General features: G+C 61.2%; 105 protein-coding genes and 14 pseudogenes (1 of these 119 running past the window's edge). 75 read left to right on the top strand and 44 right to left on the bottom strand.

Annotation, left to right across the window (positions count from 1 at the left end; genetic code table 11):
- The first annotated feature begins 71 nt into the window (after nt 1-71).
- Entirely contained in the window at nt 72-938 is an 867-nt protein-coding gene (locus OKW45_RS03770) for an alpha/beta hydrolase (protein ID WP_429466051.1), read from the top strand.
- Nucleotides 939-957: 19 nt separating this feature from the next.
- Here OKW45_RS03770 and OKW45_RS03775 read toward each other — a convergent pair whose 3' ends face one another.
- Nucleotides 958-2,250 (bottom strand): aspartate carbamoyltransferase, encoded by a 1,293-nt coding sequence (locus OKW45_RS03775; protein ID WP_026226595.1) that lies wholly within the window; start codon nt 2,248-2,250, stop codon nt 958-960.
- 142 nt (nt 2,251-2,392) lie between these two features.
- On the opposite strand from OKW45_RS03775, the pseudogene OKW45_RS03780 reads away from it, so the two are divergent.
- Nucleotides 2,393-2,809 (top strand): annotated as a pseudogene (locus tag OKW45_RS03780) (dihydrodipicolinate synthase family protein); the annotation flags it as partial.
- On the opposite strand, the gene OKW45_RS03785 reads toward OKW45_RS03780, so the two are convergent.
- On the bottom strand, nt 2,802-4,886 hold the full coding sequence (locus tag OKW45_RS03785) for a putative bifunctional diguanylate cyclase/phosphodiesterase (protein ID WP_429466053.1): 2,085 nt from the start codon (nt 4,884-4,886) through the stop codon (nt 2,802-2,804). The pseudogene OKW45_RS03780 and the gene OKW45_RS03785 overlap by 8 nt on opposite strands.
- A 152-nt stretch (nt 4,887-5,038) precedes the next feature.
- Nucleotides 5,039-5,494, bottom strand: a complete 456-nt coding sequence (locus OKW45_RS03790; RefSeq protein ID WP_018424836.1) for a rhodanese-like domain-containing protein — start codon at nt 5,492-5,494, stop codon at nt 5,039-5,041.
- A gap of 119 nt (nt 5,495-5,613) precedes the next feature.
- Here OKW45_RS03790 and ftrA point away from each other — a divergent pair, with 119 nt between their 5' ends.
- Entirely contained in the window at nt 5,614-6,573 is a 960-nt protein-coding gene (gene ftrA, locus OKW45_RS03795) for a transcriptional regulator FtrA (RefSeq protein ID WP_429466055.1), read from the top strand.
- 175 nt (nt 6,574-6,748) lie between these two features.
- Nucleotides 6,749-7,966, top strand: coding sequence for a DUF2252 domain-containing protein (locus tag OKW45_RS03800; protein ID WP_429466057.1), 1,218 nt, complete (start codon nt 6,749-6,751; stop codon nt 7,964-7,966).
- A 184-nt stretch (nt 7,967-8,150) separates the two neighbouring features.
- Here the strand turns inward: OKW45_RS03800 and OKW45_RS03805 are convergent, their stop codons facing one another.
- From OKW45_RS03805 to OKW45_RS03820, 4 genes are all read right to left on the bottom strand, one after another.
- On the bottom strand, nt 8,151-9,629 hold the full coding sequence (locus tag OKW45_RS03805) for a DASS family sodium-coupled anion symporter (protein ID WP_429466059.1): 1,479 nt from the start codon (nt 9,627-9,629) through the stop codon (nt 8,151-8,153).
- A gap of 51 nt (nt 9,630-9,680) precedes the next feature.
- Nucleotides 9,681-10,628, bottom strand: coding sequence for a lactate/malate family dehydrogenase (locus OKW45_RS03810; RefSeq protein WP_429466061.1), 948 nt, complete (start codon nt 10,626-10,628; stop codon nt 9,681-9,683).
- A gap of 104 nt (nt 10,629-10,732) precedes the next feature.
- On the bottom strand, nt 10,733-11,116 hold the full coding sequence (locus tag OKW45_RS03815; protein WP_429466063.1) for a nuclear transport factor 2 family protein: 384 nt from the start codon (nt 11,114-11,116) through the stop codon (nt 10,733-10,735).
- A 180-nt stretch (nt 11,117-11,296) separates the two neighbouring features.
- Nucleotides 11,297-11,497, bottom strand: coding sequence for a hypothetical protein (locus OKW45_RS03820; protein ID WP_429466065.1), 201 nt, complete (start codon nt 11,495-11,497; stop codon nt 11,297-11,299).
- On the opposite strand from OKW45_RS03820, the pseudogene OKW45_RS03825 reads away from it, so the two are divergent.
- Both OKW45_RS03825 and OKW45_RS03830 read left to right on the top strand, forming a co-directional pair.
- Nucleotides 11,496-11,678: pseudogene (locus tag OKW45_RS03825) on the top strand (YbiU family protein); the annotation flags it as partial. The gene OKW45_RS03820 and the pseudogene OKW45_RS03825 overlap by 2 nt on opposite strands.
- A gap of 86 nt (nt 11,679-11,764) precedes the next feature.
- Nucleotides 11,765-11,920 carry a hypothetical protein gene (locus tag OKW45_RS03830; RefSeq protein ID WP_167368690.1) on the top strand — a complete coding sequence of 52 codons (156 nt, stop codon included), beginning with the start codon at nt 11,765-11,767 and terminating at the stop codon, nt 11,918-11,920.
- A 277-nt stretch (nt 11,921-12,197) separates the two neighbouring features.
- Here OKW45_RS03830 and OKW45_RS03835 read toward each other — a convergent pair whose 3' ends face one another.
- Nucleotides 12,198-12,584 (bottom strand): ester cyclase, encoded by a 387-nt coding sequence (locus tag OKW45_RS03835; RefSeq protein ID WP_429469235.1) that lies wholly within the window; start codon nt 12,582-12,584, stop codon nt 12,198-12,200.
- Nucleotides 12,585-12,904: 320 nt separating this feature from the next.
- On the opposite strand from OKW45_RS03835, the gene OKW45_RS03840 reads away from it, so the two are divergent.
- The 14 genes from OKW45_RS03840 to glnA all read left to right on the top strand — a co-directional run bounded on the left by OKW45_RS03840 (nt 12,905) and on the right by glnA (nt 30,122).
- Nucleotides 12,905-14,323 (top strand): GH1 family beta-glucosidase, encoded by a 1,419-nt coding sequence (locus tag OKW45_RS03840; protein WP_429466067.1) that lies wholly within the window; start codon nt 12,905-12,907, stop codon nt 14,321-14,323.
- A gap of 94 nt (nt 14,324-14,417) precedes the next feature.
- Nucleotides 14,418-15,656 carry an ABC transporter substrate-binding protein gene (locus OKW45_RS03845; protein WP_429466069.1) on the top strand — a complete coding sequence of 413 codons (1,239 nt, stop codon included), beginning with the start codon at nt 14,418-14,420 and terminating at the stop codon, nt 15,654-15,656.
- Nucleotides 15,657-15,664: 8 nt separating this feature from the next.
- Nucleotides 15,665-16,621 (top strand): carbohydrate ABC transporter permease, encoded by a 957-nt coding sequence (locus tag OKW45_RS03850; RefSeq protein ID WP_429466071.1) that lies wholly within the window; start codon nt 15,665-15,667, stop codon nt 16,619-16,621.
- Entirely contained in the window at nt 16,618-17,535 is a 918-nt protein-coding gene (locus tag OKW45_RS03855) for a carbohydrate ABC transporter permease (RefSeq protein ID WP_429466073.1), read from the top strand. The genes OKW45_RS03850 and OKW45_RS03855 overlap by 4 nt, the downstream gene beginning before the upstream one ends.
- 3 nt (nt 17,536-17,538) lie before the next feature.
- A complete protein-coding gene (locus tag OKW45_RS03860) occupies nt 17,539-18,699 on the top strand; it encodes an ABC transporter ATP-binding protein (RefSeq protein WP_018424851.1) in 1,161 nt (386 codons plus the stop codon).
- A gap of 45 nt (nt 18,700-18,744) precedes the next feature.
- Nucleotides 18,745-19,797: a LacI family DNA-binding transcriptional regulator gene (locus tag OKW45_RS03865; RefSeq protein WP_429466075.1), complete on the top strand. Its 1,053-nt coding sequence runs from the start codon at nt 18,745-18,747 to the stop codon at nt 19,795-19,797.
- A gap of 658 nt (nt 19,798-20,455) precedes the next feature.
- Entirely contained in the window at nt 20,456-22,168 is a 1,713-nt protein-coding gene (locus OKW45_RS03870) for a SulP family inorganic anion transporter (protein ID WP_018424854.1), read from the top strand.
- Between the two features lie 154 nt (nt 22,169-22,322).
- Nucleotides 22,323-23,015 (top strand): phosphatase PAP2 family protein, encoded by a 693-nt coding sequence (locus OKW45_RS03875; protein WP_429469237.1) that lies wholly within the window; start codon nt 22,323-22,325, stop codon nt 23,013-23,015.
- A 178-nt stretch (nt 23,016-23,193) separates the two neighbouring features.
- Nucleotides 23,194-24,810: a methyl-accepting chemotaxis protein gene (locus tag OKW45_RS03880; protein WP_429466077.1), complete on the top strand. Its 1,617-nt coding sequence runs from the start codon at nt 23,194-23,196 to the stop codon at nt 24,808-24,810.
- A 160-nt stretch (nt 24,811-24,970) separates the two neighbouring features.
- Complete coding sequence (locus OKW45_RS03885; RefSeq protein WP_409339020.1) at nt 24,971-25,096, top strand: zinc ribbon domain-containing protein; 126 nt, start codon at nt 24,971-24,973, stop codon at nt 25,094-25,096.
- Nucleotides 25,097-25,568: 472 nt separating this feature from the next.
- Nucleotides 25,569-26,660: a hypothetical protein gene (locus OKW45_RS03890; RefSeq protein WP_429466080.1), complete on the top strand. Its 1,092-nt coding sequence runs from the start codon at nt 25,569-25,571 to the stop codon at nt 26,658-26,660.
- Between the two features lie 180 nt (nt 26,661-26,840).
- Nucleotides 26,841-28,007, top strand: coding sequence for a radical SAM protein (locus OKW45_RS03895; protein ID WP_429466082.1), 1,167 nt, complete (start codon nt 26,841-26,843; stop codon nt 28,005-28,007).
- Nucleotides 28,008-28,319: 312 nt separating this feature from the next.
- Nucleotides 28,320-28,523 carry a hypothetical protein gene (locus OKW45_RS03900; protein ID WP_018424860.1) on the top strand — a complete coding sequence of 68 codons (204 nt, stop codon included), beginning with the start codon at nt 28,320-28,322 and terminating at the stop codon, nt 28,521-28,523.
- Nucleotides 28,524-28,616: 93 nt separating this feature from the next.
- Nucleotides 28,617-30,122: a type I glutamate--ammonia ligase gene (glnA, locus tag OKW45_RS03905; protein WP_018424861.1), complete on the top strand. Its 1,506-nt coding sequence runs from the start codon at nt 28,617-28,619 to the stop codon at nt 30,120-30,122.
- A gap of 62 nt (nt 30,123-30,184) precedes the next feature.
- Here the strand turns inward: glnA and OKW45_RS03910 are convergent, their stop codons facing one another.
- Nucleotides 30,185-31,627, bottom strand: coding sequence for an anion permease (locus tag OKW45_RS03910; RefSeq protein WP_429466084.1), 1,443 nt, complete (start codon nt 31,625-31,627; stop codon nt 30,185-30,187).
- A 103-nt stretch (nt 31,628-31,730) separates the two neighbouring features.
- On the opposite strand from OKW45_RS03910, the gene OKW45_RS03915 reads away from it, so the two are divergent.
- From OKW45_RS03915 to OKW45_RS03925, 3 genes are read left to right on the top strand one after another with little or no spacing between them, the layout of a single operon-like run.
- Nucleotides 31,731-32,369, top strand: a complete 639-nt coding sequence (locus OKW45_RS03915; RefSeq protein WP_429466086.1) for a 4Fe-4S dicluster domain-containing protein — start codon at nt 31,731-31,733, stop codon at nt 32,367-32,369.
- 15 nt (nt 32,370-32,384) lie between these two features.
- Nucleotides 32,385-34,034 carry an FAD-binding protein gene (locus OKW45_RS03920; RefSeq protein WP_429466088.1) on the top strand — a complete coding sequence of 550 codons (1,650 nt, stop codon included), beginning with the start codon at nt 32,385-32,387 and terminating at the stop codon, nt 34,032-34,034.
- Between the two features lie 20 nt (nt 34,035-34,054).
- The gene (locus OKW45_RS03925; RefSeq protein WP_429466090.1) at nt 34,055-35,299 is read left to right on the top strand and encodes a complex I 51 kDa subunit family protein; all 1,245 of its coding nucleotides are present in this window, start codon (nt 34,055-34,057) and stop codon (nt 35,297-35,299) included.
- 141 nt (nt 35,300-35,440) lie between these two features.
- Here OKW45_RS03925 and OKW45_RS03930 read toward each other — a convergent pair whose 3' ends face one another.
- The 3 genes from OKW45_RS03930 to OKW45_RS03940 form a co-directional block, all read right to left on the bottom strand.
- Nucleotides 35,441-35,791: a hypothetical protein gene (locus tag OKW45_RS03930; protein ID WP_429466092.1), complete on the bottom strand. Its 351-nt coding sequence runs from the start codon at nt 35,789-35,791 to the stop codon at nt 35,441-35,443.
- A 99-nt stretch (nt 35,792-35,890) separates the two neighbouring features.
- Complete coding sequence (locus tag OKW45_RS03935; protein ID WP_018424867.1) at nt 35,891-36,529, bottom strand: LysE family translocator; 639 nt, start codon at nt 36,527-36,529, stop codon at nt 35,891-35,893.
- A 187-nt stretch (nt 36,530-36,716) separates the two neighbouring features.
- Nucleotides 36,717-37,592, bottom strand: coding sequence for a LysR family transcriptional regulator (locus OKW45_RS03940; protein WP_429466094.1), 876 nt, complete (start codon nt 37,590-37,592; stop codon nt 36,717-36,719).
- A gap of 151 nt (nt 37,593-37,743) precedes the next feature.
- Here OKW45_RS03940 and OKW45_RS03945 point away from each other — a divergent pair, with 151 nt between their 5' ends.
- From OKW45_RS03945 to OKW45_RS03970, 6 genes are all read left to right on the top strand, one after another.
- Nucleotides 37,744-38,178: a VOC family protein gene (locus tag OKW45_RS03945; RefSeq protein ID WP_429466096.1), complete on the top strand. Its 435-nt coding sequence runs from the start codon at nt 37,744-37,746 to the stop codon at nt 38,176-38,178.
- A gap of 408 nt (nt 38,179-38,586) precedes the next feature.
- Nucleotides 38,587-41,841, top strand: a complete 3,255-nt coding sequence (locus OKW45_RS03950) for an efflux RND transporter permease subunit (RefSeq protein ID WP_429466098.1) — start codon at nt 38,587-38,589, stop codon at nt 41,839-41,841.
- Nucleotides 41,842-41,864: 23 nt separating this feature from the next.
- Nucleotides 41,865-43,091 carry an efflux RND transporter periplasmic adaptor subunit gene (locus OKW45_RS03955; protein ID WP_429466100.1) on the top strand — a complete coding sequence of 409 codons (1,227 nt, stop codon included), beginning with the start codon at nt 41,865-41,867 and terminating at the stop codon, nt 43,089-43,091.
- Nucleotides 43,091-44,677 carry an efflux transporter outer membrane subunit gene (locus OKW45_RS03960; RefSeq protein WP_429466102.1) on the top strand — a complete coding sequence of 529 codons (1,587 nt, stop codon included), beginning with the start codon at nt 43,091-43,093 and terminating at the stop codon, nt 44,675-44,677. The genes OKW45_RS03955 and OKW45_RS03960 overlap by 1 nt, the downstream gene beginning before the upstream one ends.
- A 106-nt stretch (nt 44,678-44,783) precedes the next feature.
- Nucleotides 44,784-45,470 (top strand): heavy metal response regulator transcription factor, encoded by a 687-nt coding sequence (locus OKW45_RS03965; protein ID WP_018424874.1) that lies wholly within the window; start codon nt 44,784-44,786, stop codon nt 45,468-45,470.
- Nucleotides 45,467-46,951 (top strand): heavy metal sensor histidine kinase, encoded by a 1,485-nt coding sequence (locus tag OKW45_RS03970; protein ID WP_429466104.1) that lies wholly within the window; start codon nt 45,467-45,469, stop codon nt 46,949-46,951. Before OKW45_RS03965 ends, OKW45_RS03970 begins: the two co-directional genes overlap by 4 nt.
- On the opposite strand, the pseudogene OKW45_RS03975 reads toward OKW45_RS03970, so the two are convergent.
- Both OKW45_RS03975 and dinB read right to left on the bottom strand, forming a co-directional pair.
- Nucleotides 46,918-47,307: pseudogene (locus OKW45_RS03975) on the bottom strand (DinB/UmuC family translesion DNA polymerase); the annotation flags it as partial. The gene OKW45_RS03970 and the pseudogene OKW45_RS03975 overlap by 34 nt on opposite strands.
- Nucleotides 47,308-48,453: a DNA polymerase IV gene (gene dinB / locus OKW45_RS03980; protein ID WP_429466106.1), complete on the bottom strand. Its 1,146-nt coding sequence runs from the start codon at nt 48,451-48,453 to the stop codon at nt 47,308-47,310.
- A 193-nt stretch (nt 48,454-48,646) separates the two neighbouring features.
- Between dinB and OKW45_RS03985 the strand changes: the two are divergent.
- The 5 genes and pseudogenes from OKW45_RS03985 to OKW45_RS04005 all read left to right on the top strand — a co-directional run bounded on the left by OKW45_RS03985 (nt 48,647) and on the right by OKW45_RS04005 (nt 52,339).
- A pseudogene (locus OKW45_RS03985) lies at nt 48,647-49,349 on the top strand (IS6 family transposase).
- Nucleotides 49,350-49,954: 605 nt separating this feature from the next.
- Nucleotides 49,955-50,629: a GntR family transcriptional regulator gene (locus OKW45_RS03990; protein WP_018424881.1), complete on the top strand. Its 675-nt coding sequence runs from the start codon at nt 49,955-49,957 to the stop codon at nt 50,627-50,629.
- 412 nt (nt 50,630-51,041) lie between these two features.
- Nucleotides 51,042-51,233 (top strand): annotated as a pseudogene (locus tag OKW45_RS03995) (Rieske 2Fe-2S domain-containing protein); the annotation flags it as partial.
- A gap of 135 nt (nt 51,234-51,368) precedes the next feature.
- A complete protein-coding gene (locus OKW45_RS04000; RefSeq protein WP_429469240.1) occupies nt 51,369-52,034 on the top strand; it encodes a GntR family transcriptional regulator in 666 nt (221 codons plus the stop codon).
- 35 nt (nt 52,035-52,069) lie between these two features.
- On the top strand, nt 52,070-52,339 hold the full coding sequence (locus OKW45_RS04005) for a hypothetical protein (protein WP_018424883.1): 270 nt from the start codon (nt 52,070-52,072) through the stop codon (nt 52,337-52,339).
- Nucleotides 52,340-52,415: 76 nt separating this feature from the next.
- Here the strand turns inward: OKW45_RS04005 and OKW45_RS04010 are convergent, their stop codons facing one another.
- Both OKW45_RS04010 and OKW45_RS04015 read right to left on the bottom strand, forming a co-directional pair.
- On the bottom strand, nt 52,416-52,820 hold the full coding sequence (locus OKW45_RS04010; protein WP_429466108.1) for a methyl-accepting chemotaxis protein: 405 nt from the start codon (nt 52,818-52,820) through the stop codon (nt 52,416-52,418).
- An 86-nt stretch (nt 52,821-52,906) separates the two neighbouring features.
- Nucleotides 52,907-53,227 carry a hypothetical protein gene (locus tag OKW45_RS04015; protein ID WP_429466110.1) on the bottom strand — a complete coding sequence of 107 codons (321 nt, stop codon included), beginning with the start codon at nt 53,225-53,227 and terminating at the stop codon, nt 52,907-52,909.
- A gap of 267 nt (nt 53,228-53,494) precedes the next feature.
- Between OKW45_RS04015 and OKW45_RS04020 the strand changes: the two genes are divergently transcribed.
- Entirely contained in the window at nt 53,495-54,046 is a 552-nt protein-coding gene (locus OKW45_RS04020) for a tripartite tricarboxylate transporter substrate-binding protein (RefSeq protein WP_429466112.1), read from the top strand.
- A 311-nt stretch (nt 54,047-54,357) separates the two neighbouring features.
- Entirely contained in the window at nt 54,358-55,056 is a 699-nt protein-coding gene (locus OKW45_RS04025) for a GntR family transcriptional regulator (RefSeq protein WP_018424887.1), read from the top strand.
- Between the two features lie 33 nt (nt 55,057-55,089).
- Here OKW45_RS04025 and OKW45_RS04030 read toward each other — a convergent pair.
- From OKW45_RS04030 to OKW45_RS04065, 8 genes and pseudogenes are all read right to left on the bottom strand, one after another.
- Nucleotides 55,090-55,434, bottom strand: a pseudogene (locus OKW45_RS04030) (IS4 family transposase); the annotation flags it as partial.
- Nucleotides 55,435-55,619: 185 nt separating this feature from the next.
- Nucleotides 55,620-56,165, bottom strand: a complete 546-nt coding sequence (locus tag OKW45_RS04035; RefSeq protein ID WP_026226603.1) for a flavin reductase family protein — start codon at nt 56,163-56,165, stop codon at nt 55,620-55,622.
- A 97-nt stretch (nt 56,166-56,262) separates the two neighbouring features.
- Nucleotides 56,263-56,934, bottom strand: a complete 672-nt coding sequence (locus OKW45_RS04040) for a 4-carboxy-4-hydroxy-2-oxoadipate aldolase/oxaloacetate decarboxylase (protein WP_018424891.1) — start codon at nt 56,932-56,934, stop codon at nt 56,263-56,265.
- Nucleotides 56,931-57,608: an RraA family protein gene (locus tag OKW45_RS04045; protein WP_429466114.1), complete on the bottom strand. Its 678-nt coding sequence runs from the start codon at nt 57,606-57,608 to the stop codon at nt 56,931-56,933. Before OKW45_RS04045 ends, OKW45_RS04040 begins: the two co-directional genes overlap by 4 nt.
- Before the next feature lie 2 nt (nt 57,609-57,610).
- Nucleotides 57,611-58,273 (bottom strand): RraA family protein, encoded by a 663-nt coding sequence (locus OKW45_RS04050; protein WP_429466116.1) that lies wholly within the window; start codon nt 58,271-58,273, stop codon nt 57,611-57,613.
- 14 nt (nt 58,274-58,287) lie between these two features.
- Nucleotides 58,288-59,289, bottom strand: a complete 1,002-nt coding sequence (locus tag OKW45_RS04055) for a DODA-type extradiol aromatic ring-opening family dioxygenase (protein ID WP_429466118.1) — start codon at nt 59,287-59,289, stop codon at nt 58,288-58,290.
- 26 nt (nt 59,290-59,315) lie between these two features.
- Nucleotides 59,316-60,329 carry an amidohydrolase family protein gene (locus OKW45_RS04060; RefSeq protein WP_026226604.1) on the bottom strand — a complete coding sequence of 338 codons (1,014 nt, stop codon included), beginning with the start codon at nt 60,327-60,329 and terminating at the stop codon, nt 59,316-59,318.
- A 59-nt stretch (nt 60,330-60,388) separates the two neighbouring features.
- Nucleotides 60,389-61,345 carry a PDR/VanB family oxidoreductase gene (locus tag OKW45_RS04065; protein ID WP_429466120.1) on the bottom strand — a complete coding sequence of 319 codons (957 nt, stop codon included), beginning with the start codon at nt 61,343-61,345 and terminating at the stop codon, nt 60,389-60,391.
- Between the two features lie 237 nt (nt 61,346-61,582).
- Here OKW45_RS04065 and OKW45_RS04070 point away from each other — a divergent pair, with 237 nt between their 5' ends.
- From OKW45_RS04070 to OKW45_RS04145, 16 genes and pseudogenes are all read left to right on the top strand, one after another.
- A complete protein-coding gene (locus OKW45_RS04070; RefSeq protein ID WP_429466122.1) occupies nt 61,583-62,725 on the top strand; it encodes a WD40/YVTN/BNR-like repeat-containing protein in 1,143 nt (380 codons plus the stop codon).
- Nucleotides 62,726-62,797: 72 nt separating this feature from the next.
- Nucleotides 62,798-63,982 (top strand): acyl-CoA dehydrogenase family protein, encoded by a 1,185-nt coding sequence (locus OKW45_RS04075; RefSeq protein ID WP_429466124.1) that lies wholly within the window; start codon nt 62,798-62,800, stop codon nt 63,980-63,982.
- Between the two features lie 8 nt (nt 63,983-63,990).
- Entirely contained in the window at nt 63,991-64,296 is a 306-nt protein-coding gene (locus tag OKW45_RS04080) for a hypothetical protein (protein WP_429466126.1), read from the top strand.
- 65 nt (nt 64,297-64,361) lie between these two features.
- The gene (locus OKW45_RS04085) at nt 64,362-65,615 is read left to right on the top strand and encodes a Rieske 2Fe-2S domain-containing protein (RefSeq protein WP_429466128.1); all 1,254 of its coding nucleotides are present in this window, start codon (nt 64,362-64,364) and stop codon (nt 65,613-65,615) included.
- Between the two features lie 7 nt (nt 65,616-65,622).
- Nucleotides 65,623-66,417 (top strand): amidohydrolase family protein, encoded by a 795-nt coding sequence (locus OKW45_RS04090; protein WP_429466130.1) that lies wholly within the window; start codon nt 65,623-65,625, stop codon nt 66,415-66,417.
- Nucleotides 66,418-66,444: 27 nt separating this feature from the next.
- Nucleotides 66,445-67,548: a zinc-dependent alcohol dehydrogenase gene (locus OKW45_RS04095; protein ID WP_429466132.1), complete on the top strand. Its 1,104-nt coding sequence runs from the start codon at nt 66,445-66,447 to the stop codon at nt 67,546-67,548.
- A gap of 44 nt (nt 67,549-67,592) precedes the next feature.
- Nucleotides 67,593-68,438, top strand: coding sequence for an amidohydrolase family protein (locus tag OKW45_RS04100; RefSeq protein ID WP_429466134.1), 846 nt, complete (start codon nt 67,593-67,595; stop codon nt 68,436-68,438).
- 240 nt (nt 68,439-68,678) lie between these two features.
- Nucleotides 68,679-69,740 (top strand): Rieske 2Fe-2S domain-containing protein, encoded by a 1,062-nt coding sequence (locus tag OKW45_RS04105; RefSeq protein ID WP_026226606.1) that lies wholly within the window; start codon nt 68,679-68,681, stop codon nt 69,738-69,740.
- Nucleotides 69,741-69,790: 50 nt separating this feature from the next.
- A complete protein-coding gene (locus tag OKW45_RS04110; protein ID WP_018424905.1) occupies nt 69,791-71,353 on the top strand; it encodes an FAD-dependent oxidoreductase in 1,563 nt (520 codons plus the stop codon).
- A 34-nt stretch (nt 71,354-71,387) separates the two neighbouring features.
- Nucleotides 71,388-72,725 carry an MFS transporter gene (locus tag OKW45_RS04115; RefSeq protein ID WP_429466136.1) on the top strand — a complete coding sequence of 446 codons (1,338 nt, stop codon included), beginning with the start codon at nt 71,388-71,390 and terminating at the stop codon, nt 72,723-72,725.
- Nucleotides 72,726-72,792: 67 nt separating this feature from the next.
- On the top strand, nt 72,793-73,965 hold the full coding sequence (locus tag OKW45_RS04120) for a mandelate racemase/muconate lactonizing enzyme family protein (RefSeq protein ID WP_429466138.1): 1,173 nt from the start codon (nt 72,793-72,795) through the stop codon (nt 73,963-73,965).
- A gap of 71 nt (nt 73,966-74,036) precedes the next feature.
- Nucleotides 74,037-74,549: a hypothetical protein gene (locus OKW45_RS04125; RefSeq protein ID WP_429466140.1), complete on the top strand. Its 513-nt coding sequence runs from the start codon at nt 74,037-74,039 to the stop codon at nt 74,547-74,549.
- A gap of 11 nt (nt 74,550-74,560) precedes the next feature.
- Complete coding sequence (locus OKW45_RS04130; RefSeq protein ID WP_018424909.1) at nt 74,561-74,755, top strand: hypothetical protein; 195 nt, start codon at nt 74,561-74,563, stop codon at nt 74,753-74,755.
- Nucleotides 74,756-74,853: 98 nt separating this feature from the next.
- Entirely contained in the window at nt 74,854-75,372 is a 519-nt protein-coding gene (locus OKW45_RS04135; protein ID WP_035471860.1) for a hypothetical protein, read from the top strand.
- An 11-nt stretch (nt 75,373-75,383) separates the two neighbouring features.
- Nucleotides 75,384-75,572 (top strand): hypothetical protein, encoded by a 189-nt coding sequence (locus OKW45_RS04140; protein ID WP_018424911.1) that lies wholly within the window; start codon nt 75,384-75,386, stop codon nt 75,570-75,572.
- A gap of 181 nt (nt 75,573-75,753) precedes the next feature.
- Nucleotides 75,754-76,164: pseudogene (locus OKW45_RS04145) on the top strand (transposase); the annotation flags it as partial.
- Nucleotides 76,165-76,211: 47 nt separating this feature from the next.
- Here OKW45_RS04145 and OKW45_RS04150 read toward each other — a convergent pair.
- Nucleotides 76,212-76,786: pseudogene (locus OKW45_RS04150) on the bottom strand (transposase); the annotation flags it as partial.
- Between OKW45_RS04150 and OKW45_RS04155 the strand changes: the two are divergent.
- Nucleotides 76,783-76,923 (top strand): annotated as a pseudogene (locus tag OKW45_RS04155) (IS5/IS1182 family transposase); the annotation flags it as partial. The pseudogenes OKW45_RS04150 and OKW45_RS04155 sit on opposite strands and share 4 nt — an antisense overlap.
- A 181-nt stretch (nt 76,924-77,104) precedes the next feature.
- On the opposite strand, the pseudogene OKW45_RS04160 reads toward OKW45_RS04155, so the two are convergent.
- Both OKW45_RS04160 and OKW45_RS04165 read right to left on the bottom strand, forming a co-directional pair.
- Nucleotides 77,105-77,303: pseudogene (locus tag OKW45_RS04160) on the bottom strand (glutathione S-transferase); the annotation flags it as partial.
- A gap of 76 nt (nt 77,304-77,379) precedes the next feature.
- Nucleotides 77,380-78,561, bottom strand: a complete 1,182-nt coding sequence (locus tag OKW45_RS04165) for a porin (RefSeq protein WP_429466142.1) — start codon at nt 78,559-78,561, stop codon at nt 77,380-77,382.
- Nucleotides 78,562-78,986: 425 nt separating this feature from the next.
- Here OKW45_RS04165 and OKW45_RS04170 point away from each other — a divergent pair, with 425 nt between their 5' ends.
- The 6 genes from OKW45_RS04170 to OKW45_RS04195 all read left to right on the top strand — a co-directional run bounded on the left by OKW45_RS04170 (nt 78,987) and on the right by OKW45_RS04195 (nt 83,362).
- Nucleotides 78,987-79,511, top strand: coding sequence for a hypothetical protein (locus OKW45_RS04170; protein WP_429466144.1), 525 nt, complete (start codon nt 78,987-78,989; stop codon nt 79,509-79,511).
- Nucleotides 79,512-79,553: 42 nt separating this feature from the next.
- On the top strand, nt 79,554-80,072 hold the full coding sequence (locus OKW45_RS04175; RefSeq protein WP_429466146.1) for a DoxX family membrane protein: 519 nt from the start codon (nt 79,554-79,556) through the stop codon (nt 80,070-80,072).
- Nucleotides 80,073-80,143: 71 nt separating this feature from the next.
- Nucleotides 80,144-80,614 (top strand): hypothetical protein, encoded by a 471-nt coding sequence (locus OKW45_RS04180; RefSeq protein ID WP_429466148.1) that lies wholly within the window; start codon nt 80,144-80,146, stop codon nt 80,612-80,614.
- The gene (locus OKW45_RS04185; protein ID WP_018424920.1) at nt 80,611-80,787 is read left to right on the top strand and encodes a hypothetical protein; all 177 of its coding nucleotides are present in this window, start codon (nt 80,611-80,613) and stop codon (nt 80,785-80,787) included. The genes OKW45_RS04180 and OKW45_RS04185 overlap by 4 nt, the downstream gene beginning before the upstream one ends.
- A 68-nt stretch (nt 80,788-80,855) precedes the next feature.
- Nucleotides 80,856-81,917, top strand: a complete 1,062-nt coding sequence (dctP, locus tag OKW45_RS04190) for a TRAP transporter substrate-binding protein DctP (RefSeq protein WP_429466150.1) — start codon at nt 80,856-80,858, stop codon at nt 81,915-81,917.
- A gap of 8 nt (nt 81,918-81,925) precedes the next feature.
- A complete protein-coding gene (locus tag OKW45_RS04195) occupies nt 81,926-83,362 on the top strand; it encodes an MFS transporter (RefSeq protein WP_429466152.1) in 1,437 nt (478 codons plus the stop codon).
- Between the two features lie 303 nt (nt 83,363-83,665).
- Here the strand turns inward: OKW45_RS04195 and OKW45_RS04200 are convergent.
- The 3 genes and pseudogenes from OKW45_RS04200 to OKW45_RS04210 all read right to left on the bottom strand — a co-directional run bounded on the left by OKW45_RS04200 (nt 83,666) and on the right by OKW45_RS04210 (nt 86,581).
- A pseudogene (locus OKW45_RS04200) lies at nt 83,666-84,477 on the bottom strand (IS5 family transposase).
- Between the two features lie 297 nt (nt 84,478-84,774).
- Nucleotides 84,775-85,905: an IS110 family RNA-guided transposase gene (locus tag OKW45_RS04205; protein ID WP_429466154.1), complete on the bottom strand. Its 1,131-nt coding sequence runs from the start codon at nt 85,903-85,905 to the stop codon at nt 84,775-84,777.
- Between the two features lie 65 nt (nt 85,906-85,970).
- Nucleotides 85,971-86,581: pseudogene (locus OKW45_RS04210) on the bottom strand (IS6 family transposase).
- A 953-nt stretch (nt 86,582-87,534) separates the two neighbouring features.
- On the opposite strand from OKW45_RS04210, the gene OKW45_RS04215 reads away from it, so the two are divergent.
- The 9 genes from OKW45_RS04215 (at nt 87,535) to OKW45_RS04255 (ending at nt 94,423) form a co-directional block, all read left to right on the top strand.
- Nucleotides 87,535-88,038, top strand: a complete 504-nt coding sequence (locus tag OKW45_RS04215; RefSeq protein WP_429466156.1) for an SUF system Fe-S cluster assembly regulator — start codon at nt 87,535-87,537, stop codon at nt 88,036-88,038.
- A complete protein-coding gene (sufB, locus tag OKW45_RS04220; RefSeq protein ID WP_429466158.1) occupies nt 88,035-89,480 on the top strand; it encodes a Fe-S cluster assembly protein SufB in 1,446 nt (481 codons plus the stop codon). The genes OKW45_RS04215 and sufB overlap by 4 nt, the downstream gene beginning before the upstream one ends.
- A gap of 27 nt (nt 89,481-89,507) precedes the next feature.
- The gene (sufC, locus tag OKW45_RS04225) at nt 89,508-90,299 is read left to right on the top strand and encodes a Fe-S cluster assembly ATPase SufC (RefSeq protein ID WP_429466160.1); all 792 of its coding nucleotides are present in this window, start codon (nt 89,508-89,510) and stop codon (nt 90,297-90,299) included.
- Nucleotides 90,296-91,639, top strand: coding sequence for a Fe-S cluster assembly protein SufD (gene sufD / locus OKW45_RS04230; RefSeq protein ID WP_429466162.1), 1,344 nt, complete (start codon nt 90,296-90,298; stop codon nt 91,637-91,639). The genes sufC and sufD overlap by 4 nt, the downstream gene beginning before the upstream one ends.
- Nucleotides 91,636-92,889 carry a SufS family cysteine desulfurase gene (locus OKW45_RS04235; RefSeq protein WP_429466164.1) on the top strand — a complete coding sequence of 418 codons (1,254 nt, stop codon included), beginning with the start codon at nt 91,636-91,638 and terminating at the stop codon, nt 92,887-92,889. The genes sufD and OKW45_RS04235 overlap by 4 nt, the downstream gene beginning before the upstream one ends.
- Nucleotides 92,886-93,341, top strand: a complete 456-nt coding sequence (gene sufU / locus OKW45_RS04240; protein ID WP_018424930.1) for a Fe-S cluster assembly sulfur transfer protein SufU — start codon at nt 92,886-92,888, stop codon at nt 93,339-93,341. The genes OKW45_RS04235 and sufU overlap by 4 nt, the downstream gene beginning before the upstream one ends.
- Nucleotides 93,342-93,349: 8 nt before the next feature.
- A complete protein-coding gene (locus OKW45_RS04245) occupies nt 93,350-93,718 on the top strand; it encodes an SUF system Fe-S cluster assembly protein (RefSeq protein ID WP_429466166.1) in 369 nt (122 codons plus the stop codon).
- Between the two features lies 1 nt (nt 93,719).
- Nucleotides 93,720-94,040 carry a Rieske (2Fe-2S) protein gene (locus OKW45_RS04250; protein ID WP_018424932.1) on the top strand — a complete coding sequence of 107 codons (321 nt, stop codon included), beginning with the start codon at nt 93,720-93,722 and terminating at the stop codon, nt 94,038-94,040.
- A 176-nt stretch (nt 94,041-94,216) separates the two neighbouring features.
- On the top strand, nt 94,217-94,423 hold the full coding sequence (locus tag OKW45_RS04255) for a hypothetical protein (RefSeq protein WP_429466168.1): 207 nt from the start codon (nt 94,217-94,219) through the stop codon (nt 94,421-94,423).
- Nucleotides 94,424-94,686: 263 nt separating this feature from the next.
- Here OKW45_RS04255 and OKW45_RS04260 read toward each other — a convergent pair whose 3' ends face one another.
- The 4 genes from OKW45_RS04260 to OKW45_RS04275 form a co-directional block, all read right to left on the bottom strand.
- Nucleotides 94,687-94,926 carry a hypothetical protein gene (locus OKW45_RS04260; protein WP_026226611.1) on the bottom strand — a complete coding sequence of 80 codons (240 nt, stop codon included), beginning with the start codon at nt 94,924-94,926 and terminating at the stop codon, nt 94,687-94,689.
- A gap of 249 nt (nt 94,927-95,175) precedes the next feature.
- The gene (locus OKW45_RS04265) at nt 95,176-95,739 is read right to left on the bottom strand and encodes an Hsp20/alpha crystallin family protein (RefSeq protein ID WP_429469243.1); all 564 of its coding nucleotides are present in this window, start codon (nt 95,737-95,739) and stop codon (nt 95,176-95,178) included.
- Nucleotides 95,740-95,909: 170 nt separating this feature from the next.
- Nucleotides 95,910-96,317 carry an Hsp20/alpha crystallin family protein gene (locus tag OKW45_RS04270; protein WP_018424935.1) on the bottom strand — a complete coding sequence of 136 codons (408 nt, stop codon included), beginning with the start codon at nt 96,315-96,317 and terminating at the stop codon, nt 95,910-95,912.
- Between the two features lie 28 nt (nt 96,318-96,345).
- Nucleotides 96,346-96,789 (bottom strand): Hsp20/alpha crystallin family protein, encoded by a 444-nt coding sequence (locus OKW45_RS04275; RefSeq protein ID WP_018424936.1) that lies wholly within the window; start codon nt 96,787-96,789, stop codon nt 96,346-96,348.
- 246 nt (nt 96,790-97,035) lie between these two features.
- Between OKW45_RS04275 and OKW45_RS04280 the strand changes: the two genes are divergently transcribed.
- On the top strand, nt 97,036-97,419 hold the full coding sequence (locus OKW45_RS04280) for a hypothetical protein (protein WP_184008185.1): 384 nt from the start codon (nt 97,036-97,038) through the stop codon (nt 97,417-97,419).
- Nucleotides 97,420-97,499: 80 nt separating this feature from the next.
- Here OKW45_RS04280 and OKW45_RS04285 read toward each other — a convergent pair.
- Nucleotides 97,500-97,875, bottom strand: a pseudogene (locus OKW45_RS04285) (Y-family DNA polymerase); the annotation flags it as partial.
- A 124-nt stretch (nt 97,876-97,999) separates the two neighbouring features.
- Between OKW45_RS04285 and OKW45_RS04290 the strand changes: the two are divergent.
- Complete coding sequence (locus OKW45_RS04290) at nt 98,000-98,431, top strand: hypothetical protein (protein ID WP_429466170.1); 432 nt, start codon at nt 98,000-98,002, stop codon at nt 98,429-98,431.
- Nucleotides 98,432-98,463: 32 nt separating this feature from the next.
- Here the strand turns inward: OKW45_RS04290 and OKW45_RS04295 are convergent, their stop codons facing one another.
- The 3 genes from OKW45_RS04295 to OKW45_RS04305 all read right to left on the bottom strand — a co-directional run bounded on the left by OKW45_RS04295 (nt 98,464) and on the right by OKW45_RS04305 (nt 100,349).
- Nucleotides 98,464-99,045, bottom strand: coding sequence for a YceI family protein (locus OKW45_RS04295; protein WP_429466172.1), 582 nt, complete (start codon nt 99,043-99,045; stop codon nt 98,464-98,466).
- A 48-nt stretch (nt 99,046-99,093) separates the two neighbouring features.
- Entirely contained in the window at nt 99,094-99,669 is a 576-nt protein-coding gene (locus OKW45_RS04300) for a YceI family protein (protein ID WP_429466174.1), read from the bottom strand.
- 116 nt (nt 99,670-99,785) lie between these two features.
- Nucleotides 99,786-100,349 carry a cytochrome b gene (locus OKW45_RS04305; RefSeq protein WP_429466176.1) on the bottom strand — a complete coding sequence of 188 codons (564 nt, stop codon included), beginning with the start codon at nt 100,347-100,349 and terminating at the stop codon, nt 99,786-99,788.
- Between the two features lie 273 nt (nt 100,350-100,622).
- Between OKW45_RS04305 and OKW45_RS04310 the strand changes: the two genes are divergently transcribed.
- Complete coding sequence (locus OKW45_RS04310; protein WP_429466178.1) at nt 100,623-101,873, top strand: arsenic transporter; 1,251 nt, start codon at nt 100,623-100,625, stop codon at nt 101,871-101,873.
- Here OKW45_RS04310 and OKW45_RS04315 read toward each other — a convergent pair.
- Both OKW45_RS04315 and OKW45_RS04320 read right to left on the bottom strand, forming a co-directional pair.
- Complete coding sequence (locus OKW45_RS04315) at nt 101,862-102,140, bottom strand: hypothetical protein (protein WP_429466179.1); 279 nt, start codon at nt 102,138-102,140, stop codon at nt 101,862-101,864. The two genes, OKW45_RS04310 and OKW45_RS04315, sit on opposite strands and share 12 nt — an antisense overlap.
- Before the next feature lie 314 nt (nt 102,141-102,454).
- The gene (locus tag OKW45_RS04320; RefSeq protein WP_018424944.1) at nt 102,455-102,745 is read right to left on the bottom strand and encodes a hypothetical protein; all 291 of its coding nucleotides are present in this window, start codon (nt 102,743-102,745) and stop codon (nt 102,455-102,457) included.
- Nucleotides 102,746-102,992: 247 nt separating this feature from the next.
- On the opposite strand from OKW45_RS04320, the gene OKW45_RS04325 reads away from it, so the two are divergent.
- From OKW45_RS04325 to OKW45_RS04335, 3 genes are read left to right on the top strand one after another with little or no spacing between them, the layout of a single operon-like run.
- Nucleotides 102,993-103,286 (top strand): EF-hand domain-containing protein, encoded by a 294-nt coding sequence (locus tag OKW45_RS04325; protein WP_187617804.1) that lies wholly within the window; start codon nt 102,993-102,995, stop codon nt 103,284-103,286.
- 27 nt (nt 103,287-103,313) lie between these two features.
- Nucleotides 103,314-104,027 (top strand): response regulator, encoded by a 714-nt coding sequence (locus OKW45_RS04330; protein WP_018424946.1) that lies wholly within the window; start codon nt 103,314-103,316, stop codon nt 104,025-104,027.
- Nucleotides 104,024-105,397 (top strand): ATP-binding protein, encoded by a 1,374-nt coding sequence (locus tag OKW45_RS04335; protein ID WP_429466181.1) that lies wholly within the window; start codon nt 104,024-104,026, stop codon nt 105,395-105,397. The genes OKW45_RS04330 and OKW45_RS04335 overlap by 4 nt, the downstream gene beginning before the upstream one ends.
- Before the next feature lie 28 nt (nt 105,398-105,425).
- On the opposite strand, the gene OKW45_RS04340 is transcribed toward OKW45_RS04335, so the two are convergent.
- The 4 genes and pseudogenes from OKW45_RS04340 to OKW45_RS04355 all read right to left on the bottom strand — a co-directional run bounded on the left by OKW45_RS04340 (nt 105,426) and on the right by OKW45_RS04355 (nt 110,909).
- Complete coding sequence (locus OKW45_RS04340; protein WP_018424948.1) at nt 105,426-105,692, bottom strand: hypothetical protein; 267 nt, start codon at nt 105,690-105,692, stop codon at nt 105,426-105,428.
- A gap of 156 nt (nt 105,693-105,848) precedes the next feature.
- Nucleotides 105,849-106,175: a transposase gene (locus OKW45_RS04345; RefSeq protein WP_090806367.1), complete on the bottom strand. Its 327-nt coding sequence runs from the start codon at nt 106,173-106,175 to the stop codon at nt 105,849-105,851.
- Nucleotides 106,176-106,384: 209 nt separating this feature from the next.
- A complete protein-coding gene (locus OKW45_RS04350; RefSeq protein WP_429466183.1) occupies nt 106,385-109,045 on the bottom strand; it encodes a response regulator in 2,661 nt (886 codons plus the stop codon).
- 568 nt (nt 109,046-109,613) lie between these two features.
- A pseudogene (locus tag OKW45_RS04355) lies at nt 109,614-110,909 on the bottom strand (cellulose synthase subunit BcsC-related outer membrane protein).
- Between the two features lie 357 nt (nt 110,910-111,266).
- Between OKW45_RS04355 and OKW45_RS04360 the strand changes: the two are divergent.
- Nucleotides 111,267-113,400, top strand: partial view of an EAL domain-containing protein gene (locus tag OKW45_RS04360; protein WP_429466185.1) — the 5' portion only. The gene runs 188 nt beyond the window's last position; the window shows 2,134 of its 2,322 coding nt (coding positions 1-2,134); it begins with the start codon at nt 111,267-111,269; the stop codon falls past the right edge of the window.

Raw genomic sequence — 113,400 nt, forward strand, 5'->3', positions numbered from 1 at the left:
ATGCCGGGGCGCTCTTCTTCGGATGCCTGACGAACGTAACAGCCGGAAGCAAGCGCGAGGGGCGACCCACCATGAATCCAGTCCATACGTTCTGGCTCACTCTGATGCTGATCGCATCGCCGGCGTGGGCGTTCCAGTCGCGCGTCGTCACGATTCCGAGCGCGGCGATGCATCGTACGTTCGACGCCACCATCGTGCTGCCCGATCGATACGCGCGTGGCAACCAGGCCGCGCGCTTTCCGGTCGTCTACGTGCTGCATGGCTCGGGCGGCGATTACACGGACTGGACCGCGAATTCGCATATCGGCAAGCTCGCCGACCGCTATCACGTGATCCTCGTGATGCCCGACGGCGGCCGCGACAGCTGGTACATCGATAGCCCGGTCGATCCGCGCAGCCGCTATGAAACCTACGTGGGTACGGAAGTGGTGGCCTATATCGACAGCCATTTCCGCACGATCGCGACGAAGCAGGCGCGCGCTATCACGGGTTCGAGCATGGGCGGCTTCGGTGCGCTACGCATCGCGCTCGACCGGCCCGACGCGTTCGGCGCGGCGGGCAGCATCAGCGGTGCGGTGGACCCGCGCGGGAGCGAGGACGAGCCCGGCATCGAGCGGGTGTTCGGCGACCCGATGCAATATGCGGACTTCTGGAACAGCAAAGCGATCGTCGTGAGTGCGGAGGATTTCGGCCGCGACCATATCGCGCTGACGATCGATTGCGGGGTGAACGACTCGCTCGTGCAGTCGAACCGGCTGCTGCACGAGCGGCTCGTCGAACTCGGCGTGCCGCACGATTACGCCGAGCGGCCGGGCGGCCATACGTGGATGTACTGGTCGAACGCGGTCAAATATCAGGTGCTGTTCTTTGCCGGCACGTTCAGGCAGGCGGCGCGCGAAATGCGTGACGCGCGCGCCGCGGCCGCGGCCGCGGCCTGACGGCGGACGGCTATCCGCGTCAATCGATTCCGTGAAACACCGCGTCGTCCGGGCCCAGGTAGACCGGCGGGCGCCACGCGGCATCGCGCATCGAATGCTGGACCTGTTTGTCGACGCCGAGCAGCACCGCGAAAATCGCCATCCGCACCGGAATGCCGTTGTCGGTCTGCCGGAAAATCGCGAGCCGCGAATCGTGGTTGAGGTCGGTGCTCAAATCGTTCGCGCCGGGCCGGCTGTCGCGCGGCAGCGGGTGCATGATCAGCGTGTCGGCGCCGCACACGCTATCGACGAGCGCCTGGTTGATCTGGAAGTCGGGCGTGTAGCCTTCGAACGATTCGTCGGTGAAGCGCTCCTTCTGGATGCGCGTCGCGTATACGACGTCGGCGCCGCGCAAGCCAGTGCGCAGGTCGTGCGTCTGTTCGATCACGTGAGCGTTGCGCGAAATCTGCTCGATGATATAGCCCGGCAATTCGAGCATGGGCGGCGAAATCAGCGTGAACTTGATGCCGCGATAGAGCGCCAGCAGCTTCACGAGCGAATGCACGGTACGTCCGTACTTGAGGTCGCCGACCAGCGCGATGTGCGCGCCGTCGACGATCTTGCCGAGCCGCGAGAACTCGCGCTGGATCGTGTAGAGATCGAGCAGCGCCTGGCTCGGATGCTCGCCGGGACCGTCGCCGCCGTTGATCACCGGCACGTTGGTCGCGCGCGCGAATTCGGCCACCGAGCCTTGCTCCGGGTGGCGGATCACCAGCGCGTCGACATAGCCGCTCATCACCCGGCTCGTGTCGTAGATCGATTCTCCCTTTGCCATCGACGAAAACGTGAAGCCGGTCGTGTCGCACACCGAGCCGCCGAGCCGGCAGAACGCCGCGCCGAAGCTCACGCGGGTACGCGTGCTCGCCTCGAAGAACAGATTGCCGAGCACCGCGCCTTCGAGCACGCGCGAGATTTTTCGGCGCCGGGCGATCGGCTGCATGATGTCGGCGACGCGAAAGAGCGCCTCGACCGAGTCGCGCGAAAACTGATCGACCGACAGCAACTGCGGCTTGCCCTCGAACAGAATCTGGTTTGCGAGCGATTGCGAGTCTACGCTTTGCGTATATCCTTCGCCCGGCTCCGTGTTCGCGACGATCTCCGACACGAAACGCTCGACGATTTCCGGCATCGCCCGCGATTCCTGCGAGTCGTCCGGCAGCAGCCACGTGTCCAGCGCCCTGCGCGACACGCCGATGCGGTTCGCGAACGTATCGCGCGTCATGTTCAGGCGACGCATCGCATCGCGTAGGAAGGCTTGTTGCGGAACGCTCATGAGGGCACCTGTCGCAAAAGTGGGGTCGGCGAGAGTTAGGTAGCAAAACGCGTTGATGTACGCGGTGCGTATATTAGTTTCCGGCGCGTAGAAGTCAAGCGTTTTCCTCCGCGAGCTGGTTCGACGGCCCTCGCAGGACGGCATCGCCCTGCATCCGCGAATTCAGGCGATCAAGGATTGCGCCGGTTCGCTCGACACGACGCTCGCGCTGATTCGCGACGGCCGTCTGCAAGTGCTCGCGGGCAACGACCTCGAGCTCTTCTCGACGGTGTGCGCGGGTGGAAGTGGGGCAATCGCGGCGTCGGCGCATTGGCGGCCCGAGCGTTTCGTCGCGCTTTATCGCGCGTTGACGGACGGGAAGCTCGACGAAGGACGACGCATTTTTCACGCGCTCGTGCCGCAGATCCAACTCGCATTCGCGGAACCGAATCCCGCGCCGGTGAAGGCGCTGCTCGCGGCGAGGGGATGGGTGCGCAACGAATTGCGTTTGCCGATGACGCGTGCGGGCGAGGCATTGACCGAACGGCTCGCGGCGTTGGGGGAGACGCTGCTCAGATAGAGACTCCGCTTGCGGCCATCATTCTGCCGCGGAGCATTGCGCCGAAGTCGTCGGCGTTGATCGGCTTGCCGAGCAGGTAGCCCTGCACTTCGTCGCACATCATCGAGCACAGCTTGTCGAGCTGCGATTGGGTTTCGACGCCCTCGGCGACCACGTCCATTTCGAGCGAGTGCGCGAGCGCGATGATCGCCGACACGATCGCGCTACCCGCGGCGCCGTTCGCGTCGAGACCGTTGATGAAGAAGCGGTCGATCTTCAGCTGCTTCACCTGGAAGCGCTGCAGATACGCGAGGCTCGAATAGCCGGTGCCGAAGTCGTCGATCGAGATGTCGAAGCCGCTCGCGTGAAACGCGCGGATTACTTCGACGGTGCGCGCGGCGTCCTGCATCGCTACGGTCTCGGTGATCTCGAACATGATCTGCTCGCACGCGACGTCCTCGCTCCTGACGATGTCGAGGATCGTCTCGACGAGGTCCGGTTGCAACAGCTGACGCGGCGACAGGTTGATCGCCACCTTCATCGCCGGCAGGCCCTGTTCGATCCAGCCGCGAATGCGCCGGCAGGTTTCGCGCACGACCCAGTAGCCGATCTGCACGATCTGCCCGGAGCGCTCGGCGACCGGTATGAACTCGGCCGGCATCAGCGCGCCCATCTCCGGATCGTGCAGGCGGATCAGCGCCTCGGCGCCCGCGAGCGCGTCGCCGCCGCGCTCAAACTTCGGCTGGAACAGCAGCGAGAAACGATCATTCGCGAAGGCGTCGTGCAGCACTTGCTGGATCCGCAGCGTGCGCGTGGCGGCCTCGTTCATGCTGCGCTCGAAGAAGCGGTAGGTGCCGCGGCCGGCGCGCTTCGCTTCGTACATCGCGGCGTCCGCGTGCTGGAGCAGCGTCTCGACGCTGTCGCCATCGCGCGGATAGAGCGCAATGCCGATGCTCGGCATCACCTGCAGCGGTTGTGCGTCGCTCCACGTGCCCTGGCGCATCCGGTGAAGCACGCCGTCGGCGAGCGCGGCCGCGTCGTCGCCGCACGTAAGGTGTTCCGTGAGCACGACGAACTCGTCGCCGCCGAGCCGCGCGACGGTGTCGCTCGAACGCACACATTGCTGCAGGCGTTGCGCGAATGCGGACAGCACCGCGTCGCCGGCCGAGTGACCGAGCGAATCGTTGATCGTCTTGAAGCCGTCGAGATCCATGAACAGCACCGCGAACGACGTACGCTGACGGCGCGCGCCGCTGATTGCGCGTTCGATCCGCTCGGTCAGCGTCGCGCGGTTCGGCAGGCCCGTCAGCGCGTCGAGCGTCGCGAGCCGCACGATCTGGCCGTTCAGCCGCGTCACCGCGCCGAGCAGGAAGGTGGTGCGCACGTCGAAGCGCGACAGCATCAGCGTGACGATCAGCACCGCGAACGTGAGCAGGATCACCGAGGTGGCGAGCCATTGCGCGTTCATGTCGTTGGCCGCGCCGCAGATCGCGCCCGGCGCGAAGTCGGCGGCGGCCATGCCGGTGTAGTGCATGCCGCTGATCGCGACGCCCATCACCAGCGCCGCGGCGAGACGTTTGCGCGCGATATGGCGCTCGTCTTCGTTGCTGAGCGCGCGCGCCATCCACAGCGCGGCGCTCGACGCACCGATCGCGATCGCGATCGAGGCCGCGAACCATGCCGGCTGGTAGTGGATCGCGGGCGCCATGCGCAGCGCCGCCATCCCGGTGTAATGCATGCCGGCGATAGCGATCCCCATCGCCACGCCGCCCATCAGCAGCCGGACCGGCGTCAGGCGCTGCTGGGTCGTCAGCGAGAGCGCCAGATACGAAGCGCCGATCGCGAGGGCCAGCGAGCAGGCGGTCGTCGCCGGGTCGTAGCCGAGCGGGATAGGCAGCGAGAAGGCGAGCATCGCGACGAAGTGCATCGACCAGATGCCGACACCGAGCGCGAACGCGCCGCCGAGCCGCCATGCATGCCGCCGGCGCGTGGAGCCGAGCAGGAAGATGCGGCCCGTCAGATCGAGCGCGGTGTACGACGCGAGGGTCGCGACCGCGAACGAAATCGCGACGAGCCAGAAATTATATGAACTCTGCATATTATGTCCGCCGGGAAGAGTCCGGCTGGACATGTTATCGGCACTTTTCCGACTTTTGTTTAACTTATTTGCGATTTGCGAACAGGGGGCAAAGCCGACGCGCGGACGGCGGCGAATGCCGCGCTGGAACGCGTGTCGGATGGCGAGTCACGCTATGCATCGGAGCGTGGATCGGACGGCGGATCGGCGTCCGCGCGGCTCAGTTGGAAGCCTTCGTCCAGCCAGCCGGTGACGCCGCCCGCCATCAGCTTGACGGGCCGCCCCAACTGGGCGAGCCGTAGTGCGCCGCGCGCCGCGCCGTTGCAGTGCGGGCCCGCGCAGTAGGTAACGAACAGCGTGTCCGGCGCATAAACCGCGAGCTTCGACGCGACGATCTTGCCGTGCGGCAGATTCAGCGCGCCCGGCACGTGGCCCTGCGCGAACAGCGCGGGACTGCGCACGTCCAGCAGCACGAAGCCGGGCGCGCCGCTCGCGAGCGCGGCGTGGACGTCGGAGCAATCGGTTTCGAAGCGCAGCGACGTCTGGAAGTGCGCGAGCGCGGCGGCGCTGTCGGCAGCGGGGATTGCGGTGACGGCGTTCGGGACGGTGGTGAGGTTGTCGTGAGTCATGGCAAGCAGGGGTGAGTTGATCGGGTGGTGGGGCGGCGCGTTTCAGGAACGGTCGATTGTGACGAGCGGCGGGTCGCCCGGTAAGTGGCGTGATCGTCAATCTTCGGTAACATTGCGCCATGCACAATCATCTCGTCGTCGCGCTGGCCTACGACCGTCTCTGCACCTTCGAATTCGGCTGCGTGACCGAACTGTTCGCACTCGAACGTCCTGAACTCGGTGTACCGTGGTATCGCTTCGCGGTCTGTGCGAGCGAGCCCGGTCCGATCCGCGCGGCGGGCGGCATCACGCTGGCCGCGCCGTACACGCTGAAGCTGCTCGCGAGCGCCGACACGATCGTGATTCCGGGTTGGCGCGATGCCGACGAGGTGCCGCCGGCCGCGCTGCTGCGCAAGCTTCGCGCGGCTTATGAGCGCGGCGCGCGGCTCTGCTCGATCTGCTCGGGCGTCTTCGTGCTCGCGGCGGCCGGCGTGCTCGACGGCAAGACCGTGACGACCCACTGGCGCTACGCGGACAAGTTGCAGCAGCGCTATCCGCAACTGCGTGTGCAGCCCGACGCGCTCTATGTCGATGAAGGGCAGGTGATCACGTCGGCGGGATCGGCGGCCGGGCTCGACATGCTGCTGCATCTGGTGCGGCGCGATCATGGCGGCGCGGTTGCGAATCGCGTCGCGCAACGGCTCGTGGTGCCGCCGCATCGCGAGGGTGGCCAGGCGCAGTTCGTGCCGCGCCCGATGCCGCACGACGAAAGCGGACGTATCGCGAAGCTGATGGACTGGGTGCGCAGCCATGCGGCCGAGCCGCATACGCTGCGCTCGCTCGCCGGGCGCGCGGCGATGAGCCCGCGCACGCTGCAACGGCAGTTCCGCGACGCGACCGGCATGGCGCCTTATGAATGGCTCGTCAGGGAGCGCGTCGCGCTTGCGCGCGAGTTGCTCGAAGCCGCGACGCCGCTGCCGATGGCGCGCGTCGCCGAGCTGGCGGGGTTCGGGTCGGAGGAGTCGTTGCGGCGGCATTTTCGCCGGATCGCGTTGACGAGTCCGGGGGCGTATCGGCGCAGGTTCGGTGGGGAGGGGTGAGTCCAGCAGATCGTAAGCACAATGTATGCGACACATTGATGACATTGGACATCTATTCGAACCAACATTGCGCGTTCGTCAGCAACAGGAGCCGCATTGAATTCGCTGCACGCCCCGAGGTCACAGCAGCAGGCATGGAGCTCACGTCGAGCTTGCTCATTCAACGGAACCCGCTATGCCCGATATCGCAAAGATCATCGCCAACTTCAACGCCGGGAGGGACCCCGAACGACTCGCGATGAAATACAAAGCCATGCGCGGCTCGCCGTTCGTGTTTCTGCGCGGCACCTGCCATCTGTTCTATGCGCGTCTGCCGCGCGCGAACGTACTCGACGACGCGCCGCACGTGTGGATCTGCGGCGACATGCACCTCGAAAATTTCGGCAGCTACAAGGGCGACAATCGCCTCGTCTACTTCGACAACAACGACTTCGACGAAGCCTGTCTCGCGCCGGTTCCCTACGAGCTCGTGCGTCTGTTGACGAGCGTGCTGGTCGGCGCGGCCAACCTGAAGCTGAGCCGCGCTGAAGCGCTCGCGCTGTGCCACACCGCGCTCGATGCCTACGGCGCCGCGCTCGCCTACGGCAAGTCGCGCTGGATCGAAGCGGAGACCGCGACCGGCATGGTGCGCGATCTGTTCGTCGCGCTCGCAAGCCGCACGCGTGCCGTGCATCTGGACCGGCGCACGGTGCTCAAGGGCAAAACGCGCATGCTGAAGGTCGACGGCAAAAAAGCGCTGCCCGTCAGCGATGAACGGCGTGCCGCGGTCGCGCAGTTCATGCAGCAGTTCGCGGCGACGGAGCCGAATCCCGGGTTCTACCGCACGCTCGATGTCGCGCGCCGCATTGCGGGGACGGGCAGCCTCGGTGTCGATCGCTATGTGATTCTGGTCGAAGGCAAGGGCTCGCCCGATGGCAACTACCTGATCGATTTGAAAGAGGCGCTGCCGTCATCGGTGAGTGCGCACGTGACGGCGACGCAGCCGAAGTGGCAGACCGAGGCGCAGCGTGTCGTCGAAGTGCAGCGGCGCAATCAGGCGGTCTCGCAGGCCTTTTTGCACGCGGTGGAATTCAACCAGCGCTCCTATGTGCTGCGGAGTTTGCAGCCATCGGAAGATCGCGTCGCGCTTGCCGACTGGGACGGCAAGCTGCCGCGGCTCGAGGCAGTGATCAACAGCATGGCCGAGTTGAGCGCGTGGGCGCATCTGCGCAGCGGAGGGCGGCAGAAGTCGGCGATCGCGGACGATCTGATCGCGTTCGGCAGTCGGCGCGATTGGCAACTGCCGTTGATCGATCTTGCGACGCAGTGTGAGGCGCAGGTCGCGGCGGACTGGAAGGCCTATTGCGAAGCTTATGATCGGGGAACCTTCGAGACGAGCGGCACGGGCAACTGAAGCGTTGCATTGGAGGGCCGGCGCGGGCGTCAGGGCTGCGGACGGCGTCGCGTTGATCGGCGGCGATCGATGACGACCGGGGAAGTTGCGCGGGTCATGACCGCTCGCGATTGACGAAGCGGGAAGCGGAGCAGGATCACATGTGCGCGGGCCGTACGATCCGCGCGTCGAAAGTCGCGTTGTCTCATACGTGCCCCAGCACCTTCCACCAAAGCGGTCCAACGACCAGCCAGGCCACCATGTAAAACAGGCTCATCAAAAATCCCGCCTTCCACCATTCTCCCTGGGTCACGTAGCCCGCGCCGAACATGACGGGACCGGAGCCGATGCCATATTGCGTCAGGCAACCGTTCACATTGCTCAGAATGCCGAGCGAGACGGCGGCGACGAAGGGCGGGACGCCGGCGGCGACCATCAGTGCCATGGAGAGCGGAAACAGCGCGCTGATATGCGCGGTGGCGCTGGCGAAAAAGTAGTGAATGTAAACGTAGATCGCCGCCACCAGCATATAGACCGCCAGCATCGGAAAGCCCGCGAGATGCGCGCCGAATTCCTTGCCGAACCAGCTCACCATGCCATATTCGTTGAGCTTGGAGGCCAGCATGATGAGCAGGCCGATCCAGATCATCGTGTCCCAGGCGGACTTCTCGTTCAGCGCGTCCTGCCAGGTCAGCACGCCGCTGATGAACAGCAACGAAACGCCGATCGCCGCCGCGAGCGTCGCGCCGACGCCGAGATCGTCGCCGAACACCCACAGCACCAGCAAGCCGACGAAGATGCACGCCATGATGATTTCTTTGACCGAGATGGGCCCCATCGTCGTGAGCTCTCGTTGCGCGAGGTCGGTGGCATCGGGGGTGCGTCTGACCTGCGGCGGGGCGATCCACAGCATGGCGATCGGAATCACGGCGAGGCACAGCAGACCGGGGATCGACGCCGCCACCGCCCAGTCGAGCCAGCTGATCGACACGCCCTGGTCCGCGGCCAGCCTGACCGCCAGCGGATTGCCCGCCATTGCGGTGATGAACATGCCCGCCGTGATGATGTTCGCGTGGAAGGCGCAGAGAATCAGGTAGCGTCCCACCTTCACGCGTGATTCCGGATCGTCGGCGTGACTGCCCAGCACGTCGGAAATGGCTCGCGTGATCGGCAACATCACGCCGCCCGCGCGCGCGGTGATGCTCGGCATCGCGGGGGAGATCACGAGTTCGGTCAACACGAGCCCGTAGCCGAGCCCGGTCGTTCGCTTTCCCAGCAATCGCATGAACAGAAGCGCGATCCGGCGGCCAAGGCCGGTCTTGATCACGCCGCGTGAAATGAAAAACGCGAGCATGACGAGCCATACGAGGTCGGTGCCGGTGGATTTGGTGACGTCGGCGAACGACAGAACGCCGACGAGCACGCCAATGGTCGAGCCGATGATGGCAACCACCGACATCGGCAGCGGGGCGGTCATGATGCCGGCAATGGTCGCGACGAACACGGCGAACATATGCCACGCCTTCGGCTGGAGCCCGGCGGGCGCGGGCAGAAACCACAGCACGACGCCGACCGCGAGCGGTACCAGATATTTCCAGACGCCGGCCGGCAGTCCGACCGAGGGCTTCGGCGTGGCGGGAGGCGAGCTGGTGGGCCGTGAAACCTTGGCAGGTGTAGGAGCCATGATGGACCTCGTGCCGGCGTGGTTGGGTATTTTGGAGTGCGCGGGAAGGCGTCACCGCTCGAGGAGCACGCTTTCCGTCGCGTCCTTGACGATGCGCGCGCTACCTAGCAAGGTCTCGCGCTCGATAGGGTCGAGTTCCGGATAGGCGATCAACCGCGCGCCCGCGCCATTGACGACCATTGGCAGCGACACGCACACGTCCGGTACGCCTTCCACTTCGGGCTGAACGATGCCAACCGTGAGGATCAGATCGGTGTCGTGCACGATGGCCTCGCAGATCCTTCCTATCGCGCTGGCGATGCCGTAATGGGTGGCGCCTTTGCCTTCCTTGATGAGCTTCGCCGCCTCGTGGACGGAGCGCAGGATCAGATCCCTGCTGGCGGGGCCCAACTCCTTGCCGTTCCGCGTCAGGAAGGTTTCGAGCGGCATGCCGCAGACCGTCGCCGCGGACCACTGGATCACGGCCGATTCGCCGTGCTCGCCGAGCACATAGGCGTGAATCGCGGAGGCCACGACGCCGAGCCGCTCGGACAGCAGGGAGCGCAGCCGCCCGGTGTCGAGCGAGGTGCCCGTGCTGATGACGCGTTCGCGCTCGCAGCGCAGTTGGTCGTAAACGGCGCCGGTCAGCACGTCGCACGGGTTGGTCGCGATCAGATAGATGGCTTCGGGCGCGAGCGGCGCGATCCGCCCGACGATTTCGGTCGCGATGTCCGCATTGGTTCTGGCAAGGTGCAGGCGAGTCTCGCCGGGTTTGACGCCGGCGCCGGCCGTGATCACGACGATGTCGGCGTCACGCGCGTCTTCGTAGTCCCCTGCGCGAAAACGGCTGTGCCCCCAGAATGCCGCGGCGTGGGCGAGATCGAGAACCTGTCCCTCAGCGCGCACCCGCGCGACATCGATGATGACGACTTTCGCGCTCGGAATGGCCAACGCCACGAACAGCGCTGCCGATCCCCCGACCAGCCCCGCTCCGACGATAACGATCTTGGCCTGCCGCATAGCGAACCTCGTCAAGTTCGGGCTTCAGCCCCCTCGGGGCATAGTCGCACGGGCGCGTTTGTCATCAATCGGACCTTGGTCCTACACGGCCGCGGCACGTTTTTTCACGCGCTCCGCTCAACCCATTGACTCCGCCAATCCGGTGCCTCGAACGGATCCGCAAAATACTGCGTCTCGTGGACGACCTTGCCTTCGCGGAACTCCATCACGCTGACCGTGTAAGCGATGCGCCCCTGATAGTTGATCGTGTACTCGGTGATCCACAGATTGCCCTCGCCTTGAATGCGCCTGATTGCGAATCCCGATGGCTTGCCGGGATGATGGCCGCGCAGCGCCTGCAAATTGGTTCGTCCATGAATTCGCTCGCCCGATTGGGGATAGTCGCAGATCGCATCGTCGGCGTAGATAGCGTGTTCGGCGTCGAGATCGACGTCCGCCGACGCTCGCCAGTGTGCGTTCAAGGTTTCACGTATCGCGTCTTCGTTCATGGAGCGCCTCCAGAGCCGGGTGTTGCAGTCGACCAGCCGCGCGTGGCCGTCGCGTTGAAATTTCGCCGCCAGCGCATAGTCTGCGCCATAAAATCCCTGGCCCAACCGTTGCTGGAAGTACTCTCCCAGACGTGCAAAAAATGTCTGGCGCCTGCAGGGATTGCTCGCCGAGCAGTCCGGTCATTCGGACTGCCGGCCTGCGCGCGAGGGCCGGGACATCCGTTTGCCGTCTCCTTTGTTGCGGAGTCTCCGAAGAGAAGGCGAGCGCTCGGTGAGCATTGGCGACATCTGTTGCTCCGCCCGCCGCGCGTGCGCGAACTGCTGCCTGAATTCAACCGGCGTCATGTCCTTGGCGGCTTTGAATTGCCGGTTGAAATTCATGTATATCGCTTCGCTGCCGGGCTGCGCGAAGAACGATGCGTATCTGAAGCGGCAACTGCCGAGCTTTCTCGAAGGCAGGAGCCCGCCGGATTTTCCGGCCGATCATTTCGAAGTCGATTTCGTCGGCCGCGCGACGCCAGACGATCTCACCGAGCCTGGCCGTGCGCAAATGGGCTTCGACGTGACCGGAAATGGCATGGCCGCGTCTGGATCGGGAGCAGAACTTGCTGCCCCTTCAGCATGGCAACGACCTAAGGAGGACCGGCCATGGCAACCACACCGAACAAGGACGAAAACCCGATCCGCCCGGATCAGTCCGACGTCGTGCAGACGGATCTGCCCGACCTCGGCCCATCGCAGGACCCGGATGAGCCGCCGCTCGATCCCGACATCGACCCCGATCGCGAGGACGACAAGCCATAGACGAGCGCATTCGCCCGATAAAAAAGAATCGAAGTGAAATGCGGGCGTTTCTGATAACCGCGGCATTTCCCCACCTGGCGGAATTGCCGCGCGAGTCCGGTTTTGCCATGAGTGCCGCGCATAGCGAATTCAACGGAGACGGAAGTTTGCCGGAGCGATGCGCTCCGTGACAACCGTCGCTGACGGGGCGTCTCCGCGCGCACAAAAAGATGCACGTGAGCGACACGCGCCAGGGCTGCCAAACAGAAACGTTTGAGCGCGGCGTGTCCCTGAGCCGCTACAACTGACTCTCGATCGCGGCTTTATCGATGACCGACCAGACTTGCTGGATCTTGCCGTCACCAAACTCGTAGAAGACGTTCTCGGAAAACTCCACCCGTTTTCCTTGCACGGGAAGCCCAAGTAACATGCCGATGGGTGTGCAGTCAAAATGCAATCGGCTTGCGATATGTGGCGGCTCGCAAACCAGCATCTGAATCTCGAAGTGCAGGTCCGGAATTTCGCGGAAGTCTCTTTCCAGCATCTCGCGATAGCCCGACAAACCGATTCGTTGGCCGTTGTACCTCACGTCTTCGCCAACGAAGTCTCGCAGCTTTGACCAGTCCTGCGTGTTCAGGCAGGAGATATAGGCGCGGTAGAGTTCCGACAGATCGAGTTCGCTCATCGCAATCGTCTTCCATGCTTCAGTGGATAAGCCGATTGTCGGCGATCCGAGACTTTGCGTTGCACGGCTGCCAGGGATTTTCATCGGAAGCCTCAAATATCCGCTCCGGCCGAACAACCTCGATGCGCGCCGCATCATCCTCACACGCATGCCAGAAATCCCTCCAGACAAACCCGGATTGCTGCGCCGATTTCCCCGCTGCTATCGTTCGCTGGACAGTGTGGAAGCGCTTCCACTTAAGCGTTCACAGTAAGTCTGGACGCCAGCGCCTCGAGCTCCACCACACCCGGTTCAACGACCTCATTGGCAGGAGAGAATCCGTGGTAAACGACGCATCAGCAGTCACCGACGCCGCCCGTCCAACCGCTCACGGCGAACCGCATTCCGATCCATTCACACCGCCCGCCGATTCGTCGCTGTGGCGCCAGGATTTCCTGCTCGGCGCGGCCACCGCGTCGTATCAGATCGAAGGCGCGGTCAACGAAGACGGCCGCCTGCCGTCGATCTGGGACACGTTCTCGGCCACACCGGGCAAGGTGTTGGCCGGCGACACCGGCGCCGTCGCGTGCGATCACTACCATCGCTGGGAACAGGACGTCGACCTGCTCGCGGGCCTCGGCCTCGAAGCGTACCGGCTGTCGACCGCATGGCCGCGTGTGATGGACGAAAACGGCACGCCGAACCGCAAGGGGCTCGACTTCTACAAGCGCCTGCTCGGACGGCTCAAAGAGAAGAACATCACGACTTTCGTCACGCTTTATCACTGGGACCTGCCTCAGCATCTCGAGGATCGCGGCGGCTGGCTCAATCGCGAAACCGCGTACCGTTTCGTCGATTACGCGGATCTGATGAGCCGCGAGCTGCACGGCCTCGTCGATGCGTGGGCGACGCTCAACGAGCCGTGGTGTTCGGCGTACCTCGGCTACGGCAACGGCCATCACGCGCCGGGACTCTCGAACCTGCGTTTCGCCGCGCAGGCCATGCATCATCTGCTGCTCGCGCACGGTCTCGCGATTCCGGTGCTGCGCGCGAACGACCCGCGCTCGCACAAGGGCATCGTCGCGAATGTCGGGCGCGGCACGCCGAATAGCGACAGCGCCGGCGACCGTCGCGCGGCCGAGCTGTTCGAAGTTCAGCACAACGCGTGGATTCTCGATCCGCTGTTCAAGGGCGAGTATCCGCAAGACCTGTTCGAGTTGTGGCCAGGCAGCGAGCCGCTCGTGCTCGAAGGCGACATGCAGACGATCAATACGCCGCTCGATTTTCTCGGCATCAACTATTATTTCCGCACCAACGTGGCGAGCGATGGTGGGCACGGTTTCAAGGAGGTGCCGCTCGAAGGTGTCGAGCGCACGCAGATGGGCTGGGAGGTTTACCCTGACGGTCTTCGCGATCTGTTGACCGGTTTCAGGAATACCTATGCCAATCTGCCGCCGATCTACATCACCGAGAACGGCATGGCATCGGACGACAAGGTGATCGACGGCCGCGTCGAGGACATGCAGCGCATCTCGTTCCTGAAGCGCCATCTCGCCGCGGTCGATCAGGCGATCAAGGCGGGCGTCGACGTGCGCGGCTATTTCCTGTGGTCGCTGATGGACAACTTCGAGTGGGCTTTCGGCTATGAGCGGCGCTTCGGCATCGTGCACGTCGACTACCAAACGCAGAAGCGTACGGTCAAGCGCAGCGCGGAGCTGGTGTCGAAATTCCTCGAAGATCGCAACGCGCAAGCGCAATAAACACAATTAAAACGACGCAGCAACGATGTAAAGCTGGGTGGAGCTGGAAGGTATTTCGACTTGACACACGGGCACTGAGCCTGGAGGAGACGGAATGAACAGCAACAGAATGGTCTTGCGAGGCGTAGTTGCGGCACTGGCGCTGTATGGCGTCGTCGCGCATGCGGAACCGCTCAAGGCTAACGTGATTCACTGGTGGACCTCGGGCGGCGAGTCGGCCGCGATTCGGCAGTTTGCCGTCGCGTACGACAAGGCCGGCGGCCAATGGGTCGACAATGCAGTCGCCGGCGGAGATCAGGCGCGTGCCACCGCGATCAACCGGATCGTCGGCGGCGATCCACCCACCGCCGCCCAGTTCAATACGTCGAAGCAGTTTCACGATCTGATCGACCAGGGACTCCTGAATAACGTCGACGACGTCGCCGCGAAAGAAAACTGGAACGGCATTTTCCCGCAGTCGATTCTCGACAGTATCCGCGTGAAGGGCCATTTCTACGCGGCGCCGGTCGACATTCATATGCCGGCGTGGTTCTTCTACTCGAAGCCGGTGTTCCAGAAAGCGGGCATCGCGAGCGAGCCAAAAAGCTACGACGAATTCATCGCCGATCTCGGCAAGCTGAAGAGCGCGGGCGTGATTCCGCTCGCGTTCGGCGGCCAGCCGTGGCAGGAGAAGATCACGTTCGACGCGGTGCTCGCCGATGTGGGCGGCCCGGACCTGTATATGAAGGTCTATCGCGATCACGATCAGAACGCGGTCAACTCCGATGCGTTCAAGAAGGTGCTCGTGTCGTTCAAGCGGCTGCACGATTTCGTCGATCCGGGCTCGCCTGGCCGCAACTGGAACGACGCGACCGCGCTCGTGACTTCGGGCAAGGCCGGCGTTCAGATCATGGGCGACTGGGCGAAGGGCGAGTTCGTCGCGGCGAATCAAACGGCGGGCAAGGACTTCGGCTGCTTCCCGGGCTTCGGTCCGCGTTCGCCGTATCTGGTCGCGGGCGACGTCTTCGTGTTCCCGAAGACCGACAGCGCGGCGGCGATCAAGGCGCAGAATCTGCTCGCCACGGTGATGACCTCGCCGTCCGCGCAGGTCGCGTTCAGCGCGAAGAAGGGCTCGATTCCAATCCGGTCTGACGTCGACGAAAGCAGCCTCGACATCTGCGCCAAGGAGGGCATCGCGATCATGAAGGACAAGTCGCGCCAGTTGCCGAATCCGGAAATGCTGCTGTCGCCCGATACGCAGGGTGCGCTGACTGACGTCGTGACGAACTTCTGGAACAAGAACGAGTCCGTCGACGACGCGCAGAAAGCGTTCGCCAGCGCGTTGAAGGGCTAGGCCTCGCCATGCACGCGCTCAAGCTGCCAGCCGAGGGTTCGAAACCACAGGACAAGTCGCACCCCAAACCGCGAAACAAGCCGCTGAACCGGCGGTTTTCGATCGCGGTCTGGCTGGCCTTGCTGCCGATGCTCCTGACCGTCGTGTTCACGTACCTGGGCACGATGGTCTGGACCGCGCGCGTGTCGCTCAGCAATTCGCACACGTTTCCGTCGAACGACTTCGTGGGCTTCACGCAGTACGTGCGGCTCTTTCACAACGACCGCTGGTTGACGTCGCTGCAGAACATCGTGATCTACGGCGCGTGTTTCATCATCGCGTGCATGGTGATCGGCTTGCTGCTGGCGATCTTTATCGATCAGCGCGTGGTCGCGGAAGGCGCGTTGCGCACGGTGTTTCTGTATCCGTACGCGATGTCGTTCGTCGCTACCGGGCTCGTCTGGCAATGGATCCTGAATCCCGCGCTCGGCGCGCAGCAGGTGCTGCGCAATCTCGGCTTCGCGCATGCGCACTTCGACTGGATCGTCGATCAGGACTGGGTCATCTACACGATCGTGATCGCGACCGTGTGGCAAGCTTCGGGCCTCGTGATGGCGCTGCTGCTCGCGGGCCTGCGCGGCATCGACGAAGAGTTGTGGAAAGCCGCGCGCATCGACGGTATTCCACGCTGGCGCGTGTACGCGAGCATCGTGGTGCCGATGCTCGGACCGTCGATCTCTACCGCGTTCGTGCTGCTGTTCGTGATGGTCGTGAAGCTGTACGACGCGGTAGTCGCGATGACGCAGGGCGGCCCCGGCACCGCGAGCGAAGTGCCGGCCAAATTCATCATGGACTATCTGTTCGGGCGCGCGAACATCGGCCTTGCGTCGGCCGCATCGATCGTGCTGCTCGCGACGGTGCTGGCGGTTCTCGCGCCGTTCTTCTATGCACGCAGCCGTGCGGCGCTGCGCGGGGAGAGAGGATGAACACGCTCGATTCCACGCTCAAAGGCGGCATGCCGCATCGCGCGCGCACGCGGCCCCGCCGCTCGGCGTTTTCGCCGGCACGCCTGGGCATCTACGCGTTTCTGCTCACCGCGGCGGCGTTCTTCCTGCTGCCGCTCTACGTGATGCTGGTCACGTCGGTCAAACCGATGAGCGAGATCCGCCTCGGCAATCTGCTCGGCTTGCCGATGCATTTCACGCTCGACGCGTGGAGCGCCGCATGGCAGTCGGCCTGCACCGGGCTCGATTGCAACGGCATTCGCGTCGGCTTCTGGAACTCGGTGCGTATCGTCGTGCCAAGCACGGTGCTGTCGATCATGGTCGGCGCGGTGAACGGCTACGCGCTGTCGTTCTGGCGGCCGCGCGGCGCGGGTCTGCTGTTCGGCGTGCTGCTGATCGGCGCGTTCATTCCAGTGCAGGTAATGATCTATCCGCTCGTGCGCGTGCTCGCGAGCGTGCATCTGTTCAGCTCGCTGCCGGGCATCGTATTGATTCATACGATGTTCGGCATGCCGGTGATGACGCTGCTGTTCCGCAACTACTACGCGTCGATTCCGCAGGAGCTGTTCAAGGCCGCGCGCATCGACGGCGGCAGCTTCTGGCGCATCTTCTTTCAACTGATGCTGCCGATGTCGACGCCGATCATCGTCGTCGCGCTGATCATGCAGGTCACGAACATCTGGAACGACTTCATTCTGGGCCTCGTGTTCGCTGGCACGAAGAATCTGCCGATGACGGTGCAGTTGAACAACATCATCAACACGACGACCGGCGAGCGGCTCTACAACGTCAATATGGCGGCGACCATTCTGACGTCGATGGTGCCGCTCGCGGTTTATTTCATTTCGGGCCGCTGGTTCGTGCGCGGCATCGCGTCGGGCGCCGTCAAGGGGTAGGGCATGGCAAACATGGCTAATACGATCGATGCAGCCGGCGTGCCGGGTGCGAGCGCGGACGCTGACTCCGACGCCGCGGCGCTCACGCATCGCGCCAATGTGGCGGTCCGCAATCTGACGATTCGCCTCGGTTCGAACACGGTGATCGAGAACCTCGATCTCGACGTGCTCGCCGGCGAGTTCGTCGTGCTGCTGGGACCGTCGGGTTGCGGCAAGTCCACGCTGTTGCACAGCATCGCAGGATTGATCGATGTCAGCGACGGCAGCATCGAGATCGCCGGCGAGGACATGACGTGGGCCGACCCGAAGGATCGCCGCATCGCGCTGGTGTTCCAGTCGTACGCGCTGTATCCGACCATGAGCGTCGAGCGCAACCTGTCGTTCGCGCTGCGCATCAACGGCACGCCGAAGGCGGAAATCGCGCGGCGTGTCGCCCGCGCGTCGGAGATGCTGCAACTGGGGCCGCTGCTCAAGCGCAAGCCGTCGCAGTTGTCGGGCGGACAGCGGCAGCGCGTCGCGATCGGCCGCGCGATCGTGCGCGAGGCCGACGTGTTCCTGTTCGACGAGCCGCTGTCGAATCTCGACGCGAAGCTGCGCACCGAACTGCGCCGCGAACTGAAGCAGCTGCATCACAGTCTGGGCGCGACGATGATCTACGTGACGCACGACCAGGTCGAGGCGATGACGCTCGCGACGCGCATGGCCGTGATGCGCGGCGGCGTGATCCAGCAGTTCGGCACGCCGGCTGAGGTCTATGCGCGGCCGGACAATCTGTTCGTGGCGACCTTCCTCGGCTCGCCGGCGATGAATTTGCTGAAGGGCGCGCTCGAGACGCGCGACGGCGCGCTTCACTTTTGCACTGGGCAGGTGCGGATCGACGTGTCGGCGTACGCGTTCAAGGGGGCGCCCGCGCAGGGCGTGCGCTGCGTACTCGGCGTGCGCGCCGAAGACGTGCATATCACGGAAGGCCCCAGCCAGCGCGCGAAAGTTTCGCTAATGGAGCCGATGGGCAACCACCGCGTGATCTGGCTCGACTATCATGGCGAACAGATCGCGTCGATCGATCAGACAAAAGCGCCGATTGCGGAGGATGACACCGTGGCGTTCTCGTTCGACGCCGCGCATGTCTCGCTATTCGACGAAGCGAGCGGCGCGCGCTTATAACGCCGCGGCGCGTCACGCGCAAAGCGGCTCGTCGAGACAGGCTTGATGGAGAACCGCGTGGCAACACTCAAGGACGTCGCGGAACTGGCCGGCGTGGGCATGTCGACCGCCTCACGAGCCATTTCCGGCAAGGGACCGATTTCCGCCGATGCCGCGGCGCGCGTGAAGGCGGCGATCGAGGCGCTGAATTTCCGCCCGTCGTCGATCGGCCGGGCGATGGCGACGCGGCAGCTCGGCATCATCGGCATCTTCGTGCCGACTTTCTTTGGTTCCTACTACGGCACGATCCTGAAACAGACCGACACGGAGCTGCGCGCGGTGGGGCGACATGTCGTGGTCGCGACCGGTTGCGGCGAGGTGTCGCCGCGCGAGCAGGCGATCGAGGCAGTGCGCTTTTTGATCGGCCGCGATTGCGATGGCGTGGTCGTGATCAGCCACGATCTGCACGACGAAGACCTGATCATGCTGCATGGCATGCATCCGAAGATGGTGTTCCTGAATCGCGCGTTCGAGCAGTTGCCCGAGGCGTCGTTCAGCGCGGATCATCGGCGCGGCGGCGAACTCGCGGCGCGCACGCTGCTCGATCACGGGCATCGCGACATCGCGGTGATTTCCGGGCCCGCTACCGCGTCGGACAACGTGATGCGGATCGACGGCTTTTTCGCCGAGCTCGCGCGAGCCGGCATTGCGCGCGACGACGTCACGCTGATCGAATCCGACTTTTCGCCCGAAGGCGGCTACGCCGCCGCGCAGAAGCTGCTCGAGACGCAGCGGCGCGTGACCGGCCTGTTCTGCGCGAACGACACTATGGCGGTCAGCGTGCTCGCGCGCTTTCACCAGGCGGGCATTTCGGTGCCGCACGACATCTCCGTGATCAGCTACGACGACGACTACTCGGCCGCCTACGCGGCGCCCGGGCTCACGTCGGTGCATATTCCAACCGCGGAACTTACGCAAAATGCGGTGCGCTGGCTCATCAACCAGTGTTACGGCACCACCTGGGAGATCTTGCGCGAGTTTCCGCTCAGCGTGACGATGCGCGAATCGGTCGGACCAGCGCCGATGCCGAAGAAAAATACGCGCGGCGCAAAGCGATAGAAGGGTTTGCCTAATCGTGGCGGTGCGATGCCTGGCGCGCGGACGCGCGCCGTGGCGGCTGTCGTATGCGGGCGGTGTGCAGATCTGCGAACGAACCAGGGGCGCGGCTGCCAACTATGCGCGGCGGAGGTTTTCCTTGAAGTCCAACGGATATTTCCGCGCGGTTTTTCACGCGCGGCAGGTGCGCTCATTCGCGTTTTCACTTGCGTATCGACGATCTTTTTCAGGCTCTCGTAATCCTCCGCAATAGTGCTTTGCGGTTTTCCCTGATTAAACTTGCTTCAAATTTCTTTACACTTGCTGGTAACAAATTGTTACGGGGCGAGTGTGATGTTGGTCATCTTTCTGATCGCCTGTCCGATCTGCATTGCTGCGCTGTTCGGTTTCGCGCGCCATGTGGACCCGCAGACAGGGCAATTCAAACGGTAGATCTTCTTCGCGCGTTTTTTTCCGCGGCTGCGCCGTGGAGATTTTCGCTTTGCGATTAACGTCCGTTAGTTTGTTGTGCGCTTGAAAGGAGCAATCGTTTGCGTTCTTTCGGTTTGCTTTCTCGTTTTCGTTTTCGTCAATAGCCCGTTCTCCCTTCCATAAGTCTTGCCTTGGCGCGCCGGTTCGCGGCACGATGCGCGATTACCTTCGTTTCAGGTCGGCATCGCGTATGCAAGATTCTCTGCAAAAAATGGCGGCACGTGCCAGCGTGCTGAAGGGCGTTCTTCCTTTGAGCCGGATTGCGGCGGCGCGCGAGGCGCTGGCCGGTGTGCAGCTTGCGTCGATGGATATTCCGCAGGTCCTCGGCTATGCGCGCATTGCCGGCATGCCGGCCGTCACCGGGCTCTACACGGTGTTCCTGCCGCTCGTCGCATTCGCGTTCTTCGGTGCTTCGCGGCATCTGGTCGTCGCCGCCGATTCGGCCACCGCGACGATCTTCGCGAGTCGTCTTTCGACAATGGCGCCCGCGTCGAGCGCCGAGTATGCGGCGCTCGCGGCGATGGTCGCGTTGCTGACGGCCGGGTTGCTGCTCGTCGCGCGCATCTTCAAACTTGGCTTTCTCGCCGATTTCCTGTCGCGTACGGTGCTGGTCGGCTTTCTTGCGGGCGTCGGCGTGCAGGTCGGCATCGCGATGCTCGGCGACATGCTCGGCGTGCCCGGACATGCGGCGAGCAGCGTGAAACAACTGCTGCTCGTCGTGAGCGACGCCGCGCAGATCAATCGGCCGACACTGGCGATCTCGCTGCTCGTGGTGACCGCGATTCTCGTCTGCAAGCGTTTCTGGCCGCGCCTGCCGGTGCCGTTGGCCGCGGTCGTCGCGGGCATTGCCGCGAGCGATGTGTTCGGATTCGCCGCGCACGGCATCTCCATCCTCGGACCGGTGGAGGGCGGATTGCCGCCGCTGCGGATTCCGTCGGTGACGTGGCAGCAGATGCTCGATCTCGTGCCGGTCGCGGCGTCGTGCTTCGTGATGATCGTCGCGCAAAGCGCCGCGGCGAGCCGGGTGTTCGCCGACCGCTATCACGAGCCGGTCGATATCAACGCAGACCTGCTCGGCATCGCGGCTGCCAATGCGGCGGCGGCGTTTTCCGGCGCGTTCGTCGTCAACGGCAGCCTGACGCAGACCGCGATGGCCGATCGCGCCGGCACGCGCAGCCAGTTCGCGCAGCTCGTGTTCGCGGCGGTCGTGGTGGTCGTGCTGCTGTTTTTCAGCCGCTATCTGCAGTATCTGCCGCACTGCATTCTCGCGAGCATCGTGTTTACGATCGCGGTCGGCCTGATCAATCTGCAGTCGCTCTTTTCGATTCGCCGCGAAAGTCCCGGCGAATTCGCGCTGGCTTTGTTCACGGCGGCGGCGGTCGTGCTGATCGGCGTCGAGCACGGCATTCTGGTCGCCGTCGCGTTGTCGTTGCTGCGTCACGTGCGACACAGCTACCGCCCCCACACGATGATGCTCGCGCCCAACGGCGACGGCATGTGGGTGCCGGTGCCGGCGGTGCCCGGCGTGGAGACCGCGCCGGGGTTGATCGTCTATCGTTTCGGCGCCGATCTGTTCTACGCGAACGATCATTTTTTCGTCGACGATACGCGCCGCCTGATCGATCACGCACCGAACGCCGTGCGCTGGTTCGTCGTCGATGCGAGCGCGATTACGGATGTCGATTATTCGGCAGCGCGCTCGGTGGGCGAGTTGTGCTCGGCGCTCAAGCGCAATGGGATCGAGGTGGTCTTTGCGCGGGTGAATCGCTATTTGCGCTCGGATATGGATCGGCATGGAATCACGCCGATCGTCGAGGAGCGCTGTATTTTCGGCACGCTGCATGAGGCGCTGAGCATGGCGGGAGTGGAGAATCCGCATGAGCAGGTTAAGGGAGCGCCATAACGGAGAGCGCTGGCTTCGCACCGAGGCGGCGCATGCCGTGAACACCGCCTCGGCGGGCAAATTGCTAGCAAACGTTGTCTGCGCCTCATTTGTTGTCGCTTGCCTCGATTATGCTGACCTTCCGCTTCGACTATCAGATATCGATTACAAGAAGATGAATAGATTCGATTCGTCCATCGAAACATATCTGTCCAGCATACACTTCGGTCATTTCGCGACCCAATCGATACAAGCCATCGCCGACCTATACACCTTTAAAGGCCTGGTACTGATTGCCGTGCTTTGGTGGATCTGGTTTCAGCAAGACGGGCGCCCCGAATGGCGGCGCGAAATAGTTCTCGCGACGCTTCTCAGCGGTGTCGTGGCGCTCTTCGTCGGAAGGCTGCTGGCTCACTGGTTGCCGTTTAGAGTGCGTCCCATCTATAGCGCCGAACTTCATCTGCAGTTCGCGAGCGGCGCGACCCAGGCTGCGCAGTTGTCAGACTGGAGTTCGTTCCCAAGCGATCACGCCATGCTATGGATGGCTATCGCCACCGGTATCTTCCTCGTGTGGCGGAGCATCGGCGTGCTGGCGCTTCTCTATACCGCGCTCTTCATTTGCCTTCCGCGGGCCTATCTCGGCTTTCACTATCCGACCGATTTGTTGGTAGGGGGCGCCGTGGGCATCGTGATTACCTTGGTCCTGACTCGAGATGCGATCCGCGCGCGCTACGCGACCCCGGCGCTGCGATGGATCGAACGCTATCCGGGACCTTCTGCAATGCTGGCCTTCATTTTGTGCGTCGAACTCGTCACGCAGTTCGAAGAACTGCGTGCTCTGGCGTGCGGAGTGTTCAAACATCTATGACCCGCGCGGAGCGCCACGGCGCATGCCGATATTCTTGAGGTTCGCTGGCGCCGCCTTTCAGTGAGCTGCGATTAGCGAGCACACTCTATTGCCATCTCATGCAATATTCTGTCTAATGAATTCAGAATAAAACGTCCGATTTATTCGGCTCGCTGACTTAGTCGACGGGGTTCACTTCATGTACTCTCTGCTGCCGCTCAAGGCCCAGGTGCGCCGTCACGCGCGAACGCTCGCCGGGTATTTTCCAGCTCCATTTTCACGCGACGAATCAAGCAGTGTCGACATCCTCGGTGTCACGACTCCGAGGCTGCTAAACGGGAACACCCTGCTGAACCTCAACTACGGCGAAGTGGACCACTTCACCGCCAAAACCCGCGCGACGGGCACGTTATTCGTCGCAATTGGCGATGACTTCGTGCGCGTCGCCACTTCGGTCAAAAGGCAAACCGGCGAGCGGGCCGTGGGCACGGTACTCGACCGCTCGCATCCCGGCTATCGGATGCTGCGCGGGGGGCAACCCTACACCGGTTACGCGACGCTATTCGGCAAGCAATACATGACACGGTACGAGCCGATCCGGGACAGTTCTGGCGAGGTAATCGGCGCGCTGTATGTCGGCCTCGACGTCAGTGAGGTGTGGAACCTGTCGATCGGAGCCAGAATCGCGCTGCTTACGCTGGCCGCCAATACCGTACTTCTGCTGGGCTATGGTCGGCTGCTGGAGGCAGTGATCCCCCCCGACCGATCGAGCCCGGGAGCGGAGTTGCCCGCTTTCCTGCAAACCAGGGTGATCGGCTTCGGGCTACTCGGCGCGCTGCTGGTCAGCGCGCTGGTCTTCGTGACGACCCGGCGCGGTCTTGGCATGCAACTGCTCGAAGCGAAGGCCGCCGCCGAAAAACTCGCGGCCGGCGATTTGACCGCGCAAGTTCATGTCAGCCGGCGCGACGAACTGGGCCAGTTGATGCAGGCAATGAACGGCATCAGTGTCGGTTTGGCCTCGGTAGTCGGCAACGTCCGACGTGCCTCCGATATGATCGCGCTGGGCGCGCGCGAAATTGCGGCCGGCAACGCGGAGCTTTCGTCCCGCACCGAGGCGCAGGCTGGCTCGCTCGAGGAAACCGCGTCGACGATGGAACAATTGACGGCGATGGTCCGCGCCAATGCCGAACGCGCTTCGCACGCCAACCAACACATCGCCTCGGCCTCCGATCTCGCGGTCAAAGGCGGCACCGTGGTGGGCCATGTGGTGACCACCATGTCGTTGATCCGCGGCAGTTCACACAAGATCGTCGACATCATTAGCATGATCGACTCAATTGCCTTTCAGACCAATATCCTGGCTTTGAACGCGGCCGTCGAGGCAGCACGCGCCGGCGACCAGGGACGCGGCTTTGCGGTCGTCGCCGCCGAGGTGCGCAGCCTGGCCCAACGTAGCGCCATGGCCGCCAAGGAAATCAAGGCGCTGATCACCGACTCGGTCGGCAACGTTAATGCAGGCGGCGAACTGGTCGACCAGGCTGGCCGGGACATGACCGAAATCGTCACGGCTGTCGATAGTGTGGTCACCCTGATGGGTGAGATTACCCACGCGAGCAACGAGCAAAGTACCGGCATCGGCGAAGTCAACCGCGCGATCGGGCAGATGGACGAGATGACCCAGCAGAACGTTGCCCTGGTGGAGCAGGTGGCAGCCGCGGCAGCCAGCATGCAAGAACAGGCGTCCACATTGGAAGATGCCGTGCAGGTATTTCGGCTGGTAGGCGGCGGGCAAACGGACATTCGCCCCATACGATGAGCGCTGCGCCCGAGTTGCACGCAGGCGTTTCTCGCACTTTCCTGCACTAGAATGGGTTATTGCCGACGTCGTAGACGTATCTGGTCGGCCCGATGTGCGGGATTCTCGTTGGAGGAATGCCATGCCGACTTACCGGTACAGGTGTGAGAAGTGCGGTGAGATGTTCGAACATGCCGAGCATCTTGCTGAACATGAAAACGCTCATCCGGCCTGCCCAAAGTGCGGAAGCGAGAAGGTTCTGCACATACCCACGCCATTTGTGGCGAAAACCTCCAGAAAGAGCTGAAACCTGTCTGACCGGGCGACGGAAAAATCCGGCCATTTGCGGCGGTTGCTCCATGCTTTCGCGCGGACATTCGTGCGCCGGTTCAGCCCTGCCGGCGGACCTTCGCTCGTCGATCCTCCCGTCGCCTGGTGGGATGCCGTATGCCGGTTGCCGACTGTGCGGCGCAGTCGAGTTCCGTAACCACATTTCTGTAGGCAATCCATCCGGACAGATGGCATAAGCCATAGGCGCTAATCGCGGCAAGTGGTCTCCACCTGGATCAAATGCACCGAAGCGACATGGACGAAATCCGCCGCGAATTTGAATAAGATATATAACGCGACAGTCACGTTCAATTGCGGCTTAACGAGCGGAATTGAAAAGGCATAGCTCGAGGAATTCGAATTGAAGAAGGCGCTAATTCCGCCAACTTGCGCGAGAGCTTCATTGCGACATACCAATTTTCGATTCAAACCCATTTTGTGAGGTCGAGATGAAGATCGGATTCGGTAGAGCATTCAAATCGCTAGACGTTGATCACCTGCTGTATGCGGACATCTGGAACCTGTTAGCAAGCACCAGACCAACCGCAAGCAAACCACACGGCGAGGGCACGTTCGCCGTTCCCTACCAACCCCTTGGAATTGGAGACTGGTATTGGTTAAGCCAACAGCCGGTGGGTGAAGAAGCCGTTTTTATCAAGGTGGCAGACCGGCTAATTGCGAAGTGGGGCGGGGCGGCAAAAGGTTTAAAGAGCTACACGTCGGACGTGACTGAAGTTCCGCCCGAACTCTTCGAAGGCGAAGTCGCCATGGCGACTTCGCACGTGGTAGCCGCAGGCGAGTCGGCTGATAAGGCGCGCGGATTCGACCCGAAGGCGCAGACGGTTTACACCCGCAAGGCACGGCGGGTCGCGAAGGTTTATTCGACAGCGGCCACCAAAGCGCGGCAACTCCTGTGGGGGCAAACGAGCGGCGACGACGACGCGGTCGAATTGGCCAACACGATCGCGGGACTGCTGATCAGCGAGGGAGGCGCCGACCGGGATAAGTCGGGAGGAGGCGTTTTCATGGCGACCTTCATGCTGCTCGACTTGATTGAGAAGCAAATATGCTATGGGCTAAGCGGCCAGTACTATACGTGGGCGTCGATGTTGATGCATGCCGGCGCGTCAGACGCGCAACCCGCTCCGGACGACATTCCAGGACGGAGCGCGAAACCAGGCCTCAAGCGTAAGATGGCAAAGCATCCGATGGCCGGTTTCGGAACGGTCAATATGGGGAAGTCGATAGCCCAGAATAACGCCAATGAGGCGCGGAATCGCGTCATTTCAATTGCGACTGCGTGGTTGGCTAATTACCTGGCCGAACACGACACAGAAAGCGACTATAAGTACGTGTTTATCAGGAGCCTGAACCGGGATGTCACGCCAAAAACGCCGACTCGTTTGAAATCCTATGCACATCTGCGAGACGTGAGCCGACTTGCGCTCCAGACTCGGGCCGTTTCAACCTCGTGCCTGCTCACGGGCAGCAAGACGAAGGAGATTGGGTATCTCGATGGGAGCGTGCAAATCTGGAAATAGACAGTGCGTGCTGCCAGATTGACGGCGCTCTTCGCTGGTATTGCGGTTGTCGGACTCGCATTGACGGCACGCACCGGTAGATTCAAGGCGTAGGCTGGCGTAAGAATGGATCATGCGCCGCGCGTTGAGCGTATTCTATGAAGCTTCGTGCCGAATTCGTCGGCAGGCGGTGAGGGTCCCATGGATACGACAGAGCGGATCATCAAGTGGCGCGATCAGCGGCATGTAGACGGTGTCGGCAGCGAACCGCGCAATCCGCTGCCCGCGGTGTGCGACGTATCGGTGACCAACGTTTGCAACGCGGCATGCGACTTCTGCGGGTTCTCTCGCGAGAAAAATCTGGCGGGGCCACGTCGCTATCTCGACCCTGATGAGTTCGCGCGCGCACTGCCGATCCTGCGCAGACGCCGGATTCGTTACATGACGCTGCAGGGAGGTGAGCCGCTGGTTCATCCCGAGATCGTATCGCTCGTGGCTTCGGCCACCAAGGCCGGCATGCAGTGCGGCGTGATCACGAACGGCTGGTTTCTTCCCCGCTACATCAAGCCATTGGTGGCGGCCGGCCTCAGGCGTCTGCTGATTTCCATCGATAGCGCGGACATGCGCGAGCATGAGCGCAATCGCGGTCTGCGCGGTCTCGAGGCCCGCATCCGCGACGGCATCATTCAGGCCCATAGCTTCGGCATCGAGGTCTGCGCATCGATTACGGTGAGCCGACTGGTCCGTTACGAGTTGCTTCCCGAGACGCTCAACCGCCTTGGCTTCGATGCCGTCGTTTTTTCCTATCCACGGCGCGATGCGTTTGGATCTACATCGCTTGTTTACGACGAAGAATCGAAACTCGTCGACCTGAACGCGGAAGAACTACTCGAAGCGTTGAGCGCAATCGCGCGCCTCAAGAAGCATTTCCGTGTCATGGACCCGAGCGCTGCGCTGGCCGAGGTCGCGCGTTTCGTGCGCGGCGAACAGCAACTGGTTCCATGCATCGGTGGCAGCAAGTACTTTTATATCGACTGGAACCTCGATGTTTGGCGTTGCGAGGCGTGGCCGGAGCCGATGGGCTCCGTCTTCGACCTCGACCGCCTGCCCGATCAACGGCAACCCTGCAATGACTGCATGATGGGGTGCTACCGGCATGCCAGCATTCTGATGCACGGTGCCGTCGCCGTGACCGACTCGGTGTACGCGCTGGGCAAGGGGCAGCTTCGGGCTGCTGTCGGCTTGTTGTTCCAGCGCAGCGTTGCGTATTCGCTGTGGGCGCTTTCAGTCGAAGAATTACCTCGGGCGGCGCTCAGTTCGTTCGCAAGACGGACTGGCGGACGCCGTTCCACGCCGCAAACTGAATGAGCTCGATTTCCGCGACTGAGGTCCCTGGGGGAGGCGGCTCGCCCATTCGACCGCCCGTCCGCGTTACTCGACCGGTGGAACCGCGCCGCCCGACAAGGTCTTGATGGGGGCTTTAGATGATTGCGGGCAAGCCGCTTTCACCGCCGAGCCCATCGGCCGTGCTCGGTATCGGAAGCGAGAAAACCGTCACTGGAGCGATTCCATTGCCTAAGATCAAGCTACGCGCTCCGTGAGGAAAGCACCGCGGCTCGCGAACGGCTTTATGGTCGCGCTCCCCTTTTTTCCGCGCGACTTTTCCACAAGGAGGTCACGATGAAATCAGAGGACAAGGGCGACGTGCGCGCTTTCGTGCAAACGGCCGAGCAGGGTGGCGAGCATGTCTGGGTGATCACGCTGGTCGACTTCGCGGCCCGTGAGGTCAAACGCTCGCTCGTTTCGGACGAGACGTATGCGACCTCCGCCGCTGCCAGAGATGCCGGCGAGGCTCACTTGAAGGCACTGGAGCAAGACCGCTAGGTCCGCGCACTGCCGCCTTGTTTTCGCGCGTGGACGTACTAACGTTGGACTATAAGTACACGGGCGGTAAAGGGGCGGAAGAGGGCAAAGTTCATGGCCAGTACGCAAGGAACCACCGGATCGCCGTTTGCGGTGTCCGTCGAAGCGGGCAGCTATCGCGTCACGCGACCACAAAGCGCAAGCGATGTGATCGGCCTGCTGCAAGAGCGCGATATTCAGATCGTCGATCTGAAATTCACCGACTTGCCCGGACTCTGGCAGCATTTTTCGATCACGCTTCCCGAAGTTCACGACGACCTGTTCAGCGCCGGCATCGGTTTCGATGGCTCATCGATCCGCGGCTTTCAGGAGATCCACGAGTCCGACATGCTGCTGCGGCCTGACCCGGCAACGGCCTTCGTCGACCCGGCTTGCGGCACACCGACGCTGTCGATCATTTGCGACGTCGTCGATCCCGTGCTGCGGCAGCCGTATTCGCGCGATCCGCGCTACGTGGCGAAAAAGGCGGAGAACTATCTGCGCCAGACGGGCATCGCGACGACGTGTTATTTCGGGCCAGAGCTCGAATTCTTCATCTTCGACTCCATCCGCTTCGGCCAGGATCAGCACTGCGGCTACTACTACGTCGAGTCAGGCGAGGGCGACTGGACCACCGGTCGCGACGAAGGCGCATACGGCGGTGGCAACCTCGGCTACAAGCAGCGCTACAAGGAGGGCTATTTTCCGGTGCCGCCTCATGACACGCTGCAGGAGATCCGCTCGGAAATCGCGCTTACGCTCCAGCAGGCGGGCGTACAGATCGAAGTGCATCACCACGAAGTTGCGACCGCGGGACAGAACGAGATCGACATGCGCTTTGCGACGCTGACCCGCATGGCCGACAACGTGATGATCTACAAGTACGTCTGCAAGAACGTCGCGCGTCGGCACGGCAAGGTCGCAACCTTCATGCCGAAGCCGCTGTTCGCCGACAATGCGAGCGGCATGCATTGTCATCAGAGCCTGTGGAAAGACGAACAGAACCTCTTTTACGACGCGGGCGGCTGGGCGCTGACTTCGGACATGTGCCGCTGGTACATCGGCGGACTGCTCCAGCACGCACCCGCGCTGATGGCCTTCTGCGCGCCGACGACGAATTCATACAAACGCTTGGTACCCGGATATGAGGCGCCCGTCAATCTGGCGATGTCGCAGCGCAACCGTTCGGCCGCGGCGCGCATTCCGATGTATTCGGATTCGCCCAACGCGCGGCGCGTCGAATTTCGCTGTCCGGACCCGTCGGCCAATGCATATCTTGCTTTCGCCGCGATGCTGATGGCCGGCCTCGACGGCATTGAAAACAAGACCGATCCCGGCGAGCCGCTCGACCGCAACATCTACGATCTGCCGCCCGAAGAAGCGCGCAATATACGGCAGGTGCCGGGCTCCCTCGACGCGGCGCTGGCGGCGCTCGAAACCGATAACACGTTCCTGCGCAAAGGCGATGTGTTTACCGACGATGTGATCCAGACCTGGATCGACTACAAGCGCAGCCGCGAGATCGACACCATCAAATTGCGTCCGCATCCATGGGAGTTTTATCTGTACTTCGATATCTAGAACAACGAGGGAAATCGTCGCGATCTTTCGAAGCAGGGGCCGCGCAAGCGCGGCCTCAAAGCTCAAAGCAGGATCGGCGCGCAAATCAGAAGAAACACAGCGATATAAATGACGCCAAAAATCAGCCCGAGTCTCCAGAAATCCCCCGCGGGCAGATACCCGCTGCCGAAGTACACAGGGCTCGGCCCCGTTCCATACGGTGTCAGGATCCCCATGATCCCCAACGTCAGCGAGAGCATCAGCGCGAACGCCTCCATCGGCATGCCGGGAATCGTCGAACCCACCGCCAGCATGACCGGCAGCATCGCCGTCGCATGAGCGGTGATGCTCGCGAACATGTAATGCGTGAAGAAAAAGATCAGCACGAGGACGATCGCGGCCGTCGTCGGCGGAAAGCCGGTCATGTGGGTCGATATCGTCGCGGCGAACCATTTGACGAAGCCGGTCCTGCTGAGCCCATCGGCGAGCGCGACGAGCGTCGCGAACCACACGAGGGTATTCCAGGCCTGCTTGTTGGCGAGCATGTCGTCCCAGCTCACCACCCGGGTGATCAGCATCAGTGCGATCACCATCAGCGCCGCAGTCGTGGGATTGACGTAGTCGTCCGCAAAGACCCACAGCGCGAGAGCGATCAGCACCAGCACGGCGAGCATGATTTCCCGCCTCGTGAGCGGCCCCATCTCCTTGAGCTGCTGGGCAGCCCAGGCTGGCACCTCGGCGCTATGCTTCACTTGCGGCGGATAAAGCACGTAAGTCAGCAGCGGTATGGCCAGCAGCAGCAAGATGCCCGCGGGCGCGAAGGCCAGAAACCACTGCGTCCATTCGAGGTCGACGTCGACCGTTTTCTTGACGAGTTCCGCGGCGAGCAGATTGGGTGCTAGCGCGGTGAGGAACATCGAGCTCGTCACGCAGGTCGTGGCGATAGCGATCCACATGATGTACGACCCGATGCGCCGTGCCGACGGATCGTTCGGCTTCGAGTCGTAAAGCGGCGGCAAACTGCGAATCACCGGAAAGATCGTCCCGCCGCTGCGGGCCGTATTGGAAGGGGTAAATGGCGCGATCACGGCGTCCGCCACCATCACCGCATAACCGAGCGTGAGGGTCCGGCGACCCAGCGCCCGCACGAGCATCAATGCAATGCGCCGGCCGAGCCCGGTTTTCTCGTATCCGAGGGCGAACATGAAGGCACCGAAGATCAGCCACACCGTGCCATTCGAGAAACCTGAAAGCGCCCAGCTGAGCCCCGCGTTCGCGACGTTGAAACCGGGCTTGGCGAGTTGTGCGGGACTGAAGAACACCCACTCGCTGAACACAGCGACGAGCGTCACCGCGATGAGACCGATCGCCGCGCCCGGAATAGGCTCCAGCATCAGCCCGACGATCACGCCCGCGAAAATAGCAAAGTAATACCAGGCGTGCTGCGCGAGACCGGGGGGCGCGGGAATCAGTGCGATCATGATCACCACGATCAGAGGAGCGACGGCCTTCCAGAAAGTTTTCATGCCATGCCCCTTTCTCATAACCGTCCTTGTGCTAAGGTTTATATGACCTTTTCGGCGCGTTCGCCAGTGAAGTGTTCACGGCGTGCAAGGAGAGTGCGAGGCCATGGTTCGCGTGAGTATCGAAGGGCGCGAGATTCAGGCGCCGGGCAATTGCTCGATTCTGCAGGCCATGGGGCACGCGGGGCAGACCCTCGTCGAGGGTGTCGGCTGCATGTCCCAGGGCGTGTGCGGGTCGTGCCGTGTGATGGTGCGACGCAACGGCGAGCAGGAAGTCCACACCGCGCTCGCCTGCGAGACCCTCGTCGAAGAGGGTATGCAGGTCGCATTCCTCGATTACTTCACCGAATCGGAACGTCACCTGTATCGAATGGAAGATATCGGTGACAGCTGGCAGGCGCTCAGCATGATCGCCGAGATCTTCCCCGAAGCATCGCATTGCCGTCATTGCAACGGTTGCGATCGAGCCTGTCCGAAGGGGCTGGACGTGCAGCGCGGCGTGAACCTGGCGGTGGAAGGCAATCTGGCCGCATCGAGCCAGGTATTCGACGAATGCGTGATGTGCAACCTGTGCACACTCGCATGCCCCGAGCATATCCGGCCCAACCATCTGGGTGTGTTCGTGCGCCGGATGATCGCGTCGCTTTCGCTGCGTCCGGCCAATCTGATGCGACGGCTGCAGCAGATCGAGAGCGGCGAGCTGAAGATCGACTTCGCTGCGCCGGGCGCGCAGCCGCCGCGCTGACCGGGGCGAATCATCATGTCCGCCGGCATACCCTACGAAAACGCGCGCCAGCGCTACCGCCCCGGGATGGCGGCCACGGTCCGCGGCGATGACGTTCCGGTCGATGAATTGCTGAAGGCTTATCACCCCGATCATGGGCCGCATGCGCGCGTCACGCTGAGCGTCGGGGTCAATCGCGGCGAGCCGTGTCAGCCCGATCTCGCGCGGCACCTGCAGGCCAACGCGCTGCTCGATGATGTCGACATCGCCGGCGCGCAGCTGATGACGACCGAGGTGCTGGTGATCGGCGGCGGCGGTGGCGGCTGTGCCGCGGCGCTCACGGCGGCGAAGCAGGGCGCGCGCGTGATCCTTGCCACCAAGCTGCGCCTCGGCGACAGCAATACCGTGATGGCCGAAGGCGGAATCCAGGCGGCCATCGGCGAGGATGACAGCCCGCAACTGCACTTCGAGGACACGCTTCGCGCCGGACACTTCTGCGGCGAACCCGAACTCGTGGCCCAGATGGTGATGGACGGCCCCGACGTGATTCGCTGGCTGATCCAGCTCGGCATGATGTTCGATCTGGAAGAGGACCAGCCGATTGGCGGCAATCTGATGCGCAAGAAGCCCGGAGGCGCATCGGCGGCGCGCATTCTGTCGTATCGGGACTATACCGGCCTCGAAATGATGCGCGTGCTGCGCGAGGCGGTGGACCTCGACCCGGGCATCGAATTGTGGAATCGCTGCCCTGTGGTCGAACTGCTGTCGGACGAGCGCGGCGGCTGCGCCGGAGCGGTGATCTACAACCTCGAATGGCGTACCTTCGTGCTGGTGCGCGCGCGCGCCGTGATCCTCGCCACCGGCGGCGCGGGGCGACTGCACCTGAATTCGTTTCAGACCTCCAACCACTACGGCGCCACCGCCGACGGTCTGGTGCTCGCCTATCGGATCGGCGCGCGCCTGCGTGAACTCGACTCGTTCCAGTACCATCCCACCGGCATCGCCTACCCGCATCATCTGGCGGGCGGTCTGATTTCCGAGGCGGCGCGATCCGCGGGGGCGAGACTCCTGAACGGCGAAGGGGAACGCTTCGTGGACGAACTCGAGCCGCGCGACGTCGTCGCATCGGCGATCCTGCGCGAGTGCGCTCAGGGCCGCGGGATCGAGCGCGACGGCCAGGTCGGCGTATTCCTCGATACGCCGACACTCGAAATCGAGCATCCGGGCATTCTGGCCAAACGCCTCGTCACGCTTCGCCATCTCGCGCACAAATGCGGTATCGACGCGGCGCAGGAGCCGTTCCTCGTTTATCCCACGCTCCACTACCAGAACGGCGGCGTCGCCATCGACAAAGACGGCGCCACCAACGTCCCCGGCCTTTTCTGTGTCGGCGAGGTGACGGGCGGCATCCACGGCCGCAACCGCTTGATGGGTAACGCGCTGCTCGACATTCTGAGCATGGGGCGCCGTGCCGGCGCGAAGGCCGCGCAATCCAGCGAGTGGGTGATGGCGAACCGCGCCGGAATCGGTCACGTGCACGCGTGGCAGAGAGAGCTGACGCTGGCGGGACTGCCGCTTCACGTGAAGGCGCCGCAGCTCTTTCCCGCCTATGCCCATTTCGATCTGCGAGTCGATGCGGGATTGCGCGAGAGCGCACGCGGTCGCGTGATCGGCGGCATCCGGTGAGGCGAACCACGGAGCACGCGATGCAAATGCTGAATCAGTGCTTGATGAGGGACGATTTCCGCGTCGGAGCCGACCTCGATGCGTGGTGCGCGCGCGGCGGCGGCGAGGGACTCGCCAAAGCGCTCGAAGACCCGGGGGCGATCCTCGCCGAGATCGCCCAGGCCGACCTGCGTGGAATGGGAGGCGCTGGCTTCCCCGCACATCGAAAGTGGGCGCCGGTCGCGGCTGCCCCTGACGGCGACAAGTACGTCGTTTGCAATGGCAACGAAGACGAGCCGGGCACCTTCAAGGATCGCTTTCTGCTCGAACACACACCGCATCAGGTGATCGAGGGCGCGCTGATTGCCGCGGTGGCGACGCGGGCCAACCATGTCGTCTTGTACGTGAATCCGCATCAGACGGGGTCTCTCGCCGCGACTCGCGAGGCGGTCAAACAGTGGTCGGGGCACGCGCAATTCGCCGCTATCGAGCGTTGGATTGGTGCGCCGGTGTCGCTTGGCGTCGTGCCTGGCTCGGGGCTGTACATCGGCGGAGAGGAGACGGCGGTGATCGCCAGCGTCGAAGGTGGCTTTCCGTTTCCGCGGCGCAAACCGCCTTTCCCGGCCGAGCAGGGCGTGCACGGCGCACCGACCATCGTCAACAACGTCGAGACGCTGGCCCACGTACCCGGGATTCTGCGCCACGGCGGGCAGTGGTACCGCGACCTCGGGGTGGGGAACGCCGCCGGAACCAAGCTCTATTCGCTTTCCGGCGACGTGTTGCGTCCGGGCCTGTACGAACTGCCGATGGGCACGAGCCTGGAGACGCTGGTGTTCCAGCACGGCGGCGGCATGCTGCAGGGCAAGGAGTTCAAGGCGGTCTTCACGGGCGGCCCATCCAACACGCTGCTGACGAAGCGCGATCTCGACGTTGCACTGGACTTCGACTCGGTGCGTCAACGCCGTTCGCGTCTGGGGACGGGCGCGATGATCGTGGTGTCGGAAGGCACGAGCATCGTGCGCAAAGTCGCGGACTACGTGAACTTCTTCGCTCAGGGTTCGTGCGGCCAGTGCCCGCCATGCAAGGGCGGAACGTTTCAGATGATGCGGCTTCTCAACCGGCTCGACACGGGCCGCGGTGTGCGTGCCGATCTGGATGCACTGGAGAACTTGTGCCGCCTTCTTCCCGGCAGCGGGCGTTGCGGTTTGATCGACGGCGCGGTCACGGTGGTGGAGAGTTCCATCGACCAGTTCCGCGCGGAATATGAAGCGCTATTGATGGCGTAGGCGGGATGAGGATTGCCGCTCGTGGCGACATTGATGACATTTCGCCCGACATCGGAATTCTGAGTGACAGCGAAGTGCCGACGTTGCTACGTCGCAAGCTCGGTCATGGCGTGAGAGCGATTAACGGCGAGTGCCTCGCGACTAATCGTCCGCGAAAAAATGGCCGATGAAGAAACACCCGGCCGCAAGCGCGGCACCCAGCACCGCGACCGTATAAGCCAGACTGGAGCCGTGCCACAAGCTATCGAACCATTGATGCAACTGCGCCATCAGCACCGCCGCGTTGCCGCCGATTTGCTGTAGCTCGATCTGATAGCGCGGATCGACCATGTTGTACATCGCGACCGCGCTATCCGGCGGCGGCACGCTCACGTAGATGAACACCGCGGCGATCAGGCTAACGACCAGGATCGCCGCGCCGGTGAAATAGAGCCGCTTTTGTAGCGGCGAGCGTTGGGTGGAGGAAGGTGCTTCGTTATCGTGGCCGTTCATCGTTTCGTGGATGGCTGCGCTAGCAGCCGTCGTTCATGGAGCCGAACCGCCAGTATCGCAGAGCGCGGACCAGAGGCAGCCGGGCGCGCCCAATCCACCCTAACTCTTCGACGTCAACAATTTGACCCCCGCAATTCCGAACGTCACCGCGAGCGAGCCATCGAGCCAGCGCCGGATCGCCGTATAGACGCGGCGTGCGGACGCCGTCGAAAACAGCACCGCGTAGCTGCTGAATACCGTCGCGCCGATCACCATGCAGCCCAGCACGACCGGCGTCACGTGCGCGGCGCCGTGTGCCGGCGACATCGCGAGCGACACGATCGACAGCCACACCAGCACCGCTTTCGGATTCGTGAGATGCAGCAAAAGGCCACGCAGATAGAGTCGCCCGAGCGGTTCGTCGACGCGCGCCGCGCTCGCGGCCGGCTTGGCGGCGCTCCACGCCGAGCGTGCGGACTTGAAGCCGAGCCACAGCAGATACAACCCGCCCGCGATCCGGATCGCGACGAGGCATTGCGAGTAGGTGGCGAGCACCGCCGACAACCCGAGCGACGCGAGCAGCGCCCATGAGAACGAGCCCGACACCACGCCGAGCGCGAACACCAGTGCCGCGCGTCGGCCCGCGCTCATCGCGAGCGACATGATCGCGAGATTGCTCGGCCCAGGGCTCGCGGTGCCGACGAAATAGGCGCTGTAGGCGATCAGGACATCGGCGGTGAGCAGAGGGCTGGCGATCATTGGGAGGAGATGTAAGGGCGGAGCGCGTGTTCGACAATGCAATGCAACGCGCCACACAGCCGGTTGAACGAAGCAACGATTCTGCGCGCCGTCGCGCGCGACTCACAGATACAGTTGCGCGTACGTATGGCAGCACATTCGATTCGAACCCGAAGCGAACTGGCATTGAATGCGGCGTGCAAAGCGCTCAACCGTGCGCCGCGCTCGCAATACACTCCGCCAACGCATCGGCGACTACCGGCCGGCTATGCCGCGGCCGCAGCACGAGCCCGATCTCGCGCTCGAAGCTCGCATCGCCGAGTTCGAGTGCGACGACGCTCGCTGGCCATTTGCCCAGCCCGGCCGTATTCGGAATCAGCGCGACACCCATGCCGCGCGCGACCAGTTGCACGATCGCCTGCAATTCGTCGAGCTCGATCGCATCGCGCACGCCAAGGCGCGCGCGCCGCAGAAAACGGTCGACGAGCCGTCCGCCGAACGACGCGCGGTCGTAGCGGATGAACGGCTCGCTGCGCAGCAGTTCGCGCCACGAGCGGCCGCCGCGCGCAAGCTGTTTCGGCGCGAGCAGCACGAACGGTTCGGCGACGAGCGTGCGCCATTCGAGTTCCGACGGCAGCGCGAACGGCGGTTTGATGATGACGGCCAGATCGAGCTCGCCCGAGTCAACCTGGCCGAGCAGCCCCAGCGACACGCCCGGCACCACGCGAATTCGCCAGCCGGGACGGTCGTCGCGAAAGCGCGCGAGCGCGTCGGCGAGCAGCGACACCTGCGCGGACGCGATCGCGCCGACCCGCAGCATGCCGCTTTCGGCGGCACCGCCGCTGCGCTCGGAGAGCCGCGCATAGAGCGTCATCATTTCCTCGGCGAGCGCGAGCGTTTCGCGGCCCGCCTCGTTGAGCGTCGCAGAGCGGCCGGTGCGGTCGAACAGCTGAAAGCCGAGTTCCTGTTCGAGCCGCTGCATTTGCGCGCTGACGGCCGATTGCGTGAGCCCGATGCGCGCGCCCGCGCCGGAGAACGTGCCGTACTGGCTGACGGCAATCAAGGATTTCAACTCGCTGAGCATGATCGATCAATCGATTTTGGTGATGGTCAGCTCAAATATATATCGTTTCTCAACATTTTTATTCATGATTAAACTTTGCTTCAACTGAACCGGTTGCCAATCGTGCCAGTCGTAATTCATCTTCACACCCACCCCAGCGAGTCTTCCTATCATGAGCGTTGCCGAAACCGCTTTGCCGCCGTTCCACCTGGCGTTTCCTGTTCATAGCCTCGCCGCCGCGCGCGAGTTCTACGGCGAATTGCTCGGCTGCCCGGAAGGGCGCAGTTCGGACGCATGGGTCGATTTCAATTTCTACGGTCATCAGATCGTCGCGCATCTGGCGCCGGACGAAGTCGGTCACCGTCATACCAGCGCGGTGGATGGCGACGCGGTGCCGGTGCGCCACTTCGGCGCGGTGCTGTCGATGGAGCAATGGCAGGCCGCCGCGGACAAACTGCAGAAGGCCGACATCGAATTCATCATCGAGCCGCATGTGCGCTTCAAGGGCGAGGTCGGCGAGCAGGCGACAATGTTCTTCCTCGATCCGTCGGCTAATGCGCTCGAGTTCAAGGCGTTCGCCGATATGTCGTCGTTGTTCGCCAAATGAGCGTCGCGGGCGTTGACGCCTAGATACGGATAACTGCAAATGAAGGCCGCTCGACCATTCAGGTCGGCCGGCCATTTTTCGTTGAAGGGGACGGCCGCGCGGAGCAAAATCGCCCCGTCTTGCGAATCGCTCTGAAAGCATGTTTCATATTGTTTCGGCCAAAAACGTGCCGCGTATCAGCAAACGTTTCATTAACTGCGCGTAAATTTATTCAACAAACGTTTGCTTTGCGGCTAATTCGCAGCTAATTCGGCGAGAGCCCTTCGCCTTCAAAAATGGCGCATTTGCTTTCAACAAGCTTCCTGACGATTTCGCCATTTTCGTGCCATGCAGGCGTTGGTGCAATCGATCTAGCATAAGCCCAGATTCAATCCCTCCGTCCACCCGCATTTTCTCTGGCCCGTTTCAATGTGGATCGTCAACGTAGCGCTTAAGCGGCCATACACGTTCATCGTGATGGCAATTCTGATCGTTCTGGCGACGCCCTTCGTGCTGTTCACCACGCCCGTCGACGTGCTGCCGGATATCAACATTCCGGTCGTCAGCATCATCTGGACGTATACGGGGCTGTCGGCCGAAGACATGGCCACCCGTATCACGTCGGTCAACGAGCGCAGTCTGACCACGACGGTCAACGACATCGAACATATCGAATCGCAATCGCTCCCCGGCATCGCGATCCTGAAGGTGTTTCTGCAGCCGAATGCCAACATCCAGACGGCGATTGCGCAGACGGTCGCCATCGAGCAGGCGCAATTGAAGCAGATGCCGCCGGGCGCCACCGCGCCGCTGGTCATCAGCTACTCGGCTTCCAGTATTCCAGTCATCCAGCTCGGCCTGTCGAGTCCGAAACTCTCGGAGCAGGATCTCAACGACACCGCGCTGAATTTCCTGCGTCCGCAACTCGTGACGATTCCGGGCGCGGCCGTGCCGTATCCGTATGGCGGCAAATCGCGGCTGATCTCGGTCGACCTCGACACGCGCGCGCTGCTGGCCAAGGGCCTGACACCTGCCGACGTGGTCAACGCGTTCAACGCGCAAAACCTGATTCTGCCCACGGGCACGGCCAAGATCGGGCCGAAGGAATACACGATCGAAATGAACGGGTCGCCGCCGACGTTGGAAGGTCTCAACGACATTCCGGTGCGCACCGTCAACGGCGCGACGACCTACCTGCGTGAAGTCGCGCATGTGCGCGACGGCTTCTCGCCGCAGACCAACATCGTGCGGCAGAACGGTCATCGCGGCGTGCTGATATCGGTGCTGAAGAACGGCAACGCGTCGACGCTGTCGATCGTCGATACGTTGAAAGGCATTTTGCCGGCCGCGCGCGCCGCGCTGCCGCCGGATCTGCAGATCACCGCGCTGTTCGACCAGTCGGTGTTCGTGAAGGCGGCGGTGCAGGGTGTGGTGCGCGAAGCGCTGGTCGCCGCCGCGCTGACCGCCGCGATGATCCTGCTGTTCCTTGGCAACTGGCGCAGCACCTGCATCATCGCGATCTCGATTCCGCTGTCCATTCTGTCGTCGCTGATCGTGCTGCACGCGCTCGGGCAGACCATCAACATCATGACGTTGGGCGGCCTCGCGCTGGCGGTCGGGATTCTGGTGGACGACGCGACCGTGACGATCGAGAACATCGAGCGGCACCTGCACATGGGCACGAATCTGCACGATGCGATTCTCGACGGCGCCGGCGAAATCGCAGTGCCGGCGCTCGTCTCGACACTGTGTATCTGTATCGTGTTCGTGCCGATGTTCTTCCTGACCGGCGTCGCGCGCTATCTGTTCGTGCCGCTCGCGGAAGCGGTGGTGTTCGCGATGCTCGCTTCGTACATCCTGTCGCGTACGCTCGTGCCGACGCTCGCGATGCTGCTGATGGGCCACGCGCACAAGCCGAAGGCGGGCACGAAGCCGAATCTGTTCATGCGTCTGTATCACCGCTTCGACGCAGGCTTCGAGCGCATGCGCGCGACTTACATCATGATCCTGAGCAGCCTGCTCGTGCGTCGCAAGATGTTCGGCGCGCTGTTCCTCGGTTTCTGCGTGCTGTCGATGGGTCTGTTCTTTGCACTCGGCGAAGACTTCTTTCCGAGCGTCGACGCGGGCGACATCCGTCTGCACATGCGCGCGCCGACCGGCACGCGTATCGAAGAAACCGCGCGGCTGGCCGACGAGGTCGAGAAGGTGATCCGCGAAGTCGTGCCGCCCAGGGAGTTGGGCACGATTCTCGACAACCTCGGGCTGCCGTATAGCGGCATCAACCTGTCGTATAGCAATGCGGGCACGATGGGCACGCTCGACGGCGAGATCCAGATTGCGTTGAACGAAGGCCACAAACCGTCGCAGATCTACATGGACAAACTGCGCGCGATCCTGCCGCAGCGTTTCCCGGGCGTCGAGTTCTTCTTTCAGCCGGCCGATATCGTCACGCAGATCCTGAACTTCGGCCTGCCTGCCGCGGTGGACGTGCAGATTTCGGGCGCGAATCAGCAGGGCAACCTCGACGTCGCGCGCAAGCTGCTGAAGCAGGTGCGGCTGATTCCCGGCACCGTCGACACGCATATCCAGCAGAAGCTCGACGAACCGGTGATCGATCTGCACATGGACCGCACCCGCCTGCAACAACTGAACCTGACCGCGAACGACGTCGCGCAGAACGTGCTCGTTTCGCTATCGGGCAGCTCGCAGACGTCGCCGGGCTTCTGGGTCAACAACAGGAACGGCGTGGAATACAAGGTGGCGGTGCAGACGCCGCAGTACCAGGTGTCTTCGATCGACGAACTGTTGCGCACCCCGGTCTCGGCCACGATGAACGGGCCGACGCAACTGCTCGGCAACCTCGTGCAGATCTCGCCGAAGAGCCAGTTCGCGGAAGTCACGCATTACAACATCCGTCCGGTGATCGATCTGTATGTGAGCGTTGAAAAGCGCGATCTCGGCAGCGTGGCGAATCAGGTCGACAAGATCGTCAACGAGGTGCGCGGCTCGCTGCCACGCGGCAGCACGATCACCGTGCGCGGCCAGGTACAGACGATGCGCAGTTCGTTCCTGGGGCTCGGTATTGGTGTCGCGATGGCGATCGTGCTCGTGTATCTGCTGATCGTCGTGAACTTCCAGTCGTGGGTCGATCCGCTGATCATCGTCAGCGCGTTGCCGGCGGCGCTCGCGGGCATCATGTGGATGCTGTTCCTGACCGGCACCCATCTGAGCGTGCCGGCGCTGACCGGCGCGATCATGACGATGGGCGTCGCGACCGCGAACAGTATTCTGATGGTCGCGTTCGCGCGCCAGCGGCTGTCGGCCGGCGCGCCGCCGCTCACGGCCGCGCTCGAAGCCGGCGCCAGCCGGATTCGTCCGGTGCTGATGACCGCGTTCGCGATGATCATCGGCATGATTCCGATGGCGCTCGGCCTCGGCGAGGGCGCCGAGCAGAATGCGCCGCTTGGCCGCGCGGTGATTGGCGGGTTGCTGTTCGCGACCGTATCGACGCTGTTTTTCGTGCCGCTCGTGTTTGCGGGAATTCATTCGTGGCTCGCGGGCCGTCATAAGAACGGCGGCGACGACGACAACGGCGGTGGCGACGATGGCGGCAACAGCGGTGGCAATGGCGGCCATCGTGGCACCCCCGCACCGGAACCCAGCAGTGCGGCGACGCCCGCGTAAAAGTTAAACGATGGTTGACTGAGATGACCGAGAAAACTCATGCATCGCTAGCGATTCCCGCGCGGGAAACCGAAGAAGGAGAGCACCTGCTGCCGCCGCGCCATCGCGAATGGAAGCGCGCGAAGATCGCCGTCGTGGTCGTGCTCGTGCTGCTCGTGGTAGGCACACTTCGCACCGTGATCGCGAACGTGCTGCAAAACCGCGAAGTCGCGGCGATCGCGCAGCAGAATGACACGCAGTACGTGAACGTCGTCACGCCGACCCAGACCGAGGGCGGCGGCGACACGCTGCTGCCTGGCACGCTGCGCGGCTATGTCGAGTCGCCGATCTATGCACGCGCGACCGGCTATCTGCTGCACTGGTACGCCGACATCGGCACCCATGTGAAGCAGGGGCAACTGCTCGCCGAGCTCGATACGCCGGAAATCGACCAGGAACTCGCGCAGGCTCTGGCACAGCGTCAGCAGATCAATTCGAGCCTCGCGCTCGCGAAGAGCTCGCTGGACCGTTGGCAGCAGTTGCGCCAGCGCGATGCGGTGTCGCAGCAGGAACTCGATGAACGGCAAAGCACCTACACGCAGGATCTCGCGAATCTCGCGGCCGCCGATGCGAACGTCAAGCGTCTGCAGCAACTCGAATCGTTCAAGCGGATCGTCGCGCCGTTTACCGGCGTGGTCACGCAGCGCAACGTCGACGTCGGCGATCTGATCGACGCGGGCAGCGGCACGAGCCGTGCGTTGTTCGCGCTTGCTCAATCGGACCCGTTGCGCGTCTATGTGCAGTTGCCGCAGGCCTACGCGCAGAACGTCGCGGTCGGGCAGAAGGTCGTAGTCACGCAGGCCGAGCTGCCGGGCCAGCAGTTCAACGGCAAGATCACGCATATATCTGGCGCGATCGACGTACCCACGCGCTCCTTGCAGATCGAAGTGACGCTGCCGAATCCCGACGACAAGCTGCGCCCTGGCGCGTACGTGCAGGTCGCGGTGCCGGCCGTCGCGCATGCGCGTCTCACGGTGCCCGGCAACGCGCTGCTGTTTCGCGCGGAGGGTCCGCGCCTCGCGGTCGTCGATGCAAAGGGCAACGTGAGCCTGCGCAAGGTCGTGATCGCGGTGGACCTCGGACAGCAGCTCGAAATCGAAAGCGGTATCTCGCCGGGCGATCGCATCATCGTCAACCCGAGCGATTCGATTGCCGATGGCGATCACGTGCAGGTGCAGCCGCTGCAGAAGAACGGCAAGGGGGCGTCGTGATGTTCGCGGCTTCACGCCAGGCGCGTACGCGTGGCACTGTCTTCACCGCGCTGAGCGCTTGCGCCGGCGCGGCGCTGCTCGCCGCGTGCACGGTCGGTCCGGACTATCAGCGGCCGCAGGCCGAGGTGCCGCCCGAATGGCACACCGATTCGTTCTGGCGCGTCGCCGCGCCGTCGCATGCGCCGATCGCGCCGGACTGGTGGACGGGCTTCGCCGACCCGACGCTCGCGACGCTCGAAACCCAGGCACTCGCGCAGAACCAGACGCTCGCCGCGGCGAGCGCGCACTACGAGCAGGCGAAGGCGACGCTCGCGAACATCAGCGCGCAGCGCGTGCCGGAAGTCGATTTCAATGCACAGGCCTCGCGCTTCCGTATTTCGCACGACCGGCCGCTGACCAACTACGCGACGCCGACCGAATCGACGGTGCAGAACACCATCCAGCTCGGGCCGACGATCAGCTATGACACCGATCTGTTCGGCCGCATCCGTCGTCAGGTCGAGGGCGCGCAGGCGTCGGCCGAACAGTCGGCGGACGATCTGGCGAACGCGCGCCTCGTGCTGACGACCGACCTCGCCACCGACTACTTCTCGCTGCGTGAGCTCGACAACGAGATCGACGTGCTGAACCAGTCGGTGAAGCTGCAGCAGAAGGCGCTCGACTACGTGAACACCGAGCACGATCTCGGCTCGGTATCGGGCCTCGACGTGCTGCAGCAGAAATCGCAGCTCGATTCGACGCGCGTGCAGGCGCAGCTGCTGCTCAATCAGCGCGCGCAGTTCGAGCATGCGATCGCCGCGCTGGTCGGCGTGCCCGCACCGCAGTTCGCGATCGAGCCGAAGGTGCTCGACATCAAGCCGCCGACCGTACCACTCGGCGTGCCGAGCGACGTGCTGCAAAGGCGTCCCGACGTCGCCTCGGCGGAACGTGCGATGGCGGCGGCCAACGCGCAGATCGGCGTGGCCAAGGCGGCGTTCTTCCCGAGCCTCACGCTGACGCCGGGCATCGGCTGGGAGAGCACCGAGTTCGCTAATCTGCTGAGCGCGCCGACGCTGATGTGGACGCTCGGCGCAACGGTCGGTCAAGTGATCTTCGACGGCGGCCGGCGCGCGGCCAACGTCCAGTACGCGAGCGCGGGCTACAAGGCGACCGAGGCGAATTATCGGCAGACCGTGCTGAGCGCGTTCCAGCAGGTACAGGACGGCATCACAGGACTGTCGGTGCTCGACGGCGCGGCGAAGCAGTCTCGCGAGGCGGTCGAGGACGCGCAGCGGCTGCTGTCGCTCGCGAACGATCGCTATTCGGGCGGCCTCGTCGCCTATCTGAACGTGATCGACGCGCAGGAGTCGCTGCTGACGAGCGAGCGCACGGACGTGCAGATTCACGGCCAGCAGTTGACGCTGTCGGTGGCGCTCGTGAAGGCGCTCGGCGGCGGCTGGGATGGCGGCGCGCAAGGTGGCGCAATGGCCCGCAGCGAGGCTAACCGTACGAACGCGACAGCGAACCTCGCCAGTGCTACGGCATCGCCGCAGCAAGCGCCAGCCGGCGGCGCGCAGCAGAAGGAGATGCCGGCTCCTGCACACTGAATGGCCCCGGCCGAGCTTCCATGCCGAGGGAGTGGGATCGGCGCGAGGCATCAGGGGCGTTTCCTATAATGCAAAGTTGACCGCCACAAGTGGCATGGGGACGCGGATGAAATTGCTGATCGTTGAAGACGAGCACAAGGTGGTGGACTACCTGCGCTCCGGTTTGACAGAGCAGGGCTGGGTCGTCGACGTCGCGCTCGACGGCGAGGAAGGCATGCATCTGGCCACCGAATTCGATTACGACGTGATCGTCCTCGACGTGATGCTGCCTAAGCGCGACGGCTTCAGCGTGCTGAAGGCGCTGCGCATGCGCAAGTCGACGCCGGTCATCATGCTGACCGCGCGCGATCACGTGAACGACCGCGTGCGCGGCCTGCGCGAAGGCGCGGACGACTACCTGACCAAACCGTTCTCGTTCCTCGAACTGGTCGAGCGTCTGCATGCGCTCGCGCGCCGCACGCGTTCGCAGGAGTCCACGTTGATTTCCGTCGGCGATCTGTTCGTCGATCTGATCGGCCGCCGCGCGACGCGCGACGGCGTACGCCTCGACCTGACCGCCAAAGAGTTTCAACTGCTCAGCGTGCTCGCGCGCCGTCAGGGCGACATTCTGTCGAAGACCGCGATCACCGAACTCGTGTGGGACGTCAACTTCGACAGCCATACGAACGTCGTCGAAACCGCGATCAAGCGGCTGCGCGCGAAGCTCGACGGCCCGTTCCCGTCGAAGCTGCTGCACACGGTGCGCGGCATGGGCTACGTGCTCGAAGTGCGCGAAGAGGCCGAGACATCATGAACCGTTCGATTGCCCGCCGTCTCGCGTCGATGTTCGCGCTGGTCGCGCTGTTCGTGTTTACGCTCGTCGGCACGGGGCTCTTTCTGGTGCTGCGCACGCAGCTCGAACATCATCTGCGCGAGTCGCTCGACGATCGCACGCAGATCGCGCGCATCATGGTCAATCACGCGGTGACGCCCGAAAAATGGCGGATGTGCCGCGAAAAACTCACCGACATGACGCCGCACGACGGCAGCACCGTGTACTCGGTGACGAGCGCGGACCCGAGCTATCACTTCGGCACGCCGGTGCAGGGCGCCGTCACGAAGAGCTGGCCGGGCGGCTATGCGCGCATCGCGCCGGCGGGCGGCGGCCCCGACATGCTGACCTCGACGGTGACCTTGCCCGCCAACGCCGGGCGGCCGCCGGTGCAGTTGCAGGTCGCGTCGAGCTATTCACCGAACCTGCGCACGATGCGCGTGTTCGGCTCGGCGCTCGCGGCGCTGTCCGCGCTCGGCAGTCTCGCGGTGCTGCTGCTCAGCTACTCGGTCACGCGCATCGGTCTCGCACCGCTCACGCGTCTGACGCGCGACGCATCGGCGGTCAGCCCGAACAACCGCTCGCAGCGGCTCAATACGGCGTCGCTGCCGCTCGAACTGAACGACCTCGCGAACTCGTTCAACGGCGCGCTCGAACGGCTCGACGGCGCCTACGGCCGGCTCGAATCGTTCAACGCGGACGTCGCGCATGAACTGCGCACGCCGGTCACGATACTGATCGGACAGACCGAGGTCGCGCTGACCCGCAACCGCTCGGTCGACGATCTGCGCCACACGCTGCAATCGAATCTCGAAGAATTCGAGCGGATGCGCACGATCATCAACGACATGCTGTTCCTCGCGCGCGCCGATCAGGGCGAACGCGCGACGGGGCTCGTCGAGGTGTCGCTCGCGGCGGAACTCGCGCATACGCTCGAGTTTCTGGAGATTCCGCTCGAAGAGGCGCGCGTGCATGCGCAGTTGCACGGCGATGCGTTCGCGCGCGTGAACCGGTCGCTATTCGGCCGCGCGTGCACGAACCTGCTGATGAACGCGATCCAGCATTGCGAGCCGGGCGCGTCGATCAGCGTGACAATCGCGCGCGGGAAAGGACCGATGCGCGACCAGGTGCGCGTCGCCGTGGCAAATCCTGGCGAGCCGATCGCGCCGGACGTCCTCGAACATCTGTTCCACCGTTTCTATCGCGCGGAAGTCTCGCGCACCAATAGCCGCGAAAACCACGGGCTCGGGCTCGCGATCGTGAAGGCGATCGCGGAGATGCATCGCGGCACCGTGTCGGCGCACAGCGCGAACGGCGTCAACACGTTCTCGTTTTCGGTGGCGGCGTCGGCGCTGTCCACGTCGGGCGACGTGCCGGCCATGCGTGCGAACGCGAATGCGAATGCGACCGACGTCGCCGCCGATAGCGCCTATTCGTCGCTCGCGAAAGGCAAGTCGGCCTGAACCGGCAGGCGCGGCTTCAGCGCCTGTTCGCTGGCCGACGTCAGCGTGCTGATGCGCACGCCAATAGCCGCAGCTTGCGGTTCCGACTCCACGCGTCACAAACATTCGGTCGCCGCGCGGCGGATTTCGGTCGCGTCGGCGGTCGGCTCGTGGAGCGTCAGGTCGCGCGTGACGGTGCGGAAATCGTCGTAGCGCAGCTTGATGCGGATCGTGCGGCCCACGTGGCCCTTGCGCACGAGATCGTCGGCGACACGCACGCACAGCCCCGTAAACGCGCTCGATAACGCCGGCCGGTCGTGGCGCGGGTGCAGATCGCGCTCGAACGTGGTTTCGCGGCTGATCGACTTCGGCTCCGACTAAAAATCCAGCGTGAACTGAGACGACTCATTGCCGGTTGATTCCCCAGCGGGTTGGAGATTGCCAGCCTTGACTCCCAACAGTCTGATAGGTTTAACAAGATCAATTCTTTTCAAACACTCCGTCGCCGCGCGGCGCAACGCTTTCGCATCAGCAATTGGTTCTGGAAGCGTTACATCGCGCGTTACTGTCTTGAAGTCATTGAAGCGCAGTTTGATCCCGATTTTCCGAGCCAGATAGCCCTTTCTCTGTAGATCGAGCGCCACCTGTTCGCAAAGACGGGTAAAGGCGGCGCCGAGTTCCTGTCGGTGCCGTACGACGTGCAGATCGCGCTCAAACGTCGTCTCGCGACTCATCGAAATTGGCTCGCTGTACGTCACGACAGGCCTATCATCAAGCCCGTGAGAAACTTTGCGAAGCCACGCCCCATAGCTTCGTCCAAAGTGCTCCACGAGCCAGGTTTCGTCGCATGCGGCGATCTCGCCAATGGTTGCTATTCCCAACGACGCAAGCTTGGCGCTGGCCTTAGGTCCAATGCCGTTGATCTTGTTCGCGGCCATCGGCCAAATTTTGGATTCGATGTCCTCAAACCTGAGGATCATAATCCCATCTGGCTTTTGTATATCGGAGCACAGCTTTGCAAGCAGCTTGTTTGGCGCGATTCCGACTGAGCATGTCAGACTAGTTGCTTCGAACACCGCCGACTTCAACTTGCGCGCGATTTCTTCTGAATTGCCATTCGTGAGCGAAACATCGGCGTAGACCTCGTCGATTCCAACGTCTTCTATGCACGGGCTAATTGATCGCACTGCGTCCTTGAACAGTCGCGAGTAAGTTCTGTAGAGGTCAAAGTTCACGGGAAGGAGAATGGCGTCCGGCGCTAACCGGGCGGCCTTCATCGCGGGCATTCCGGAATGAACTCCGAGTGCGCGAGCTTCGTATGTCGCGGTCGTAAGGACGCCTCTGCCCACGTAGTCGCGCAACCGGGAGAATTCGCGTGTGCCATCCGAATTTGTTCGCGGCGCATCCGAGCGACGACCAGCAACCACCATGGCTTCGCCTCGTAGCTCGGGGTACTGCGACAGTTCACAAGACGCGAAGAATGCGTCCATGTCGATATGGGCTATGCGCCGATCATCTGGCATGCCTAAGACTCAAAAATAGCGATTAATGCTTCGCCCAACCGAAACGACTGTCCTCAACGGCCTTTTGGAGCACGCAACGAGACCGCGAGATGTCGCGTTTGGGGGGCATTTTCTGAAACTGTACATTTATGGTTCTGTTGCAGTAAGAGGGTCCGCTATTATGGGCGGAAAGACCCGAACGACTGAAAGCGCGATGAAAACGATGAATCCGGCGGTGGCCCGAGTGCTCAAACGCCTGCGCTACCCGCTCGACGTGAACCTGACTTGCGTGCGCTGATACGTGACCTACCCACTGAGCCTGCGGCACCTTGAGGCAATGATGGCTGAGCGCGCCGTTTCAGTCGATCATTCGACTGTGCACCGCCGGGCCATTAAGCTGTTGCTGCCGGTGCTGGAGAAAGCGTTTCGCCGCCGTGAGCGGCCGGTGGGGAAGAGCTGGCAGATGGACGAGACGTACATCCGTGTCAAGGGGGAATCGCGGTATCTTTACCGGGCCGTCGACAAGGAAGGCAACCATTGACTTTCTGCTACGCGCCCATCGGGACAAGACTGCGGCCCGGCGTTACCTTGAGAAATCGATCGCCCAGAACGGTGTACCCGAGACGGTAACCATCGACAAAAGCGGCGCCAGTCTCGCCGCGCTCGAAGCGATCAATGCCGGTCGTGAAGCGCCCAACAAGATCCGCCAGTCCAAATATCTCAATACCCGGGTAGAGCTGGATCATCGGGCGATCAAACGACGAACGCGGCCCATGCCAGGGTTCAAAACCTTTCGCTGTGCCCGGATCCTTCTGGCCGGCATTGAGATCATGCACATGATCGCCAAAGGACAGATGCAATGTGTGCGCGGAACCCATCCGTCCGCCGCTGACCAATTCTACGAGCTCGCAACATAAACAGTACTTCTCCTTTCGATATCGCTCGCTCTTTGAATCTTACCGCGACAAAGCCGCGGGACCTCATGCGGCTGCCGGCGCGTTTGTCGGTTGCGTTGTCGGTCGCTGGCCGGCGGTCTTCGACGACGCAGGCGCGACTGAAGATGTCCACCGTGGGCCGGCGCAACGTCTAGCAATACTGCAACGGCAATCGCGCGCACTGTGTCGACAAACAGGCGGCTCGAGTCCCACTGGATCGACAACATTCGCCCGCCGGCCCGCTCGGTGGCGTCTGTGCAGCGCCGTGCTAAATGGATGTTTCGCCCCAGATCACGTGAACTGCCAGGCGCAGCGCGATTGCTTGCGCGAAGCCGAAACCGGTCCGAACGCTTAGGTCAACGCAACTAACAGTCAAGGTCATCCAGGACCACGAGCGCCTTTACGACGGCGAAAACCGCCGCATCCAATCATTGCCTCGTGAAGGGGTGTGGGCGATATCCAGCGCGAGCGCGCCGTGTTCACAAGGCACGTATGGGGAAGGATGCCGGCATAAGCTGAGAGGCCGCTGGATCTTCGACGCAGCCCGATATAATGCCAAACCATATAAAATCGCGTACGGAGGACTAATGACAACTGTGGCACTTCCCGAACTGGACGCCATCGATTTTCCTGCTCAAATAGCGGCGGAAACGCGCGAGCTGATTAATCGAGGAACGCTAGCGCCGGGCTTGCAGTTGCGGCAGTCCGACCTTGCCGAGCGTTTCGGCATCAGTCGTGTGCCCGTTCGAGAAGCGCTCAAACTGCTGGCGGCCGAGGGGATCATTGAGCATGATCCCAACCGCGGTTTCTTTGTGACCCCCCTGTCGAGTGAAGAGGCGCGGCAGCTTTACCGTATGAGAACGCTCCTTGAAACGGAACTGCTCTCGACTGTTGAGTGGCCCGCGCCCGCCCAACTCAAGTCGCTGAAGGCTCTGCTCGCGAAACTCGACGAACTGCTCCGCGCGGGCGATCGCGAAAGTTGGATCAGGTGCCATCGGGCGTTCCATGACGCGATCTTCGACCTTTCGCCCGACAAGGTGCTCAAGCGCGAGGCGCTGCGTCTGTTGCGCTTGACCGACCGCTATCGCGCGCTGGCTGCGGACGTCGCGGCGCAGCGAGACCATAGAAATGCAAAGATCGATTTACTGCTTGTGAAGGCGCTAGAAACTAAAAACCGGGACCTGCTGCTCGCTACGTATGATCAAGGGCGAACAATGGTGCTCGGGAGTCTGATGGCTGTTCTGGCGGCGCGCGGCGTCTGAGATCGATCCGATGCCGTGGCGGTGGCCCAGAAGTCCTGCGCACCAGCAAACGATCATCGCGTGTTGTCGGCCTTTTTATTCCGAGCGAATTGCGGTGTCACGGTCGGGATAGTCCCCGTGTGTCGCGCTCCCGGGCATACCCTTTCTTACGACCGCGTAAGAAGGACATCAGCATCTCGCGATGCGCCGAGGGTAGGGGGCTGCGCTCGGACATCGATTCCGTGAGAAGTGGCATACCGCGGCACGGGCAGTCGTTCAATCCGCATCGCCGGGGCTCGCATTCGCGTCGCTCGGGTTCGGTCAAGGACATCATGTCCGGTCAGAAGGGAGGTGCCGGCTCGTTGCGGGCGCGGCTCTATCGCATGCCCTACAGCGCATTGCGCCTTTTTCACTCGGTGGCGCGCCGCTCCGCATGGGACGCGCAGCGGTCCGCCTTTACGCAGGGAGGCCGACGCCGCGCCCGCAGTCGCTCGCAGAAGCGGTCTCGCAAATCGATGCGGTTAGCGTGAGGCTGCTCGGTGAAGACCTCGTAGCATTCCGCAATAGCGACAGTGCGATCGGCTCGCTCGAAGAGCAATGTCAGCACCGCCGTGCACCTCTCGCGCTCGGTGACGACACCGAGCTTGACACACGCACCGCTTTTAGGGATGGGTTCGCGAATCGCATACAATATGGTCGAAATTCGAACTTACGGAACCGACGAACTGCGTCGGATGCGGCGAACTATACGACTACACACGTGAGCAAAATCGAACTTAATGATATCGACATTCCGGCGCAGATTGCTGATGAGGTGCGCAAGCTGATCAACAGAGGCGTCCTGTCGCCAGGGCAGCAGATGCGCCAATCGGAACTGGCTGACCGCTTCAGTGTCAGTCGGGTGCCTGTGCGCGAGGCATTGAATCTGCTCGCAGCGTGGGGCGTGATCGTGCATGATCCAAACCGGGGGTTTTTTGTGGGGCCGCTATCGTCGGATGAGGCGGCGCAGCTCTACCGCTATCGCTATTTGGTAGAGCGCGATTTGTTTCAATCGATAGAGTGGCCCGATCGCACTCGAATCGCCGAGCTCAATGGGATGCTTGCCAAGCTCGACGAGTACTTGGCAAGCCATCAGCGAGCCGAATGGCTCGATGAATACTACGCATTCTACGGGCTGCTATTTGATCTTTCACCCGATAAGATTATCCGCCGCGAGGCCCTGCGCTTGATTCGACTGACCGACCGGTACCGCGCACTAGCGACCGAAGCGCATCGGCCGGACGAACGTCCGAAGGCGCACCTCGAACACCGGCTCATGACTGCAATTCGCACCCGCGAGCGTGAAAAAGTCATGCGAGTATACGAACTTGAGCGAGAAAAAATAAACCAGTCGATACTGGCCGTGCTTGCCGGGCGCGGGCTCTAAGCGTCACGTGGTTCGCCTGCGACCAGAGCTGTTTCATGAGCGGCATCGTCGGGCAGCGCAGGCAGGCGAATGCTGATGCGTGCGCTCAGGCTTACACCGCATTCGAGCAGAAAGCCGCGAAGCTGGTTGGTGGTAACCCTGCGTTCGGCTACCAGCGTATCGCGCCGGCTGTGAAGCGAGCAGTGTTCGCTGTTTGGGCGTTGACGGCCGCGAAGCGGACGGACTATCGCAATGCCGCCTCGCAGATAGCCCCCGAGGAAGCGGTCCGATCAGCGTACGGCGATCGGACCGTTTGGTCAGGCTGACTATCTCATTAACGCCCCGCGAGAGGTGGCGTTTTTTTGGGGGCCACGTTAAGAAGCCGTCCATGGATGTGCTAGTTCACATTGAGCGTGGGATCTTGAAGTTTTCGACCAACGTCTGCAGGCGTTCGGCTTCCGAGTGAACGCCACGCGCAGCGGCCGCCGCTTCCTCGACGAGGGCCGCGTTGTGTTGCGTCATCTGATCGATTTCGGCGATAGCCTTATTGATCTCGACGATGCCTTGGTGGCCGTCGTTGGAAGCGCTGGTGATCTCGTCCATCAGGGCGGAAACGTGGGCGAATTCGCGAACCACATCGTTGATTTTCGAGCCCGCATCGCTCACCAGATTGGACCCCTCATCAACGCGCTCTACCGAGTGACTAACCAACTCCTCGATCTCTTTGGCGGCTAAAGCAGAGCGCTGCGCCAACGTCTGAACGTACGTCGTGTGAGCGCTGAGAGCTTCCCCCGCAATTTTGAACACTGCGAAGCTCTTGTTGCTGGTGAGAATCCGCTAGGCATCAATATCCGAAGTATCCGACGTCGCAAGATTGTAGAGTTCGTCGTTCATCACAGAAACGCAGCAATCGTTTTCTTGTCGTTTTCAAGATACTGACGATCGTCACCGGGAAGCACGAGTCTCTCGTAGGTGTCGATGTCCCTTTTGAGTCGCTCTGCCGCCATTGGCCAAATCGCGATGTTGATATCTTTGGACTGCTTGTTGTCCGACAGCACGACCCCCAATGTTGAGCGCTGAGCAGCATCGAGATCTCGACGTAGATCGCTGATCGTTTCGACCGAAGTCATCCAAGTGTCTTTAATGTCCAGCAGATGCGACTGAATCTGGTGGGCCTGGTAGAGCGCGAAGCCAGCGGCAGCGCACAGCAGCACGATGTCGTAGGACTACAGATAAACACTCAACGACATCGAAGCCATGGTCATCGAACAACGGCCCGGAAGCGGGGCGTGTGTCCGTTCCACGATCCGGAGCTCAGTTCAATCGAGGAGTGTTCAGTCGCTTTCTTTGTTGCTAAACGAGACCGGTGCATGACATCACGCGTCGGCAACGAAGATTGACATATAATACAAAACAGTATTACATTGGCGGCAGGCGAACAGACCTGCCTGTCTGGCGTCCTTTCGAATACGTGGAGACAATTGATCTTGAAGCTCAACCGGAAACTCTTCCTCTCGGCAGTCCTCGCAGCAGACGCACTGATCTCTGGCGTCGCCTTCGCGGGTGCACCTGCTAAACCGACACCTGCACCTGTTCCTGCTTCAGCGGCTAAACCAGCAGCGGCTGCGCCCGTTGCTGCGCCCACGGGTGTTGTCTTGGTCGCTGAAATAGGCAAAGGCGTGTCCGGAACTGACATCAAGGACTACGCCGATCTGATTAGCCGCCTGAAAGACAATCCGGATTGCTACACCTTCGGTACGACAGCTGACAGCGCGCGCGATCTGACCGCGATGACCACATTGCAAAAGCGCAACGGCGTTCGTATGGTCAAGTTATCCTACAAAGACACAGCAGCGGAAATCGAAGGCTTGATGAAAGCGAAGGTGCAAGTGATCCCGGTCCCGTACGAGGTCGCAGCCCCGTACATCAAGAGCGGTCAGATGCGTCCCCTGGTGGTCTTCGGTTCGGCGCGTATACCCGAAATCAAGGACGTCCCTACGGCTAGCGAAGTGATGCCCGGTTTCGTGTACTGATCTCAATCCACGTAGCAACAAACAAAAGCCCGCATTGAGCGGGCTTTCCTTTTTTGGTTAGCCGGAACGAAAAACTCGTTCGAACCGCCCACGTAGCAACAACAAGTCGGCAGAGCATGCTCAGCCGCGTGACTAGGACGACAGAAAGACGCTAAAGCACTAGCGGTTACGGACGGACCGAACAACCTACGTAGCATCCACGGTAGGATTCGTCTGTTGGAAGACAACTGACTAAGGAGTCGATCACCGAATCGCCTTGACAACCTACTTGTGAATATTGTCAGGCGAGACTTCCACGATATAATACCAAAATGAATACGATCATGACACGAAGCCGTGCACCCGCGGCCACCCTCCCGGAACTGGATGGCATTGACTTTCCAGCTCAGGTGGCGTCTGAGACGCGAAAACTGATCAATAGGGGAACCCTCGCACCCGGCTTTCAACTGCGACAGTCGGACCTCGCTGAACGTTTCGGCATCAGTCGTGTGCCAGTGCGCGAGGCGTTAAAACTGCTGGCCGCAGAAGGCATCATCGAACATGATCCGAATCGTGGATTCTTCGTAGCTCAGTTGTCAAGCGATGAGGCCCGACAATTGTATCGGATGCGCCAACTTCTCGAAGCAGAGTTGCTAATGACGGTCGAATGGCCAACATCCGCGCAGATTAGGGAATTCAAGGCCTTACTTGCCCGGCTTGAAGAATTAATCCAAGCCGGTAATCGTGAGGGATGGATTGAATTACACCGTGAACTTCACGATAAGATTTTCGACCTCTCGCCTAATAAAGTGTTAAAACGGGAAGTTTTACGATTGATGCGACTTACCGATCGTTATCGGGCGCTGGCTGCTGATATTTCAGCGCATCCGCAACATCGTAGCGCTGATATCGAAGCCAAACTCGTGAAGGCTTTGGAGAGTAAAGACCGGGAATTGCTGCTCGCAACTTATGAGAAAGGGCGAATGGTTGTTCTTGAGGGGTTGATGAGAGTGCTTGCGGCCCGAGAATAAACGAAAAAAAGACACCCGAGGGTGTAATTCCGTTCAGTTAAGGTCTCTCTTCATGAATCGAACGGTGTAACGGAGAGGTCTGGATTTGACTGCCCGAGCGCGAGTGCGCCCGGGCCGTTTTTTGTTGGGAAGTTGCTTGAGCCGCTCGCGCAAGCGAGTCAGCAGCGTGGGAAGTTTTCCGTACGAGCGCGTCACGGCCGGCCATGTCATTTCATACTGGATGATATGGGAGGCCCGAATAAAGCTTAGATCCTCAGGCGCGTACCCGGCATCAAGCGCGGCTTTGGCTATTTCCAGACGGATCAGGTTGTAGGCGATCGGAGCGCCCAAAAGCTCCTGGGAGATCCCTTGCACAGTCTGACTGCGAAGCGTCAGCTCCATGATCGTAAAACAGCTTTGTGCGTGAGCACCGCCCACGGCGAGAGCACAAAGACTGAGAGCCATACTAAAAAGGCTTTTTTATAGCCTGATTCATCTCCACTTTCTTATTATTTACTAGTCAAACTGTATTTTATATCGCGTGCAGCATGATGCGCGCCGTACCTCCTTCCTAAATTGTTAAATTAGTCTGCACCCCAGTTGGAGATCCACAGCAAATCATGGAAATCGATCGCCTTATTCGTCTGAAATTCGCCGTAGGATCCTTGGGAATACAGCAGCGGCGCCGTTGTTTGGCCATTAATGGCCGTGCCTTCGACATGTCCAAAAATCACGGCATGCGTACCGATCTCGATGATGCGTTCGACGCTGCAATCGAAGTTGACCATAGCACTGGCCAAAGCCGGGGCACCCGTCTTAATTCGATTCCACGTTCCCGCCTGAAATTTTTCTTGCGGCGAAATCGGTCGCGAGAAACGCTGCGCCAATTCCTGCTCGCTGCGCGCCAAGACGTTGACGACGAAGTTGCCAGTAGCCTGCACGTGCGCCAGAGACGAGTTCGCACGATTGATACAGACGAGCAGAATAGGGGGCACCGCACTAACAGACGTCACAGCGGTTGCCGTCATGCCGGCAAGCGGGCCGAGCGCGTCAGAACCAGTCGTGATCAAACACACGTGCCCGGTCAAGCAGCGCATGGCGCGTTTGAATTCAGATTCTTCTATGCTCACTTCAGCTTCCTAATCGTAAAACTGGACGGACAAAATGATAGGGTGGTGATCCTTAGCGACACCACCTCAAGCAATAGATCCGCAAGTCTCGGCCGGTTTACTGGTCCCACCCGAAGATACTGAGCGTGCTCTCACCCGCCTCGAGTCGCTTCATCTGCTGTGCTTCTGCTGCTTCGCGTCCTTCCGACGCAGTGATCACCTCGGCAATTCGCTCGCGAGGGATGCACACGACACCGTCTTCGTCACCAACGATCAGGTCACCGGCATTTACCGTCACGTCGTCGAATCGAGTCGGTGCGTTGATCCAACCTGTGGCACCGAAATCTTTTCCTGTACCACGGATACAAAGTCCGCGAGCGAAAACGGGAAACCCGATCTCCGACAGCAGTCGCTGATCGCGAACACAGCCGTTAATGACCAGACCGGCAAGCCCGCGGACTTTTGCGGCCGTCGACATGATTTCGCCCCAATACCCATGTTCATAGGCTTCGCTCACGGAGACGACCAGGACATCACCTGCTTGTGCTGAGTAAATCGCACGGTGCAGCCAAAGGTTGTCGCCACCGGGCGAATGAACGGTCACAGCGGGGCCGCATATCTTGAATCCGGGCGCGATAGGCTTGATTTCATAAGGCAGGACTCCGATTTTTCCGGCTGCCTCGTGAAGCGTTGCTGCCGGCAGTTTTGCAGCGGCGTTGACCAGAGCGATGTCCGGCCTCCGGATGTCGAGGCGCGTGGTCTCGTGACGATTGAAAACCGGTCCCGTCATGCTTCTTCTCCGATCCGGCGCGTTTGCAGTTGGTGGTACTTGAATTGCTTGCGAGCCTCGTCGAGGCGCATACCTGTTGCAACAGCCTCACGGATTGCCTTCTCGGCGGCATCGATTTCTTCAGCAGCAGCAAGCACGCGCTCTTCGTGTTCCTTCGGAATCGAGATCACGCCGTCAGCGTCACCGCGCAGCAGATCGCCCGGAGCAACACGCACGTTACCGATATTCACCGGAACGTTGGTGGCTTCGACCTGAACGCGGTCCTTGCCCGTTCGCATCCAGTTGTCCCTCGAGAAAACCGGGTAGCCGAGCGACAGGCAGAGGTGTACGTCGCGGTTGACGCCGTCGATCACGGTACCGGCGATACCACGACGATGGGCGATTTCCGTGAGGATGTCGCCCCAAACTGTTGCGTCTTCGCGACCACCATTGTCGAGGACGATGACCGAGCCGGGCGAAACGTCGTCGATGAAGTCACCCACGGTGCCTGCGGGCGATGCGGCCGGGCCGTAGAGAATCGTGAATGCCCGACCGGCCATACGGAACGACGAATCACGCGGCTTGATCTTGTAGCACTGACCGTTCAGGCCCAGGCGGTCCAGTGCGTCGCTCAGGGTGGCCGTTTCGAGTTTCGCTGCGCGCGCAACGTTCTTGTCTTGTGCGATTTCCGACATGGTTAATCCTTAAGCATAAGTTCGTAGTTTCCGCCCATGACTTCATGGATCGGCGTGCCCGCCAATACAGCCTTCGCCATCAAGGCTTCGCGTGCCACGATCGATTCGGCAGTCTCGACCACCTTGGCGATGTTTGCCTGGCTGATGAAGATCACGGCGCTGCTATCGGCGATCACATAGTCGCCGGCTTCTACTACGGCCCCGAACACTTCAACCGGGACGTTCACACCTTTTTCGACTATACGACCACGAGCGGTGAGGGCGGTGAACTTATTCGTGAACACCGGCAGTCCCATCTCGCGGGATTCATCGATGTCGCGAACCGGACCATCGGCGATCACGCCAGCAATACCGCGAACCTTGGCGCCCAACGACAGGATGCCGCCCCACGAACCGGCTTCAATACCGGTACGTTGCTCGACAACGATCACATCGTCGGAGCCGCCGAGTTCGATCGCGGTGGTGCCCAGATGACGCGGTGGGCCCGGAGGCGGATCGCCAACAGCGAGTTTCATCGTGATAACCCGACCGGCGATGCGCTTCGTGCCGGAGGCTTGAGCGACGCCGCTCACGACGCCGGACAAGCCGAGTTTGTCGAGTGCGTCCGAGACAGCGCAGCAGTCCAACCGACGAAGGCGGTGGACATATTCGTCTTTGGTTGCCATATATTGATATTTCCTTATTCGGTCTGGGGCTTCCAGTACACAAAGCCCATCGCATTGCCAGTACCGGCTTCGCTGCGATAGCAGGGCACGTAATCGACCACCGTCATGTCGAAGCCAAGTTCATCCATCATGCCGGCGACGGGAATCCAGTTCTTGATTTCCGAGGTGCCCGCCTGGAAGATTTCCTCGCCCAACGCGAATACCGGGGTTAGATCGTGCTTCTTCATGGCGTCGAGTACCAGATTGTCAACGCGCTCGTCGATGACAAAGTGCGTCAGCCCCCCGGAAGCGATGACAGCCACGCGCGCGTCCGAATCCCACGATTCGATTGCGCGAGCGATCGAAGCACCGAATGCGTGGCAGCGTGCCACGGTCGGCTGATTCGGCGGATAGAACGTGTTGACGAAGACCGGGACGGTCGGAACGACCTGATCTTTCATCAATTGGCGAAAGACGAAACCGTATGCATGCGGCGTTTCCGTTTCCGACAGGCGGCTGAGCGCGGCCACATCGAAGTTGTCGGCAATCGCGCTCTTGATGATGTGCTTTGCGAGTTCGGGAACGCCTTCATGCGTGGCAGTTTCTGGCTTGTAACCCGGCATAGAATGACGCACGCCCGGAGGCATCTGCATCAATTTATCGTGGCTGATCATGTTGTTCACGATCCTAGGGCCGTGCATGACGCCAAACGCGGGGATGCAATCCGTCGTGAAGATTTCCATCTGATCGTTACCGACGATCACAACGACGTCAGGCTTCGCTTCTGCCAGCACCCGCGCCATTTCCTCGATCGCCGATCGGCACTGAGCATGCCGTTCCTTCCACTTCTCGGGCGTGACCTGTTCCGCGAGGTTTTCGCTACGCCGATATTCGACGAGCTCATCGAAGGCCCATTCCCGGCCTTCGAAGTCATGTTTGCTCAGTCGATCATCGGGGACGCGAGCGCCCCAGGTCTCAGGTGGCGTGATGAGCATGGGGCCATGCGACGTTCCCATTCCCAATACGATTTTTGCCATGATTTAGAGTCCTGTGGGCGCCGGGATCATTCGTAATCGGCGAGGTTGAGCTTGAAGAAGTCGCGAGCGTTGCCGAAGAAGATCGCGTCCTTCTCTGCCTGCGACAGCCAGTCGAAGCCTTCGATGTAGGGCTTGATGTCGTCGAACGTGCGGCCGGTGTCCGGATTGGTGGCAGAACCCACGCCCGGGCATTCCGCACCGAACATGCAGCGGTCAGCGCCAACCGTCTTGATCAGCAGACGCAGCGATTCTTCCGAGTAGAGCACAGTGTCGTAATACAGGTTACGCATGCCGTCGAGGAAGTCGCGGCCGGCACGCGAAGCGCCCGACTGGAAGCGACCGATCTGGTAGGGGATCGAACCGCCGCCGTGCGACACCATGATCTTCAGATTCGGGAAGTCCTTGAAGACGTTCGAATTGACGAGGTTAAACACCGCGATCGTTTCTTCGTTAATGAAGTGAACGGTGTACGGTGTACGTGCGGAATGCGAGCCAGTAGCGTGGATGTGCGCCGGTACCCCGAGTTCGCACAGCTTTTCGTATAACGGGTACCAGTAACGGTCACCCAGGCCCGGTGCTTCAGTGCCGCTGTTTTCGAACGGGTCCGGATTCAGCAGGACGCCCTTAAAGCCGAGTTCCTTGATGCAGCGTTCGAGTTCCGGCAGGACGACTTCGATCGGGTCGCCCGACACTTGCGGCAGGCCACCGATGCCAATGAAACGCTTCGGCAGCAACTTGACCGTGCGCGAGATGATGTTATTCGTTTCCTCCGTGAACCAGTGCACGAGTTTGCCCGGCTTCTGGTTGTGCATCATCTGAAACGGACGCGGCGACATCAGCTGGACGTTCGTGCCGACGCGGTCGAGCATGTCCAGGTGGCCAACCGGCGCCATTTCCTTCTTGTTGGCGTAGTGCAGGATTTCCTCGTCGGTCACCTCCGGCATCTTGCGACCGTGTTCGCCCCGATGCGACAGAATGTGTGCCTTGTATACCCATAATTCTGCGGGTGCGCTTACGTGGCCGTGGCAATCAATAATCACTTACTTGTCTCCTGGATTAACGTGAGATGGGGTACGCGCTATAGGCGCAGAGGTGTTTCTTATAGATCGAGGACGAGACGATCGCCCTTGCAGCCAGAACAGCAGATAATCATCGTCTTGTTCGAAGCCTTTTCGGGCTCTGACAGAATGGCGTCGCGGTGGTCCGGCTGTCCTTCCAGCACGCGGACTTCACATGCACCGCATACGCCTTCTTCGCACGAGTATGAAATCGGCACACCGGCTTCGCGCACGACGCTGAGGATCGTCTTACCTTGTGGGACTGTCAGCGTCTTGCCGCTCTTACACAGCTCAACGACGAAGTTGCCGTCGAGTGCCGCTTCGTGTTTGGCACTGAAGTACTCGACGTGGACTTGTTCCGGGGGCAACGTGTTGCAGGCCTTTTCGAATGCTTCCAGCATCGGGCCGGGGCCGCAGCAGTAGAAGTGGGCCGACGCCGGCTCCTGCTTCACGACGTCCGCGATATTGAGGAATGCGCCGACTTCGGCATCGACGTGAACGACCGAACCTTCGAACGTCTTTAATTCTTCGGCGTAGGCGACGTCAACCCGGTCTCGGCACGAATAATAGATACGCGGCGACTTTCCGATTTCCTTCAGGCGACGCGCCATACACAGAATAGGCGTGATCCCGATACCACCGGCAACCAGAACCGTGTGCTCAGCGTCTTCGTCGAGGGGGAAGTTGTTGCGCGGGGTTTCGACCTGCACGAGGTCGCCGACATGCATCGTTTCGTGGATGTAGCGGGAGCCACCGCGCGACTGCGGGTCGAGTTTGACGCCAATGACGTACGAACGCTGCGTCAGGCTATTGCTGGACTCGAGGAGGGAGTACTGACGCGTCAATCCATTCGGCAGGATCAGTGCGACGTGCGAACCCGCGTCGGCGGCCGGTAGACGCTCGCCTTCGGGGTCTTCAAATGTCAGAGCCAGCGTGTTGCGTGCCAAATATTGACTCGCTGTTAGGCGCAGAGTCATCACATCATTAACTTCAGTCATGTCACCTCCAAAATCGTAGAACGCACGGAACCCCGTAAATGGTGCGCAAGAATTACACATCACGCTTCCTCAGGTACCGGCTTGTTGCATCGCAATCACCAATCATCGAAAGTCTCTTTCAACCCGTTTGACGTGTAATTCTTTTTTGCATATTATTTGGGCTAGACAGAAAAAAGTCAAAGGCTCTTCAGAGCAAAACAGGCGACATCACACAGGGTATTCCCTTACGGAGGAGAAATGATCGCAGTTCTGACCACCAACGGTGGGACCGTTACGCACGGCGATGGCGCGGCAACGACGCTGCTGGTTGCTACGATTCGCGGCATGCTCGTGTTCGAGCGTGCAGACACGAGTGCCCCGTGGAAACTAACGCGCAAGACGCTGGAAGATCGCCACGTGAGCGCATTGCTCTATGTTCCGAATGCCGGCCTGCTGTTCGCGGGCGCACACGGCAAAGGCAGTCTCGTGGTCTCGAAGGATCTGGGCGTGACGTGGGAACCGGCCAGCAATGGCCTGCGTAGCACGCATATCTATACGATGGCGCAGCAGGAGCGCGACGGGAAGACCGTCCTGTTCCTGGGCACCGAGCCGTCCGCGCTCTATCGCAGCGACGATCTGGGTGCTTCGTGGGTCGAAATCCCCGAAATGATGACGGTGCCGGACCAGGACAAGTGGACGTTTCCGCCGCCCCCGCATATTGCACACGTCAAGAACATTTCGTTTCACCCGGCCGAACCGGAAACGCTCTATGTCTGTATTGAACAGGGCGCACTTCTCAAGACCACCGACGACGGCAATACGTGGACCGAACCGCGTTCGTACGAGTCGGAAAACGACAAGTTCTACCACGACAACCACCGCGTGGTAATTCGCCCGTCGAATCCGAAGCAGATGTTCATGTGCGGCGGCGAAGGCCTCCACTACAGCGCAGACGCTGGGGAAACCTGGGTTCATCTGATGACGCGTCAAGACCTTATCGGTTATCCCGACGCCATGTTCATCGACCCACGCAACGAGAACGTTCTGTATCTCGGTGGGCCGGGCAACGCACCGCGTGATTGGGGCGTCCGTAAGTCGGCGAACGCAACTGTTCTCAAGAGCACCGATGGTGGCGTTACCTGGGGACACATGCGCAATGGTTTGCCCGAGGAAGTGATCGGCAACATCGAGGGCATGGGTCTGCACCATTGGGATGACAAGATCATGCTCATCGCCGGTACCGCAACGGGCGAAATCTATGCGACGGAAAACGATGGCGAAAGCTGGTACCTCGTTTCCGACGATGTCCCGCCGATCTCGAAGGGCGGTCACTATCGCTGGTTCCTCGACGCCAAGGAGCGTATGAACGTCGAAGGTCGTTACGGTCGCAACGAACACTGACCGATTTGTAAACAGAACTATTCTGCGCGCCGGGCTCTGTTCCGCGGCAGCAAGTCCTACCAGGAGAATGTCTTGAGCCGTATTAACATCCGCGAGGAAGCCCTTGATATCGCCCGTAGTTTGCATGATGCGATTCGTTCGCGCGTCAAACAGACCGAAAGCGATCGCGTAGTGCCCAAAGAAACGATCGACGCACTCCGCAATTCGGGTCTCTTCAACATCATTACGCCGAAATCGTTTGGCGGTTCCGAATTGGGCTTTACGACGCTGGTCGAAGTTACGGCAGAAATCGCATCGGCCTGTGGCTCGACGGGTTGGGTGTTCGGCGTTTTGGCCGGTCATAGCTGGATGTTGAATCTGTTTCCGTTGCAAGCACAGCAAGACGTGCTTGGCGAAGGCCATGCACTGACGGCGACCGTGTTCCGCTTGGGCGGCACGATTACCGAAGTCGACGGCGGCTACAAACTCGTGAACGGCGACGGTCGCTTTTGCTCGGGTATCGACCACGTGCAATGGGTCATCATCGGAAACGCCGTGCAGCGTCCGGACGGCCCGCCTGAACCGCGCTTCTTCGTGATTCCGCGTTCGGATATCGAAATTGTCGATGATTGGCACACGGCTGGCCTGCGTGGCACCGGTAGCCGCACGATCAAGGTCGCGGAAGCGTTCATTCCGAAGCATCGTTCTGTGTCGGTCAAAGACATGATGACGGGCAACGTCGAAGGCGCTGACGCAATGCGTGCACCCATCTACCGGATGCCGTTCCAGAACGTAACGCCGTTCTCGCTCATCGGTGCACCGCTGGGCATCGCGCGCGCAGCACTCCGGTCGTTCGGCGAAGGTTTGGCGCCGCGTCTCCAGGCAATGCCGGCCGAACAGATGGCAGAACAGTCGGCGACGCTCGAGCGCCTGGCACATGCGACGGCGGACCTCGACGCGGCCTATGCATTGATTCTCGAAGACACGCGCCGCATCGATACGGCAGAAAGCGCGCAATCGCTGACGGCACTCGAATGGTCGCGTATTCCGCGCAATTGGGCGTATTCGGCCCAGACCGCGCGTCGCGCGGCCAACAGCGTGTTCGAAGCGGCTGGCGGCACCAGCATTTACAACGCATCGGAACTCCAACGTATTTGGCGCGACGTCAATTCGGCAGCGCAGCATTTCGCTTTCACGTGGGATTCGGCGCTGACTACCTTTGGTCGCCAGGCGCTCGGCCTCCCGCCTTCGTCGTTCGGTTTTGGTACCAAGAAATAAGGATAGCTATGAACGTGGATGACATTCATTCGATCGAAGATTACTCGCCGCAAACGCTGCGCGAACTGATCGGGCGCGTGGGGAAGTCTAGTACGTTCGAACACGTGATTTACCGCGAATCCGAACTCGATGAAGTCTGGCGGCTGCTCGATAGCGATATCCGGGCCGCTGAACGGAAGGGCTCGAACGCGCCGGAACTGGCGAACCTTGTTGCTCTGCGCAAACTGATTGTCGAAGCGCACGATTTCATTGGCAACGACAGCAACACCGTAGACGCGCGTGATCGACTGCTGAAGGCCGTCGAACTCGTTTAAGGCTAGTGGGGAGAGCAGGCATCCCACGCATATTCACAGATAAAGAAATTTAGGAGCAAAGCCCAATGCTTTCCCGCGAAGATAACGACGTACTGACCCAGGTTGGTAAAGGCACGCCGAACGGCGACATGATCCGTCAATTCTGGATTCCGGCGATGCTGGCGTCGGAAATCAGCGAGCCGGGCGGTAAGCCTGTGCGTTTGCGTCTGCTGGGCGAAGACCTCGTGGCATTCCGCGACAGCGATGGAAACGTCGGCCTGCTCGAAGAACAGTGCCCGCACCGTCGTGCGTCGCTCGCGCTGGGCGACAACTCGGAAGGCGGTCTGCGTTGCCTCTACCACGGCTGGAAGTTCGGTGTCGATGGCCAGTGCATGGACACGCCGACCGAACCCGAAGATTCGAAGCTGTGCTCGCGTATCAAGGCAGTGGCGTATCCGATTCGTGAAGTCGCTGGCGTGATCTGGACGTACATGGGCGACCCGGCGAAAGTCCCACAATTCCCGGACTTCGACTTTTTGTCGTACCCAGCGGAGAAAGTTGCCGCCTTCAAGGTTCTCGAAGACTGCAACTATGCTCAAGCTGTCGAAGGCACCATCGACTCCGCACACGCGGGCATCCTGCACCGCGAGCAACCGTGGGCAGCACCGGCCAAGTACGAACATGAACGCGATCTGCGTCCGAAGATCGAAGTCGAATACACCCTGTACGGCCTGCGCTACGCCGGCGTCCGCAACTTCCGTGAGGAAGGGAAGTTGCACGCCCGTGTCACGCAAGTGATCCTGCCGTTCTTCACACTGATCCCGCCCGATGGCTTCGGCGTCCGCAAAAACCGTCGCATGGCGAATGCATTCGTTCCGCGCGATGATCAATCGACGTGGCACATTCAGTGGTTCTTCGACGAAACGCAACCTGTCGATATCGAATATCGTATTCAGGAAGGCGGTCACTGGCTCGATGAAAACTTCCGCAAGGAACTGAACATCGACAACTGGTACAAGCAGGACCGTGAAGCGATGAAGACGTCGTCGATGTCGGGCATCAAGGGCATCCTGACGCAGGACCACGCAGTCAGCGAAACGCAGGGACGCATCCTTGATCGCACGAAGGAACACCTTGGCACGTCGGACGTCGCGGTCGTTGCATGGCGCCGTCAGATGATCCGTTCGGCTCGTACTTACGCAGAAAGCGGCGAACTGCCGAGCGTGCTGAGAAACACAATTCCGTGGAATCAGATTCACGCTTCGACGGTGATCTTCCCGAACGACCGTACGTGGAAGGAAGAAGTGCCCCTCAATCCGGACGTCGCGCTGAAGGCCTGAGGTTGAGATGATCGTTGATAGTCACGCGCACGTTTCGCCTCATTGGTATGAGCCTGTCGAGACGTTGATCGACCAAATGACTGAGTATGGCGTTGATATGGCCATTCTCACTCAGATGATCGGACAGACGGATAACCGATACCAGCAGGACTGCGTCAAGCGATATCCGGGCCGTCTGTCGAGCGTGGCTTGGGTTGATGTCGACGCCCCGGACGTTGCAATGACAATCGAAAACCTGGCGCGCGAAGGCGTGTCCGGTATTCGGCTTCGCCCGTCATCGTGCCTTCCGGGCGGTCGTCTTCCGGAAGCGTGGCGTGCAGTTCAGGCAACTGGACTGCCCGTCAGTTGTGTGGGATCGGCGGAAGCATTCAACGCGCCGGCATTTATCGAGCTGGTCGCGAAGTTGGCAGGGACGACTGTCGTCCTCGAACACCTGGGCGGCACCAGCACGCCTGTCACGACGGATGAGCAGTTCGCAATTCGTCGCCAGGTGTTCAAACTCGCGGCCTACCCGAATGTCATGTTGAAGGTCCCGGGGCTCGGCGAATTGATGCCTCGCGACCCGAAAACATACCATTTGGGCCGTCCCTTCGGGGACGCGACTTCACCGCTTGTCCACGAGGCGGTAACTGCATTCGGCACGAATCGCCTGATGTGGGGTTCCGATTTCCCCGTCGTGAGTTCTCGCGAAGGTTATGGCAATGCATTGAAACTCACCCGTATTGCACTCAACGGATTACCTGATGAGGATCTCAACGCGATCTTTGGCGCTAACGCACGTCGCATATTTTCGAAACTTTGAGATCGAAAACGAGCAGGAGACAAACACATGACGAAAAAGGTACTGGCCGCAGTCAAAACCGATGTCGAAACCACGGAAATCCGTGAGTTCGAATATCCGACTGTTAAGCCTGAAACCGGAATTCTGCGCATCGAAGCCAGCGGCGTCGGCGGCAGCGATCCCGAGCTGTACCGTAAGGCTGGTCACGTTCCGGTCATCATGGGCCACGAAAACGTCGGAACCATCGAAGAAGTCGGTGAGGTCGCGGCGAAGCGTTGGGGCGTCAAGTCCGGCGACCGGGTTGCTCTTCACGAATATCTTCCGTGCTGGAACTGCGAATGGTGCATGAAGGGCGATTTCCGTCTATGTATGGAAGTCGATTTCTTCAACGTTAAAGACCGACTGAATACCGATCGTTTTGGTATGTCCACCGCCAACAAGGCACCGCACCTATGGGGTGGCTATGCGCAGTATATGCATCTGCCGCTTAACACGGTGATGCACAAGATTCCGCAAGACATGCCAGCCACGCACGCAACGCTGGCGGTGCCGTTCGGTAACGGCGTGCAGTGGGCATGTCTCGACGGCGGCGCAGGTCCCGGTAAGGTCGTACTCGTGTGGGGACCGGGCCAGCAGGGCTTGGGCTGCGTACTGGCGGCAAAGGCCGCAGGCTCATATACGGTGATTTCGGCGGGCATGACTCGCGATCAAAGCCGTCTCGATCTGTCGCTGCGCCTGGGCGCCGACTACGCAATCAACGTCGAAACGCAAGACCTCGAAGCCGAAGTGATGCGTATCACCAAGGGGCGGGGCCTGGACGTCGTGGTTGATACGACCGGCGACCCCAAGGGCGAGATCGTCAAGCAGTCGATCGCACTGGCGGCAAAGGGCGCCTATTTGAGCCTGAACGGCCTGGAGCAGCACGTACCCATCGGCGAGATCAAGAAGCGCTATCTGACGGTTCGTGCACCGCGGGGCCGTAGCTACGCAGCTGTCGAACTGGCACTGCGCTATGTAGGCTCGGGCCGCTATCCGATCGACGAAGTGTGCTCGCACACATTCGGCCTGTCGCAGGTCCACGACGCGATTTTGGCTACCGCAGGCCGGGGGATTCAAGGTGCGATCCACGTGTGCGTGGACCCTTGGAAATAACGCCGCATATCGCTGGCTAAACTGAATTCTATAAAGGTAACCTCATGATCGACAGCCACGCACACCTGATTTCGACCGACCGCGAGAAGTATCCTCCGTCGCCGCTGAGCGGTGTTCTCGAAGAAAACGCGTTCGACAACCCCGTGACCGCCGAGCGCTTGATCGACCTGCTCGACGCATTGGGTATCGATAAGGCGCTTGCAGTGCAACGTGCGCACCTGTACGGCTTCCATAACGACTACGTGGTGGATTCGGCGCAGAAATACCCGAATCGTCTGCGTTCGCTGTGCATGCTCGACGCATTGGCGCCGAACGTCGAGGAAACGGTGAAATACTGGGTCGGCGAGCGCGGGTCGGTCGGCATTCGTCTGACGGAGCCGAAGAAAGGTGCAGACAGCAGCTGGTTCGCGTCAACGGAAGCGCGTCGTGCCTGGACTGCAGTGACGGATCTCGGCGGCTCGGTGCGCTTGCACTTTTATCGCTGGAATCGTCTGGTTGCACTCGAAGCACTCCAGGACGTCGTGAAGGAGTTCCCGAATACGCCGGTCATTCTCGATCACTTCTCGAATATCGTCGTCGAAGGGCCGGAGCCCGACTACGGTGTGGACGAAGCACTGCTCAAGTTCGTGGACAGCCCGAACGTCTTCCTGCTGTACTCCATGATCAACCTCGGCAAGTTGAAGGCGCTCGACCTGCCGTCCGCGCCGGTAGTTGAGCGGGTGGTGCGTTCGTTCGGTGCCGATCGTGTGATGTGGGGTTCAGACATCGCTCAGTCGAAGGGCGAGTACAAGGACATGATTCAGATGGCCAAGGACTCAGTGGCCACGCTGTCGGCTGAAGATCAGCAGAAGGTCCTGCATACGACGGCTGAACGAATCTACTTTAGCTAATGAAGTTGTAAGCACGCACGGCGTTCCAGCAGTTAAACGCCGTTTTTTTGCATTTCAGGGTTATCCCGGTTCATGTCGCGGGGAGCAACGGGATATGATGTAAAGAATACGCAATTGAATACTATATAGGATGCTGATCCGGTTAAGTCTAGTAGGTCAGATGCGCAAACTGGTGATCGATTGTGCCGCGCCTTGTTCTCGATTTATCCGTTCTCAATTCCTTTCTCAGGAGACTGAAAAATGAAATTCCTCCGGAATTGCTGGTATATGGTTGGATGGTCGAGCGAATTCTCGGCTACTGATATTGTCCCGTTCACGGTGATGAACGAGACACTGGCGCTCTATCGCAAGGAAGACGGCACGCTGGTAGCACTCGAAGATCTGTGCCCGCACCGCCTGGTTCCGCTGTCGGTCGGCCGTAAGGAAGGTGACGAACTGCGGTGCATGTACCACGGCCTGAAATTCGCCGCGGATGGACGCTGCACGGAAATCCCGGGCACCGATCGCATCTCGTCGAAGGTCTGCGTTCGTAGCTACCCGATCGAAGAAAAGCATGGTGCCGCATGGGTGTGGATGGGTGACGCTGCAAAGGCCGATCCCGCACTGATTCCACCGATCGAAGGTCCGGACAGCGCTACCTTCGCGATGAAATGCTCGAAGAAGGTATGGAAGGGCAATGCGGAAATTGTCGCTGATAACTTGCTCGACCTTTCGCACGCACCTTATGTTCACGAAGCGACGTTCGGCGCCAACAACAAGGTGTCGCTCAAGATTCAGAAGGATGGCGAAGCGAAACGCGGTATCGATACGATCGAGCGTGGCGTCATTGCTGACCGCTGGCACTTGGGCCGCCAATCGAATCCTTACTTCGGTGAAGTTCCCTCCGACGACAACGTGGTCAGCACGTTCCTGGTACCGGGGGTCTTCATCCTCAAGATCCATTCCTATGCACCGGGCGTTCAAGATCGTCTCGTCGATGGCAAGCCCGCGGAAGAGCCGATCTTCCGCCGTTGCACGTGCCAGATGATCACGCCGATCAACGATACGGAATCGATGTTCTTCTACAACTTCGGTCCGGATCACGACCATGCCGATTTGGCGGATCACGCTTTCGCGATCGCCGAAGCAGCATTCGCTGAAGACAAGGCAATCATCGAGACGCAGCAGGCAACGATCTCGAAAGTGCCGGATCGCAGGATGATCATGTTGGTGATGGATCAGCCGGTGCTGCGTTACAACGAAATCTACAACGGTCTTCGCTCGGCGGAGGCGGCCGAACGAGCCGCTGCGTCCGCAGCCTAGGTACATCGCACGGCGCTGGTATGTTTTCTCAGACACACGGAATGACGAAAATGGAATTGAACTGGACCGAGCCCCAATGGGATGGGCAAGCCGATATGGTTGTTGTCGGCTACGGCGGCGCAGGCGCGGTGTTTGCATTCGAAGCCGCTGAACAAGGCGCCGACGTGCTCATTCTCGAAAAGGGTGTGCAGGGTGGCGGCAACTCGGTCTGTGTCGCGGGCGGTCTGATCATGACCTCTGTGGATGAACAAGAGTCGTTCAAATATCTGAATTGGCTGTGTGGAGGCCAAACAGATGAAAGCATTCTTCGCCATTTCGTTTCGAGTCTCAAGAACATACCGGCGTGGCAGCACAAACTCGAATTGCCGCTCAAGGACAACCCGCAGCCATTCTCGGCACCCGGATTTTTTCCCGAATTCCCGGGCGCTCCGGGCGGGGAAAGCATCAAGGGTATGAGCGTCGTGGCCGCACCGGGCGGTGCAGGCCTCTGGAATGCGATCTCCGCACAAGCGGAGAAGGCGGGTGCGCGCGTCCAGTGCAATACACGCGTCACCAGGTTGGTTCAGCAGCCGGTGACGAAACGGATTCTCGGCGTTGAAGCCGAACATGGTGGCAAGACGATTGCGGTTCGCGCTCGCAAGGCAGTAGTGTTGGCCAGCGGCGGCTTCGAGGCCAACGATGCCATGTGCAAACAGTTCCTGACTGCTTGCCCGATCTACTTCCTTGGTAGCCCGAATCTGACCGGCGACGGCATTCGCATGGCGCAGGAAGTTGGTGCGCAACTCTGGCACATGAACGCCGTAGCGGGCCCGCTAAACATGGGCATCAAGACGAACGAAGGCTACGTCTACGTGACGTACGATCTGAACAAGATCGCGGGCTTCGGCTACAAAAGCGGTGCCTTCAAGGACGGCGGCAGTCTGTTGTGGGTAAACCGACAGGCGAAGCGCTTCCATAACGAAACGGTGGATACGTCGGTTGTTCAACACGGATTGGCAAACCGCGATACATGGTTGGCAACGACGCCGGGCACCCCGGAATTCACGAACGTGCCGGCATTCCACATCTTCGATGAGAAGGTCCGTGCCGGTGGTGCGGCAATGACGACGCTGAATTCGCGTGTGCCGCCGTGGTCGCAAGACAACCTCAAGGAACTCGAAGAAGGCCTGATCGTCAAGGCCGATACGCTCGAAGAACTGGCGTTGAAGTGCCAGTGGCCGGAAATCCAGGGCGTGTGCAAGGCCGGCCACCTCGATCCGGCCGCACTTCGCGAGACGGTCGAGCGTTACAACGATCAGTGCCGCAACAACCTCGATCAAGATTGCGGTCGCGAAACGTTCCTCGTGCCGCTCAACGACGAAGGCCCGTACTACGCGATCGGGCCGATGCTGCCGACCTACTTGAACACGCATGGAGGTCCGAAGCACGACGCAGGTCAGCGTGTTCTCGATCACCAGGACAAGCCGATTGACGGTCTTTATGCAATCGGGGAGTGCGGGTCGCTATGGGGTCCGTATTACAACTCGATGGGTGACATCGCCGAATTCATCGTATCCGGCGTGACTGCGGCAAAGACCGCGCTCGCCGACAGTGAGGTGCGGGAAAGTCGCTAAACAGTTATACGGATAATTTCAAGGAGACACGGTCGTGAGCGAGACCGCAGAATTGCAATTGAAGTCGGCACCCGTCGACAACGTGGAAAACATAAAAACGTCCAAAGGTGCATGGTGGATGCTTCTCGTTTTGACGGCCACGTACGTCATCTCGTTTATCGATCGCGGCGCGCTGGCTCTCGTCGTCGGGCCGATCAAGGAAGACCTCGGAATTTCGGATCTTCAGGTCAGTTTGTTGCTTGGCCTTTCTTTCATGCTGCTGTATAGCGTGCTCAGTATTCCGATGGGCATACTGGTCGACAAGTACCAGCGTAAGACGCTTCTCGGCGCCGCGATCATGGCATGGTCGGTCGTTCAGATGGCGTGTGGTCTGAGCACGACCTATCTCCAGTTGTTCTCGATGCGTGTTGGTCTAGGTGTCGGTGAATCGGCGTTGGCTCCCGGATCGCAGTCGATGATTCGTGACGCATTTCCGCCGCATCGTCGCAGTATTGCTTTCGGTATCTACAATATCGGCCCGATGTTGGGTACGGGTTTGTCCTTGGCTCTCGGTGCCGTCCTATTGAAAGCAGCATCGGCAGGCGCATTCGATAACCTGCCCTTCGTCGGTGGCATGAAGCCGTGGCACTTTGTGCTGCTGGTTCCGGGCATCATTGGGATTCCGTTCGCGATACTGCTTTGGCTGCTGCGTGAGCCGGTGCGTCGCTTCCAGACCGATACTTCCGAGGTCACGTACAAGCAGACCATGTGCTTCGTATGGAAGAATCGTGGCGTGTACCTTCAACTCTGGACTGCGATTTGTCTATACGGTATTGCCATTGGTTCGCAGATGGCATGGCTTCCGGAAATCATCGCTCGCACGCTACATGTTGCGCGTCCGGAAATCGGTAAGGCGATCGGCGGCGTTGCACTGCTCGCTTCCCCACTCGGTCTGTTGATCTGCGGAAGTATCGCAGACTGGCTGCGCAAGCGCGGTATGGTCGATGCGCCTGTTCGGGTGGCGGCGGTCACAACGACAATCGCGGCAGTCGCTACGGCATGCTTCCCGCTTGTCCATACGATGAGCGCGGGCATGATCCTTTACTTCATCCAAATGTTCATGTTTGCGATGTTCGCGGTGGCAGGCGGTGCAACGAATGCCAACTTCACGCCGGGTAACATGATGGGCAAGATCACCGCCCTCTATTACCTGATCACGAATCTCGTCGGTTTGGCACTCGGCCCTACCGTGGTGGCGCTCGTCGCTAAATTCTTCGACGGTCCGAATGCACTTGGCGCCTCGTTCGTCATCTGCTACGTGGTCTCCGTCGCATTGGCAGTGATTCTGCTGATCCGCGTCTGCAGTGCATTGCGCCGTCCGGTTGCGCGATAACTGGTAGTTGTCGCGGCGCGTCATTTTTGACGTTCCTTTCTATGAATTCTTAAGAGGCTCAAATCAAGTGAAGATTACCCGCGTTGAGTGTATTCCGATTTCGATGCCACTGAAGAAGCCGATTAAGCTTCCCAACGTCACAATCACTCGCCTGAATACGCTTCTCCTGGCTATTACTGCTGACAACGGTCTCGTCGGCTATGCGGAATCGGGCGATACATCATCGTGGTATCGCGGTGAAAGTCAGGCATCCATGACGGCAATGATTTCCGATGTTTTCGCGCCGCGAATCCTGCTTGGCGAAGATCCGAGCAATATCGAGAAAATCGTCGGCATGATGGATCAACTCGCCCGCGACAACAATCAGGCGAAGGCGTTGGTCGACTGTGCGCTGCATGAGCTGAAGGGCAAATCCTTGGGCGTGCCAGTCTACAGCCTGTTGGGTGGCCGCACTCGCGAGAAGATTCCGCTCGGTTGGGTCTTGTCGGCGGGTGAGCCGGAAAAGGTCGCCGAGCTGGCGATTCAAGTTCGCGATAATGGCTTCTCGGCGTTCAAGCTCAAAGTCGGCCGTCATACATTCGACAACGACGTGGCTACGGTCCGCGAGGTGCGAGCGGCGCTCGGGCCGGATGCCAAGATCACCTTGGACGCAAATGGCTCATGGAACTACGAGCAGGCGTTGACGACGATGAAACGCCTCGATCAATACAACCTCTCGTTCATGGAACAGCCACTGGCGCATCAATACCGCGACAGCCTGGCCAAACTGCGTGAGCGTATTAACACGCCGATATACGCAGACGAGGGGGCGCAAGAGTTGGGCGATCTGCGTGAAATCGCAGAGCGTCGTTCGGCCGATGGTGTCGTTCTCAAGATTCAGAAGGTAGGCGGGCTGGTCAAGGCACAGCGATTCCTGGCCGCATGTCGCATGTACGACATTCCCGTGTTTTGCAGCACTCTGATCGGATCGGGCGTCGAATCCGGGCCGAGCACGCATCTCATGGTCGCAAACGACTGGGCATGCCAGTTCATGAGCGAAAGTATGGGTCCGCTCGCGATTCACGCGGCTTGGAACAGTGACGATATCCCGGTCGATCAAGACTTGGCGATCGGTGGCCAGCGCTTTAGTGGCGGCTTTGCCTATCCGAGTGAAGGCGCCGGATTCGGATTCGAATTGAATCGGGAGTTACTGGCCAGGATTCATACGCCGGGACAACAGCATCGGGTTGTCGAGGCGTAATTGCTGGGCAAAAGGCGGCGGACTAGATTTCGCCGCGTTGCACAATCACAAAATGACAGAGGAGATATTCGATGCAGGGGCTTAATTCGCCACCGTGGAAATACGCGGTACTCTGGCTCCGGGTCTATTTCGGTGCCGATCTTTTGTGGTCTGGTTTTCGCTATATCTCCACAGGCTGGGTTCCGTTTATTCCCGGCCTCGCAGGTCAATACGTACAGGCACTCGATGCCATTCACATGTTCTATGCCGTGAAGGCGATGGAAATGCTGGCTGGTATCCTGCTGCTGACGAACCGATACGTGTTGCTCGGTGCGATTCTCGAGTTCCCGACATCGATCTCGATCTTCTGGATCAATACTTTCATCGTGGGAACTCCGCGTCAATTGTTCTCTGGCCCGAATCAGCTGCTGATGAATGGCCTCATTCTGCTGGCGTATGGCGGATACATGGCGAGTGTGTTTAAGCCCAACAAACCCCTCGCGCTATGGGAAGGCTTCAAGGTCGATGTCTGGAAAGAGCACCTGAGGTTGAGTAAAGCTGCTAAATCGGCATCGACAGTTGAAGTATCGGGCGACGTCGCGTAAGGAGAGCGTACATGAAAAGCAATCGGAATATTTATATCGGCCTTGCCTGCTGCGTGATCATGACGTGCTGGGTATTTTTCGGTTCCACAGGACTGGGCTATACCGAATATCGGGCATTGCGTGCACGCGATATGTTCGGTTTGGCCATTCCATGGATCTGCGTCATCATTGTTCTGATTCGCGATCGTCGCAAAGGCATCATCTAGCGGGATCTCAAGCGGTGGTCTAGACCACCGCCTTTGTGATATACCTGCCTCAGGCATATTTTGTCGTAGTGTTGCATTAAATTCTCGGAAATATCCCTATGCAAAGCGCTAACTCTTCCCCCTGGAAGTACGTCATTACGTGGCTTCGCCTTTACTTTGGCGCACACCTTTTCTTCTCCGGCATTCGATTCGTGATCGACGGTTATGTACCGATGGTTCCGGGTCTCGCTGGTGAATATCTGGCCGGTGCCGACGCAATCGGTATGTATCACTGGATCAAATATATGGAAGCGATCTATGGTTTCCTGCTTCTGACGAACCGTTTTGTCTTGCTGACGCTGATTCTCGAGATGCCGACCACCGTCACGATTTTTTGGCTGAACACGTTCATTTCGGCAACGCCGCGTCAATTGTTTTCAGGCCCGCAGGAACTACTAATGAACGGTTTGCTGCTGCTCGCGTATAGCGGCTACATGGCGGCATGCTTCCGTCCGAGCCTGAATCCGATGTGGCTGTGGGAGGGTTGGAAGGGTTTCAGCCTGAAGGGTAAAGGTGGTCTGATGAACACCAAGCCGAGCCTGGTCGGCGTGTCCGTCGAAGAAAAAGAATCAGCTTAAGGAGCCTTCGCATGAAAAAGAATACGTGGATCGCAATTGCCATCTGTATCGCTCTGACGCTGCTGGCCATCGACGGCTCGACGGGTTGGGGTTGGGCGGACTACCGTCCGCTGCGCAACTTCGACTACTTCGGTCTCGGCATTTCTTGGCTGCTTTTTATCTTCGTGCTCATCCGCGACAAGATCAGAGGCGAAGCCTAGGCCACTATCTGGCTGAAATAAAAAGCCCGGAGACAAACACTCCGGGCTTCTTTTATTTCGTCGAGCCTGAACAATCCGGTACGCCTTATATGACGTGACTTTGGGGCCGAAATGGTGTGGTTGGAATTGCAGAGGCCTGGCATATTGATGCGTGAATCCTGCAAAACATGACGAGGTGCAGATGGGTCCGAAGACGCCTGTGACGGAACAAGATTCTTCCGGCAAACGCTGCGAGAACAGATCAACCTGAAGCATCCACTGGTGCGCCGGACTGATCTGCTCAACTGGGAGCGGCTGGACGCATCGATGAGCGAGAGCCTCGTCTCGCACGAGGGACGACCGGCAACGTCGCCGCGCCTGATTGCCGGGCTGCTGTATCTGCAGCACGCGTTCGACCTGTCCGACGAAGAGGGGGTCTGGCAATAGGTGGAGAACCCGTATTGGCAGGTGTTCACGGGGCGAAACCCATTTGCAAACCGAATCGCCGATCAAGCCGTCGAGCCTGACGCGCTTGAGGAAGCGCCTGAGCGAAGCCGGCGTTGAAGAGTTGCTGGCTGAGACGGTCGAAGTGGCAAAGCGTGCCGGCGTGATCGGCTGTTTATTCGCGCCGATCGAGGCCATCTGAACGACTGAGTCACGTTAGGGGTTAAGCCTCACGGCACCAACCGGTGTCCAGTTGCGCGTATGACGCGACCAGCGGGCCGGATTGCATGCGCGTGACTTTCACCACGTACAGTGCGTGACGTGCCGCAAGAAGCGCACGATCGTCGGCGGCATGACGCTGCGCAGGCGTCACGTAGCGGATGCCGCTATGACGATGCTCGAAGTTGTACCACTGCACGAAACCGGCAGCCCAGGCGCGGGCAGCGTTCAGATCGTCGAACCCTGTGACCGGAACCTCCGGCCGGTACTTCGCAGTTCGGAACAGCGCCTCGGCGTAGGCGTTATCGTCGCTGACCCGGGGGGCGTGATTACGACGGCTTGACACCCAGCCAGTGCAGCATCGCCAGTACGGTGGTGGCCTTGAGCGTCGCACCGTTATCGCCGTGCAGCACCGCTTTGGCCTCAAGGGCGGCAATGCCCTCAGCGAGTGCCGTGCGGCGTACCTGGTACGCTGCGTGTTCGGCAGCGTCGCTGTCGTGCACCTCCCGGCCGACAATCTTGCGGCTGTACAGGTCCAGGATCAGATACAGGTAAAACCATCGACCCGAGACGACGCAGCGCGATCGAACCAGCCGTTGGCCACATGAAGACAGACGGAAGACTGGATCGGAACTGGCTCAAAGGCGCGCTGGCCGATGCGATCCACGCGGTGCTGTGCGGCGCAGGTCACAACCTGCGGACGATCCTCAGGAACGCGCCAACTTGCTCTCTCTGTATCGCCCCCAGATTCCAATTTGATCCAGGCGACGACCATTGTGACGCGGGGGCGTACGACGGTCATACGCTGACCGAAGCGCTGGAACACGCAGCAATCCTGTGCGACGCCACGCCGGAAGTCGTCATCGTCGACCTTGGATACAAGGGTGTCGCCGGGCGAGCGCGGGGCCACTGGCGATAGGCCCGGCAGCCAAGGAAAGCCAACGTTGTACAGTGGCCGCCCCGATCGGATCTTCGGGTAGCCACGTAGCATCACCATACCGTTTTGCCAAATTCAGACAAAAACAGGCGAACCCGGTGACCGTGGCCAGAAAGAGCGGAAGAATAGACAAGAATAGGTGCGTTTGACATGATCTAGTCGATTAGTTGTAGAGAAGAAAAAGCATCTATCGTGATAGGTTTTTTGAGACTTCAGACAGTTACGCCATTAAAAATGCGTCGCCAAGCCCAAGCCGATTGCCGTCACGTTGGTGTTCAGGCCAGCCGGCGCACCGAGGCCACCGGGGGGATAGATTGCTTGATTGGCGATGCCGCGGTTCCACAGTTTCTTGAAGAAGCCGTAGAGCATTGTCGATTTCGAGAGCGAATACGTGTAGCCGATAGCCGCCGAGCGGATGATCCAGTTGCCGTAGTAGTTGTTCGTGACTAACTGCTTGCCGTCAGGACCGATATTCAGGTCGCTCAGGCCACCATACGAGACGCGGATCGTGCCAGCGGGGCCGGTCGGCACCGTGAAACCGAATTGCCAACCCTTGTCCACCCGGCCCGGATCGTTCGTACGGATCTGACCCGTAGCGTACAGTTCCATAAATTTCAGGTTGTAGCGGATGCCGAGCACGTTTTCGTACGTGTTGCGAGCAACGGCAGCAGACGGTTGCAGGCTGTGGCCGAAACCGTATTCCGTCAGCAGCGGTCCGTTCTGGTAACGGACAGTGACCAACTGGAAATGCTGCGCAGTTTGCAGGCCTTGGTTGTCGCCCCAGGAGTAGGTGGCGCTGCCGCTCAGTCCGTGGAATTCGGGCGACGAGTACTGAATCGTGTTGTCAGAGCGTGCCGGGTCTTGCAGCATGTTGTACAGCCACGGGCGCGGGTTTTCACCGCCCACCGACCCCAGCGGCGATCCCGGTGCGAGCAGCATCGGATCGAACGTGCCGCCCCAGTCGTAACCCATCGTTTGCAAGCGGCCAGCGATCAGCTGACCGTATTGCTTGCTGTCGAGGCCGACATAGGCGCGGCGACCGAATAGTCGGCCGCTCTGGCCGGACGTGCCGTTGTTGATGTTGAAGCCGCTTTCGAGGGTGAAGATTGCGGACAGACCGCCGCCTAGGTCTTCATTGCCATGCAAGCCCCAGCGCGAACCACCGGCACCGCCGCTGTTCAGGCTGACGGCGTGTTGGCCGGTCGAGTTACCGAAGTAGCCGACAAACACGTCGGCAACGCCATACATGGTCACGCTGTTCTGCGCGTGAGCCGCAGGCGCGAAAGCTGCGGCAACAGCGCAGCCGATAAGCAGTTTACGCAATTCAATGTCTCCTACGTATTGTAATTTGATTTGCAAAGTGCGGCCTCCGCTGCAACGGCGGAGCAGTCCGCGCACGACGTTAGGCATTCACAATAATATTCGTTTATGCCTACCAAATCAAAGGAATTTCAAATTCGTTGTGCTCAAGGGTATTCCCCTGGATGGCTCTATCAGGACGCTTAATACATGTAGTTCGTGTAGGAGGACGAAGTAAATGCAAGAAAGGTGGGGAGCGAACGCAACTCGTGTTCACTGCCAGCGCCAGCACAGAGTTGGCAAGCCCCGCCGCCCCCCAGACGTCGGCTTCAGGCTCACAGCAAATTCGGGGGAATTCGGCATCGAGAGCCAGAGGGGGAGCCCCGGTCACACAAGATGAGCCGGTATGAATTCGAGTGGGGGTTTTCCCGGCGTTTACATAATCCGTTAGACAGCTATACCATTCAATAGGCTAAATTGAATGCAAAACACGCGCTACCGTTTCCAGTTTTTATAAACGCTCCAAAGGAGGCAGGATGTTGGTTAACCAAGAGGATCTCTCCTCGAATAGCACTGCCACGTGTGTGAACGCGTGGCTCGACAGTTTGCAGGGACGGATGGTCACCGCGCTTCTGGGCGTCTTGTTCATCCTCCAGATCGCTCACCAACTCCACTCTGACCCGCGTTGGCACTGGCACGCTGGCACCGGTAAGCTCCCGCATGAAATCGTTACGGAGTTCATGGACGAGGCTTACACAAAGGGTAAGGGCGTCGAGGCATACAAGACGTACTTTGCAGAGAAGGCCGTGGATAACGCGCCGAACACGATCGATCACCAAGACGGCGAACCGATCCCGCATACGGTGAAGAAACTGATCGTCGAAGGTAACGACGTCGCGGTCTTCCACAAGATCGAAGCCGCGCGCGGTCAACCTGCGCAAGACGTCGTCGATGTCTACGAAATCAGCGGCTCTGGTTGGATCATTCGCCACGACCGCGTTGCACAGACGAGCGTCGCTGCCCCCGCGACGGCGGGAGCAACGGCCAAGGCTCCGGGCTAACCAATAAAGAGTGATTAGATTATGTATAACGATCAGAAAACGATGCCGCAACTCGTTGGCAAAGTCATTCTCCTGTTCTGCCGCCTGTATCTCGGTGGCTGGATGTGCGTCAGCGGCACAAGCTATTGGCTCGTGGCCACGGGCCACGCACCGATCTTCCCGCAACCGTTCGGCACGTTGCACGCATCGAACGAACTGCTGGTCACGATGGTTCACACGCACTTCTTCCATATTGTGAAGATTTGCGAAATTGTGGGCGGGGTATGCCTGATTACCGGCTGCTTTGTGCCCGTGGGCCTGCTGATGCTGCTGCCCGTGTCGTTCGTGGTCTGGTACAACGCGATCGTGTTGAACCATCGCTTCGACAAGATGTTCACGCCTTACATGGGCGTCGGCTGTCTGTACATGAATCTTATCCTGATGGTGTGGTACATCAAGTACTACTTTCCGATGATGACGTTCAAACCGACTCTTGGCCGCATCGCCGACTGGAGGAAGTTGCCGAACATTTTCAAGCAGGACGTCGCGGTCCGGAAATCGGATACACGAGTGCGCAACTGATGTGCGCGAGTGAGGGTTGCTACGTTGCATAAGTGACGTAGCTTTTTTTATCTGCATCAAAGGAAAGCGCCATGAAGATGGCACATGAATCACCGTGGAAGTACCTGGCCATGTGGGCCAGGTTGTTTTTCGCATTCCACTATCTTGAGTCAGGGCTTTACTACGTAATTTTTCGATACGTGCCGGATTTCAGCCACGCGGGAAAAGTGGGTACATATATCGGTGCGATGGCAGATGTCGGCTTCTATCAAATGGTCAAGTATCTTGAGACCATACTCGGTACGTTGCTGCTACTCGATATCGCGGTGCCGCTGGCGCTGATCGTCATGGCCGGTATCAGTGTAACGATCGTCTTTCTGAATCTTTTCGTCTCGCCTGATCCGCGTGAATTGTTCACCGGTCTTCAAGAGTTGCTCTTGAACGGCGCACTCTTGCTGGCATACGGCGGATACTACGCAAACTTTTGCCGTGTCAAAGCGAAGCCTTTTTGGTTTTGGGATGGGATGAAACGCCAAGGCCTTGAGCCGAGGAGTGAGTCATGAAGAAGGATTTCATGGTGGTTTTTGCGGTTGTAGTGGCGGTCACGCTGATAGTAATTTTCACTTCGACGATTTTCTTTTCTCGTCATCTGCGACTTTATGACTATGGTCCGCCCTTGGGCGCTGGGATCATTACTTTGGGAATGATGATCCGGGCCGCCTTGTCAGAACGATAAACGGATAGATGCGCCGCCCACAGCCCCGTCTACACCCTCACTTCACCGTCTTGAAGGATGCTTGAAACATGATAAAGCGATTTGCACGTTTCAAATCGGGATGGTCCCCAAACCAAATTTGCCATGACGTTACCGGAGCAATGTTCGCAACGCTTTTGTTTGCGCAGCCGATATGGGCACATGCTCAACCGGTCCAAACGCTCACGATCATGGAATATCGGGCGCACTTGAACTCGAACCAACCGACAGTGCGCGGCATGATCAAGTTCGCGGCACTCGTGAACGAAGAATCCAATGGACGCCTGGCAGTGACAGTGAGTGGGGCGGCAGTTCCGGGATCGCCCGAAGATCAGATCAAGACGTTGCAAGAGGGCGGTCATGGTGCCCCTGATATGATGCTGCTGGTTACGCCGGCACTGCGTCATGTCGAACCCGAATTCGAGATCATGGACCTTCCGTTCGTGGTCCACAGCGATCGCCAAGCGCATGAACTGCTGGACGGTCCCTTTGGGCAGAAATTGATGTCAGGTCTCCAAGGCCATGGACTGACGGGTCTCGCATGGTGGGAAAATGGATTCCGGCAGATCACGACGTCGGGGCGGTCGTTCGAACACGCTAATGATCTGACGGACCGTCCGGTTCGTGTGATTCCGGAACCGGCATTCGTCGAGACGTTTAAGGCCTTGGGTGCCAAGGTCGTCGGTCTTCCGTATCCCGAGCTATATGAGGCTCTCAAGTCAGGACGAGTGGCGGCTCAAGACAACTTCTACTCGCAAATCTTGGTCGGCCACCTGTACGATGTTCAATCGGCCGTGACGGTCACGAATCATTCCTATAGCGCGATAGCCGTCGTTGCCAACTCCGCAGTATGGGGGAGGTTGTCGGTTCGGGACCGAAATGTTTTGCAACACGCGGCGGTAGAAGCAGGGCGCTATGAACGCGATCTGATTAGAGAACAGGCGAGAACGGACAGGGCCACAATTGCACGTCACGGGATGATTGTTTATAGCCTCTCGCCAAGAGAGATTGCAAAGATGGAAGCGATGACAGAGCCCGTCCGGCAGCAATTTTTCCGCAACTACGACCCCGAGATTCTCGATATCTACCGGCGTCAGATAGCAAAGCACTAGATAATACGGTGATTGACGAAAATATAACCATCGGGGCAAAACAGGACGCCAAATTGGCGTCTTTCTCTCGGCACACGCGACTGATTCCTATGATCGTCGCTGTGCCGATGTTTTTACAGGCAGTCGATACATCGATACTGGGTACGGCACTTCAGTCCATTGCTGCGTCGTTGAACGTTGAGATACTTCACCTCAATTTCGCTATCAGCGCGTATCTCTTGAGTTTGGCGCTGTTTCTGCCCGCGAGCGGCTGGCTCACGGATCGCTTCGGTACCCGCCGTGTTTTCTGTTCGGCAGTCGCGATATTCTCTCTGGCGTCGGCATTGTGCGGAGCCGCAACCTCCATCACTCAAATCGTTCTGTTCCGGATATTGCAAGGCCTCGGCGGCGCGATGATGGTGCCGGTCGGACGGTTGATCCTCTTGCGCAGCATCCCGCCTGCGCAGTTGGTAATGGCGATGGTGTGGTTTACCGTGCCGGGGACCATCGGTCGTGTCTTGGGACCGCTTCTCGGAGGCTTCATCGTCACACTGGCGTCATGGCGGTGGATATTCCTGCTCAACATCCCTTTCGGTGTCCTGGGAATCTTGTTGTCACTAAAGTTCGTGCCGGATTCGCGATCCGAAAGAACGGAGCGATTCGACCTGACAGGGTTCGTTCTGATGGCGATCGGACTTTCTGGGGTGGTCTGCGGCGTGGAAACTATCGGGCGCAATTTTGTTCCGCTGAGCGCTACAATTTTCGTCACGAGCATCGGTATCGTGGCGTCGATCGCCTATTGGATCTATAGCCGAGATCGTACTGACGTGATAATCCCGCTTAGCATTTTCGGATATAAAGCATTCAGTATCACAAATATTGGTGGTATGCCGTTACGAATAGCGGTGGGTTCGGCGCCTATTTTCGTTCCGCTGCTTTTGCAAGTGGGCGTGGGATTCACGCCTATTCAATCCGGATTGACGAGTGCCTGGCTTTCGGTTGGTGCCTTTGGAATTCGGCCGATCCTGCGGCGGGCTATTAATAAATTCGGGTTTAAGCCTCTTATGATTACAGCGACCGTATTGTCGGCTGCTGCATTTGCAACCTATGGTTTGTTTTCGCCGGGAACATCAATTTATTTCATGTCTGCTGTGCTTTTCATGGCGGGCATCGTCAACTCGCTTGGAATGATCACGATGAATACGGTCGGATTTTCCGGCGTTCCGAAGGCTATTATGAGCAAGGCAACAGCACTTTCTACTATGATGCAGCAGACGTCGATGAGTTTTGGTGTCGCTCTATGTGCTTTCTGCTTGACGATCACTGCACAGACTCACGGGCATAGTGCGGAGCATTTGACGATGAGCGATTTTCCGATGACGTTCTTTATCGTAGGGGCCTTGAGTTGTCTGTCAGTGGCTGCGTTCATCAGTCTCCCTGCTGATGAAGGTGCCGAGCTGCGATAAGTAATCGAGGACAAGACGATGAATAAGGGAAATGCATCGTCAGTGGGCAGCGATTACGGACGGGATTTAGGCGAGCATTTTTGTGGCTACGACGCTACAGTCGCTTCCCATGCTTCATACTCCGCCGCATCTGATTGTCGACGAGACGTTCTAGAGGGAACACCTTGGACGCAAACCGTTAGACGAATAAGCCCGTCCCGATGAATTGCAGTCAAAAGTTAGACGCCGATCTGATGGACCTGCACAACGGTCAAGTTGTCACCTACCAGATGGACCAGCGGCCCGGCTTTGAACTAGACCGTGTTAGGAACTTCGAAGTACTGGGATTGCATGGACAAGCATAAGCATGGCGAAGACGACAAAATGCAGACCTGCGAGTGTTTCGGGCAAGCGTTCGTGGTCACGTGCGAGGCGTCGAAAGCGGTTGAGCCGTCCGAAGCTGCGCTCGACTACCCATCGACGTGGCAACGGCACGAAACCCTTTTTCGCTTCATCGAGCTTGAGCACCTGGAGATCAATTCCCTGAGCGCGCGCGGCCTGCGCAGGAGCTTCGCCCGTGTAACCCTGATCGGCAAAGGCCACTTTCACGGTTTCTCCCGTTGCCTGCTGCACCTGGCGCGCCAGGTCTGCCACCTGTGCGCGCTCCTGCTCGTTGGCCGGTGTCACGTGTACGGCGAGCAACTGACCCAGCGTGTCGACCGCCATATGCACCTTGCTGTCACGCTTGCGCTTGTAGCCGTCATATCCTGCGCCTGGACCGCTGTCACATGTCGATTGCATCGTACGGCCGTCAAGGATCACCGCGCTGGGCTGCCCCTGCCGCCCCTGCGCGACATGGATGATCGAACGAAGATCACTCACCATGCACTCGAAACAGCCGGCCGCCAGCCATCGTTGCGTCTGCTGGTACACGAGTTCCCACGGCGGAAAGTTGGTCGGCAGCATTCGCCACGCAGCCCAGCGCGAGCCATCCAGTGCAACGCATTGAACATCTCGCGCAACTCGTATTTACGCTGTGGTGCACTCTCATCCATCAACGTCAGATACGCTGCTACGAAGCTCCATTCTTCGTCTGACACGTCTGTCGGGTAGGCTTTACGTTTCTCTCTTGTCATCCCTCCAGGGTGATATGACTTCTCGTGTCAATATGATCGGTTCTGTGTTTTCGATGTTTGAATTTCCTGAGGGCGACGTAGCAGTAAATCTCGACGGTGGATCAAGCTGATATCCGCGGATTGGCTACCGCATTACAGATGTCCGCCCAATGAGCCTTCCGCTACCTACCACCGCAATTCGGATGAGATCCGTTGCCTACCCTGGTCGCGGGTTACTCGTGTGCCGGGCTACGCCGCCTTCAGGAAACTCCTGCACGTGTCGTTACGGTGGATGCAGACGCAGGGCATTGCTGTACATCATGGCATCTGTGTCTCGCGCGGTATGGCCAGCGACAAGGAGAGCCGGCAGATGTCCCAGATGAATCCGCTGAGTTCACGGGCAACTGCGACTACGGCGATATTCTTCTGCTTGCCGCGCGCGACGAGTTTGCGATAGCGTCGGCACAAGCGCACCTGTGCGTCCCAGGCTCGATCTACAATCGGTTTAGGCAGACCTTCGTGACGACGCTGAATATCGGGGCTCACACGCGCAGGGTGGCGATAGCTCCATGCAGCTTCAACTAGTAGCTTTCTTGCATAACTGTTGCCGCTTTTAGTGATGCTGCCCTGACGACGCTTGCCGCCCGATGAGTGCTCGGACGGCGTCACCCCGAGCCACGCCATCAACTGGCGTGGGTGCACGAAGCGTGAGAGATCGCCCAGCTCGGCGAGCATGCCCACTGCCGTGGTGAACTGGACACCGCGCATTGCCTGCAGGCCCAGGACGGCGGGATAGAAGCGCCAGTTGACGACTGCCTCACGCAGCGCGGACTCCAGCCGGTCACATTGGGCGAGCCGGTCTTCGATCGCGCGACGTAGCTCTTCAAACGCAAACTGCTGCCACGCACTGTCGAAGCTGTATGCGCTCAGCCAGCGTCGGTGCGCCGGCCCCCAGTCGGCAGAGCCGGTGTAGCGCACGCCGTGCGACAGCAGAAAGGCTTTTACCCGTTGCCGTGCACGCTTGAGGTCGTCCTTGGCAATCACCCATGCGCGGGCCAGATCCCGGAATGCTTCATCGTCGATGCTGGGGACGTATACGGCCGACAGGTCGCCGGCACGCAGCGATCGGACGAGCTTGACGGCATCACGTCTGTCAGTCTTGATGTGCTCACCTGGCTTGCGGGGAATCAGCGAGGGCGCGCAGACCATGCACTGGAATTCTTTCTGGACAAGCTGCCGGTAAAGCCCATATCCGCACGGACCGGCTTCGTAGACGATGCTGACGCATCGCGCTTTAGATTGCAGTCTCTTGCACAACCGTTCCACGTCGGCCTGCGTAGTACCGATCTTGCCGAGCAGTTCAACCTCGCCCGAACCAATCGCATAGGCGACCGTGATCGAATCCTCATGAACATCAAGACCCACGTAAAGAGTGCTATCGTGCTCCATGCTGGCCTCCGCGTCGGAAATCGCCGGGTGCGGCACGTCCGCACCGTGCGGCTCTGACAGCAATGCTAGCCCGCGTTTGATTCCGTTGCGGCAGGCCAGCCTCTGTCCCGCAGGAAGTCATACTGCCTACCAGGTTTTGGCCGGAAGTTCCTAACACCGTCTAGATTGTTCGGGTACTTCGAGGACCGGATCTTCGTGTCCTCCGGCAGCAGGCCATCGGCCTTCATCTCACGCACCGCTCGGTGTGAGGCGGCATACCCATCCAGCGTGATCGTCTCCGGCAGCTGGCCCTGATGTTTGATTGCCTTGCTGAAAAAGGCTTTGGTCGCGGACGCATCGCGCTTCGCTCTGAGCATGAAGTCTGCCGAATGGCCAGCTCGATCTGCCGCACGATACAGATAAACCCATTTGCCACGAACCTTCAGGTAGGTTTCGTCAATACGCCATGATCGCCCTGTGGGTATGCCAAAACGATTCCAGCGCTTGACGGACTCCGGCGTGAAGCGCTTCACCCAACGCATAATCGTGGAGTGCGCTAGCGACAAACCGCGCTCGGCCATCATCTCGACCAGATCGCGCAGGCTGAGCTAAGGTACCAGCGCACGCAGAGAATGATGATCTCCCGATCAAAATGTCGCCCATCAAACACCGCCTCCAGGCCCTTGCGCTTGATCATCACCGACCACCAGATTGTTGGGCTGAATTCTTTAATCGATTCGGGGAGCCTATTTGCATCAGAACCATGCGACATTCCTTCTGCTTATGCCGGGAAGCACAAAGATGAAGATTGCCGCTGGATGACGCGCAACGAAGCTGTAGCATCGACGAAATCAACATGTTCGGAAACGGCGACAGATCGGGTTCGAGTTCTTCGTCGTCTTACTCTACCAGCACATGGGCTGCGTGCCGGACCCTGTCACGGTGACTATACTGAAAGGGGTCGCCTCAATCCACGCGCGCCTCGTTCAGGCGACGGGCGCAGGATGTCAGCGCGAACATGTCTGGCCGCGGGGAGAAACGTATGTTCAAGCATCTGTTGGTGCCGACCGATGGTTCGGCCCTCTCCGAAGCCGCATTCAAACGACGGTGACGCTCGCCATGGAAAGTGGCGCCAAAGTCCCGGGGCTCAATGTCATCCCGGAATTTCATGTCCTCGCATACGGCACCGAAATGATCGCGGACACCGAGGATCGAGTCGTCCAGGCCACTCGAAAGCGTGCGGTTGACTGCCTCGCGGTCATCGCAAAAGCGGCCGCGCAAGCAGGTGTCGAGTGCGATACGGTTGCCACGAACCGCACCCTATTGTCCCGTGAGCTTCACCGGATCCCGGTCCGGTGCGCGGCTCACACCGCCGTCGGCACCACGACGATGCCGGCAACGGTGAACGTGGACTCCGGGCTTTCATGTATGCGCGGAACACGTAGGCCCAATACCCTGACAAGGTCGTGCATACAGGTCTAGAATGAAATTGGCGTTGCGTCGTTGGCGAAACGCTTTTCCCGAAACGGAAAGCGGCTGGCGACGTGGCCTGGAATCCCCACAGGACAGTGTCGCTCACTGCAAACGTGCGGATTTGGTTTCGATTTAATCAGGACCAAATAGGTCCCGATTAAAACGGGAGACGTTTCTATGTTGCGCATGAGCAAACTTGCCGATTACGGCACGGTGATCATGACCGCGATGGCGCGCGATCCGGATGCCGTCCACAGCGCAAGCAGCATTGCGACGGTGACCGGCGTCGCGATGCCCACGGTGTCAAAGGTGCTGAAAGTTCTGACGCGGGGTGGTGTCGTGGAGTCGCTGCGCGGCACAAACGGCGGTTACCTGTTGCCTCGACCGCCCGGGCGGATCACGCTGGCGGAGGTGATCGCCGCTGTCGACGGCCCGATCGGGATGACCGAATGCAGCACTACGCCAGGCCTGTGTATCCAGGAGGCGGCGTGCGCGGTGCGCGCCAACTGGCAGAAGGTCAATCGCCTGATCTACGAAGCGTTGCAGCAGGTCACGCTGGCGGACATGGCGGGCCCCGCCTTGCGCGCGGTCGATATCAGCGCGATCCGCGCCCGTAGTATCCCCAGCCACCGCGCGGGCGCGATGCCTGCACGCATGTCGACTGACGGAGGCCACGCATGAGCGCATCCACAACCGGTTTCGATGAACTGATCAGCCGCGAATACCAGCACGGTTTCGTGACTGATCTGAAGGCCGATGCGCTTCCGCGCGGGATAAGCGAGGACGTGGTCCGGCTCATTTCGGTGAAGAAAGACGAGCCGGCGTTCATGCTCGAATGGCGACTCGCGGCCTATCGCCACTGGCTCACGATGACCGAACCGCATTGGGCGACTGTTGAACACCCGCCGATCGACTATCAGAACATCATCTATTATTCCGCGCCGATGACGAAGAATCGTCCGAAGAGTCTCGATGAAGTCGATCCGGAACTGCTACGTACCTACGAAAAGCTGGGTGTGCCGCTGAGGGAGCGCGAACTGCTGGCGGGCGTAGCGGTGGATGCGGTATTCGACAGCGTGTCGGTAGCGACTACGTTCCGCGAAAAGCTGGCGGAACTCGGCATTGTGTTCTGTTCGTTCTCGGATGCCGTACAGCACCATCCCGAACTGGTGCGAAAGTATCTCGGCTCGGTCGTGCCGCACACCGACAATTTCTTTGCTGCGCTCAATTCCGCCGTGTTCAGCGATGGGTCGTTCTGCTACATCCCGCCGGGCGTGCGCTGCCCGATGGAACTGTCGACCTACTTTCGTATCAACGCCCAGAATACCGGGCAGTTCGAGCGCACTCTGATCGTCGCGGACAAAGGCGCGTACGTGAGCTATCTGGAAGGCTGCACCGCGCCGATGCGTGACGAAAACCAGCTGCATGCCGCTGTGGTCGAACTGGTCGCGCTGGAAGGTGCACAGATCCGCTATTCGACGGTGCAGAACTGGTATCCGGGCGATGCGTCGGGCAAGGGCGGCATCTACAACTTCGTGACCAAACGTGGCGACTGCCGCGAGGCGAATTCGAAGATTTCATGGACTCAGGTGGAAACCGGCTCGGCGATTACGTGGAAGTATCCGAGCGTGATCCTGCAGGGCGATAACTCGGTCGGTGAATTCTATTCGGTGGCGCTGACCAACCACTATCAGCAGGCCGATACCGGGACGAAGATGGTTCACATCGGCCGCAATACGCGCAGCACGATTCTGTCGAAAGGCATTTCGGCTGGCCGCGGCAAGAACGCGTATCGCGGCCTCGTGAAGGTCGTCCGTGCGGCGGAGGGCGCGCGCAACTACACGCAGTGCGATTCGCTTTTGCTCGGAAACCGTTGCAGCGCCCATACATTCCCTTACATCGAGGTCAAGAACCCGACCGCGAAGGTCGAACACGAAGCATCGACATCACGCATCGGCGAAGACCAGTTGTTCTATTGCCGGCAGCGTGGGTTGTCGCCGGAAGATGCTGTGTCGATGATCGTGAACGGCTTCTGCAAGGAGGTCTTCAAGGAGCTGCCGATGGAGTTTGCTGTCGAGGCGCAAAAGCTGCTCGGCGTCAGTCTGGAAGGCGCCGTGGGATAACCCTCAGCGATTCGAAGGATTCGGACCATGCTTGAAATCAGCAATCTGCAGGTCGAAGTCGACGGTAAGAAAATTCTGCATGGCATCGATCTGAGTGTAAATGCCGGCGAGGTGCACGCGATCATGGGCCCGAATGGCTCGGGCAAGAGCACGCTTGCCCAGGTGCTGGCCGGGCGCGAGGACTTTGCTGTCACGGGCGGCGAGGTCTCGTATCTCGGCCGTGATCTGCTGGCGCTCGCACCCGAGGAGCGCGCGCACCAAGGACTGTTTCTCGCGTTCCAGTATCCCGTCGAGATACCCGGCGTGAGCAACATTTATCTGCTGAAGGCGGCGTTGAATGCGCAGCGGCGGTATCGTGGCGAGCCGGAGCTCGATGCGATGGAGTTTCTGCAACGGGTCAAGGAGAGGATAACGCTGATGCAGATGGACGAGAGTCTGCTGTATCGCGCCGTGAACGAAGGTTTTTCGGGCGGAGAGAAGAAACGCAACGAGATTCTGCAGATGGTCGTGCTGGAGCCCCGGCTCGCCATTCTCGACGAAACGGATTCCGGACTCGACATCGATGCATTGCAGATTGTCGCGCAGGGCGTCAACAGCATGCGCAGTCCAGAACGGGCGATCGTGCTCGTGACGCACTATCAGCGGCTATTGGACTACGTCGTGCCGGATCGCGTGCATGTGCTGGCGAATGGCCGGATCGTGAAGTCGGGGTCCCGTGAACTGGCGCTGGAGCTGGAGCGTAAAGGCTATGGTTGGATCGACGATGAAGCGGTGCAACCAGAAAATAGAGCAAGCCAGGAAAGTGCGGGGCGTCCATGAAAAACGAATCTCTCGACTATTTCCATCAGGCTTTTGGGCAACTCGCGAAGACGTTGCCCGGCGCTGAATTTCCGTGGCTGCGTGATGCGCGCCGAAGCGCGTTCGACCAGTTCGACGCGCTGGGTTTGCCGACCACGCGGCACGAGGACTGGAAATACACGAACGTGTCGGCGCTTGGCAAGCGTCCCTGGCATTTCAGGGCACAACGCACCGACCTCGTCGACCTCAGCGGCGGTAGGGACGGGCGCCGCATCGTCGATGAACTCGAGCTGGACCCTGCCGGGCATCGACTGGTCTTTGTCAACGGCCGGCATGTGCCGCGGCTGTCGAAGCTCAACGGCTTGCCGCATGGTGTATTCGTAGGCTCGCTCACGCGGGCGTTGAAAGAAATGCCGCAACGGCTGGAGGCGGCGATTGTCTCGCCGGAATATGCAGACGGCTTTGCCGCGCTAAACACGGCGTTTATGACGGACGGGTTTGCCGTCGTGCTGCCGCCTGGCGAGGTCATCGATCAACCGCTGCAGATCCTGTTCCTGACCGACGAAGCGAATCTTGCGGTGCAGCCGTTCAATATCGTGCTTGCAGGAACACGCTCGGGCTGCACGATCGTCGAGCACTTTTTAGGGCTGAGCGACGACGCGTACTGGACCAACGCGGTCACCCGCATCGTCGCAGACGAACAGGCGGATGTGCAGCACTACCGGTTGCAGCGGGAAAGCTCGAAGGCTTTTCATATCGCGTCAGTCGCCGTTGCGCAGCAACGTGGCAGTTGTTTTACCTCACATGCGTTCGCGTTCGGCGCCGCGTTGTCGCGCACTGGTATCGGCACAAGCCTGAACGCCGAGAACGCGCAAGCCACGTTGAACGGTCTTTATTTCGTTGGGGGCCGGCAGCACGTCGATCACCACACGCGCATCGATCATACTGAGCCGCACGGCACGAGTCGCGAATACTATCGCGGCGTGCTCGACGGCGCTGCGCGCGGCGTGTTCAACGGACGCGTCATCGTGCATCGCGATGCGCAGCAAACGGACACGCATCAGGCGAATCACAACCTGCTGCTGTCGCGCAATGCGGAGATCGACACGAAGCCGCAACTCGAGATCTACGCCGACGACGTGAAATGCACACACGGCGCGACGGTCGGTCAACTGGACGACAGCCAGCTGTTCTATTTACGTGCACGGGGCATCGAAGAGCGTATGGGGCGGGCGCTATTGACATACGCATTTGCGCGCGACATTGTCGAACGGGTGCGCATCGATTCGCTGCGTGGCCGGCTCGAAAACCTGCTGTTCGCGCGCACCCCGGAAGGGGAGCGTATCAGGGAGTTGCTATGAAGCCGATCGAACAGATGCAGACGCCCGATCCGCGCAATGTCGAGCACTGGCGAGCCGATTTTCCGATTCTGGGAGAGCGCGTGCATGGCCGGCCATTGGTCTATCTCGACAATGGCGCCACTACGCAAAAGCCTGCCTCGGTCATCTACGCGGAAAACGCTTACTACCGGCATAGCAACGCCAATGTACACCGCGGCGTGCATCTGCTGTCTCAGCGCGCGACCGATTCATTCGAGGCCGCACGCGCGAAGATTGCACGCTTCATCAATGCGCAGCGTCTGGAAGAGATCGTGTTCGTACGTGGCACGACCGAAGCGATCAATCTAGTCGCCCAGAGCTATGCTCGCCCGCAAATCAAGCCCGGCGACGAAATCCTGATTAGCGCGATGGAGCACCATTCGAACATTGTGCCGTGGCAACTCGTCTGCGAGCAGACGGGCGCGGCGCTGAAGGTCGTGCCGATCGACGATACGGGCGCGCTCGATGCCGACGCGTACGAGCGTTTGTTGAGTGAACGTACGCGGCTGGTCGCGATGACTCATCTGGCCAACGCGCTCGGCAGCATCAATCCGGTGGAGCGCATCGTTGCAGCGGCACGCGCGCGGGGCGTGCCGGTGCTGCTGGATGGTGCACAGGCAATCGCGCATCTGCCGGTCGACGTCCGCGCGATAGATTGCGATTTCTACGCGTTTTCCGGGCATAAGGTGTACGGACCGACTGGCATTGGCGTGCTATACGCCAAGGCCGCACTGCTTGAAGCGATGCCGCCATGGCAGGGCGGCGGCGACATGATCCGCTCGGTAACGTTCGAGAAAACGGAATACAACGCGATTCCGTGGAAGTTCGAGGCGGGTACGCCGAACATTGCCGGCGCGATTGCGCTGGGCGCCGCACTCGACTATGTCGACAGCATCGGCATGGAAGTCATCGCCGCGCACGAGAACGAACTGCTCGCCTATGCGACGGCCGCGCTGCGGGTGATACCGGGCTTGCGTTTTATCGGTAGCGCACGCGACAGGACAAGCATTGTGTCGTTCGTGCTCGACGGCGTGCATGCCCATGATGTCGGCACGATTCTCGATCGTCACGGCATCGCCGTGCGTGCGGGCCATCATTGCGCGATGCCGGTGATGCAGCGCTTCGGCGTACCGGCTACCGTGCGCGCGTCGCTCGCCCTCTACAACACGCACCAGGATATCGACGCGCTGATCGAAGGCCTCGTCAAGGTCAGGGAGATATTCGGAACATGAGCGATCTACGTGATCTGTATCAGGAGGTTATCTTCGACCACTACCGGCGGCCGCGTAACTGTCATGGACTGTCCGGTGCCAATCACACGGCTGAGGGCTATAACCCGCTGTGCGGCGACCGGATTACGCTGTATCTGCGAATCGAGGACGGCATCGTCAAAGAGGCGAGTTTCGAAGGCGCAGGCTGCGCAATTGCGACAGCATCAGCGTCGCTGATGACCGAGGCGCTGAAAGGCAAAACGGAAGCAGAGGCCGAAGCGCTGTTCGGGCGTTTTCACGACATGGTGACAACACCCGCTGCAGGGCAGGCGGCAGCCGCGCCGGAGATGGGAAAACTGGCGGTGCTGTCCGGCGTGCGTGAATTTCCCGAGCGGGTGAAGTGCGCGACGCTCGCCTGGCATACGCTGCACGCCGCGCTGCACGACGAGGATCGCCCCGTTTCGACAGAGTGAGGCAGACGATGAGCACATTCGACTGGCTGAAGCGCGCCGAGGCCGCACAACCCGGCAGTGGCACAACGACAAAACATCTTGAAGACCGCGTGATCGACGCGCTGCGCACCGTGTTCGACCCGGAGATTCCGGTCAACATCTACGATCTGGGGCTTGTTTATGGTCTTGACGTGGACGAAGCCGAAGGCCGCGTTGAGATCCGCATGACGCTGACCGCGCCCGGCTGCCCGGTTGCGCAGACCTTCCCGGCGACGGTGGAGGATGCGGTGTTCTCGGCGAGCGGAGTGAACGACGTGCACGTTGAACTGGTGTGGGATCCGCCGTGGTCGAGAGACCGGATGTCGGATGCGGCGCGCCTGCAATTGGGGATGCTTTGACATGTCCGACTGGGTCGATGTCGCCGCGATCGGGGATTTCCCCGCTGGGTCTGTACGCAGCGTCGAGGTCGATGGCGCGCAGGTTGCTGTGTTCAACGTCGACGGCACCTGTTATGCAATCGAGGATGTCTGCCCACACGACGGCGGCATCCTGACGGGCGGTGTTGTGGAAGGCGACGTGGTCGTCTGTCCGCGCCACGGTGCACGGTTTTGCATCAGGACCGGGAAGGTGTTGGCGCCGCCGGCATATGAGGATGTGGTGGCATTTCCGGTGCGGATCGAGGCCGACGTTGTTCAGGTCCGTGACGAGCGATGGGATTGAGGTGCGCTGTTTTTCCGGGTTTTTTGCGACGCCTCCGCTCCAGACGACGTTCTGCCGACCGACGCGAATGCTGATGGGTTCGGCACTGCTGCTGATCGCGGCCATCTTCTGGTCGGCCACTATCGACGCGAACACCGGCGGGCAAAGTTGCTGAAGCACCTGGAGTACCTCCCGCAATGGCCCTGGCGAAGGCATGGCCATTGACGTCGCGGGAGGTCGACAGCGTCGAAGGGACGACGACGCAGCATGAAGGCGGACGCGCTATTCCTGCATGCTATCGAAAGCCGGTAACTACCGTTGCTCTGTTCGCTGCGGCTTCATCGCTGATGCAGCAGGCGTCGCTTTCCATTGCGCGCGAGTCGGACGTTGAGGCTGATTGTTGATCAAAAAGATAAAGGCCGCGGCCGTCCTGACATTGTCCGCAAGTCGTGACTGGCATCATGTGGATGCTGTGGATGCGTCACCCTGCGCGCTCTTTTCGCCAGCTTGAATTGAGTCTGTCGTCCGCCTTTCGGGGGGCAGCGGTCGGTCCCATTCGCCGCGTCGCATGGTAAGACCCCGCGCTGGCCACGGCAAACATGACACAGACGTTCCGGCCCGCGTTCGGCTTACCGACGAGATCGCCAGTGTCGGACGACATCTGGATTTATCGCTGACGGATGTAGTGGTCCGATACGACATTGCGTTGATGGATCCATGCAATCGCCAGTTCGATTGCCTGGTCCCACGCTTCTTGCATGTCGCCAAAATCGCCCTCGACGCCGAGCGTCCGGCTTTCGCTGTCCCGATCCGTGACAATGGCCGCGGCTGCATAGCGCCCCCGCTCCGACATCGTCACGAGCGGCCGGATCACGAAACCACGGTAGGTAATGTCTTCCCTCTGCATAGTGCCTCCCAGTAGCCAAGGAAACGCCGTCACAGCGCTGTGCGCGTCTATCGAGTCGCGCGCCATCATCACGTGACGCAAGCACCGCGCCCGAAGCGCTGCTGCTGGCGTCACGCGATACGGGTGACGATCATCGCCCGATGCTGCAAATGAGCAGACTTGATGCCCGCCCCGATGCAGCTCTACAAGCTGAGCTATCGGCCCGGCTAGCCCGATATTCATCCGCTACCGGCGCGACTTGCCTGCCCACTAGCCGATATCGATCGTGCGGCTCGCGGATCGCGACGGCTCCGATTTCGGTACGGTCAACGTGAGCACGCCGTTGTCGAACTTCGCCAGGGCGTGCTCGGGGTCGGCGTTTTCCGGCATCGGGATCGTGCGCACGAAGCTTCCATAGGCGCGCTCAAGCCGGTAGCAGCCGTCTTCCTCGCTGCGCACGTCCTGTTTTTTCTCGCCGCGCAGCACGAGCGACCCATCCTCGACGGTGACGTTCAGATCCTCCCGCTCCATTCCGGGCAACTCGGCGGTTACCCGCAATACCTGCCCATCATCGACCACGTCGATGCGCGGCTGGAAGCGCGATGAACTGAAGTCGCCAAACCATCGTTCCAGAGCACCCCGTCCGGCGAACGGATCATGAAAGAACTCTTCAACTGCACGCCACGGTTCGCGCGAGAAGAATCGTGGAATATCGGAGAACGCGGCCCGCCACTGTTCGCTTGCCGGCGGGCCTTCCGGGCTGTCCGCGCCGGACTTGCGCCCCGCGCCACGCAGGAACTTGAAGGGATTCCACTTCTTTGGGTCGGTGTTCATCGCATCCTCCTCTACGGTCTGGCAGGAGAGCCGGATATGGGTCATTTCACCGAAACAACGACTTCGCCGCCTACTTACACTCAACGTGCCACCTCCGGGCCGCGGCGGTCGAGAGGTGGTGGCCAGACGGCCACCACCGGGTTTCCACCCTGTCGCTGTCGCCCGCACTGCTAGTTCGTGCGGACCTCGATGCGGCGCGGCCGCGCCTCGTCGCGGCGCGGTATCGTCAGCTTCAGCACGCCGTCCTTCAGGTTTGCGTCGATTTTCGAGGTGTCGAACTCGGCACCAAGCGAGAAAGCCCGCGCGAAGTGAGGCTGGCGGATCTCCGCATGCTGTACGCGTAGCCCCGCTGGCGTGGGCACCACCGCCTCGGCCTCGATGTACAGGTTGCCGTCATGCACCTTCACATCGAGCCGGTCCCTTGTTACGCCGGGCAGATCAGCCCACAGGGTGACACCCTGGCTATCCTCGAAGATATCCACGGGCGGCGTTAGCGTGATTCCGCGTTGCGACTGCTCGTCTTCGCGCCGGGACACTGCCGTTTCATCTTTCCGGGCGAGTTCTGTCGTGTCGTTCATGATGTCCTCCTCAGTTCCTTGACGCATTTCATTGAACGGTGATGGCCCGCGGCTTGGACGCCTCCCGCTTGCCGATGCTCACGGTCAGGCAGCCATTGGTGTACTGCGCCGTCACCTTGTCGGGGTCGGCATGCTGCGGCAGTTCAATGACGCGCCGGAAAGAGCCGGTGAAGCGCTCCTGCGCATAGGTACGCGTGTCGTCGCCAGCCGCGTCCGGCTGTGCGGTCCCGCGTTCGCCGCTAATGGTCAACAGTCCTTTGTCGATGGATACGTCGAGGTTCGCCGGATCGATACCCGGCGCGAACGCGACGATTTCAATCGAGTCGTCGGTCGAACCAATGTTGACCTGTGGGAATGCGCCGAAGCGCCCGGAACGGATGCTGGAGGGGAAGCCGCCGAACAGGTTTGCCATCTGCCGCTGCAGACGGTCGAACTCGCTGAAAAGGTCGGTCCCGAAGTAGAGATCACTCATGGTCGTTTCCTCCTATAAACCAGCAGGAAGACGAACTGGCCTACGCGCTCCAGTCCGTCCGCCATGCTGCCGGCAAACAAATCGAAACACGCAGCGCGCCAAAACATCCCGGCGCGACTGCCTGAGCGATATCTAAAATAGGACTGGAAACGGAAATTTCAAGGAGCTATGGCGACTTTTTGTTCTTGAATTCGGATTGCCATACCCCTATTTTCACGACACCCTGCAACACCCTGCGAGGACACCATGGAATTCGAATACGACTGGTTCACCCTTGGCCGGCACCGTATCCGGTTGCGCTCAACAAAGGGTTTCCCGACCGGGACGATGCGCACGGCGGTCGAAGTCATCCGGCTGGCGATCGACAGCAACATGAGCGCCCGGGCGCGGCTGGTTGAAGTGGTGTGCCGGCATGATTCCGCTTACGAGATCGCTGTCGGCACCACGTTCGCCGACGACCGGTTATGCGCGCCGCACCTGGAAGCGGCGGTCGCGACGGTGCTGGGGCTGCAACCGGCGCAGATCAACATCCTTGTGACCGTCGTTACGCAGGAGGAGGTCGACCTGCACTTCGGTGTCTACGAAAGGATGCTGGCTGAAAAACTCGGCGTGGTGCCGCCGATCCAGTAGCGCGCGCGGCAAGGATGGAGCGGTTGATCGGAAACTGATGCGGAAAATAAAGGTCGATTGTCGGCGAGGCAGCCCACGTCGATCTCGTCGATGCCGCGATCCTCGATGCGGTCCGTGAACGTCCTGACGGCGGCCTTGAAAAGACGCGAGTAGTGGCGGTATGAATCGAAGTCGGTCGGCAGCGGGATCGCGTCGGGCGCGAGCGCGGCGGCCTTCATGCCCATCGCCGAGAACACGCCGAGCGCGCGCGCCTCGTAGGTCGCGGGGGTCACGACGCCGCGGCCCGCGTAATCGCGCGGCGCCTGCTGCCGTCTTCGAGCACCTGCGGCGCGCTGTTGCGGCCGCCGCCGATCAACACCGCGCGGCCGCGCGCAGTTCCAGATAGCGTAGCAGTTCGGCGGACGCATAAAACGCGTCCATATCGAGGTGCGCGATGCGGCGGGTTGGCGAATTCATGGGGATTGACGCGAACGACGGCAATGAACGGGAGCGGCGAAGGCGCGCGTTCCGATCGCGCCAGCCCGTCAGGGTACCTTGCCGCGATTTCCGCCGGTCAGGGCCGCCGCGGTCGGGCGCACGCGTGTCGTTCAACGCAATGTTGAAGAAAAGCGGCTTCAGAAACTTCGCGCTGTCGACGGGCGCGGACCCCGACGAGAAGCTCCATGCATGGACGCGGGCGGGGCGCGTCGATAGCGATGAATGGAACTACGCGGTCGCACGATCGGCGACGCGCGCGCTTGGCGTCGTCGTCAAGGGCCGGCGCACCAGCCTGCTGAGAGACTGGCCCGGCCTGCTGGCGATGTGGCTGTCGATAGGCGTCGCGATGGGCGCCGGGTTCGGCGGCTTCGGCTGGTTCGCGTTCAAACGGATCGCGCGGCAGGTGTCGTTCCTGGCATCGCTCGAATGGGCGCAGGGCTGGCTGTTCGCGAAGGCCATGCGCCGCGAGGAACTGGTCGCATGTCTGCCGGCGCGCCACGCGTCGCACGCGCCGGCGCAGCCCGCGATCCAGTAGTTCGGCGCCCGGCCGTGCCGGGCGCGATGCGCTTACTGCTTGACGCCTTCCGCCTGGATATGCAGCGTGGTCTTCATGTTGAAGCCGTACGCCTTGCCGAAGTCGATGCCGAAATCGTCGCGATTGAACGTCGCGACCGATTCGGTGCCACACACTTCGCGCTTCAGCATCGGGTGCTGGATGCACTTGAACGATTCAATCTTCAGATTGACCGGTTTCGTGACGCCGTGCAGCGTCAGCGTGCCGATCACTTCGACCGGCTTGTCGCCGTCGAAGCGGATCTTCGTGCCCTTGTAGGTCGCGGTCGGGAACTTAGCGGTGTCGAAGAACTTGTCGCCGACCAGTTCCTCGTTGAGCTTGTCGTTGCCGATGCCGACCGAGGTCAGGTCGATCGTCGCCTCGACCGTGCCGGTCTTCGCCGCGCGATCGAGCACGACGGTACCGCTGCTTTTCTGGAACTTGCCGCGCCAGATCGACAGGCCGCCGAAGTGGTCGGTCTCGAAGCTCGGCGACGTGTGCGTCGGATCGAGCAGGTAGGTTTCGGCGGCGGCCATCGCGTTGAACGAGCATGCAGCGGCGAGCGCGCCGGCGGCGAGCAGGAAGGATTTCTTCAAGTTGGACTCCAGAGGTCGAAGGGTAAGGCGGTGCTGCGGCGTTGTGGGTTATTTCTTCGCCGCGACCAGATGAAATTTGATGACGACTTCGTCGGCGACCACCGACGTGTCTTTCCAGTCGCCGGTGCCGACGTCGAACTGCGTGCGCTTGATCGGCAGCGAGCCGTCGAAAGTTTGCATGGCGCCCTGGCTCGCGATCACGACCGGCACGACGACCGTTTGCGATTTGCCTTTGATCGTCAGCTTGCCGGTCACCTTGTACTGGTTGCCGCCAGCCGGCGCGATCGAGCTCGACACGAAGGTCGCGCTCGGGAAGGCGCCGCTGTCGAACCATTCCTTGCCTTGCGCCTGCTTGTTGTAGTCGTCGGCGCCGAGGTCGTAGCTCGCGGTGTCGATCGACACGTTCGCGCTGCCCGCGGCAGGCTTCGCCGGATCGAAATTCAGTTGCGCGGAGAACTTCCTGAACTTGCCGTCGACGGGCACGTTCATCTGTTTGGTCGTGGCGATGACGCTGCTTTTCGCGAAGTCGACGTCGGCGTGCGCGAGGTTAGCGCCGAGCAGCGCAAGCACCGCGAAAGAAGCGAGCGTCGCGCGATGAGCGGAGTGATAAAAGGGTGTCTTCATGATGGTACGCATCCTATCCGAGCTTCGCGGCCTGATTGCACACCGCGAGGAATTTGATTGCCAACCAGTCGTAACCAATCGACAGGAGTTATGGTTTTCTTCAAGCTTTCGTATCGTCATGCGCGGGTCTTCAGAAACGGCACCATGCGCGCGAGCAATCCGTCGCGATCGATGAACTGATGCTTGAGCGCCGCGAGCACGTGCATCAGTACGAGCGCGAGCAGCGTGTAATTGAGCAGCACGTGCACCGTGCGCAGCGTGGCCTTCAGCGCCTGATCGGGACCGGTGATCGTCGGCAGCGGCAGGATGCCCAGATACACGACCTGAATGCCGGCCGCCGAGCTGTAGAAATAGCCGGACAGCGGAATCGCGAGCATCAGCAGATACAGCAGGCCGTGCACCAGATGCGCGGCGGCCTTCTGCCAGCTGGGCGTCGCGGCATCGAGCGCGGGCGCGCGATGCGTCGCGCGCCACAGCACGCGCAGCAGCGCAAGCGCGAACACGGTCACGCCGATCCATTTGTGCCATGAGAAGTACTTGAGCTTCGTCGGCGTGAAGCCGGGGATATCGGTCATGATCCAGCCGATGTAGAAGCCGCAGATCATCAGCGCGGCGACCAGCCAGTGCAGCGCGATCGCCGCGCCGTGGTAGCGCGTGGGAGCGCAAGCGTGTGTTTGCATCGTGTTCTATCCGTTGCTCGCGAGAAGCCGCGTGAGAATGCGGATAGTAGGGATGCCAATTCAAACCGAATAGGCGGGTGCGCGGGAACAGATCGTTGTCGCGGTGATGTCAATCGTGTCGAAAGGCATGCGCGCTGAAGGTACGCGCATGAAGGCACGCACACTGCTGTGGAGCGCTCGCCGTGGTACCGCTGTGGTAATTTGTTGCCCCGAACTACAAGGTTGCGCGCTTTGCGCAGCCATCGACATAACCCATTATTCGGGCTTTAAGCCGTGAATTCCATTTTTCTTTCCTGGAGTATTGCCGCGTTCGCCACCGCCGGCGTGATCACACGGCCGTTCAAATGGCCCGAAGCCGTGTGGGCCGTCGGCGGCGCGGTGCTGCTCGTCGCCCTCGGCCTATTGCCCTTGCATCTCGCGGTCGAAGCGATCGGCAAGGGCACCGACGTCTATCTGTTCCTGTTCGGCATGATGCTGCTATCTGAAGTCGGCCGCCGCGAAGGGCTGTTCGACTGGGTCGCGGTGCTCGCTGTCAATCATGCGCGCAGTTCGCCGCGCAAGCTGTTCGTGCTCGTGTATCTGTTCGGCGTGGTGATCACCGCGTTTCTTTCCAACGACGCCACCGCCGTCGTGCTGACGCCCGCCGTGTTCGCGGCGGCGAAGAAAGCGAAGACACCGCCGCTGCCGCTGCTGTTCGTCTGCGCGTTCGTCGCCAATGCGGCGAGCTTCGTGCTGCCGATTTCGAATCCGGCCAACATCGTGCTGTACGGCAATCACACGCCGCCGCTGGGACCGTGGATGCTGCGCTTCACGCTGCCGTCGGTGCTGTCGATTGCCGCGACCTTCGCGATGCTGCGCTGGACGCAACGCGAGGCGCTCGCTGGCGTCTGCGAGGCAAATCTCGACGCGGTCGAGCTCTCGGCGAGCGGGCGCGTCGCGCTCGCGGGCATCGCGGTGACGGCCGGCGCGCTGTTGACGGTCTCCGCCTACGACATCCAGCTCGGCCTGCCGACCGCGATCCTCGGCACGCTGACCGCGCTCGTCGTGCTGATCAAGGAGCGCAGATCGCCGCTGCCGATGATGCGCGAAATTTCGTGGAACGTGTTGCCGCTCGTCGCCGGGCTGTTCGTGCTGGTCGAGATGCTCGATCACACCGGTGTGATCAACATATTCGCGGGTGCGTTGCGCCGCGCGACCGAACACAACGAAATGGAAGCGGCCGGGTGGGCCGGCGCGAGTGTCGCGTTCCTCAGCAATCTGATCAACAACCTGCCGGCCGGCTTGATCGCGAGTTCGACCGTGATGCAGGCGCATAGCCCCGAGCGCGTGATCGACGCGCTGTTGATCGGCGTCGACCTCGGGCCGAACCTGTCGATCACCGGCTCGCTCGCGACGATCCTGTGGCTCAACGCGATTCGCCGCGAAGGCGAAGACGTCAGCTTCATGAAGTTTCTGAAAGTCGGCGCGCTGGTGATGGTGCCCGCGCTCGTGCTGGCGCTTGGGGCACGGATATTAACTGGCTGAACGGTTGCCGGATCCGCCCGCCATCGGCGGGCTTGTGCAGGAGCCGACGCGGTTCGCGCCGGCGAGCTGGTCCAGTCGCGCGCCGACCGAGCGCAGCCTCGCTTCGAGGCGGGCGACGCGCTGGCGTTGCGCGGGCACCATCGACGAACGGTTCAACGCATGCAGCCGACGCTGCCAGTACGACAGCGGAAAACGGTCGCGCCCTGAAAGTGCGTTGAAAACGACTTCGAGGTGGGCGATTTCCTTGTCGACATCTTGGTAATTCATCACAAAGGTCCAGGAAAGAAGGGTGGATAGGGGCGCGCGAACCCGACACGGGTCGCAAGGTCCGTTCCATCCCGCCTATATGTAGTCAATATCGGCCGTGACGGCACAGAGCGCCAGATCGGGCGCGCACCTGGCGCGGTGCGCGATGGTAAGAAGCGGCAAACTCCATGCAAGTTTTACGCGGCGCTCCACCTGTCAACGGGACAACGGGAATTCACCAGGCGTGCCCGCGAGGCGCGTGTCCTATGCTGAGTCAACGGCGTGGCCCGGTCTCGGGGCGATCGAAACCGCCCGCGCGACGGCCCGGCGCGCTTTCAACGCGGCGCGATCACGAGCGGTTGCGCATAGCTGACCGTCGGCGCGGGCACCACCGCATAGTTGAGCGCGGGCGGCACCGCGACGATGGTCGCGGCCGCCACTGGCACGGCGACAGGCGGTGCCGATACGTACACGGGATTGACCGGCACCGGGTAGTAGACCGGCCGCGGCGGCGGCGCGTAGACCACGGCGGCGGGCAGGTACAGCACGACTCTCGCGTAGGCAGCGGAAGAACAGGCGAGACCGATGGCGGTGAGAGTCGAGGCGCAGGCGAGACGGATAGTCATTTGGGACTCCTGATACGTGAATGCCGACGAACGGCAGACGGAACGATACGCAGCAGGCCCGCAAAACGAAACCGCGAACTCATTTCGTTCGATGTCACGCTGCAGCGGCACCCGGCGCCGTGACATGATTCGACATGATTCTTGAATTGCGATCGCGCGGCGTCTGACCAAGAATTCGGCCTGTCATCGAAACGGCTCGCGGCACCCAGGCAGGCGACGGTCGATGTTCCAACCGAAGGAGTCAGTCATGAAGAAGTTGCTCGCCACCGTGCTGCTGTGCTGCGCGTCCACCGTCGCATTCGCTCAGGCCGCCGCGCCGCAAGGTATCAGCCAGCAGCGGATGGAGCGCATGGAGCAGCAGTTGCAAACGCGTTTTTCAAGCGCGAACACCACCCACGACGGCAAGCTGACCCGCGACCAGGCGGCGGCCGGCATGCCGATGCTCGCGCGTCATTTCGACGAGATCGACACGCAGAAGGCCGGCTACATCACGCTCCCGCAGATCGAGGCATTCATGCAGGAACGCGGGGCCGCACACTGAGCGGCTCGGTTATCGAGGAGCTTTCGGATGGAACGCCCCGCCAGGATCATCGTGCTCGACGACGAAGCCGAGTTGCGCAACATGCTGCTGCGCTTTCTGCGCGGTCACGGCTTCGACGTGCGCGCGGCCGAGGACGGCAAGCGACTGAATCGCTACCTGGAGCGCGAGCCGTTCGACCTGCTGATACTCGATCTGATGATCGGCGAAGAGGACGGCCTCGAGATCTGCGCGAAGCTGCGCGCTCAAGGACAGACCTTGCCGATCCTGATGTTGACCGCGAAGGGCGATCCGCTCGATCGCGTGACCGGCCTCGAAACCGGCGCCGACGACTACCTCGCGAAACCGTTTCTGCCGCGCGAACTGGTGGCGCGAGTCAATGCGTTGCTGCGCCGCCAGAAGATGGCCGCGGGCGACGTCACGCTGACGTCGCAGCGCGTGCGTTTCGGCGACTTCACGCTCGACATCGGCAAGCAGGAGCTGTCGCGCGCGGGCGAGCCGCTCGAGATTCATTCCGCGCAGATGCTGCTGCTGGTCGCGCTCGCGTCGTCGCCGAATCGCGCGGTGAGCCGCGACAACCTGCTCGCGCGTGCGCGAGGGCGCGACCATGACGCGCTCGATCGCAGCATCGACGTACAGGTGCTGCGGCTGAGGCAGATCGTCGAGGACGATCCGTCGAAGCCGCGTTTCATTCGCACTGTCTGGGGCGCTGGCTATATGCTCGTCGCCGATGTCGAATCATGATGCGCTCGCTGTCGCGCGCACTGCTGCCGCGCACGCTGCTCGCGCGCAATATCGCGCTGTTGATCGCGCTCGTGATGCTGAGCCAGCTCTGCTCGATCGTCGTGCTGCTGCATTACGTGCAGCGGCCACGCGTCGAACGCGCGGCGGCCGTGTTCGCGACCTACGTGACGACGCTCGACAACCTGCTCGCGGCCACTCCGCCCGCCTCGCGCGCGGCGCTGACCGCGCGTCTCGACGCGCGCGAGCAGTTGCCGCCCGAAGCGACCGACACACCGCCGCACGATCTGTTGCGGGTGTACAGCTCCTATCAGCGCGGCGTTTTCATCGACAGCCTGCAAAAGCATCTGCCCGCCGATATGCCCGTGCGGTGGCAGACCGAGGGCGCGCAGCGGCTGTGGATTCGCATGCATGCGCCGGCTGCCGGGTCCGACCACGCGGCCGGTTCGTTGGCCAGCGCGCCATACTGGATTGCGCTGCCGGTTCCCGAGGACGCGCAGGGCAGCGGCCTCGAAGCGGCGATCTTCCTGTCGTTGGGTCTCGGCGTGCTCGCCGCGCTCGCCGGCTACGCGATCCAGCTGCACCTGAACGAACCGTTGCACGAGCTCACGCAAGCGGCGCGGCGCGTCAGCGCCGGCGACCTGCCCACGCCGCTGCCGACCGACGGACCCGCCGAAATCGCCGCCGTGGGCAGCGCTTTCAATCAGATGACGCGCGCGTTACAGGACGCCGAAGCGACGCGCGCGTTGATGCTCGCGGGCATCTCGCACGACATCCGCACGCCGTTGACGAAGCTGCGCCTGTCGATGGCGATGGCGATGCCGCAGGGGGCCGACAGCAGTTTCGTGATCGCCGCCGAATCGTATCTGGATCAGATCGAGACGATTCTGCAGCAGTTCATGGATTACGCGGGCAGCGGCGAGCGCGAGGAAGCGCGGCCCGGCGATCTGAATGCGCTGATCGAACGGCTCGCGGGCGACTTCGCGGGGCTCGGGCACGAGTTCGACCTGTCGCTGGGCAGCTTGCCGGCCGTTCGATATCGGCCGATCAGCATGATGCGGCTGCTGATGAATCTGATGCAGAACGCGATCGTCTACGGCGGCAGCGGGCTTGCGGTGCGCACGTGGGCGACGCAGGACGCGGTCACGGTTGCGGTCGGCGATCGCGGTAAAGGTTTGACGGCGGAGGAGTTGGAGAAGCTGAAGGCGCCGTTCCAGCGCGGCCGCAATGCGCGTGCGCATAGCGGCGGCACGGGGCTGGGGCTGTCGATCGTCGAGCGGATTGCGCGGCTGCACGGCGGTGGCCTGCAGTTTCATCCGCGCGACGGCGGCGGCCTCGAAGTGTGGGTCGTATTGCCGGTCAAGGCGGCATGATGGGATGAAAAGGTGGCGTTCTTGCCGCTCACTCGCGATCGAGCCACGCGTCGAGCCCGACCCGAAACGCGACGCCCGCGATGACCGGCACCGTCAGCATCAGGATGATGCCGAAGTTCGGGATCTCGTCGCCGTACATGATCGGGTTGTACAGCACGACGCCCGACACGATCGCGAACATCACGACGCCAATGGCGACCATCAGGAGATTGCGCACGGACATGGACAGCGTCTTGCGCTTCGGCTTGTCCGTCGTGTCGTGAGCGCCGGGTGCTTCGTCGTGTTGGGCAGGCATGATGGTTCTCGTGGCAAGAATGCGGCATCGGAAGCCGTCGCGGCGGGTACCGCGCCCGGCATCATACCCGGAGGCGCGCGGCTGCTGCAGATCGGGGCCGCGCCGTTCAGGGTACCCATCCTTACCCAACAATATATGCCATTCCAGGCCGCGATTTCAGGCGTCGGCAGTCGACCCCGCCGGAGGCGCCGAATCCGCGCGAGACGCCGATGCAAGCGCGCAACCGCTCAGGCCGAGCTCGTCGAGAATCGCGCTCATCAAGCCCGTGCGGCGCCATTGCAGCCACCTGATGTAGCACGTCTGCGACGGCGGAAACGTGCCGGGCAGCCGATGCCATTTCTCGTTGCGCGTGACGACCCACAGAATCGCGTCCAGGATCTCGCGCGGAGGACGCGCGGGCCGGCCCAGACGTTTCTTCGGGTCCTGCTTGAACAGATGACTGATGCGCGCCCAGGCGTCATCGGAAAGAGGAAGATCTAGCATGCCGCCAACACCTGACTGACTGGTTTATGTCGATCTTACGGTTTGGGCGGTTCCTTCTAATTCCGGATTTACGCGTGGTTTGGCCCGCTGAACCGCGGATTGCTTCGCGTCCGATGATGCTAGCGTTGCTTTCCAAACCTTCATCAGCGACGCGCCGGGGATTACCGCGACCACGTTGAAGGAGCTGACGCTGCCCTCCCTCATAGCATCTAGGACGCCGCTTCGGTGTGGTCGAGCCATTGCGCGAACTCTTGTCGCAACTGCGCGATATCGAGCGGTTTGCCGAGTAGCCGTGCACCCGGAATCGCCGCCCCGATCTCCGCGCTGCGACCGTAGCCCGACACCAGCAGCACGCGTATTTGCGGCTGCACACGCCGCACCGCGCGCGCGAGTTCGTCGCCGGACATGCCGGGCAGCGTGAGGTCGGTCAACAGCACGTCGTAGCGTTGCGCGTTCGCGAGCGGCAACGCTGCTTCCGCGCTCGCGACCGCGGTGCAAGCGAGGCCCAACGCGCCGAGCAGTTCGCCGAGCGCCTCGCGCGATTCGGTGTCGTCCTCGACGAACAGCACGCGCGCGGCTTCCTGGGCCGCACGCGGCCGGATCGGCTGTTGCGGCTTTTTCTTCGGCTCTTTGTTCGACGTTTTCTGCGGCCTCTTCGCAGTGGCGTACGTGTTGGCGCTTTCGTACGCGGCGGGCGGCACGCATGCGGCGATACGCGCTTCGCGCATCCCGGCCGCGTGGTCCGCGCGCGCGGCGCCCGCGCGTAGAACGTTACGCACCAGACGGGCAAGATCGTCGCGCCGGTACGGCTTCGACAGCAGCGTGATACCGGCGTCGAGCTTGCCGTGGTGGACGATTTCGTCGCGCGTATAGCCCGATGTGAACAGCGTAGGCAGCGGCGGCGTACGCGCGGCCGCGCGTTGCGCGAGCTCGACGCTCTTCAGCTTGCCGGGCATCACGACGTCGGTGAACAGCAGATCGATCGTCATGTCGCTGTCGATGAATTCGAGCGCCGCGTCGCCGTTCGACGCGGTCAGCACCTTGTAGCCGAGCTGCGCGAGCATTTCGACCGCGGTCAGCCGCACGTCGGCATCGTCCTCGACGACGAGTATCGTTTCGCCGCCGCCGACCGATGCCGCAGTGCCGTCGACGGTCTCCGGCGCCTCCGCCTCGCAGCAGCGCGGAAAGAACAGCGACACCGTGGTGCCGTGTCCCACTTCGCTTTCTATCGACACATGCCCGCCGCTTTGCCGCGCGAAGCCGAACACCATGGACAGGCCAAGGCCGGTGCCGTGGCCGTCGGGTTTGGTCGTGAAGAACGGCTCGAACACGCGTTGCAGCACTTCGGGCGGCATGCCCGAGCCGGTGTCGGCAACCGAGAACTCCACGTATTCGCCGGGCGACAACTCTGGCTTGCCGCGGCAGAACGCGGCGTCGAGCGTGCGGTTGGTCGCGCGCACGGTCAGCACGCCGTCGGCGCGCATCGCGTCGCGCGCATTGATCGCGAGATTGAGCAGCGCGTTTTCGAGCTGGTTGCGGTCGACCTGCACGTTCCATAGATCGTCGCTGAGCACCGTGTCGATCCGCACCGTTTCGCCGAGCGCGCGATGCAGCATCTCGCTCATGCCGGTCAGCAGACGGCGCGGATTCAGCACGGTCGGCGACAGCGGCTGACGCCGCGCGAACGCGAGCAGATGCGCTGCGAGCTTCGCGCCGCGTTTGACGGCATCGGTCGCGGCGGATAGACGCCGCTGCGTGACCGGGTCGTCGTTTGCGTCGGCCGCGAGCATCTGCAGATTGCCGTTGATCACCTGCAGTACGTTGTTGAAGTCGTGCGCCACGCCGCCCGTCAGGCTGCCAATCGCTTCCATCTTCTGCGCCTGGCGCAGCTGTTCCTCGGCGAGCGTGCGCGCCGCGATCGAATCGGCGACGCGCTGCTCGAGCGTTTCGGTCAACTGAAGAAGCTGCTGTTCGGCGATCTTGCGATCGTGAATGTCGATCAGCACGCACGGAAAGCGCGTCGGTTCGCCGTGTTCGTCGAACTGGCAGCGGCCGTTCGCCTGTACCCACATATAGCCGCCGTCAGGCCGCCTGATTCGGTACTCGGCGCGAAACGGCTCGCCGCTGCGGATCGCTTCGGCGGTCAGGCGGTCGTTGAGCGCCTGGTCGTCGGGGTGGATCATCTGCGTCACGGCATCGCGCGCGACGCCCTTCGACGCTTTGTCGCGCGCAAACAGGAAGGTCCGCGCGAAGCGTTCGTCGCCCGTGACCTCACCGGTGCGCACGTCGAGCACCCAGGTGCCGAGCACCGCGCCGGTGTTCAGAGCGAGCTGCAGGCGTTCGTTGGTCTCGTGCAATTCGGTTTCGGCTTGCTGGCGCATCCGCTCGGTCAGCACGCGCCCGGTGGTCTCGACGACCATCGCGAGCACGCCGGCCGGCGCGCCGCTGTCGCCCGCGACCGGGCTGTAGTACAGATCCATCCACACGTCTTCCGGCTTGCCGTCGCGCAGCAGCACGAGCGCCTTGTCGCGATACGACAGCGAGCCGCCCGCGAGGCAGGTGACCATCACGTGATGGTTGAAATCGGCGACTTCGGGCCAGCCGTCTTCGACCGGACGGCCGAGCAGATACGGATGCCGCCCGCCCGCGAAGACCGCATAGGCGTCGTTGTAGATCATGTAGCCGGGCTCGCCCCACAACAGCACGAGCGGCACCGGCGAGGCGAGCATCATCTGGACCGTCGAGGTCAGACTGCGCTGCCAGTTTTCGATCGCGCCGAGGGTGGTCGCGCGCCAGTCGAATTCGCTGATGCGTCGCGCCATCTCGCCGCGCCAGCCAGCGCAGCCGCAGTCTTGTGCCGGAAAAGGCATGCAGCGCTCCACGTGAAATCACGTCGAAAATGATTGGCTCTTGACCGAAGCTTCGAGGGTTCGCGCGCGTTGCGCAGCCTCGCGAACCCCAAAAATATTGTAGGGCACAACGCCTTATCGTTGATGCATCGCAGACGCTATTTGGGGGTTTTGCCGGGTAAGCAACCCTGTCCGAAACCCTACCAATTTGGCATCTCGTTCGATGCGCGGGCAACATTTACCGCGAGGCGCGTTTGCTGCGCGGCGAAAGCGGAAGAACCGCCCGCATTTCCGGCGTGGCTCGATACGTTCGTGGTCGTGCCCACGGTCAGGTGCGAATCGTGCTGCCGTCCCCGATTCCTGCGCGAGCTTCGAACTTCAATGGAACGCGCCGTACGATGGCGAAGCAAAACGTCACACGATATCCACTCCCCAAACCCGCCGCGCGCGAGCCGCGCCTGACGCCGGCGGCGTAACGCGAAAATGACGCCGGCGCTATGCGATGGAGTGCGAACGAAGGTGAGGGCGCGGCGACGCGGCTTGCGATTCATCGAATGCAAGCCGCGACCTCACCCAACGAGTGCGTCCGTCAGTTGGACAGCGACAGATACTGCGACGTCAACGGCACCGGCGGGAACGGCTGTAAGCCGGTCTGCCTGTTGAAGCTGTAGCGCACGTACACGACCGCGAGCCACTCGCGATATTCATAGGCATTGCCGAGCGACGCGGTCGCCCCGACCGCGAGCTGCGGCGCGAGCTGATATTCACCGACGCTGCTGATCGAATACGACACGCCGGTCTTGCTCTGACCCGGGTAGACGGCGGTCAGACCGTTGCCGAGGGATTGCGCGGCGGCGGCCGCGTCGCCTTGCCGCGTCGAGCCGTCGTTCAGCGGGAAGTAGTTCGACGCATCCTCGCGATAATGCTGCACGCCGACCGAACCCTTCACGTCATATGTAAACAGGCCCGCGCGGCCCGACCATTCGACCTGCAGATTCAGGATCACGTACTGCTGCGGACTGAAGTAGCCGCCCTGGCCGTAAGTGAAGTACGACAGATTGCGGTTGTAGCCCATGATCGTCGTGTTCACGCCGACCGTCAGCGTCTGGTCGGCGTCTTTCAGCAGACGCGTGTAGACGCCGCCGCCCTTGATCGCGTTGTTGCTCGGCACGTTGGTGCCCATGTAGTGCTGATACGACGCGTTCACGTACAGGCCGCTCCTGCCGTCGTCCCAACTGAGGCTGGCAAGCGCGCCGTTCGACGTGACGCCGCCCCATTAGAGGCCGGCGGCCGCATCGCGCGCGCCCGCGTACGACAGCAGGCTGTCCGTCACCGCGCGCCGCGCGACCGCGATCGAGTACGAGACCTTGTCGGTGATGCCGCCGTTGTATTGCGCGCCGCCGACGATGTTGTTCTCGCGGAAGCCGATCGGCGTCACGCCGATATCGCCGCTGATGCTGCGACTGTCATAGCCGACGGACAGGCCCACACCGCTCGCGGTCTGGCTGCCATAGTTGTTGGTGCCGTTCTGCGCCGCCGATTTTCGACGACGCGGTCGAAAGCCCCGCGCCGAAGCGCGCGAGCGTCGAGTGCTGTTCGACGCGGTGCCTGCATCGAGCGTAACCGGGGTCGCGGTCACGACCACGTGACCGTTGCCCGCCTTGAAACGCCCTTGGATCGGCGCCTCGATGTCGGTGAGCGACGACAGCCCGTCCTCGCCGACGCGATTGCGGAAGATCAGGCCGCCCGACACGGTGCTCGACTGCTCGCGATTGACCTGCGCAAGCTCCTCGGCGACGCCGAGCGTCTGCGCGTTCGCGACGTTCGACTGCGGGTTGTTCTGTGCGTTGCTGCCGGGCGGGATAAAGGCGCATTCGAGACACATGAATTGGGTAATTTTTGCTGCTTAAAAGAAATTGAAAGGTTAATCTTCGCCTGGCGCGCGAAAAGGCTTGCGGAACGATAGGTGTATTAGCCGACAATCCGGCCTGTTTGAGCTTTAGTCTTTTAACCATGGATTCGGCGGAAGGTGAGTTGCGCGAAAAATCGGGCGCGGCGTCGTTCGATTCAAATAATTTGCAATGCTCGATTCACTCACTATTCTGCTGGTCACGGTTCTGGCGGACGCAAGGGCGATGCGCAGGCGCCGAATTGATACCTCGTGTTACGTTAGCCATAAATGTTTATCGAACGTTTGCCGATAACCATTGGCGGAGTGACCGGAAACCCTGATCAGCCATCTATGTCTGCCATCCCGACGCAGCACCTGCCAGAGCCAAGCATGCGTGAGCGCTTTCACCGGCGCTCGCTCGACCATCAGCGGCCGCTTTCCCTCGTGACGATGGGCTTCACGGTGGTTGCGTTCCTGTGCACGGTAACGGCGCGCGAACTGGTCGGCGCACCGGCCGGGCCGCTCGCGTACCGGCTGCTGTGCGCGCTCCTGCTCGCGCTGCTGGTGCTGGCGATCCCGCGCGCGAAGTCGACGGCGCTGTTCGGCGCGATCGGCGTCGCGTACGAACTGGTGCTGATCGCCGGGCTCGTGCTGAATGCGAAGGGCCTCGCGTATCCGTTGCCGTGGCTATTGCCCGCATTCGTCGTGATACCGATCTGCGCGGCGCCGCTATGGCTCACGCCCGCGCATTTCGTCACCGGCAGCGTGGTGTTCTACGCGGCGGCCATCGCGCTGCTGCGCGGCAAAGCTCATGCGCCCGAGGTCGACGCGGCCGTGTGGACGTGGGTCATCGCGATCGGTGCGCCGACGGCGGTGGTGTTCCATTTCGGCTTCTACCGTTTCCGGCGCAATCACTTTCTGCTCGAGAGCCAGCTCGCGAAACTCGCGGCAACCGATCCGCTGACCGGCCTGCAAAATCGTCGTTCGTTCGTCAAGCACGCCGAGGGACGCCTCGAGACGCTGGCGCCAGGGGCGCAGATCTGCGCGATCTTTCTCGACATCGACAGCTTCAAGTCGCTCAACGACCGCTTCGGCCATGCGGTTGGCGACCATGCGCTGTTCCAGGTCGCGCAGGTGCTGAAGAACGCGGTTGCGCTCTACCAAAGCGTGAGCCGCATCGGCGGCGAGGAATTCGCGCTGCTGCTCGACAATGATCTCACCGGCGCGCTGCAGCTCGCCGAGCGGCTGCGCCTCGACATCGCCGGGATCGAACGGCCGGACGGCCATCTGACCGCGAGCTTCGGCGTCGCCGAGCATCGGCGCGGCGAAAGCTTCATGATGCTGCTCGATCGCGCGGACGAAGCGTTGCTGCGCGCGAAGCAGACGGGGCGCAACCGTGTCTGCGCGGCGCGCGCGCTGCCGTTCGACGCGCTGCAGTCACCGTTCGGCGACCCGAGCGCCGACGCGGCGCGTTACCGCTGGGAAGACTTCTATCTGATCTCGCACTTTCAGCCGCTCTACAGCCTATCGCATCAGAAGCAGGTCGGCTTCGAGGCGCTGCTGCGCGGAGAGCATGACGACGGCACGCTGGTGCCGCCGGTCGTGATGTTCGCGCCGAAGCCGTCGAGCGACGAAGGCGCGCTCGACCGCGCGAGCCACGCGGTGCATCTCGGCAACGCGCGTCGCGCGCTGCCCGGCGATGCGTGGCTGTTCCTGAACATCCTGCCGTCCACCTTCGTCGCCGAAGGCTACGCCGACCAGTTGACGAAGATCGTGCGCGCCGCGGGGCTCGAACCCGAGCGCGTGATTCTGGAGATTCTCGAATCGCATGGCGGCAGCGTCGACGAGATGTCGCGCGCGGCGGCGCGCTATCGCCAGCACGGCTTCCTGATCGCAGTCGACGACTTCGGCGCGGGCCAGTCGAATCTCGACCGGCTGCTGCGGATCCGGCCGGACCTCGTCAAGCTCGACGGCGAGCTGATTCGCGCGACCACGCACGGCACGCAGCAGCCGATCCTGCCGAAACTCGTGTCGCTGCTGCACCAGGCGGGGATGCTGGTGGTCGTCGAAGGCGTCGAGACGGCCGACGAACTGATTCTCGCGGTCGAGTCGAATGTCGATTTCGCGCAGGGCTATCTGCTAGGGCGGCCCGCGGCAGAGATCGCGCCGCCCGAGTCGGTGCATCGCCAGATCGACGATGCGTTCGACGTGATCGCGCAGGGCCGTGCGCATCAGCATGCGTTGTTCGAATCCGAAGTGGAGCCGTACCGGCTCGAACTGCGGCGCGCGGCCGACGGCTTGCGCGCCGGCGCCATGATGGACGACGCGTTCGCGCTGCTCGCCACCTTCGGGCGTTGCATCAGCTGTTTCATCCTCGACGCCACCGGCCGCCAGATCGGTCACGAGGTGCGCGGGCCCGCATGGTGCGAGGACGCGGCGTCGCTGCAGCCGGTCGCGAATCCGCGCGATGCGCGCTGGGATCATC

Source organism: Paraburkholderia lebeckiae (assembly GCF_050436225.1).
Classification (GTDB): Bacteria; Pseudomonadota; Gammaproteobacteria; order Burkholderiales; family Burkholderiaceae; genus Paraburkholderia; species Paraburkholderia tuberum.

What these genes read in the sequence shown, in the direction of transcription:
- OKW45_RS03770 (WP_429466051.1), top strand. Translation starts at nt 72, where the DNA reads ATGAATCCAGTCCATACGTTCTGGCTCACTCTGATGCTGATCGCATCG.
- OKW45_RS03775 (WP_026226595.1), bottom strand. Translation starts at nt 2,250, where the DNA reads ATGAGCGTTCCGCAACAAGCCTTCCTACGCGATGCGATGCGTCGCCTG.
- OKW45_RS03785 (WP_429466053.1), bottom strand. Translation starts at nt 4,886, where the DNA reads ATGCAGAGTTCATATAATTTCTGGCTCGTCGCGATTTCGTTCGCGGTC.
- OKW45_RS03790 (WP_018424836.1), bottom strand. Translation starts at nt 5,494, where the DNA reads ATGACTCACGACAACCTCACCACCGTCCCGAACGCCGTCACCGCAATC.
- ftrA (WP_429466055.1), top strand. Translation starts at nt 5,614, where the DNA reads ATGCACAATCATCTCGTCGTCGCGCTGGCCTACGACCGTCTCTGCACC.
- OKW45_RS03800 (WP_429466057.1), top strand. Translation starts at nt 6,749, where the DNA reads ATGCCCGATATCGCAAAGATCATCGCCAACTTCAACGCCGGGAGGGAC.
- OKW45_RS03805 (WP_429466059.1), bottom strand. Translation starts at nt 9,629, where the DNA reads ATGGCTCCTACACCTGCCAAGGTTTCACGGCCCACCAGCTCGCCTCCC.
- OKW45_RS03810 (WP_429466061.1), bottom strand. Translation starts at nt 10,628, where the DNA reads ATGCGGCAGGCCAAGATCGTTATCGTCGGAGCGGGGCTGGTCGGGGGA.
- OKW45_RS03815 (WP_429466063.1), bottom strand. Translation starts at nt 11,116, where the DNA reads ATGAACGAAGACGCGATACGTGAAACCTTGAACGCACACTGGCGAGCG.
- OKW45_RS03820 (WP_429466065.1), bottom strand. Translation starts at nt 11,497, where the DNA reads ATGAATTTCAACCGGCAATTCAAAGCCGCCAAGGACATGACGCCGGTT.
- OKW45_RS03830 (WP_167368690.1), top strand. Translation starts at nt 11,765, where the DNA reads ATGGCAACCACACCGAACAAGGACGAAAACCCGATCCGCCCGGATCAG.
- OKW45_RS03835 (WP_429469235.1), bottom strand. Translation starts at nt 12,584, where the DNA reads ATGAGCGAACTCGATCTGTCGGAACTCTACCGCGCCTATATCTCCTGC.
- OKW45_RS03845 (WP_429466069.1), top strand. Translation starts at nt 14,418, where the DNA reads ATGAACAGCAACAGAATGGTCTTGCGAGGCGTAGTTGCGGCACTGGCG.
- OKW45_RS03850 (WP_429466071.1), top strand. Translation starts at nt 15,665, where the DNA reads ATGCACGCGCTCAAGCTGCCAGCCGAGGGTTCGAAACCACAGGACAAG.
- OKW45_RS03855 (WP_429466073.1), top strand. Translation starts at nt 16,618, where the DNA reads ATGAACACGCTCGATTCCACGCTCAAAGGCGGCATGCCGCATCGCGCG.
- OKW45_RS03860 (WP_018424851.1), top strand. Translation starts at nt 17,539, where the DNA reads ATGGCAAACATGGCTAATACGATCGATGCAGCCGGCGTGCCGGGTGCG.
- OKW45_RS03865 (WP_429466075.1), top strand. Translation starts at nt 18,745, where the DNA reads ATGGAGAACCGCGTGGCAACACTCAAGGACGTCGCGGAACTGGCCGGC.
- OKW45_RS03870 (WP_018424854.1), top strand. Translation starts at nt 20,456, where the DNA reads ATGCAAGATTCTCTGCAAAAAATGGCGGCACGTGCCAGCGTGCTGAAG.
- OKW45_RS03875 (WP_429469237.1), top strand. Translation starts at nt 22,323, where the DNA reads ATGAATAGATTCGATTCGTCCATCGAAACATATCTGTCCAGCATACAC.
- OKW45_RS03880 (WP_429466077.1), top strand. Translation starts at nt 23,194, where the DNA reads ATGTACTCTCTGCTGCCGCTCAAGGCCCAGGTGCGCCGTCACGCGCGA.
- OKW45_RS03885 (WP_409339020.1), top strand. Translation starts at nt 24,971, where the DNA reads ATGTTCGAACATGCCGAGCATCTTGCTGAACATGAAAACGCTCATCCG.
- OKW45_RS03890 (WP_429466080.1), top strand. Translation starts at nt 25,569, where the DNA reads ATGAAGATCGGATTCGGTAGAGCATTCAAATCGCTAGACGTTGATCAC.
- OKW45_RS03895 (WP_429466082.1), top strand. Translation starts at nt 26,841, where the DNA reads ATGGATACGACAGAGCGGATCATCAAGTGGCGCGATCAGCGGCATGTA.
- OKW45_RS03900 (WP_018424860.1), top strand. Translation starts at nt 28,320, where the DNA reads ATGAAATCAGAGGACAAGGGCGACGTGCGCGCTTTCGTGCAAACGGCC.
- glnA (WP_018424861.1), top strand. Translation starts at nt 28,617, where the DNA reads ATGGCCAGTACGCAAGGAACCACCGGATCGCCGTTTGCGGTGTCCGTC.
- OKW45_RS03910 (WP_429466084.1), bottom strand. Translation starts at nt 31,627, where the DNA reads ATGAAAACTTTCTGGAAGGCCGTCGCTCCTCTGATCGTGGTGATCATG.
- OKW45_RS03915 (WP_429466086.1), top strand. Translation starts at nt 31,731, where the DNA reads ATGGTTCGCGTGAGTATCGAAGGGCGCGAGATTCAGGCGCCGGGCAAT.
- OKW45_RS03920 (WP_429466088.1), top strand. Translation starts at nt 32,385, where the DNA reads ATGTCCGCCGGCATACCCTACGAAAACGCGCGCCAGCGCTACCGCCCC.
- OKW45_RS03925 (WP_429466090.1), top strand. Translation starts at nt 34,055, where the DNA reads ATGCAAATGCTGAATCAGTGCTTGATGAGGGACGATTTCCGCGTCGGA.
- OKW45_RS03930 (WP_429466092.1), bottom strand. Translation starts at nt 35,791, where the DNA reads ATGAACGGCCACGATAACGAAGCACCTTCCTCCACCCAACGCTCGCCG.
- OKW45_RS03935 (WP_018424867.1), bottom strand. Translation starts at nt 36,529, where the DNA reads ATGATCGCCAGCCCTCTGCTCACCGCCGATGTCCTGATCGCCTACAGC.
- OKW45_RS03940 (WP_429466094.1), bottom strand. Translation starts at nt 37,592, where the DNA reads ATGCTCAGCGAGTTGAAATCCTTGATTGCCGTCAGCCAGTACGGCACG.
- OKW45_RS03945 (WP_429466096.1), top strand. Translation starts at nt 37,744, where the DNA reads ATGAGCGTTGCCGAAACCGCTTTGCCGCCGTTCCACCTGGCGTTTCCT.
- OKW45_RS03950 (WP_429466098.1), top strand. Translation starts at nt 38,587, where the DNA reads ATGTGGATCGTCAACGTAGCGCTTAAGCGGCCATACACGTTCATCGTG.
- OKW45_RS03955 (WP_429466100.1), top strand. Translation starts at nt 41,865, where the DNA reads ATGACCGAGAAAACTCATGCATCGCTAGCGATTCCCGCGCGGGAAACC.
- OKW45_RS03960 (WP_429466102.1), top strand. Translation starts at nt 43,091, where the DNA reads ATGTTCGCGGCTTCACGCCAGGCGCGTACGCGTGGCACTGTCTTCACC.
- OKW45_RS03965 (WP_018424874.1), top strand. Translation starts at nt 44,784, where the DNA reads ATGAAATTGCTGATCGTTGAAGACGAGCACAAGGTGGTGGACTACCTG.
- OKW45_RS03970 (WP_429466104.1), top strand. Translation starts at nt 45,467, where the DNA reads ATGAACCGTTCGATTGCCCGCCGTCTCGCGTCGATGTTCGCGCTGGTC.
- dinB (WP_429466106.1), bottom strand. Translation starts at nt 48,453, where the DNA reads ATGCCAGATGATCGGCGCATAGCCCATATCGACATGGACGCATTCTTC.
- OKW45_RS03990 (WP_018424881.1), top strand. Translation starts at nt 49,955, where the DNA reads ATGACAACTGTGGCACTTCCCGAACTGGACGCCATCGATTTTCCTGCT.
- OKW45_RS04005 (WP_018424883.1), top strand. Translation starts at nt 52,070, where the DNA reads ATGAGCGGCATCGTCGGGCAGCGCAGGCAGGCGAATGCTGATGCGTGC.
- OKW45_RS04025 (WP_018424887.1), top strand. Translation starts at nt 54,358, where the DNA reads ATGAATACGATCATGACACGAAGCCGTGCACCCGCGGCCACCCTCCCG.
- OKW45_RS04040 (WP_018424891.1), bottom strand. Translation starts at nt 56,934, where the DNA reads ATGACGGGACCGGTTTTCAATCGTCACGAGACCACGCGCCTCGACATC.
- OKW45_RS04045 (WP_429466114.1), bottom strand. Translation starts at nt 57,608, where the DNA reads ATGTCGGAAATCGCACAAGACAAGAACGTTGCGCGCGCAGCGAAACTC.
- OKW45_RS04050 (WP_429466116.1), bottom strand. Translation starts at nt 58,273, where the DNA reads ATGGCAACCAAAGACGAATATGTCCACCGCCTTCGTCGGTTGGACTGC.
- OKW45_RS04055 (WP_429466118.1), bottom strand. Translation starts at nt 59,289, where the DNA reads ATGGCAAAAATCGTATTGGGAATGGGAACGTCGCATGGCCCCATGCTC.
- OKW45_RS04065 (WP_429466120.1), bottom strand. Translation starts at nt 61,345, where the DNA reads ATGACTGAAGTTAATGATGTGATGACTCTGCGCCTAACAGCGAGTCAA.
- OKW45_RS04070 (WP_429466122.1), top strand. Translation starts at nt 61,583, where the DNA reads ATGATCGCAGTTCTGACCACCAACGGTGGGACCGTTACGCACGGCGAT.
- OKW45_RS04080 (WP_429466126.1), top strand. Translation starts at nt 63,991, where the DNA reads ATGAACGTGGATGACATTCATTCGATCGAAGATTACTCGCCGCAAACG.
- OKW45_RS04085 (WP_429466128.1), top strand. Translation starts at nt 64,362, where the DNA reads ATGCTTTCCCGCGAAGATAACGACGTACTGACCCAGGTTGGTAAAGGC.
- OKW45_RS04090 (WP_429466130.1), top strand. Translation starts at nt 65,623, where the DNA reads ATGATCGTTGATAGTCACGCGCACGTTTCGCCTCATTGGTATGAGCCT.
- OKW45_RS04095 (WP_429466132.1), top strand. Translation starts at nt 66,445, where the DNA reads ATGACGAAAAAGGTACTGGCCGCAGTCAAAACCGATGTCGAAACCACG.
- OKW45_RS04100 (WP_429466134.1), top strand. Translation starts at nt 67,593, where the DNA reads ATGATCGACAGCCACGCACACCTGATTTCGACCGACCGCGAGAAGTAT.
- OKW45_RS04105 (WP_026226606.1), top strand. Translation starts at nt 68,679, where the DNA reads ATGAAATTCCTCCGGAATTGCTGGTATATGGTTGGATGGTCGAGCGAA.
- OKW45_RS04110 (WP_018424905.1), top strand. Translation starts at nt 69,791, where the DNA reads ATGGAATTGAACTGGACCGAGCCCCAATGGGATGGGCAAGCCGATATG.
- OKW45_RS04125 (WP_429466140.1), top strand. Translation starts at nt 74,037, where the DNA reads ATGCAGGGGCTTAATTCGCCACCGTGGAAATACGCGGTACTCTGGCTC.
- OKW45_RS04130 (WP_018424909.1), top strand. Translation starts at nt 74,561, where the DNA reads ATGAAAAGCAATCGGAATATTTATATCGGCCTTGCCTGCTGCGTGATC.
- OKW45_RS04135 (WP_035471860.1), top strand. Translation starts at nt 74,854, where the DNA reads ATGCAAAGCGCTAACTCTTCCCCCTGGAAGTACGTCATTACGTGGCTT.
- OKW45_RS04140 (WP_018424911.1), top strand. Translation starts at nt 75,384, where the DNA reads ATGAAAAAGAATACGTGGATCGCAATTGCCATCTGTATCGCTCTGACG.
- OKW45_RS04165 (WP_429466142.1), bottom strand. Translation starts at nt 78,561, where the DNA reads ATGCCTAACGTCGTGCGCGGACTGCTCCGCCGTTGCAGCGGAGGCCGC.
- OKW45_RS04170 (WP_429466144.1), top strand. Translation starts at nt 78,987, where the DNA reads ATGTTGGTTAACCAAGAGGATCTCTCCTCGAATAGCACTGCCACGTGT.
- OKW45_RS04175 (WP_429466146.1), top strand. Translation starts at nt 79,554, where the DNA reads ATGCCGCAACTCGTTGGCAAAGTCATTCTCCTGTTCTGCCGCCTGTAT.
- OKW45_RS04180 (WP_429466148.1), top strand. Translation starts at nt 80,144, where the DNA reads ATGAAGATGGCACATGAATCACCGTGGAAGTACCTGGCCATGTGGGCC.
- OKW45_RS04185 (WP_018424920.1), top strand. Translation starts at nt 80,611, where the DNA reads ATGAAGAAGGATTTCATGGTGGTTTTTGCGGTTGTAGTGGCGGTCACG.
- dctP (WP_429466150.1), top strand. Translation starts at nt 80,856, where the DNA reads ATGATAAAGCGATTTGCACGTTTCAAATCGGGATGGTCCCCAAACCAA.
- OKW45_RS04205 (WP_429466154.1), bottom strand. Translation starts at nt 85,905, where the DNA reads ATGGAGCACGATAGCACTCTTTACGTGGGTCTTGATGTTCATGAGGAT.
- OKW45_RS04215 (WP_429466156.1), top strand. Translation starts at nt 87,535, where the DNA reads ATGTTGCGCATGAGCAAACTTGCCGATTACGGCACGGTGATCATGACC.
- sufB (WP_429466158.1), top strand. Translation starts at nt 88,035, where the DNA reads ATGAGCGCATCCACAACCGGTTTCGATGAACTGATCAGCCGCGAATAC.
- sufC (WP_429466160.1), top strand. Translation starts at nt 89,508, where the DNA reads ATGCTTGAAATCAGCAATCTGCAGGTCGAAGTCGACGGTAAGAAAATT.
- sufD (WP_429466162.1), top strand. Translation starts at nt 90,296, where the DNA reads ATGAAAAACGAATCTCTCGACTATTTCCATCAGGCTTTTGGGCAACTC.
- OKW45_RS04235 (WP_429466164.1), top strand. Translation starts at nt 91,636, where the DNA reads ATGAAGCCGATCGAACAGATGCAGACGCCCGATCCGCGCAATGTCGAG.
- sufU (WP_018424930.1), top strand. Translation starts at nt 92,886, where the DNA reads ATGAGCGATCTACGTGATCTGTATCAGGAGGTTATCTTCGACCACTAC.
- OKW45_RS04245 (WP_429466166.1), top strand. Translation starts at nt 93,350, where the DNA reads ATGAGCACATTCGACTGGCTGAAGCGCGCCGAGGCCGCACAACCCGGC.
- OKW45_RS04250 (WP_018424932.1), top strand. Translation starts at nt 93,720, where the DNA reads ATGTCCGACTGGGTCGATGTCGCCGCGATCGGGGATTTCCCCGCTGGG.
- OKW45_RS04255 (WP_429466168.1), top strand. Translation starts at nt 94,217, where the DNA reads ATGGCCCTGGCGAAGGCATGGCCATTGACGTCGCGGGAGGTCGACAGC.
- OKW45_RS04260 (WP_026226611.1), bottom strand. Translation starts at nt 94,926, where the DNA reads ATGCAGAGGGAAGACATTACCTACCGTGGTTTCGTGATCCGGCCGCTC.
- OKW45_RS04265 (WP_429469243.1), bottom strand. Translation starts at nt 95,739, where the DNA reads ATGAACACCGACCCAAAGAAGTGGAATCCCTTCAAGTTCCTGCGTGGC.
- OKW45_RS04270 (WP_018424935.1), bottom strand. Translation starts at nt 96,317, where the DNA reads ATGAACGACACGACAGAACTCGCCCGGAAAGATGAAACGGCAGTGTCC.
- OKW45_RS04275 (WP_018424936.1), bottom strand. Translation starts at nt 96,789, where the DNA reads ATGAGTGATCTCTACTTCGGGACCGACCTTTTCAGCGAGTTCGACCGT.
- OKW45_RS04280 (WP_184008185.1), top strand. Translation starts at nt 97,036, where the DNA reads ATGGAATTCGAATACGACTGGTTCACCCTTGGCCGGCACCGTATCCGG.
- OKW45_RS04300 (WP_429466174.1), bottom strand. Translation starts at nt 99,669, where the DNA reads ATGAAGACACCCTTTTATCACTCCGCTCATCGCGCGACGCTCGCTTCT.
- OKW45_RS04305 (WP_429466176.1), bottom strand. Translation starts at nt 100,349, where the DNA reads ATGCAAACACACGCTTGCGCTCCCACGCGCTACCACGGCGCGGCGATC.
- OKW45_RS04315 (WP_429466179.1), bottom strand. Translation starts at nt 102,140, where the DNA reads ATGAATTACCAAGATGTCGACAAGGAAATCGCCCACCTCGAAGTCGTT.
- OKW45_RS04320 (WP_018424944.1), bottom strand. Translation starts at nt 102,745, where the DNA reads ATGACTATCCGTCTCGCCTGCGCCTCGACTCTCACCGCCATCGGTCTC.
- OKW45_RS04325 (WP_187617804.1), top strand. Translation starts at nt 102,993, where the DNA reads ATGAAGAAGTTGCTCGCCACCGTGCTGCTGTGCTGCGCGTCCACCGTC.
- OKW45_RS04330 (WP_018424946.1), top strand. Translation starts at nt 103,314, where the DNA reads ATGGAACGCCCCGCCAGGATCATCGTGCTCGACGACGAAGCCGAGTTG.
- OKW45_RS04335 (WP_429466181.1), top strand. Translation starts at nt 104,024, where the DNA reads ATGATGCGCTCGCTGTCGCGCGCACTGCTGCCGCGCACGCTGCTCGCG.
- OKW45_RS04340 (WP_018424948.1), bottom strand. Translation starts at nt 105,692, where the DNA reads ATGCCTGCCCAACACGACGAAGCACCCGGCGCTCACGACACGACGGAC.
- OKW45_RS04345 (WP_090806367.1), bottom strand. Translation starts at nt 106,175, where the DNA reads ATGCTAGATCTTCCTCTTTCCGATGACGCCTGGGCGCGCATCAGTCAT.
- OKW45_RS04350 (WP_429466183.1), bottom strand. Translation starts at nt 109,045, where the DNA reads ATGCCTTTTCCGGCACAAGACTGCGGCTGCGCTGGCTGGCGCGGCGAG.